General features: G+C 67.2%; 107 protein-coding genes, 4 tRNA genes, 1 other RNA gene and 1 pseudogene (2 of these 113 only partly in view). 74 read left to right on the top strand and 39 right to left on the bottom strand.

Features of this window, described 5'->3' with window-relative positions:
* Positions 1-856, bottom strand: the 5' portion of a protein-coding gene (locus J2S53_RS10465) for a neutral zinc metallopeptidase (protein WP_456240809.1). Its footprint begins 104 nt before the window's first position; the window shows 856 of its 960 coding nt (coding positions 1-856); the start codon lies at positions 854-856; the stop codon falls past the left edge of the window.
* A gap of 514 nt (positions 857-1370) precedes the next feature.
* On the opposite strand from J2S53_RS10465, the gene J2S53_RS10460 reads away from it, so the two are divergent.
* From J2S53_RS10460 to J2S53_RS10440, 5 genes are all read left to right on the top strand, one after another.
* Complete coding sequence (locus J2S53_RS10460; RefSeq protein WP_456240808.1) at positions 1371-1823, top strand: hypothetical protein; 453 nt, start codon at positions 1371-1373, stop codon at positions 1821-1823.
* A 248-nt stretch (positions 1824-2071) separates the two neighbouring features.
* Entirely contained in the window at positions 2072-3394 is a 1323-nt protein-coding gene (locus tag J2S53_RS10455; RefSeq protein ID WP_456240807.1) for a M16 family metallopeptidase, read from the top strand.
* On the top strand, positions 3391-4758 hold the full coding sequence (locus J2S53_RS10450) for a M16 family metallopeptidase (protein ID WP_456240806.1): 1368 nt from the start codon (positions 3391-3393) through the stop codon (positions 4756-4758). The genes J2S53_RS10455 and J2S53_RS10450 overlap by 4 nt, the downstream gene beginning before the upstream one ends.
* Entirely contained in the window at positions 4755-5702 is a 948-nt protein-coding gene (gene nudC, locus J2S53_RS10445; protein WP_456240805.1) for an NAD(+) diphosphatase, read from the top strand. The genes J2S53_RS10450 and nudC overlap by 4 nt, the downstream gene beginning before the upstream one ends.
* 181 nt (positions 5703-5883) lie before the next feature.
* A complete protein-coding gene (locus J2S53_RS10440; RefSeq protein WP_456240804.1) occupies positions 5884-8004 on the top strand; it encodes an ATP-dependent DNA helicase UvrD2 in 2121 nt (706 codons plus the stop codon).
* A gap of 320 nt (positions 8005-8324) precedes the next feature.
* Here J2S53_RS10440 and J2S53_RS10435 read toward each other — a convergent pair whose 3' ends face one another.
* On the bottom strand, positions 8325-8462 hold the full coding sequence (locus J2S53_RS10435; protein WP_175530104.1) for a hypothetical protein: 138 nt from the start codon (positions 8460-8462) through the stop codon (positions 8325-8327).
* A gap of 222 nt (positions 8463-8684) precedes the next feature.
* Here J2S53_RS10435 and J2S53_RS10430 point away from each other — a divergent pair, with 222 nt between their 5' ends.
* Positions 8685-9056, top strand: a complete 372-nt coding sequence (locus tag J2S53_RS10430; protein WP_456240803.1) for a WhiB family transcriptional regulator — start codon at positions 8685-8687, stop codon at positions 9054-9056.
* A 528-nt stretch (positions 9057-9584) separates the two neighbouring features.
* Positions 9585-10451 (top strand): methyltransferase, encoded by an 867-nt coding sequence (locus tag J2S53_RS10425; RefSeq protein WP_456240802.1) that lies wholly within the window; start codon positions 9585-9587, stop codon positions 10449-10451.
* Positions 10452-10673: 222 nt separating this feature from the next.
* On the opposite strand, the gene J2S53_RS10420 is transcribed toward J2S53_RS10425, so the two are convergent.
* Together J2S53_RS10420 and J2S53_RS10415 are read right to left on the bottom strand one after the other, a co-directional pair.
* The gene (locus J2S53_RS10420; RefSeq protein ID WP_456240801.1) at positions 10674-11984 is read right to left on the bottom strand and encodes an ABC1 kinase family protein; all 1311 of its coding nucleotides are present in this window, start codon (positions 11982-11984) and stop codon (positions 10674-10676) included.
* Positions 11985-12258: 274 nt separating this feature from the next.
* Complete coding sequence (locus J2S53_RS10415; protein WP_175496605.1) at positions 12259-12423, bottom strand: DUF5679 domain-containing protein; 165 nt, start codon at positions 12421-12423, stop codon at positions 12259-12261.
* A gap of 295 nt (positions 12424-12718) precedes the next feature.
* Between J2S53_RS10415 and J2S53_RS10410 the strand changes: the two genes are divergently transcribed.
* The gene (locus J2S53_RS10410) at positions 12719-13273 is read left to right on the top strand and encodes a M48 metallopeptidase family protein (RefSeq protein WP_092978570.1); all 555 of its coding nucleotides are present in this window, start codon (positions 12719-12721) and stop codon (positions 13271-13273) included.
* Positions 13274-13565: 292 nt separating this feature from the next.
* Here J2S53_RS10410 and J2S53_RS10405 read toward each other — a convergent pair whose 3' ends face one another.
* Positions 13566-15023, bottom strand: coding sequence for a zinc-dependent metalloprotease (locus tag J2S53_RS10405; protein ID WP_456240800.1), 1458 nt, complete (start codon positions 15021-15023; stop codon positions 13566-13568).
* A 204-nt stretch (positions 15024-15227) separates the two neighbouring features.
* Between J2S53_RS10405 and J2S53_RS10400 the strand changes: the two genes are divergently transcribed.
* Positions 15228-16253 (top strand): YlbL family protein, encoded by a 1026-nt coding sequence (locus J2S53_RS10400; RefSeq protein ID WP_456240799.1) that lies wholly within the window; start codon positions 15228-15230, stop codon positions 16251-16253.
* A 92-nt stretch (positions 16254-16345) separates the two neighbouring features.
* Here J2S53_RS10400 and J2S53_RS10395 read toward each other — a convergent pair whose 3' ends face one another.
* Positions 16346-16909: a PPA1309 family protein gene (locus J2S53_RS10395; RefSeq protein ID WP_092922005.1), complete on the bottom strand. Its 564-nt coding sequence runs from the start codon at positions 16907-16909 to the stop codon at positions 16346-16348.
* 238 nt (positions 16910-17147) lie between these two features.
* On the opposite strand from J2S53_RS10395, the gene J2S53_RS10390 reads away from it, so the two are divergent.
* The 3 genes from J2S53_RS10390 to J2S53_RS10380 all read left to right on the top strand — a co-directional run bounded on the left by J2S53_RS10390 (position 17148) and on the right by J2S53_RS10380 (position 20808).
* The gene (locus J2S53_RS10390; protein WP_456240798.1) at positions 17148-20180 is read left to right on the top strand and encodes a UPF0182 family protein; all 3033 of its coding nucleotides are present in this window, start codon (positions 17148-17150) and stop codon (positions 20178-20180) included.
* 141 nt (positions 20181-20321) lie between these two features.
* Positions 20322-20398, top strand: a tRNA-Met gene (locus J2S53_RS10385).
* Positions 20399-20734: 336 nt separating this feature from the next.
* Positions 20735-20808 (top strand) — tRNA-Met (locus tag J2S53_RS10380).
* A 526-nt stretch (positions 20809-21334) separates the two neighbouring features.
* On the opposite strand, the gene J2S53_RS10375 is transcribed toward J2S53_RS10380, so the two are convergent.
* Positions 21335-21547: a hypothetical protein gene (locus J2S53_RS10375; RefSeq protein ID WP_092978580.1), complete on the bottom strand. Its 213-nt coding sequence runs from the start codon at positions 21545-21547 to the stop codon at positions 21335-21337.
* A 414-nt stretch (positions 21548-21961) separates the two neighbouring features.
* Here J2S53_RS10375 and J2S53_RS10370 point away from each other — a divergent pair, with 414 nt between their 5' ends.
* The 9 genes from J2S53_RS10370 (at position 21962) to nhaA (ending at position 30556) form a co-directional block, all read left to right on the top strand.
* Positions 21962-22402: a PadR family transcriptional regulator gene (locus tag J2S53_RS10370; RefSeq protein ID WP_207227672.1), complete on the top strand. Its 441-nt coding sequence runs from the start codon at positions 21962-21964 to the stop codon at positions 22400-22402.
* Between the two features lie 81 nt (positions 22403-22483).
* Complete coding sequence (gene prfB / locus J2S53_RS10365; protein ID WP_092921996.1) at positions 22484-23602, top strand: peptide chain release factor 2; 1119 nt, start codon at positions 22484-22486, stop codon at positions 23600-23602.
* A gap of 271 nt (positions 23603-23873) precedes the next feature.
* Positions 23874-24563, top strand: coding sequence for a cell division ATP-binding protein FtsE (gene ftsE, locus J2S53_RS10360; RefSeq protein WP_043578170.1), 690 nt, complete (start codon positions 23874-23876; stop codon positions 24561-24563).
* Positions 24564-24627: 64 nt separating this feature from the next.
* Positions 24628-25530: a permease-like cell division protein FtsX gene (ftsX, locus tag J2S53_RS10355; protein WP_456240797.1), complete on the top strand. Its 903-nt coding sequence runs from the start codon at positions 24628-24630 to the stop codon at positions 25528-25530.
* 112 nt (positions 25531-25642) lie between these two features.
* On the top strand, positions 25643-26119 hold the full coding sequence (gene smpB, locus J2S53_RS10350) for an SsrA-binding protein SmpB (protein WP_092626091.1): 477 nt from the start codon (positions 25643-25645) through the stop codon (positions 26117-26119).
* Positions 26120-26188: 69 nt separating this feature from the next.
* The gene (locus J2S53_RS10345) at positions 26189-27106 is read left to right on the top strand and encodes an amidohydrolase family protein (RefSeq protein WP_456242765.1); all 918 of its coding nucleotides are present in this window, start codon (positions 26189-26191) and stop codon (positions 27104-27106) included.
* 181 nt (positions 27107-27287) lie between these two features.
* Positions 27288-27660: a transfer-messenger RNA gene (gene ssrA / locus J2S53_RS10340) on the top strand.
* 240 nt (positions 27661-27900) lie between these two features.
* Entirely contained in the window at positions 27901-28947 is a 1047-nt protein-coding gene (locus J2S53_RS10335; protein ID WP_456240796.1) for a cation diffusion facilitator family transporter, read from the top strand.
* 250 nt (positions 28948-29197) lie between these two features.
* Positions 29198-30556: a Na+/H+ antiporter NhaA gene (gene nhaA / locus J2S53_RS10330; RefSeq protein ID WP_456240795.1), complete on the top strand. Its 1359-nt coding sequence runs from the start codon at positions 29198-29200 to the stop codon at positions 30554-30556.
* 119 nt (positions 30557-30675) lie between these two features.
* Here nhaA and J2S53_RS10325 read toward each other — a convergent pair whose 3' ends face one another.
* From J2S53_RS10325 to J2S53_RS10310, 4 genes are all read right to left on the bottom strand, one after another.
* Positions 30676-31761: an ArsO family NAD(P)H-dependent flavin-containing monooxygenase gene (locus J2S53_RS10325; protein WP_456240794.1), complete on the bottom strand. Its 1086-nt coding sequence runs from the start codon at positions 31759-31761 to the stop codon at positions 30676-30678.
* Positions 31762-32041: 280 nt separating this feature from the next.
* A complete protein-coding gene (locus J2S53_RS10320) occupies positions 32042-32434 on the bottom strand; it encodes a hypothetical protein (protein WP_456240793.1) in 393 nt (130 codons plus the stop codon).
* A complete protein-coding gene (locus J2S53_RS10315) occupies positions 32427-32726 on the bottom strand; it encodes a hypothetical protein (RefSeq protein WP_456240792.1) in 300 nt (99 codons plus the stop codon). Before J2S53_RS10315 ends, J2S53_RS10320 begins: the two co-directional genes overlap by 8 nt.
* Positions 32723-32977: a zinc finger protein gene (locus J2S53_RS10310; RefSeq protein ID WP_130468033.1), complete on the bottom strand. Its 255-nt coding sequence runs from the start codon at positions 32975-32977 to the stop codon at positions 32723-32725. The genes J2S53_RS10315 and J2S53_RS10310 overlap by 4 nt, the downstream gene beginning before the upstream one ends.
* Before the next feature lie 141 nt (positions 32978-33118).
* On the opposite strand from J2S53_RS10310, the gene J2S53_RS10305 reads away from it, so the two are divergent.
* Together J2S53_RS10305 and J2S53_RS10300 are read left to right on the top strand one after the other, a co-directional pair.
* Positions 33119-33973 carry a helix-turn-helix domain-containing protein gene (locus tag J2S53_RS10305; RefSeq protein ID WP_456240791.1) on the top strand — a complete coding sequence of 285 codons (855 nt, stop codon included), beginning with the start codon at positions 33119-33121 and terminating at the stop codon, positions 33971-33973.
* Positions 33970-34164, top strand: a complete 195-nt coding sequence (locus J2S53_RS10300) for a DUF397 domain-containing protein (protein ID WP_092978602.1) — start codon at positions 33970-33972, stop codon at positions 34162-34164. The genes J2S53_RS10305 and J2S53_RS10300 overlap by 4 nt, the downstream gene beginning before the upstream one ends.
* A gap of 74 nt (positions 34165-34238) precedes the next feature.
* On the opposite strand, the gene J2S53_RS10295 is transcribed toward J2S53_RS10300, so the two are convergent.
* On the bottom strand, positions 34239-35138 hold the full coding sequence (locus J2S53_RS10295) for a hypothetical protein (RefSeq protein WP_456240790.1): 900 nt from the start codon (positions 35136-35138) through the stop codon (positions 34239-34241).
* 4 nt (positions 35139-35142) lie between these two features.
* On the bottom strand, positions 35143-35511 hold the full coding sequence (locus J2S53_RS10290) for a peptidase inhibitor family I36 protein (RefSeq protein ID WP_456240789.1): 369 nt from the start codon (positions 35509-35511) through the stop codon (positions 35143-35145).
* Positions 35512-35789: 278 nt separating this feature from the next.
* Between J2S53_RS10290 and J2S53_RS10285 the strand changes: the two genes are divergently transcribed.
* From J2S53_RS10285 to J2S53_RS10245, 9 genes are all read left to right on the top strand, one after another.
* The gene (locus J2S53_RS10285; protein WP_456240788.1) at positions 35790-36635 is read left to right on the top strand and encodes a GNAT family N-acetyltransferase; all 846 of its coding nucleotides are present in this window, start codon (positions 35790-35792) and stop codon (positions 36633-36635) included.
* 228 nt (positions 36636-36863) lie between these two features.
* The gene (locus J2S53_RS10280; protein ID WP_456240787.1) at positions 36864-38156 is read left to right on the top strand and encodes an MFS transporter; all 1293 of its coding nucleotides are present in this window, start codon (positions 36864-36866) and stop codon (positions 38154-38156) included.
* Between the two features lie 125 nt (positions 38157-38281).
* Positions 38282-38509 carry a DUF6158 family protein gene (locus J2S53_RS10275; protein ID WP_092978610.1) on the top strand — a complete coding sequence of 76 codons (228 nt, stop codon included), beginning with the start codon at positions 38282-38284 and terminating at the stop codon, positions 38507-38509.
* Between the two features lie 292 nt (positions 38510-38801).
* Positions 38802-38874, top strand: a tRNA-Ala gene (locus J2S53_RS10270).
* Positions 38875-39252: 378 nt separating this feature from the next.
* Complete coding sequence (gene gdhA, locus J2S53_RS10265) at positions 39253-40599, top strand: NADP-specific glutamate dehydrogenase (RefSeq protein ID WP_456240786.1); 1347 nt, start codon at positions 39253-39255, stop codon at positions 40597-40599.
* Between the two features lie 741 nt (positions 40600-41340).
* The gene (locus tag J2S53_RS10260; RefSeq protein ID WP_456240785.1) at positions 41341-42438 is read left to right on the top strand and encodes a non-reducing end alpha-L-arabinofuranosidase family hydrolase; all 1098 of its coding nucleotides are present in this window, start codon (positions 41341-41343) and stop codon (positions 42436-42438) included.
* A 423-nt stretch (positions 42439-42861) separates the two neighbouring features.
* Positions 42862-44244, top strand: coding sequence for an LVIVD repeat-containing protein (locus J2S53_RS10255; protein WP_456240784.1), 1383 nt, complete (start codon positions 42862-42864; stop codon positions 44242-44244).
* Positions 44245-44309: 65 nt separating this feature from the next.
* Positions 44310-44876 carry a DUF305 domain-containing protein gene (locus J2S53_RS10250; RefSeq protein WP_456240783.1) on the top strand — a complete coding sequence of 189 codons (567 nt, stop codon included), beginning with the start codon at positions 44310-44312 and terminating at the stop codon, positions 44874-44876.
* A gap of 156 nt (positions 44877-45032) precedes the next feature.
* Positions 45033-45105 (top strand) — tRNA-Ala (locus tag J2S53_RS10245).
* 241 nt (positions 45106-45346) lie between these two features.
* Here J2S53_RS10245 and J2S53_RS10240 read toward each other — a convergent pair.
* A complete protein-coding gene (locus J2S53_RS10240; RefSeq protein ID WP_456240782.1) occupies positions 45347-45748 on the bottom strand; it encodes an ArsR/SmtB family transcription factor in 402 nt (133 codons plus the stop codon).
* 96 nt (positions 45749-45844) lie between these two features.
* Here J2S53_RS10240 and J2S53_RS10235 point away from each other — a divergent pair, with 96 nt between their 5' ends.
* Positions 45845-47131 (top strand): MFS transporter, encoded by a 1287-nt coding sequence (locus J2S53_RS10235; protein WP_456240781.1) that lies wholly within the window; start codon positions 45845-45847, stop codon positions 47129-47131.
* A 261-nt stretch (positions 47132-47392) separates the two neighbouring features.
* A complete protein-coding gene (locus J2S53_RS10230) occupies positions 47393-48424 on the top strand; it encodes a LysR family transcriptional regulator (RefSeq protein ID WP_456240780.1) in 1032 nt (343 codons plus the stop codon).
* A gap of 14 nt (positions 48425-48438) precedes the next feature.
* Here J2S53_RS10230 and J2S53_RS10225 read toward each other — a convergent pair whose 3' ends face one another.
* The 4 genes from J2S53_RS10225 to J2S53_RS10210 all read right to left on the bottom strand — a co-directional run bounded on the left by J2S53_RS10225 (position 48439) and on the right by J2S53_RS10210 (position 51672).
* Positions 48439-48861, bottom strand: coding sequence for a hypothetical protein (locus J2S53_RS10225; RefSeq protein WP_456240779.1), 423 nt, complete (start codon positions 48859-48861; stop codon positions 48439-48441).
* Between the two features lie 345 nt (positions 48862-49206).
* Positions 49207-50106 carry a TolB family protein gene (locus J2S53_RS10220; RefSeq protein WP_456240778.1) on the bottom strand — a complete coding sequence of 300 codons (900 nt, stop codon included), beginning with the start codon at positions 50104-50106 and terminating at the stop codon, positions 49207-49209.
* Between the two features lie 112 nt (positions 50107-50218).
* Positions 50219-51463 (bottom strand): glycosyltransferase family 2 protein, encoded by a 1245-nt coding sequence (locus J2S53_RS10215; protein WP_456240777.1) that lies wholly within the window; start codon positions 51461-51463, stop codon positions 50219-50221.
* Positions 51464-51486: 23 nt separating this feature from the next.
* Positions 51487-51672, bottom strand: a complete 186-nt coding sequence (locus tag J2S53_RS10210; protein ID WP_456240776.1) for a hypothetical protein — start codon at positions 51670-51672, stop codon at positions 51487-51489.
* A gap of 154 nt (positions 51673-51826) precedes the next feature.
* On the opposite strand from J2S53_RS10210, the gene wecB reads away from it, so the two are divergent.
* From wecB to J2S53_RS10150, 12 genes and pseudogenes are all read left to right on the top strand, one after another.
* Entirely contained in the window at positions 51827-53089 is a 1263-nt protein-coding gene (wecB, locus tag J2S53_RS10205; protein ID WP_456240775.1) for a non-hydrolyzing UDP-N-acetylglucosamine 2-epimerase, read from the top strand.
* Between the two features lie 578 nt (positions 53090-53667).
* Positions 53668-64425: a LamG-like jellyroll fold domain-containing protein gene (locus J2S53_RS10200; RefSeq protein WP_456240774.1), complete on the top strand. Its 10758-nt coding sequence runs from the start codon at positions 53668-53670 to the stop codon at positions 64423-64425.
* The gene (locus J2S53_RS10195) at positions 64422-64835 is read left to right on the top strand and encodes a hypothetical protein (RefSeq protein WP_456240773.1); all 414 of its coding nucleotides are present in this window, start codon (positions 64422-64424) and stop codon (positions 64833-64835) included. Before J2S53_RS10200 ends, J2S53_RS10195 begins: the two co-directional genes overlap by 4 nt.
* A 45-nt stretch (positions 64836-64880) precedes the next feature.
* Positions 64881-65290 (top strand): annotated as a pseudogene (locus J2S53_RS10190) (transposase); the annotation flags it as partial.
* Between the two features lie 38 nt (positions 65291-65328).
* Entirely contained in the window at positions 65329-65481 is a 153-nt protein-coding gene (locus tag J2S53_RS10185) for a hypothetical protein (protein WP_456240772.1), read from the top strand.
* A 141-nt stretch (positions 65482-65622) separates the two neighbouring features.
* Positions 65623-65997 (top strand): CPCC family cysteine-rich protein, encoded by a 375-nt coding sequence (locus J2S53_RS10180; protein ID WP_456240771.1) that lies wholly within the window; start codon positions 65623-65625, stop codon positions 65995-65997.
* A 366-nt stretch (positions 65998-66363) separates the two neighbouring features.
* A complete protein-coding gene (locus tag J2S53_RS10175; RefSeq protein ID WP_456240770.1) occupies positions 66364-66666 on the top strand; it encodes a hypothetical protein in 303 nt (100 codons plus the stop codon).
* A gap of 172 nt (positions 66667-66838) precedes the next feature.
* Positions 66839-67324 carry a hypothetical protein gene (locus J2S53_RS10170; protein ID WP_456240769.1) on the top strand — a complete coding sequence of 162 codons (486 nt, stop codon included), beginning with the start codon at positions 66839-66841 and terminating at the stop codon, positions 67322-67324.
* A gap of 115 nt (positions 67325-67439) precedes the next feature.
* A complete protein-coding gene (locus J2S53_RS10165) occupies positions 67440-68423 on the top strand; it encodes a polymorphic toxin-type HINT domain-containing protein (protein WP_456240768.1) in 984 nt (327 codons plus the stop codon).
* A complete protein-coding gene (locus tag J2S53_RS10160) occupies positions 68420-68833 on the top strand; it encodes a hypothetical protein (protein WP_456240767.1) in 414 nt (137 codons plus the stop codon). Before J2S53_RS10165 ends, J2S53_RS10160 begins: the two co-directional genes overlap by 4 nt.
* Positions 68834-69208: 375 nt before the next feature.
* On the top strand, positions 69209-69694 hold the full coding sequence (locus J2S53_RS10155) for a hypothetical protein (protein WP_456240766.1): 486 nt from the start codon (positions 69209-69211) through the stop codon (positions 69692-69694).
* A 164-nt stretch (positions 69695-69858) separates the two neighbouring features.
* On the top strand, positions 69859-70146 hold the full coding sequence (locus tag J2S53_RS10150; RefSeq protein ID WP_456240765.1) for a hypothetical protein: 288 nt from the start codon (positions 69859-69861) through the stop codon (positions 70144-70146).
* A 65-nt stretch (positions 70147-70211) separates the two neighbouring features.
* Here J2S53_RS10150 and J2S53_RS10145 read toward each other — a convergent pair whose 3' ends face one another.
* Positions 70212-70490, bottom strand: coding sequence for a MafI family immunity protein (locus tag J2S53_RS10145; protein ID WP_456240764.1), 279 nt, complete (start codon positions 70488-70490; stop codon positions 70212-70214).
* A gap of 138 nt (positions 70491-70628) precedes the next feature.
* On the opposite strand from J2S53_RS10145, the gene J2S53_RS10140 reads away from it, so the two are divergent.
* From J2S53_RS10140 to J2S53_RS10100, 9 genes are all read left to right on the top strand, one after another.
* On the top strand, positions 70629-71126 hold the full coding sequence (locus J2S53_RS10140) for a hypothetical protein (RefSeq protein WP_456240763.1): 498 nt from the start codon (positions 70629-70631) through the stop codon (positions 71124-71126).
* An 82-nt stretch (positions 71127-71208) separates the two neighbouring features.
* Positions 71209-71529 (top strand): hypothetical protein, encoded by a 321-nt coding sequence (locus J2S53_RS10135; RefSeq protein ID WP_139235229.1) that lies wholly within the window; start codon positions 71209-71211, stop codon positions 71527-71529.
* Between the two features lie 8 nt (positions 71530-71537).
* A complete protein-coding gene (locus J2S53_RS10130; protein ID WP_456242764.1) occupies positions 71538-72128 on the top strand; it encodes an SMI1/KNR4 family protein in 591 nt (196 codons plus the stop codon).
* A gap of 308 nt (positions 72129-72436) precedes the next feature.
* On the top strand, positions 72437-72979 hold the full coding sequence (locus tag J2S53_RS10125; RefSeq protein ID WP_456240762.1) for a hypothetical protein: 543 nt from the start codon (positions 72437-72439) through the stop codon (positions 72977-72979).
* On the top strand, positions 72967-73497 hold the full coding sequence (locus tag J2S53_RS10120) for an SMI1/KNR4 family protein (protein WP_456240761.1): 531 nt from the start codon (positions 72967-72969) through the stop codon (positions 73495-73497). Before J2S53_RS10125 ends, J2S53_RS10120 begins: the two co-directional genes overlap by 13 nt.
* 167 nt (positions 73498-73664) lie before the next feature.
* Positions 73665-74240: an SMI1/KNR4 family protein gene (locus tag J2S53_RS10115; RefSeq protein WP_456240760.1), complete on the top strand. Its 576-nt coding sequence runs from the start codon at positions 73665-73667 to the stop codon at positions 74238-74240.
* Positions 74241-74267: 27 nt separating this feature from the next.
* Positions 74268-74681, top strand: a complete 414-nt coding sequence (locus tag J2S53_RS10110) for a hypothetical protein (protein WP_456240759.1) — start codon at positions 74268-74270, stop codon at positions 74679-74681.
* A gap of 154 nt (positions 74682-74835) precedes the next feature.
* Positions 74836-75291, top strand: coding sequence for a hypothetical protein (locus J2S53_RS10105; RefSeq protein WP_456240758.1), 456 nt, complete (start codon positions 74836-74838; stop codon positions 75289-75291).
* Positions 75292-75600: 309 nt separating this feature from the next.
* Entirely contained in the window at positions 75601-76512 is a 912-nt protein-coding gene (locus tag J2S53_RS10100; RefSeq protein ID WP_456240757.1) for a glycoside hydrolase family 16 protein, read from the top strand.
* Between the two features lie 162 nt (positions 76513-76674).
* Here the strand turns inward: J2S53_RS10100 and J2S53_RS10095 are convergent, their stop codons facing one another.
* The 5 genes from J2S53_RS10095 to J2S53_RS10075 form a co-directional block, all read right to left on the bottom strand.
* Positions 76675-77262 (bottom strand): DUF4291 domain-containing protein, encoded by a 588-nt coding sequence (locus J2S53_RS10095; RefSeq protein ID WP_456240756.1) that lies wholly within the window; start codon positions 77260-77262, stop codon positions 76675-76677.
* Positions 77263-77510: 248 nt separating this feature from the next.
* Positions 77511-78875, bottom strand: a complete 1365-nt coding sequence (locus J2S53_RS10090) for a GntP family permease (protein WP_456242763.1) — start codon at positions 78873-78875, stop codon at positions 77511-77513.
* A gap of 178 nt (positions 78876-79053) precedes the next feature.
* On the bottom strand, positions 79054-80775 hold the full coding sequence (locus tag J2S53_RS10085) for an IlvD/Edd family dehydratase (protein WP_456240755.1): 1722 nt from the start codon (positions 80773-80775) through the stop codon (positions 79054-79056).
* Positions 80772-82268, bottom strand: a complete 1497-nt coding sequence (locus J2S53_RS10080) for an aldehyde dehydrogenase (NADP(+)) (protein WP_456240754.1) — start codon at positions 82266-82268, stop codon at positions 80772-80774. The genes J2S53_RS10085 and J2S53_RS10080 overlap by 4 nt, the downstream gene beginning before the upstream one ends.
* Positions 82268-83173, bottom strand: coding sequence for a fumarylacetoacetate hydrolase family protein (locus tag J2S53_RS10075; protein ID WP_456240753.1), 906 nt, complete (start codon positions 83171-83173; stop codon positions 82268-82270). The genes J2S53_RS10080 and J2S53_RS10075 overlap by 1 nt, the downstream gene beginning before the upstream one ends.
* Positions 83174-83333: 160 nt before the next feature.
* Here J2S53_RS10075 and J2S53_RS10070 point away from each other — a divergent pair, with 160 nt between their 5' ends.
* Both J2S53_RS10070 and J2S53_RS10065 read left to right on the top strand, forming a co-directional pair.
* Complete coding sequence (locus J2S53_RS10070) at positions 83334-84131, top strand: IclR family transcriptional regulator (protein WP_130467999.1); 798 nt, start codon at positions 83334-83336, stop codon at positions 84129-84131.
* A gap of 284 nt (positions 84132-84415) precedes the next feature.
* Positions 84416-85468, top strand: a complete 1053-nt coding sequence (locus J2S53_RS10065; RefSeq protein ID WP_456240752.1) for a nitronate monooxygenase — start codon at positions 84416-84418, stop codon at positions 85466-85468.
* Between the two features lie 55 nt (positions 85469-85523).
* Here J2S53_RS10065 and J2S53_RS10060 read toward each other — a convergent pair whose 3' ends face one another.
* The 5 genes from J2S53_RS10060 to J2S53_RS10040 form a co-directional block, all read right to left on the bottom strand.
* Positions 85524-85646, bottom strand: coding sequence for a DUF397 domain-containing protein (locus J2S53_RS10060; protein WP_092625914.1), 123 nt, complete (start codon positions 85644-85646; stop codon positions 85524-85526).
* A 126-nt stretch (positions 85647-85772) separates the two neighbouring features.
* Positions 85773-86243, bottom strand: coding sequence for an Imm1 family immunity protein (locus J2S53_RS10055; protein ID WP_456240751.1), 471 nt, complete (start codon positions 86241-86243; stop codon positions 85773-85775).
* Entirely contained in the window at positions 86240-87052 is an 813-nt protein-coding gene (locus tag J2S53_RS10050; protein ID WP_456240750.1) for a DddA-like double-stranded DNA deaminase toxin, read from the bottom strand. The genes J2S53_RS10055 and J2S53_RS10050 overlap by 4 nt, the downstream gene beginning before the upstream one ends.
* A 546-nt stretch (positions 87053-87598) precedes the next feature.
* Positions 87599-87793: a DUF397 domain-containing protein gene (locus tag J2S53_RS10045; protein ID WP_456240749.1), complete on the bottom strand. Its 195-nt coding sequence runs from the start codon at positions 87791-87793 to the stop codon at positions 87599-87601.
* On the bottom strand, positions 87783-88637 hold the full coding sequence (locus tag J2S53_RS10040; RefSeq protein WP_092625921.1) for a helix-turn-helix domain-containing protein: 855 nt from the start codon (positions 88635-88637) through the stop codon (positions 87783-87785). The genes J2S53_RS10045 and J2S53_RS10040 overlap by 11 nt, the downstream gene beginning before the upstream one ends.
* A 124-nt stretch (positions 88638-88761) precedes the next feature.
* Here J2S53_RS10040 and J2S53_RS10035 point away from each other — a divergent pair, with 124 nt between their 5' ends.
* Genes J2S53_RS10035 through J2S53_RS10025 form a run of 3 tightly spaced genes read left to right on the top strand, consistent with a single transcriptional unit; the run spans position 88762 to position 89704 of the window.
* The gene (locus tag J2S53_RS10035; RefSeq protein WP_456240748.1) at positions 88762-89019 is read left to right on the top strand and encodes a zinc finger protein; all 258 of its coding nucleotides are present in this window, start codon (positions 88762-88764) and stop codon (positions 89017-89019) included.
* Positions 89016-89258, top strand: coding sequence for a hypothetical protein (locus tag J2S53_RS10030; RefSeq protein ID WP_456240747.1), 243 nt, complete (start codon positions 89016-89018; stop codon positions 89256-89258). The genes J2S53_RS10035 and J2S53_RS10030 overlap by 4 nt, the downstream gene beginning before the upstream one ends.
* Positions 89258-89704 (top strand): hypothetical protein, encoded by a 447-nt coding sequence (locus tag J2S53_RS10025; protein WP_456240746.1) that lies wholly within the window; start codon positions 89258-89260, stop codon positions 89702-89704. The genes J2S53_RS10030 and J2S53_RS10025 overlap by 1 nt, the downstream gene beginning before the upstream one ends.
* Positions 89705-89999: 295 nt before the next feature.
* On the opposite strand, the gene J2S53_RS10020 is transcribed toward J2S53_RS10025, so the two are convergent.
* The gene (locus J2S53_RS10020; RefSeq protein WP_456240745.1) at positions 90000-90635 is read right to left on the bottom strand and encodes a class I SAM-dependent DNA methyltransferase; all 636 of its coding nucleotides are present in this window, start codon (positions 90633-90635) and stop codon (positions 90000-90002) included.
* Between the two features lie 208 nt (positions 90636-90843).
* Positions 90844-92139: an MFS transporter gene (locus tag J2S53_RS10015; protein WP_456240744.1), complete on the bottom strand. Its 1296-nt coding sequence runs from the start codon at positions 92137-92139 to the stop codon at positions 90844-90846.
* 215 nt (positions 92140-92354) lie between these two features.
* Here J2S53_RS10015 and J2S53_RS10010 point away from each other — a divergent pair, with 215 nt between their 5' ends.
* From J2S53_RS10010 to J2S53_RS10000, 3 genes are all read left to right on the top strand, one after another.
* Complete coding sequence (locus J2S53_RS10010) at positions 92355-93281, top strand: LysR family transcriptional regulator (protein WP_456240743.1); 927 nt, start codon at positions 92355-92357, stop codon at positions 93279-93281.
* 106 nt (positions 93282-93387) lie between these two features.
* Positions 93388-94863 (top strand): saccharopine dehydrogenase NADP-binding domain-containing protein, encoded by a 1476-nt coding sequence (locus J2S53_RS10005; RefSeq protein ID WP_456240742.1) that lies wholly within the window; start codon positions 93388-93390, stop codon positions 94861-94863.
* Positions 94864-95090: 227 nt separating this feature from the next.
* The gene (locus J2S53_RS10000; protein ID WP_456240741.1) at positions 95091-96236 is read left to right on the top strand and encodes an IS701 family transposase; all 1146 of its coding nucleotides are present in this window, start codon (positions 95091-95093) and stop codon (positions 96234-96236) included.
* On the opposite strand, the gene J2S53_RS09995 is transcribed toward J2S53_RS10000, so the two are convergent.
* Entirely contained in the window at positions 96230-97681 is a 1452-nt protein-coding gene (locus J2S53_RS09995) for an MFS transporter (RefSeq protein WP_456240740.1), read from the bottom strand. The two genes, J2S53_RS10000 and J2S53_RS09995, sit on opposite strands and share 7 nt — an antisense overlap.
* 297 nt (positions 97682-97978) lie before the next feature.
* On the opposite strand from J2S53_RS09995, the gene J2S53_RS09990 reads away from it, so the two are divergent.
* Positions 97979-98740: an SDR family NAD(P)-dependent oxidoreductase gene (locus J2S53_RS09990; RefSeq protein ID WP_456240739.1), complete on the top strand. Its 762-nt coding sequence runs from the start codon at positions 97979-97981 to the stop codon at positions 98738-98740.
* A 7-nt stretch (positions 98741-98747) separates the two neighbouring features.
* On the opposite strand, the gene J2S53_RS09985 is transcribed toward J2S53_RS09990, so the two are convergent.
* Positions 98748-100220, bottom strand: a complete 1473-nt coding sequence (locus tag J2S53_RS09985) for an N-acetyltransferase family protein (protein ID WP_456240738.1) — start codon at positions 100218-100220, stop codon at positions 98748-98750.
* Between the two features lie 182 nt (positions 100221-100402).
* Positions 100403-100777 (bottom strand): VOC family protein, encoded by a 375-nt coding sequence (locus J2S53_RS09980; protein ID WP_092978744.1) that lies wholly within the window; start codon positions 100775-100777, stop codon positions 100403-100405.
* Positions 100778-101040: 263 nt separating this feature from the next.
* On the opposite strand from J2S53_RS09980, the gene J2S53_RS09975 reads away from it, so the two are divergent.
* The 3 genes from J2S53_RS09975 (at position 101041) to J2S53_RS09965 (ending at position 103509) form a co-directional block, all read left to right on the top strand.
* Entirely contained in the window at positions 101041-101814 is a 774-nt protein-coding gene (locus J2S53_RS09975; RefSeq protein ID WP_456240737.1) for a LamB/YcsF family protein, read from the top strand.
* Between the two features lie 115 nt (positions 101815-101929).
* Positions 101930-102586: a 5-oxoprolinase subunit B family protein gene (locus J2S53_RS09970; RefSeq protein WP_456240736.1), complete on the top strand. Its 657-nt coding sequence runs from the start codon at positions 101930-101932 to the stop codon at positions 102584-102586.
* A complete protein-coding gene (locus J2S53_RS09965) occupies positions 102583-103509 on the top strand; it encodes a 5-oxoprolinase subunit C family protein (protein WP_456240735.1) in 927 nt (308 codons plus the stop codon). Before J2S53_RS09970 ends, J2S53_RS09965 begins: the two co-directional genes overlap by 4 nt.
* A 188-nt stretch (positions 103510-103697) precedes the next feature.
* On the opposite strand, the gene J2S53_RS09960 is transcribed toward J2S53_RS09965, so the two are convergent.
* On the bottom strand, positions 103698-103907 hold the full coding sequence (locus J2S53_RS09960; protein ID WP_092978756.1) for a DUF2188 domain-containing protein: 210 nt from the start codon (positions 103905-103907) through the stop codon (positions 103698-103700).
* Positions 103908-104084: 177 nt separating this feature from the next.
* On the bottom strand, positions 104085-105077 hold the full coding sequence (locus J2S53_RS09955) for an aldo/keto reductase (RefSeq protein WP_456240734.1): 993 nt from the start codon (positions 105075-105077) through the stop codon (positions 104085-104087).
* Positions 105078-105351: 274 nt separating this feature from the next.
* Between J2S53_RS09955 and J2S53_RS09950 the strand changes: the two genes are divergently transcribed.
* The 5 genes from J2S53_RS09950 (at position 105352) to J2S53_RS09930 (ending at position 109806) form a co-directional block, all read left to right on the top strand.
* Positions 105352-105534, top strand: a complete 183-nt coding sequence (locus J2S53_RS09950; protein ID WP_456240733.1) for a hypothetical protein — start codon at positions 105352-105354, stop codon at positions 105532-105534.
* Between the two features lie 135 nt (positions 105535-105669).
* Positions 105670-106017 carry a thioesterase gene (locus J2S53_RS09945; protein WP_456240732.1) on the top strand — a complete coding sequence of 116 codons (348 nt, stop codon included), beginning with the start codon at positions 105670-105672 and terminating at the stop codon, positions 106015-106017.
* A gap of 130 nt (positions 106018-106147) precedes the next feature.
* Positions 106148-106942: a hypothetical protein gene (locus J2S53_RS09940; RefSeq protein ID WP_456240731.1), complete on the top strand. Its 795-nt coding sequence runs from the start codon at positions 106148-106150 to the stop codon at positions 106940-106942.
* A gap of 84 nt (positions 106943-107026) precedes the next feature.
* Positions 107027-108928, top strand: a complete 1902-nt coding sequence (locus J2S53_RS09935; RefSeq protein WP_456240730.1) for a fumarate reductase/succinate dehydrogenase flavoprotein subunit — start codon at positions 107027-107029, stop codon at positions 108926-108928.
* A gap of 119 nt (positions 108929-109047) precedes the next feature.
* Positions 109048-109806, top strand: a complete 759-nt coding sequence (locus tag J2S53_RS09930; protein WP_092929459.1) for a succinate dehydrogenase/fumarate reductase iron-sulfur subunit — start codon at positions 109048-109050, stop codon at positions 109804-109806.
* Between the two features lie 380 nt (positions 109807-110186).
* Here J2S53_RS09930 and J2S53_RS09925 read toward each other — a convergent pair whose 3' ends face one another.
* The gene (locus J2S53_RS09925) at positions 110187-111059 is read right to left on the bottom strand and encodes an SDR family oxidoreductase (RefSeq protein WP_207227670.1); all 873 of its coding nucleotides are present in this window, start codon (positions 111057-111059) and stop codon (positions 110187-110189) included.
* Positions 111060-111266: 207 nt separating this feature from the next.
* On the opposite strand from J2S53_RS09925, the gene J2S53_RS09920 reads away from it, so the two are divergent.
* Positions 111267-111473 carry a hypothetical protein gene (locus J2S53_RS09920; protein ID WP_456240729.1) on the top strand — a complete coding sequence of 69 codons (207 nt, stop codon included), beginning with the start codon at positions 111267-111269 and terminating at the stop codon, positions 111471-111473.
* Positions 111474-111492: 19 nt separating this feature from the next.
* On the opposite strand, the gene J2S53_RS09915 is transcribed toward J2S53_RS09920, so the two are convergent.
* Together J2S53_RS09915 and J2S53_RS09910 are read right to left on the bottom strand one after the other, a co-directional pair.
* Positions 111493-112176 (bottom strand): HAD family hydrolase, encoded by a 684-nt coding sequence (locus tag J2S53_RS09915; protein ID WP_456240728.1) that lies wholly within the window; start codon positions 112174-112176, stop codon positions 111493-111495.
* Between the two features lie 312 nt (positions 112177-112488).
* Positions 112489-113187: a DUF305 domain-containing protein gene (locus J2S53_RS09910; protein ID WP_456240727.1), complete on the bottom strand. Its 699-nt coding sequence runs from the start codon at positions 113185-113187 to the stop codon at positions 112489-112491.
* A 417-nt stretch (positions 113188-113604) separates the two neighbouring features.
* Between J2S53_RS09910 and ctaD the strand changes: the two genes are divergently transcribed.
* Positions 113605-115343, top strand: partial view of an aa3-type cytochrome oxidase subunit I gene (gene ctaD / locus J2S53_RS09905; RefSeq protein WP_456240726.1) — the 5' portion only. Its footprint extends 28 nt past the window's final position; only the first 1739 of its 1767 coding nucleotides appear in the window; it begins with the start codon at positions 113605-113607; its stop codon lies off the right edge, out of view.

Here is a 115343-nt window from a genome sequence, read left to right as displayed (position 1 = left end):
GGCTGCGGGCCTCACCTGCCTGGTCGCCCCGGTTGCTCGCGTCACGCAGCGCGGACATGACGTGGTCGTTGTTCACTCCGCCGTGCTGCAACGCGGCCAGTGCCTGCCCGCCGTAGCAGGTTGCCTGCAGCTCGTTCCTGCGCGAGAGTTCGAGTCCTTCGGAGGTTTCGGCGCCGCCCGCCTCGTGCACCGCTCTGCCGTACCCCTCGCTTATCCCGGTCGTTCCCTGGATGGCGTGGCCGAACTCGTGCGCGAACTGCCCCAGGTAAGGGCCGGCGGTTTCACGTCCCTCGATGCGCGAGTAGTGCCTGGCTGTCCAGTAGATCGTGTGGTCGCCGCCGCAGTACATGGCGGTCCGCTCCCAGCCCCGATCGCCGCAGGGGCTGTGCACGTCTCCGTTCGTCACGACCACGTCCGGAGTCTTCACCGGAAGGTTCGCCTCGCGCAGTGCCGGGGTCCACATTTCCATCAGGCACGGTGTCAGCGACCGGAGGAAAGCACGCTGTGCGGCCGTGTCCGTGTCGAAGGCGGGCAGGTCGCACTCGGTGTCGACCGCCCCGTTCCCCGGGATGTTGAACGGGTGCTCACCGAGCGAGGTGACCGGGTGGGGGCGCATCCCGGTGGTAGTGCGTTCGGAGCGTCCGGTCCTCGCCGGACCGCGCTGCCGGCGATCCTCCTCCAACGCGTGTTCGGGTGCCGGATGACTGTCCGTCGTCGGGTCCGTGGTCGGAAGCGGTGAGGGATCGACCGGGGAGATTCCGATCTCGTCGTCGCCGTACTGCTCGTAGCCGCGCTCGCTCGCCTCCGTACCGAAATCCGGAAGCAGCCCCGCCGACGAGAGGAACAGCAGAACCACGCCACTCAGGACAGCCACGACGACGGCTACGGCGCCGACTCCGTCGCTCGTCCGAGGAGTGCGGTACGCCTCCGGGCGATTCGGGTCGGTTCCGGAGCCGTTCACCGGGACATCGGGCTCGTGCGGCGGCTGTGGGCGCTGTGGTGGAGTCATGGAAGCGTGTTGTCGGCCTACTCCGGCACTGTCCGCTGTGGACTGATCTGTGGACTGTTTCGTCGTTCGTGTTCCGGTCCGCTGCTGTGCTTCCGGCGAGCCTAACTCCCGATCGGTGTCGTTCGGTGTCCTGCCGCCGAATCAACAGTGACCGGTCGGCTCGCGGACCGAGCGGTTTTCCGGTAGGTGACGACTGGTGATCCGGCCCGCCGCCCCTTGCCGGGACTGCTGGACTGCCCTGACCGGGATCGTTGGGCCTCCGACATGGCACGGGGCCGTCCCGGGGAACACGTCCCACCCCGCGCGCCGTCGTGACCGAGTTGCGAGTCGGGGAGCGCGGTTCCTCTGCGAGGATCGCGTCGTGGCGCGAGGGCGTGGTTCCGCATCGGTGTTGTTGATCCTGGTGGTGCTGTTATCGGTCGGGATCGGAGCGGTGGTGATCGCTTGGTGGCCGCTGACCGACGCGTTCGGCGATGACACCACGGTGCGGACGCGCCGCACCACCGCGACGGTGGTCCAGTCCGCCTCCTGCGCGGAACGCGGCGCGCACGACCTGGTGGAGCTCACGGCGGACGGAGACGCGACCCGCGTCCCGTTCGACGGCTGCGGTCATTCCGAGGGGACGCGATTACGGGTCCGGGTGCCCGAACCGCTGGGAGACGACGCGCTCGCGCGTCCGGTCGACGCCGAACACGGGACCGGCGGCGCCGGACTGAGCGGGCGGCTCGGTCGGGTGCTGCTGGTGCTCGCGGCCCTCTCCGGCGCCGGGTACGTACTGCTGCTGCGTTCCGCCCGCCCTCGAGAGCCGGGTTAGGCTCACTCGATCCCGTTCTCCGTCTCACCCTCCGTTTTCCGACGTGGCTCACCGTGCTCACGGGGTGCCACTGCCCCGGCGGTGTTGCTCCCGCCGCCGTATCCTGGCGTCCAGCCTTCGGTGGAATCTCCACGGGAATTCCGCCCATCGATCACGCGACCGGGTGGACGATTCGTCCGATCTCGGACACGCCGAGTGTTCAGCAGGGTGCTCACCGCTAGGGCTTCCCGCGCACGTAGGCTGAGGGCATGGTCGAACCGCAACCGCATCGCGTCACCCTGCCCAACGGGCTGCGCGTGGTGCTCGCACCGGATGCCGAACCGGGCTCCACCGCACCCGGTGGGCCTCCGGTGGTCGGAGTCAGCGTGCACTACGACGTGGGCTTCCGTTCCGAGCCGGAAGGCCGAACCGGCTTCGCTCACCTGTTCGAACACCTGATGTTCCAGGGCAGCGAGAGTCTCGAGAAACTCGCGCACTTCCGTCACGTGCAGGGGTCCGGCGGAATCTTCAACGGTTCGACGCATCAGGACTACACGGACTACTTCCAGGTACTGCCCTCCAACGCGCTGGAGCGCGCGCTGTTCCTGGAAGCCGACCGGATGCGTGCTCCCCGGCTCACCGAGGAGAACCTCCGCAACCAGGTGGACGTGGTCAAGGAGGAGATCCGGCTCAACGTCCTCAACCGTCCCTACGGCGGGTTCCCGTGGATTCTGCTGCCGCCCGTGCTCTACTCCACGTTCGCCAACGCCCACAACGGATACGGTGACTTCACCGATCTCGAACGAGCCACCGTCGACGACTGCGCCGCGTTCTTCGACACCTACTACGCCCCCGGGAACGCGGTACTGACCATCACCGGCGACATCGACGTCGACCACGCCACCGACCTGGTTCACAAGCACTTCGGGGACGTGCCCGCCCGTTCGGTGCCGGAACGTCCCTCCTTCGCGGAACCCGCTCCGTCGGGCGAGTCGCGGGATCGGCACCAGGATCCGCACGCCCCGCTGCCCGCGGTGGCGCTGGGGTACCGCCTGCCCGATCCGGTCGGTGAGCTGGACGAGTACCTCGCCAACGTCGTGCTCGCCGCCGTGCTCAGCGACGGTGACGCCTCCCGGCTGCAGCAGCGGCTCGTCTACCGCGACTCGCTGGTGGTGGACGTGCACGCGGGCGCGGGGTTGATGGGAGCTCCCCTCGACGCACGCGATCCGGACACCTTCACCATCACGGCCATCCACAGCCCGGAGGTGGCCACCGACCGCGTCGTCGACGCCGTCGACTCCGAGCTGGAGCGGTTGGCGACCGAAGGTCCCACGGCCGAGGAACTCTCCAGAGTGACCGCGCGGTGGTCCGCCGGACTGCACCGTGATCACGACCGGCTGGTTTCGCGCACCCTGGACCTCGGCAGCACCGAACTGCTGCACGGGCGCGCCGAACTCGTCGGGGAACTTCCCGCCAGGGTCGGCGCGGTCACCGCCGAGGAAGTGGCCTCCGCGGCCAAGGCGCTCCGGCCGGAAGCCCGCGCCGTTCTGGAAATCGAACCCACCGGCGACGCCGACGGAGGTGCCGCATGACCAGCGCGACCCATCGCAGTGCCGAGCGGATCGGACACACCGAGCAGGGACCGCGGCCGCTGCCGCCGCTGGCCGAGCCGCGTGCGGGCAGGCAGCCCGAGACAGTGGACACCGTGCTGGAGAACGGGCTGCGGGTTATCGCGGCGCGCCACGGCGCGGTGCCGATGGTCGAGCTGCGGCTGCGGATTCCCTTCGCCGGTGAGGACGCCGCCCACCCGGCCAGGGCCGAAGTGCTCGCCGAGACCCTGCTCACCGGGACCGAACGTCGGGACCGGGTGCGCATGGACACCGACCTCGCCGCGGTCGGCGGCACGTTGCAGGCCGTGGTCGACCCCGAACGGCTCAGCATCACCGGGGACGCGCTCGCCAGCGGGATGGAAACCCTCCTCGACGTGCTCACCGACGCGCTGACCGAGGCTTCCTACCCGGAACACGAGGTCTCGGGCGAGCGGGACCGGCTGGTCGAGCGGATCACGGTCGCCCGTTCCCAGCCCCGCACCATCGCCCGCGAGGAGTTGCAGTACCACCGCTACGGTGACCACCCGTTCGCCAGGGAGGTGCCGCAGGCCGCCGATGTGGCCGAGGTGACCCCCGAACAGGTGAGGCAGTTGCACCGGGACGCGGTCCTGCCGCGCGGCTCCACGCTGGTGCTGGTCGGCGACATCGACCCCGAGGCGACCGTGGAGACCGTGCGCCGCATGACTTCCGGCTGGCAGGCGGCCGGGGCGGCTCGTGAACTCCCGGCGCTGCCCGAGGTGGTCGGCGGCGACGTCCGCCTGGTGCACCGGGAGGGCGCGGTGCAGTCGCAGCTGCGGTTCTCCGCCCAGGCGGTCCCCCGAACCGACGAACGCTATCCGGCGCTGCAGATCGCCAACCTGGTCTTCGGCGGCTACTTCTCCTCACGTCTGGTGGAGAACATCCGCGAGGACAAGGGCTACACCTACGGCGCGCACTCCACGTTCGAGTTCACTCCGGACAACGGCACGATCCTGGTGGACGCCGACACCGCCAGCGAGGTCACCGCGGCGGCGCTGCTGGAGATCCGTTACGAGCTCGGCAAACTCGCCCTGGTCCGGCCGAGCGAGGCCGAGGTCGAGTCCGCGCGGCAGTACGCCATCGGCGGGTTGCTGACCTCGACCTCCTCGCAGTCCGGCCTCGCCTCGATGCTGATGAACGTCGCGGCTCTCGGACTGGGGCAGGACTGGTTGTCCGAACACCCCGACCGGCTGCGTGCGGTCACTCACCAGCAGGTGGCCGAGGCCGCGCGCTGGTACGTGCCGACCGCGTTCACCGGGGTCGTGGTGGGAGACGCCGAACAACTCGGGGAACAGCTGCGTGGCCTCGGTGGTGTGACGCTGCCGTGACGACCTGCTCGGAGTTCGGTTCGGCATCGGAACGTGCCGCGGCCGAGGCGTTCCAGCTCGACAGCACACCGCTGCTGTCCCGTTCATCCGTGGCGCTGTCCGACCAGCAACGGGACGATCCGGAACACGCGGCGACCCTGTGGTCCGGTGGGCGGGTGCTGCCCGTCGACCAGCGCGGCCGCGCTCCACTGGAGCCGAGCGGACGACTCGCCTGGCACCGGCCGGACGAGTTCTCCGACCACGGTGGCCACGCCGTACTGCTGGGCACGCACGACGGAGTGGCCCACTGGGGTGTCCGGGTACGCCCCCGCGATTCCGGAGCCGACTGGCAGGGGCTGCGCGCGGTGGGCGAGTGGTTGGGCGACGTGGAGGCAGCCCTGCTCACCACCGCGGTGGGGCTGCTCGCCTGGCACGATCGTGCCCGTTACTGCGCGCTGTGCGGTGCCGGAACCGAACGCATCCGCAGCGGTTGGGCCAGACGCTGCACCGGGTGCGGACACGAGGAGTACCCGCGCACCGACCCCTCCATGATCTGTCTGGTGCACGACGGTGCCGATCACGTGCTCCTCGCGCGCCAGGTCGTCTGGCCCGCCGAGCGGTTCTCGGTGCTGGCCGGATTCGTGGAGATGGGCGAGTCCCTGGAAGGGTGCGTGAGCCGCGAGGTCCACGAGGAGGTCGGGGTACCGGTCTCCGACATCAGGTACCTGGGTAGCCAGCCCTGGCCCTTCCCGCGATCGCTGATGATGGGCTTCTCGGCCGTCGCGGACCCACGCGAGCCGTTACGGCCGGCACCCGGCGAGATCGCCGAGGCGCACTGGGTCTCGCGGGAGCACGTACGCGCGGCTCTGGGGCACGAGGAACCGGTCGACGGTCTGTGGCTGCCCCCGGGCATATCGATCGCGCACCGCATGCTGCGCGGCTGGGCCGACGCCGGTCCGGTGTAGTTCCGGCGTGGCGAACGGGCCCGCGAAGAGTCCGCACCCGTGAAGTGGGTTCCGGGACGACTTTCCCGGGGAGCTCGGCGGTGTGCGTCCTCCCGGAGGAGGTGTCGGTGGCGAGGTGCGTGCCGCGTTCGCGGCGGGTGTGTCGGTCGCCACTCGTCGCGTTTCTGCGAGGATTCCCGGCATGACCGATCAACCGGGCCTGCTGGAAGGTCTCGATCCGCAACAGCGTGCCGCGGTGACGGCTCCGCGCGGTCCGGTCTGCGTGCTGGCGGGCGCGGGGACGGGCAAGACCCGTACGATCACCTACCGCATCGCCTGGCTGGTGCGGCGCGGCCTGGTCGTCCCGCAGCAGGTGTTGGCCGTGACCTTCACCGCGCGCGCGGCGGGCGAGATGCGTACCAGGTTGCGCGGTCTCGGTGCCCACGGAGTTCAGGCGCAGACCTTCCACGCGGCCGCTTTCCGACAACTGCGGTACTTCTGGCCGAGGGTGATCGGCGACGAGCTGTGGCCGCTGACCGAGCAGAAGTTCCGGTTGGTCACCCAGGCCGCGGGCAGGCTGCGGCTGGCCACCGACCAGGACTCGGTGCGCGATCTGGCCACCGAGATCGAGTGGGCCAAGGCGACGCTGCTCACCCCCGAGCACTATCCGGCGGCCGCCGCTGAGCGAGGACGCGAGTGCCCGGTTCCGCCGGAACACTTCACGAAGGTCTTCGAGGGCTACGAGAAGCTCAAGAACTCGGCGAAGGTGCTGGACTTCGACGATCTGCTGCTGCACATCGCGGCCATCCTGGAGGAGAACACCGAGGTGGCCGAGCAGTTCCGCGCGCAGTACCGCAGCTTCGTGGTGGACGAGTACCAGGACGTCACCCCGTTGCAGCAGCGAGTGCTCGATGCCTGGCTCGGGCAGCGTGACGACCTCACCGTGGTGGGCGATGCCAATCAGACGATCTATTCGTTCGCCGGTGCTTCGCCCCGTTGGCTGGTCGACTTTCCGCTGCGCTACCCGAACGCCGAGGTGGTCAAGCTGGAACGCGACTACCGTTCCACACCGCAGGTGGTCACCCTGGCCAACCGGGTCATCGGCGCCGCGAGTCCGGATCGGGGAGCGGAGGGGGAGAACACCGGGTCGTCGGGAACCGAACTCACCCTGGTGGGGCAGCTACCCGACGGGCCCGAACCGGAGTTCGCCGCGCACGACGACGAGGCCGAGGAGGCGCGTGCGGTGTCCCGCCGGATCGCCCGGCTGGCGGGCAACGGGGTGCCGTTCTCCGAGATGGTCGTGCTGTACCGCGTGAACGCGCAGTCGGAACTGTACGAGCAGACCCTGTCGGAGGCCGGTATCCCCTACCAGGTTCGCGGCGGCGAGCGGTTCTTCGCGCGCACCGAGGTGCGGCAGGCGATCACCGCGCTGCGCGGCGCGGCGAACCGGGGGAACACCGGGCCCGGTGAGCTTCCCAAGGTGGTGCGTGAGGTCCTTTCCGAGGTCGGCCTGACCGAACGGGCTCCTTCCGGCGGTGCCGCGCTGGAACGGTGGCAGTCGTTGAACGCGCTGGCCGAACTCGCCGACGAGCTGGCGGGACAGGTGGAGCAGGCCGACCTGACGCACTACGTGGCCGAGCTCGACACCCGTGCGTCCGCGCAGCATCCCCCCACGGTCGAAGGGGTCACGCTCGCCTCGCTGCACGCCGCCAAAGGGCTGGAATGGGACACGGTGTTCCTCGTCGGGCTCGTGGAGAAAACGCTGCCGATCCAGTACGCCGACGGGGACGAGGACGCCGTCGAGGAGGAGCGGCGGTTGTTCTACGTGGGAGTGACACGGGCCCGGCAGCGGGTTCGGCTGTCCTGGTCGACCTACCGGGGTCAGGGCGGTGGCCGCAAACGCCGACGCAGTCGGTTCCTGCGTGAGCTCGACCCCGCCGAGAACTCCGCCCCGGCCCCGAAGTCGAAGCGGCGGGAGAAGTCGGCCGGTTCCCGGCGGGTTCGCGAGGTTCACTGCCGGATCTGCTCGACACCGCTGACCGCGACCGCCGATGTGAAGCTGGGGCGCTGCTCCGGTTGTCCCTCGGACGCGGACGAGGAACTGCTCACGAAACTGCGCGGCTGGCGCACCGAGCGGGCACAGCAGCTGCGGGTACCCGCCTACGTGGTGTTCAGCGATGCCACGCTGCTGGCCATAGCGGAACAGCGACCGGACGATTCCGAGGCGCTGAGCAGGATCTCGGGAGTGGGAGCGACCAAACTGGAGCGGTTCGGGTCCGATGTGCTCGGACTCGTCAACGGGAGCGATCACAGCGGCGGTTAGCGGAAGCGGTGGGTAGGACCTGTCACCTCACTTCGCGGGAGGTCCGCCCACGGCCCCGCCGATCCTCCCCACGGTGATTCCGGAACCGGGTGGGTAACTCGTGCCGCATTCGGTCCCGCGTGGGCGGGCTCGGTGCGGTGTGCTCCGCGCCGGTGGTCCCCGGTTGTCCGGTCAGGACGCCGACCGGCCGGTGAAATCCACTCGGCGCGGGGGTTTCCACCGCTGGACACAACGCTGCGAAAAATCACTTGCGCCGTGTGTGGCCCCCCGAATAATCTGCTTGTTGGCAGGCCGGAGAGGACATGCTCGTCCGGCCGGGGTCACGAGAAGGCGGTGTGCGCGATGCGTAGGAACGACTGGTTGTCGGCGGTGGACCAGCACGCGATCGCGTTGATGAGCACCGGTATGTCGACGTTCGCGAAGCGAGCCGCGAATATCGGCCCCGCGCGTCTGTGCACGCATCGTGATGTTGAGCCGAGCGAAACCTACCCGGGTCGGGTCGTGCCGGAGCGAAGTACCTGAGTTACTCAGTCGAGTGACAATCGCTCTTTCGGCCGCGGACCCGGTATCGGGTCCGCGGCTTTTTTAATGTGTCCCCGTTCTCGAATCTTCCGTCCAAATTGGATCAAGTTATAGCGCCGAACAGCGTCGAAGAATTCATCTCATCAGGAGGAGAACGCATGTCGACCGGCAGTGCCCCTGCGGCAACCTGGGGCGAGACCGGCAATCACGGCGGAGCCGTTTCCGCTCTGCTGCACACCGCGCCCGACACGGACGAGCGAGTCCCGTGTCGTCGGGATCCGGACCTGTGGTTCGCCGAGAACCCGTCCGAACTCGAACGCGCCAAGCAGCTGTGCGCCGAGTGCCCGATCAGGTCCGAGTGCCTGGCGGGAGCTCTGGCGCGGGCGGAGCCCTGGGGGGTCTGGGGCGGCGAGATCGTCGAACACGGCTCCGTGATCGCTCGCAAGCGGCCGAGGGGGCGGCCACGCAAGCACCGGTCGGCCGACACGGCCGGTGCGGGTGGTTCGGCGGTCCGCGGACGTGCCGCGTGATCACCGCGAGACCGCTCCGACCAACAACCGAACAGCCATGTTCACGGAAGTGAGACCAGCAGAATGTATCCCGAGGAAACCACGCGATTACGTTGTCGACAGTTCCGCGGTGAGGCCGAGCGCGCCAGACTGCCACATCGGATCGCCGTCGTGCGGTTCTGGCGCCGGGTGGCGTGCTTCGCTTCCCGGCGGGCCGAACGTTACGAGCGGCGCATCTGATCCGAGTTCCGAGCGGGGTGCCCGAGGGGCGCGGTTCGCGACCTCCCCGGCGCACCTCGACCGCGGAACACAACCTCCTCCGGTCGACGACACGACCGGAGAAGTTCCGCCCGACGCGTGAGTTCGGACGAGCTCGATGAGCTGTCGTGGCCCGGCGAGTGCGCGGTGTTCGCGTACGAGCCGGCCACCGGTGTTCGCCCGGTTCGGGCGTGCCGAGGACTCCGCCCGGACGGTCACACAGTCGGAACCGGACCGGGTGCCGTTGTGCGGAGCGGAATTCGGTTGTCCGGCCGGCTAAGCTTGATGATCATGCACCATCATTCGCACGACAACATCGACTGGGACACCCGGCTGCGGCAGCTGCGGGACGAGGACGGCCTCACCGCGACCCAGACACGGCGAATCGCGGAGACACTGGTCGCGGGACAGGACGCCTGCCACTCGGTGATCGACGTCGGATCAGGGGCGGGCGGCGCGGCCGCGGCGTTCGCCGCCACTCTGCCGGGTGGCACGGTTACCCTCGTCGATTCCGCGCCTGAGCTGCTCGCCGAGGCCGAGCGTCACGCCACCGAACACGCCGCCTCGGGGGTCGAGGTTCGCGGTGTGCGGGCCGATGCCGCCGACGAGGAACTCGGTGCCGCGGTGGGCAGTGCCGATCTGGTTTTCTCCTCACTGGTCGTGCACCACCTGCCCGACCAGCTGGCCGGCTTGCGTCGGCTGGCGGAACTGGTACGTCCGGGAGGCAGGCTGGTTATCGTGGAGTCCGGGCTGTGGGCGCACGTGCTGCCCTGGGACGTCGGTGTCGGTGAACCAGGACTGGAGGAGCGCCTGCTGGCGGCGCGGCACTCCTGGTTCCGCCGGATGCGCGCCGAGATGCCGGGTACGGTGCGGCTGCCCGTCGGTTGGTCGACCGCACTGCGGCAGGCAGGGCTGGAAGACGTCGAGTCGTGGAGCTACCTGGTGGACTGGCCCGCTCCGGTAACCGGTTCGGTGCGCGACATCGTGCTGCGCAGGTTGGAGTGGCTGCGCGAGGCTGCCGTGGAGGAGTGCTCCGCCGACGACCTGGCCGCGCTCGACCAGCTGCTCGACGAGCGGGGGCCGCACTACGCCGGGCGGCGGGACGATCTCTACTACCTGGCCGCGCACAGCGTGTTCGTCGGCCGCAAACCCGCGTGACAGGGTTCGTCACCCGGTTTTCGTAGGGGTGCGTGTGGCGGAACCTCTGGCACGGCTCTCGCTGCGGGTGCCCCGACATCGGGTAGTTACTACACCACGTCGGGGCCGTCCTCGCGAGAGCCGCACCGGAGAACCTCCGCGGCGGCGCCGGCTGCGAGGATGGTGGGTGTTCGGTGCCGAGAGCGCCGAGGGTGCGTCGATTTCTCGCGAAATCGCCGCCGCTCAGTCCGCGAACCCGGGCTGCCAGTTCGAGATGATCTCCCTGGCGGCCACTTCCGCGTCCAGCTGGCACAGGATTCCGGTCGCTCCCAGTGTCACCCGGTGTATCAGCAGGTAGTCCGGGGGCAGGTTCAGCGACCGGCCGGTGCGGAACTCGGGACTGCGCAGATCGCCCACCCGGTCGGCCTGCCGCTGTAGCCACGAACGGGTGAAGTGGAAGGTCTCGGTTCGCGCCGGATCCACGAACGGCCCGAGGTACGCCTGCACGTCCTCGGCGCGGAGTTCGGAGTCCGTCTGCACGAACCGGTCGCTGCGCAGCAGTTCCATGAGCTCCTCGGCCCGGTCCTCGAGCGCCAGCCGCAGCATGCGTCCCAGCGTCCTCGGCAGTCCTTCCGGAAGTCTGGCGACCGCGCCGAAGTCGATCACTGTCAGCCTGCCGTCGGGAAGCAGCTGGAAGTTGCCGGGATGGGGGTCGGCGTGCAGCAGGCCGACCCGGGCCGGGGACGAGAAGTGGAACTCGCCGAGCAGTTCGCCCGCCCGGTCGCGCTGTTCCCGGCTCCCGTTGTTGATGATCTCGGCGAAGGGCGTACCCGAGACCCACTCGGTGACCATGACCTTGGGTGAGCTCGCCACCACCCGGGGGACGTGCACCAGCTCGTCACCCTCGAAAGCCGTGGCGAACGAGCGCTGGTTGTCGGCCTCGATGCGGTAGTCCAGCTCCTCGACCATCCTGTCCTGCAGCTCGCGCAGCAGCGGTTTGATCTCCGCGCCGGGCAGCATCGACTGGAAGAGCCGGGAGAAGCGCATCAACTGGCGCAGGTCGGAACGCAGTGCCTCGTCCGCGCCCGGGTACTGGATCTTGACGGCGACCTCCCTGCCGTCGTGCCAGACCGCCCGATGCACCTGGCCGATGCTCGCGGCCGCGGTGGGCGACTCGTCGAACTCGGCGAAGCGTGCGTGCCAGCCGCTTCCCAACTGTTCGTCCAGGGTGCGCCGCACGCTGGACTCCGACATCGGCTGCGAGGTCGTCTGCAGCTTGGAGAGTGCGTCCCGGTAGGGCTCGGCGAGTTCATCGGGTACGGCGGCCTCGAACACGCTCAGCGCCTGCCCGAACTTCATCGCCCCACCCTTGAGCTGCCCGAGCACGGCGAACAGCTGTTCGGCCGTACGCGCGGAGAAATCGGCGCTGACGGTGTCCGCGTCCTGCCCGGTGAGCCGCTTTCCCCATCCCGCGGCCACTCTGCCCGCGGCACCGAGCGGCAGACTGGCGAGTTTGACGGTGCGCTGTGCTGCTCGGCGGGGGACGTCGCTCACGGGAACTCCCTTCCAGTCGGCAGGGCGCCGGGACAACGAGCCGTCCCGGAGCACACGCCTACGGACTCACCGACATGCTAGAGGTTTTCGCGTAGCCGTGTGCAAGATCGTCCTCGACGGATCGTTCCGCCGAACCGTTGAAAGGGGGCCGGAAACGAACGAATCGCCGTTCCAGGAGCCGTCGAAGCGGTTGTGAGCGGCATTGTTCACCGCCGGGGCTCGCTCCTCGGCGGCGATGCGTGCCGGCTCTGGGGCGTGCTGGCCCTGGGGCGCGCTAGCCCTGGGTGTTGTGCGCCTTGCCGAGAATGCGGGTCATCTTGGTGCCGCAAACCGGGCAGGTCCCCTTGGCCATCCGTCTACCGTTCGTCTCCGATATCTCACCGGTGAAGTCCCGCTTCTCCCGGCACTTTACGCAGTAACCGTTGTACGTCTCGGCCACGGCTGCCTCCATTGGGTAACTGTTCTTCCGAAGCGTTCAAGCGCGTCATGGCGAGCCTCGGAACTGTGCTGGGCAAAAGGTACCCGCGCCCGGAGCAGCGCGCAGGAGCTCGGCATATCGCGATTTCGGATGAATGTCTTAACCCGTTCGGGGGTAGCAGCGCGTGTTCGATTCGTGTCGATCAGTCATATCCGCAGCGTTCGCCCGATTCCTCGATGCGGAATGGGCAGTTGATCTGCGGTTCGGATCACAGCGGAACCCGCGAGCACGATCGACCTCGCTAGGCTCTCCGGTCGTGACCGAACCGCAAGTGGAGGTGCGCCGCAGCAAGCGGAGAAAGCAGACGGTCAGTGCCTACCGGGACGGTGGCAGGGTGGTCGTACTGCTACCCGCGCGGATGAGCCGTGCCGAGGAGCGGCGCTGGGTCGACGAGATGCTCAGCAGACTGCGTCGCAGCGAGACTCGCCGCAAGTCGCCGGCCAGGGCTTCCGACGACGCGTTGCTGAACCGGTGTGCCGAACTGTCCCAGCGCTACCTGGACGGGCTCGCCGTGGCGGCCGGAGTCCGGTGGGTCGCCCCGATGCGCACCAGATGGGCTTCCTGCACACCCGCCGAGGGCACCATCCGCGTCAGTCGCAGGCTTCGGGAGGTCCCGAGCTGGGTGCTCGACTACGTGCTGGTGCACGAACTCGCGCACTTGCTGGTTCCGGGCCACGGAGCGGACTTCTGGGAGTGGGTGAACCGCTATCCCAGGACGGAACGGGCCATCGGGTATCTCGAAGGGCTGACCGCGGCCGCCGATCTCGGAACGGGAGTCGGGGAACCGGAATCCGGTGACGAGGTCGACTGACCGGAATCCGACCGTGTCGGCCCCCACAGTGCGGCCGGTGATCGGGCGGCCTCGGTGCGCCCGATGACGAACAGCTACCGGCGACGAACAGTGCCCGGCGACGAACAGTGCCCGGCCTCGCCCCGCCGTGCCGCCTCAGCGGGGCCCTCCTCGCGGAAACGAGGCCCGACGTCGTGCGACCGCTCGATCGAAGTCGGGCCGTTCCGCACACCGGATCGCCCGCGTTCGGTTCCGACGGAGCGAGTACCCGGTCGCGGGGCGGCCGAGCCCGGCAACAGGGCCGGGATGCCGGTCAGCGGTCGTCGTCCTCGCCGCGTTCCTCGCCGGTGGAATCCTCCGAACCGGATTCGCCCGCCTGCTCGGCGGCCTCGGCCCGTCGAATGGCCGCGATCGGATCGTCCAGATCCTCGTTGCTCTGTCCCCAGCGATCGGCGAAGTCCAGCGGCTCGTCCAGATCGGAACCGTCCGGCAACAGATCCGGGTGATCCCAGACCCGGTCACGGCTCGTGACACCGTGCCGTTCCGTGAGCAGCCGCCACAGCGATGCCGCCGCCCGCAGCCGACGCGGACGCAGCTGCAGTCCCACGAGGGTCGCGAAGGTCTGCTCGGCGGGGCCGCCGGTGGCACGCCTGCGCCGCACTGTCTCGCTGAGCGCGTCGGCTCCGGGCAGTCGTTCCCCGACCGCGTCGGCGACCACCACGTCGACCCAGCCCTCGACCAGGGCCAGCAGCGTCTCCAACCGGGTCAGCGCGGCCTGCTGCTCGTCGGTGGTTCGTGGTTCCAGCATGCCGGAGTTCATCAACTCCTGCATCGAGTTCGGGTCGCTCGGATCGACCTTGCTCGCGAGGTCCTCCAGCGAGGAGGTGTCGACGTGGATACCGCGTGCGTACTCCTCGACGGTCGCCAGCAACCGCTGCCGCAGCCAGGGCACGTGACTGAAGAGCCGGTGGTGCGCGGCCTCCCGCGCGGCCAGGAAGACGGTCACCTCACTGGCGGGGCGATCCAGGCCCTTCCCGAAACGCTCGATGTTGGCGGGCAGCAGCGCGGCCGTCCCGTCCGGGCCGAGTGGAAGCCCCACATCGGTGGAGGTGAGCACTTCACCGCCGAGCTGTGCCAGCCCGTTGCCCAGCTGGGAACCGAAGGTCAGCCCGCCCATCTGGCCGAGCATGGACACGATCGGCCCCGCGGCCTGCTTGGCCTCGTCCGGCAGCGCTTCCAGCCACGCCTCGGAGACGCGCTCGGCCACCGGATCGCACAGCCGCTTCCAGGTGGGCAGCGTGTTGTCCACCCAGTCGCCTGCCGACCAGGACCGCACCACGTGCGTACCGGTCGGGAAGGCGGTCGTGGGATCCAGCCAGAGCTCGGCGAGCTGGATGCCGTCCTCGACGGCCTTGGTCTGCTGCTGGGTCGGCCGCTCGGTGTGCTTGTTGCTCTGCAGCTGCTGGTGGGCCAGCTGCTTGGCCAGGTCGTAGTTGACCGGCCCCGAATCGCCACTCGAGGAGTGGCTGAGGGCCTGCCCGAGCTGGGTCAGCATCTGGCCGAGCGCGCTGATGTCGAAATTCGGCGTACCGCCGGAACCGGGCATGCCCCCGGGACCCGGCATCCCGCCGAAACCGGGGAAGGAACCCGCTCCTCCGGAAAAGCCGGCGCCGCCCCCGGAGCCACCGTCCGATGAGTCGCCCCTGTTGCGATCATCGGGTTCCTCGTTGTCGGGATCTTGGGGGCCGAACCCGAAGGGCACATCACTCATGGTTCCACCGTACGCGGAACAGGCGGACGGGCAGTAGGTGAGCGGTCGGCCGCTCGCCGAGGGCGAACGTGGTGTCGAGATCGTCGTCACCCGACTCGAGATCGTCCCCGCCCGACTCGAGATCCTCCCCGCCGAACTCCGCATCTCGGGCGCCACGCAAGTCGCCCGCCGGCCGTCAGTGTGCGGCACGTAGGGTGTCGTGCTGTGAGTCGCCGTACCTGGACCCTGCTTACGAGTGTCGTTCTGGTCGTGGTCTTCGGGCTGCTGGGAGTTTTCGTTCCGGTGCCCTACGTGGCACTGGGACCCGGGCCCACCCATGACACGCTCGGCTCTTCACAGGGCAAGCAGGTAGTCCGGATCGATGGTACGAAGACCTTCCCGACGGATGGCCACCTCAACATGACCACCGTCTCGGTCACCGACGAGCTGTCGATCTTCAGCGCGCTGACCTTCTGGGTGAGCGGTGACTACGCCCTGGCGCCGCGCGAGCTCTACTTCCCGCCGGACAAGACCGAGCAGCAGGTCCAACGGACCAACACGCGTGCTTTCCGCAACTCGCAGAACGCCGCCGAGACCGCGGCGCTGCGTCATCTCGGTTACCCCACCGAGCTCGTCGCCGAGGAGATAGTCGCCGACAGCCCCGCCGAAGGGGTGATCCAGCCGGGGGACGAGCTGATCGCGGCGAACGGCACCGAGCTGAGTGACCCGCGGTCGTTGGTGGACGCCCTGTCGGGCATCGAGCCGGGCCAGCGGGTCACCATCCGGTTCAGGCACGAGCAGCAGCAGCCGCAGCGGACCACCATCCGGCTCGCGCAACCGCCGGACGACCGCTCCCAGGGGTTCCTGGGGGTGCAACCCGGGCTGCGTCCGCGGGTCGATTTCGATGTCGACATCAGGCTGCCCGACATCGGTGGCCCCTCAGCCGGGCTGATGTTCTCGCTGGCCGTGGTGGACAAACTCACTCCGGGCCAACTCACGGACGGCAAGTTCGTCGCGGGCACCGGTGAGATCGACTCGCAGGGCAACGTGGGCCGCATCGGCGGTATCGGTTTCAAGATAACCAAGGCCCACGAAGCGGGCGCCGAGATCTTCCTGGTGCCGGAGGGCAACTGCGCCGAGGCCGAGCCCCAGGCCCCCGAGGACATGCGGCTGATCGAGGTGGGAACCCTCGACGAGGCGGTCGACGCGCTCGAGTCCGTACGGGCGGGGGAGACACCCCCGAGCTGCTGATTCGGCGCGGCACCCGGTGGTATCCGGGTGCCGAGAGCCGTGCGATCAGGATCCGAAGTGGCGTTCACCGGCCTCGGATCCCCGGCGGAACGTCACTCCTCGAAGGTGGCGTGCATCGCGTTGAGCAGGTTCGGTGCCAGAGCGCTGTCCTCGACGAGCTCACCCTCCTCCCGCTCCGGATCACCGTCGAAGCCGTCGTCGACCTCGGGATCCTTGTTGCGCAACCGCAGCAGGCAGGTCTGCGTTCCGCCGCGCAGTACGGCGGCGACCAGCCGTGCTTCCCGGCGTTCCGGGTGTTGCGCGGCGGCGCTCCGCGCGGCGTCGTCCTCGCTCGGAAGCTCCTGCTCTGCCTCCGGGGGCAGCACCACGATCTCCTGGACCAGCGCGCAGCCCAGTACCCGTTCCGGCCAGCCGATACCAGCCAGGGCCTCCCCGATGTCGTTGCCGGGCAGCTCTTCCTGCTCCACCGGCGTCAGTGTCGAACTCGTGTTGAGCTGTTCGGCCAGGCCGGGCTCGGCCTCCAGCAGCTCCGCGGTGTCGACCAGCGCGAACATTCTGGCCGGTCGTTCCCAGCCTTCCGAAGCCACGAACTGCTCGATCTCGCGTGCCACCGCGGGCAACCCCGCGGTCATTTCCTCGGTGATAGCGGACGACATTCGCCCATCGTCGCACCGCCGAGACCTCCCGGTCCGATCCCCGTGGCAGCGCTCGTCGCAGGTGATCGACACACCTTTCCACCTGGTGATCCCATGTTGGGCGGGATGTCCGTTTGATGCGAATTCGCGGGCGCGTCCCACCATCTCGTGACGAGGTCGTAGAGTTGTCCGCACGGGAGCCCGGGTCGCACCGGTGACCCGGCCCCGTTGCCCGCGGATCGTCACCAGGGAGTGCGCTGTGGCCACGAGGCCGGTAGGAGTACCCAATTTGTCCCGGCGAAGCCGGATCCTTCTGATCCTGGGCGCGGTCGTGCTGGTAGGACTGATAGTCGGATCACGCCTGATCGGGACATACGTCAATTGGCTGTGGTTCGGCAGTATCGACTACCGGGGAATCTTCACGACGATCGTGCTCACCCGGATCGTGTTGTTCGTCTGTGCGGCCGTTTTCCTCGCCGGAGTCCTGGCGTTGAACCTCTGGCTGGCCTATCGCACCAGACCCGTGTTCGTGCCGCTCGGAAGTGGGCAGGACGACCCACTGATGCGGTACCGCACCGTCATCACGCAGCGGTCCAAGTGGTTCGGCATCGGAATCCCGGCGATCGTCGGTGCCATCGGTGGTCTGGCCGCCACCGGTGACTGGCGCATGGTGCAGCTGTTCCTGAACCGCACCCCGTTCGGGACCGAGGACCCGGTCTTCGGCCACGACATCAGCCTCTACATCTTCCAGCTGCCGTTCTTCCGCTGGTTGCTGGCATGGGCGTTCATCGCCGTCACACTGTCGTTCTTCGGCGCACTGGCCGTGCACTACATCTTCGGTGGCATCAAGCTCGCGGGCAGGTCCGGCCAGATCTCGCAGTCCGCCCGGATCCAGCTCGCCCTGTTGGCCGGGATCTTCGTGCTGCTCAAGGCCGTCGACTTCTTCTTCGACCGCTGGGATCTGCTGCTTTCGCAGCGCAGTGAGCTGTTCACCGGTGCCAGCTACACCGACCTCAACGCGGTGATGCCCGCGAAGGTGATCCTGCTGTGCATCTCCATCATCTGCGCCCTGGCTTTCTTCGCCGCCGTGTTCCTGCGCAACCTGCAGATTCCGGCGCTGGCGACGGTGTTGCTGGTGCTGTCCAGTCTGGTCATCGGCGCGCTGTGGCCCGCACTGCTGCAGCAGTTCTCGGTCGAACCCAACGCCAACCAGCGCGAGGCGACCTCGATCGAGCGCAACATAGCCGCCACCAGGCAGGCCTTCGGTATCAGCAAGGAGGAGGTGACAGTTCGCGAGAACTACACGCAGGGCGGTGGCTCGGAGTCTGGTGACTCCGGCTCCGGCTCCGACTCCGGTTCGAGCGGCTCCGATGTGACTCCGGAGGACGTCGCCGAGGACACCGGCACCGTCTCCAACGTGCGACTGCTCGACCCGAGCCTGCTCTCCGAGACGTTCACCCAGCTGCAGCAGCAGTTCAACTTCTACGGGTTCCCGGAAGAACTCGACATCGACCGTTACCGGGACGAGAACGGCGACCTGCAGGACTACCTGGTCGCCGTGCGCGGGATCAACACCGATGGCCTGGCCGAGAACCAGCAGTCCTGGATCAACCGGCACATGGTCTACACCCACGGCAACGGTTTCGTGAGCGCACCCGCCGACCGCGTCAGCTCGGTGCCCGGCGAAGGAGGCGACACCGGTGCCTACCCGGTGTTCTCGATGAGCGACGTCGCCAACGACGGCGAGGGTGAGATCCCGGTCGAGCAGCCCCGGGTCTACTACGGTGAGCTGAACCAGGACTACGCCATCGTCGGTGCCGAGCAGGGTGAGGAGCCGCAGGAGTACGACACGCAGAACTCGCGCTACACCTACCAGGGCGAGGGTGGCGTCGGCATCGGGAACTGGTTCAACCGTGCCGTGTTCGCGGCCAACTACGGTGAGCGCAACATCCTGTTCAACCAGGAGATCGGCTCGCAGTCGCAGATCATGTTCAACCGCAATCCGCGGGACCGGGTGCAGAAGGTCGCCCCGTGGCTCAAGTTGGACGGCGATCCCTATCCGACCGTGATCGACGGGAAGATCAAGTGGATCGTCGACGGCTACACCACGCTGAACAACTACCCCTACTCCAAGCTGACCTCGTTCGGGCAGGCGGCCAGCGACTCCACCAGTAACGTCACCCAGCCCGACCAGCAGATCAACTACATCCGCAACTCGGTGAAGGCCACCGTGGACGCCTACACCGGTGAGGTGACGCTCTACGAGTTCGGTGACAAGGATCCGGTGCTGGAGGCATGGAAGGGTGTCTTCCCGGGCGTGGTCAAGCCGAAGAGCGAGATCAGTGACGAGCTGCGGCAGCACTTCCGCTATCCAGCCGACATGTTCAAGGTGCAGCGCGAGCTGCTCGCCCGGTACCACGTGGACAACCCGGGCGACTTCTACGCCACACGCGGTTTCTGGGAGGTTCCCAATGACCCGAACCAGGACCAGCGCAGCGGTTCCGGTGAGAAGCAGCCGCCGTTCTACGTGATCGCCCAGGCACCCACGCAGAGCCGGCCGACCTTCCAGCTGACCAGTGCCATGACCGCGCTGGAACGCCCGAACCTGTCCGCGTGGATCTCGGCCTCCTCGGATCCCGAGACCTACGGCCAGATCACCATGCTGGAGCTGCCCACGGAGAACCAGACGCCGGGACCGGTGCAGGTGCAGCGGCAGATGGAGTCGACGCCGAAGGTCACCGAGGACCGGACGCTGTTCGACAACCCCGGTGTCCGGGCGATGTTCGGTAACCTGCTGACCCTGCCGGTCGAGGGCGGGATGCTCTACGTGGAGCCGATCTACATCCGACCGAACAGCGAGGACTCCTACCCGCAGTTGGCCAGGGTGCTGACCTCTTACGGCGACAGCGTCGGTTATGCCGATACGCTGCAGGGCTCGTTGGAGCAGGTGTTCGGTCCCGGCGCGGGGCAGAACACCGAGACCGCCGAGGACGAGAACCAGCAGCAGGACGGCCAGGGGCAGCAGCAGGGCGACCAGGGGCAGCAGCAGGGCGACCAAGGACAACAGCAGGGCGACCAGGATCAGCAGGGCGACCAGAACCAGCAGCAGGGCAACGGTCAGGGGCAGCAGAACAGCTCCGAGGTGAACCAGGCCGTCCAGGAGGTGCAGGCCGCGATGGAAGAGGTCCGCTCCGCGCAGAACTCCGGTGACCTCGGCCAGCTGGGTCAGGCGTTCCAGCGACTGGAGGAAGCCATGAACCGGTACGAGGAGGTCACCGGAGACGGTGGCTGATCCGTAGCGGGGAATCGGGTGGTCGTTCGACCACCCGATTCCGGTCCAACCGCTCCGTGACAAGCGAAAACGCGATAACACCCACCCCCGCGCAGGGGGTGGGTGACCACGGTGTAGAGTTACAACTACAACGAAACACGGCGCGGGGTGGAGCAGTTCGGTAGCTCGCTGGGCTCATAACCCAGAGGTCACAGGTTCGAATCCTGTCCCCGCTACCAGAAAGCCCCCTTCCGGGAACCCCGGAAGGGGGCGATTTTTCGTCCGGCTGTGGTTCGCCCCGTCAGGGACTTCGGCCGGGGCTCTTTCGGTCCCGGTCCGCGATTCTTTCGGAACCGGGGCGGGAGCGTCACGGGCCGGAGCACGTCCGGGTTACGGCATCCCCCCGGGCGGACGCGAAGCCGTACACGCTTGCCGGTCCGTCATCCGGCACCAGGGGGCTCCCCTGCTTGATGGAGCGAGAAACCGCTGATGAGCGGAGGGGATCATCGGTTGAACACCCCCCTGTGTGGCGGTCGCGGGCGGCGGTGTAGAGTTGCAACTACAACGAAACACGGCGCGGGGTGGAGCAGTTCGGTAGCTCGCTGGGCTCATAACCCAGAGGTCACAGGTTCGAATCCTGTCCCCGCTACTGAGATCGGCCCCCGGAGCACGGCTCCGGGGGCCGAATCGTGTTCGCAGGACCCGGCTGTCGCGAGGCGTTTCGTAGGGCCGCTTCGGGCGCGCTCTCGTAGGGATCCCTCACGCGGGTAGATACCGAGTGCGGTCGGTAGGCCGCTGTCGGAGTCGATGCCGGGCGCCGGTAGGCGACACGTGGGCCGGGCTGTACAGGCCGGGCTTACGCAGGCTGGATGACACCGGACACGAACAAGTGGTTCCCACGGTTTCCGGGCCCGTGCATCGCCGAGCCCGGATCTCGTGCCCGTCGGCCTCATCGAAGGTTTCCGGTCGGGTTGGCGGGTTGCCGCTCGGCGGAACCTCCCGCCGGCTCTCGCTCCGGGTGCCCGACATCGGGTAGCGACCTACACGCCGTCGGGCCGTCCTCGCGAGAGCGCGACGCGGGAAAACCCGCGGATGATCGGCTGACTGGGGCTTTCCGACGTTCCCGGCACCGGCAAGGCCCACGTCGATCAGTCAACACGACAGGAAAACGTCAGTCAGCCGTCGGCCCACTTGCGGGCACAGTTGGGCGAGCAGACCCGCCCCTCGCTGCTCCCGCCTCGGAAGGCACGCATCTTGCGGCCGCACACTATGCAGTTGTGCGGATTCTCCACCTGGATCGGCATCATCGACTTCGCCCGTTCCGAAACCTTGCTCGCCACCTTGGTCCTGCTCTGGGCGAGCTTGGTCCGCAGCAGACTCCGATGCACGGTGTTACCTCCCTAGCTCGGCGGGTCCGTCCCGTACGTCCCCGTCGCGGTATCCGGCCCCGTTACGCTGCCGGCCAGTATGAAGGGTGCCCTTAACAGCGGGCCTTACGCAGCATCTCAACCAGATTTACCCATTTCGAGTTAAAAATTATCCCTGTCCAGCGGACAGTGAGTGTACGAATTGGTTGCTCCCGGGGGATGAAGCCGCGATGGAAGTGAATCCGGGTCGCGACAGTGGTTCCGTTCGCCGAATTGGATGCGTTGCGTGTTCACCGAGCCCCGTGGTTGCGCTGCTGTTTCGGACACGGCATACGGCCATTGTGGACACCCTGTCAGTGCCGTGGCACCGTAGGAGCCGTGACCGACCTGAATGCGACATCCGCAGCCTTGCTGGGACTTCTCCACGAGGGGCCGATGACCGGGGGACAGTTGGTGGCCGCGGCCACCGACCGGTTCAGCGGGTTCTTCAGCGTCACCCGCAGCCAGGTTTACCGGGAACTGCCCGCACTGGCCGAGGACGGCATGTTGCGCCTCGGCAAACAGGGGCCCCGCTCCAGCCAGCAGTACATCATCACCGCGGCGGGCAAGCGTGCCTTCAAGTCGTGGCTGAACACCGAACCGGGACCGGACAACGTGCGCAGCCCGCTGCTGCTGCGGTTGCGCTACGCCGGCATGCTCACCGCGAAACAACGTGACCACCTGGTCACCTCGGCCCGTGAGCAGTACGTCGAGAAGCTCAACGAGGCCAAGAACGCCGCCAAGGTGGCCGAGGACCCCTACGAGAAGGCCGCGGCGGACTTCTCGGTGGCGCACAACCGTGCGGTCATCAAGATGCTCGACGCGATACCCGAATGACCTTCGCGTGAGGTCCGAGCTCGGAAAAGGACCGCCGGTCCACGTCCGTGGCCGTGAAGCTGTGAAGTAGGCTGGGGAACCGTGAACCCCGACGTCGCCGCCGAGCTCAAGGACATGTCCGAAACCCTCGAGGGCATCGAGCGAGTCATGGATCTCGATGCGTTGCGGGCCCGGATCGCGGAGCTGGAGGAGGAAGCGGCTCGCCCGGACCTGTGGGACGACGTCGAATACGCCCAGCGGATCAACAGCCAGCTCGTGTACAAGCAGAGCGATCTGCGCAAGATCACCGGGCTTCGACAGCGTCTCGAAGACCTCGGGGTGCTCTACGAACTCGGTGAGAACGAGGACGACAGCGCCAGCGTCGCCGAGGCCGAGCAGGAGCGTGGCCAGCTCAAGAAGGATCTCGCCGATCTGGAAATCCGCACCCTGCTCTCGGGAGAGTACGACGAGCGTTCCGCCATGGTCACCATCCGGGCGGAGGCGGGTGGCGTGGACGCCGCCGACTTCGCCGAGATGCTGCTGCGGATGTACCTGCGGTGGGCGGAACGCCACGAGTACGGGACCGAGGTCTACGACACCTCCTACGCGGAGGAGGCGGGCGTGAAGTCCGCGACCTTCCGGGTGGACACCCCCTTCGCCTACGGCACCCTCTCGGTGGAACAGGGCACCCACCGCTTGGTGCGTATCTCACCGTTCGACAACCAGGGGCGCAGGCAGACCTCGTTCGCGGGTGTGGAGGTACTGCCGGTGGTCGAGGAGACCGACCACGTGGAGATCCCCGAGAAGGACATCCGGGTGGACGTGTTCCGCTCGTCCGGCCCCGGCGGGCAGAGCGTGAACACCACCGACTCGGCGGTTCGGCTGACCCACCACCCCACGGGGATCGTGGTTTCCTGCCAGAACGAGAAGTCCCAGTTGCAGAACAAGGCAGCGGCCATGCGGGTGTTGCAGTCCAAGCTGCTGGCGCGCAAGCGGGAGGAGGAGCGGGCCCAGCTCGACGCGCTGCGGGACAGCAGCGGTTCCGGCTGGGGCAACCAGATCCGTTCCTACGTGCTGCATCCGTACCAGATGGTCAAGGACCTCCGCAGCGGCTACGAGGTGGGAAACCCGGAGTCGGTGCTCGAGGGGCAGATCGACGGGCTGCTGGAGTCCGGTATCCGGTGGCGCAAGCAGCAGCACGACCAGGAACAGCAGAGCTGATCCGAGCTCGCCGCGCCGCCTCGGCGAGCCGCCGGTCGTAACCTGCCCGCCCAGGCCCCGTGGTCTCCCGGCGACTCGGATGTCGTGGGGTTCCTTCCCATGTGGGCGGTTCCGGTGGTTGTCTCCCGGCGCGCTCCCCGGCGCCTGCGCGGTCCGGACCCGTTCGCGTCCCTCCGCGCGTTCGAAAAGCGCGCATGGTAATTGGCCGAGTGCAACCAATGGTACGGGTGAGTGAAGATCCCCCGGGTGGTCGCAGGTAAGCTCACTGCCCGTGATCCGGCTCGAACACGTGTCAAAGACGTACAAGACGTTGGCGCGCCCCGCACTCGACGACGTCTCGGTGTCCGTGGACAAGGGCGAGTTCGTATTCCTCATCGGCCCCTCCGGGTCGGGCAAGTCCACGTTCCTGCAGCTGCTACTGCGGGAGGAAGTCCCCACCCGAGGCCGGGTGATCGTCGCCGACTGGAACGTCGCCAAGCTGCCGAGACGGCGCGTTCCCAAGCTGCGGCAGCGGGTCGGTTGTGTGTTCCAGGACTTTCGCCTGCTCAACAACAAGACCGTCTTCGGCAACGTCGCCTTCGCCCTCGAAGTGATCGGAAAACCCCGGCACACCATCCGCAAGGTGGTTCCCGAGGTGCTGCAGCTCGTCGGTCTGGACGGCAAGGCGGACCGCATGCCCGTCGAGCTCTCCGGCGGTGAACAGCAGCGAGTCGCCATAGCCAGGGCGTTCGTCAACCGGCCGCTGGTGCTGATGTGCGATGAGCCCACCGGAAACCTCGATCCGGACACCAGCCAGGACATCATGCTGTTGCTGGAGCGCATCAACCGCACCGGAACCACGCTGGTCATGGCCACGCACGACCACTCGATCGTCGACTCCATGCGTAGGAGGGTCGTCGAGCTCAGTCACGGCCAGGTCATCCGTGACGACGCCCGTGGTGTGTACGGCGTGGGCCGCTGAGCCCGCCGCACGCAAGGGCAGCCCCGAACCCCAAGTCGCAGACCGCACCGAAAGCTGACTCAAGATGCGCGCGAGCTTCGTATCCAGCGAGGTCGTCAACGGCCTTCGTCGTAACGTGTCGATGACGATCGCGATGATCCTGACCACGGCGGTTTCCCTCACCCTGCTCGGTGGTGGCCTGATCGTCGTCCGCAAGGTGGATCAGGCCCAGGAATCGCTGCGCGACGCGGCAGACGTCGTCGTCTACATGAGCGAGGACGTCAGTGCCAACGATCCCGAGTGCGCCAGCGAGCCCTGTTCTGGGATCCGTTCCGAGCTGGAGCAGGCCTCCGGCGTGCGGTCGGTGCAGTACCTGAACCGCGAGGCGATCTTCGAGCGGGCGACCGAGGAGTTCTCGAACCAGCCGCAGCTGCAGGAACTGGTTCGCCCCAAGGCGCTGCCCGCGGCCCTGTGGGTCGAGCTGGGCGACAACGTCACGCCGCGGGCCATCAAGGAGCAGTTCGAGGGACGTACCGGCATCGGTTCGATCAACGACCAGTCCCAGTTCGTGCGGAACATGGTCAACAAGCTCAACGACGTGCGTGACGGGACGTTCCTGATCGCGGCGTTGCAGGCGTTCGCCGCGCTGCTGTTGATTTCGAACACCATTCAGCTCTCGGCGTTCAACCGCCGCACCGAGACGGGCATCATGCGGTTGGTGGGCGCTTCCCGCTGGTACACCCAGCTGCCCTTCCTGCTGGAGGCCATGGTCTCCGGCATCATCGGTTCCGTCGCGGCGACCGGGCTGCTCATGGTGCTCAAGGAGGCGTTCCTGGACGGGCTGATGAAGCCGCTGACCAACGCCGACCTGCTGACCCCGGTCAGTTACGCCGACGTGGCCTTCGTGGCACCGATCCTGGTGCTGGTGGCCTCGGCGATCTCCGGCCTGACCGGGTATCTCACCCTGCGGCTGTACGTCCGGATCTGAGGATCGCTCGTTGCGCGGCCCGGCACCTCGGCGTTCGGCACCGGGTGCCGGGCCGCACCGCGTGCGAAAACCACGTGGTCCACTCGTCGGGCGCAGCGCTATGCTCGCCGGTATGGCAAAGGAACGTGGCCACAACCTGATCGCGCGCAATCGCAAGGCGCGGCACGACTGGACGGTGCTGGACACCTACGAGGGCGGCATGGTGCTGACCGGAACCGAGGTGAAGAGTCTCCGCCAGGGCCGAGCCTCGCTGGTCGACTCCTTCGCGACGATCGACCGGGGCGAAGTGTGGCTGCGCAACGTGCATATCCCCGAGTACACCGAGGGAACGTGGACCAACCACGCCCCGCGTCGTTCGCGCAAGCTGCTGCTGCACCGCGACGAGATCGAACGACTGCTTGGCAAGACCAAGGAGAGCGGGCTGAGCCTGGTGCCGCTCTCGTTGTACTTCTCCGACGGAAAGGCCAAGGTCGAGCTGGCACTCGCCCGAGGCAAGCGGATCCACGACAAGCGCAGGGACATGGCCAAGCGCGACGCCGAGCGTGAGATGGCGCGGGCGATCGGCCAGCACCGGAAGGGCATGCGCTGAGATGCCGTTAGGCGGACGACTCCCGTGTGATCGGCCGCGCTCGGATCGGGTGGCGCACGCGGCGTTCGGCTGCCCGCGGTGAGCGGGCTCGAGGGACCGTCGTCCGACGAGGAGGTTCCGGACTGGCTCGCCGGCCTCGGCCTGCCGGGGCTGGTGGATCTGCACACGCACTTCCTGCCCGAGCGCGTGCTGCGCAAGGTCTGGGACTACTTCGACCTGGCCGGTACTCACTACGGGATCGAGTGGCCGATCCGGTACCGCTTCGACGAGCCGATCCGGCTCGACGTGCTGTCCGGGCTCGGGGTGCGTGTGTTCGCGCCGCTGGTGTATCCGCACAAACCGGGTATGGCCGAGTGGCTCAACCGCTGGGCGCTCGAATTCGGCCGCACCACTGCCGGTGCCGTGCCCACCGCCACGATGTATCCGGAACCCGGGGCCGCCGAGTACGTGGCCGCCGCCCTGGAAGGCGGTGCGCGCTGCTTCAAGGTGCACGTCCAGGTGGGCGGGTTCGACCCGCGTGACCCGCTGCTGCGGCGACCGTGGCAGCTGTTGGCCGAGTCCGGGGTGCCGGTGGTGGTGCACTGCGGTCACGGTCCGCTGCGCGGGGAGTTCACCGGGCTGGACGTGTTCGCCGAGGTACTAGAACGCCATCCGGGGCTGGTGGCGGTGCTGGCGCACGCCGGTATGCCCGAGTACGGGCGAGCGCTGGAGCTGGCGCGGGATCATCCCGGGGTTTACCTGGACACCACGATGGTCGGTGTCGCCTTCAGCGAGCGGTTCGCGCCGTTGCCCTCGGACTGGGCCGACCGGCTGGTGCCCGTAGCGGAGCGGGTGGTGCTCGGCTCCGACTTCCCGAACATTCCCTATCCCTACGCCGAGCAGCTGGCAGCCGTGGCCGGCTGGGCCGTCGCCGAGGAGCGGCTGGGAATACCGTTCCTGCGTGCGGTGTTGCACGACACGCCCGCACGGTTGCTCGGATGCGGTTGACCGGAGCGTGGTTGCCGCTCCGTGAACCGTTGGTTCGTCCCGCGGAACTTTTCGCGAACCGATCCGCCGGACCGGGAGTGATCGGGCGGGAGTCGTACGTTATGATGTTGGGTAAGGCTCCGTCCGGGCGAGGCCCGGTGGGGCGGACTGTTGCACAACAGGTTGCTTAGTAACAAAACACGGGGGTGAACGGTTTCGACTCTGGCCGTTGAGCCAAGGGAAGCGTGCCGGTGCAGGCGGAAGACCACCGTAAAGCGTCGCCGTAAATTAACAAGCGCCGACAACAAGAGTCAGCGCGAGTTCGCACTCGCCGCCTGAGCGAGTAGCGACTCTGTCGGACCGGGTAAGTCTCCGACCCGGACCCCGGCATCGGTTAGGGGACTCACCGTTTAGTTCGGTCGCGGGACTGAACGGGACATCGCACAGCGACTGGGCTTGTCACACCGGCTTGTTCGCGTGACCGGTGAAGTCGAGTAGAGACAGAGCGAACTGCGCACGGAGAAGCCTTGGTGAGGCGACAGAGGACCCGGGTTCGAATCCCGGCACCTCCACTGCGGTCCCGGTGACCGCGCGAACCTCGAAGTGATACCCCGCTCGGCGAGTCCCGCCGGGCGGGGTTTTTCGTTATCGGAGCCCCGCTCCGCTTCGGCCCCGGGCGCGGCGATTTCGCGAGAAATTGACGCCGAGCCGCTCCGTTGTTGCCACATTTCCGCTGCTGCGCCGTCGTCGCGTGCGGGGTTGTGCGGCTACGATTCCGCCGTGCTCACCGCGACGGCGAGTATCGGAGGCAGGCGATGAGCGGAAACCATTCCCACGGCCACGACCACGGTCACGGCCACGGCCAGGTCGGGCGGAGCGGTTCCCCGCGCGGACCGCGCGCCACGCGTTCGGCTCTCGCGCGGGGACTGCTCCACCGGCTCGGGCACTTCCTCCTGCCCCACGAGCACGATCCCGCCGAACGGGTGGACACCGAGCTGGAGGGCAGTCGCGCGGGAATGCGCGCCCTGTGGCTCTCGCTGCTGGTGCTCACCGCCACCGCCGCGCTGCAAGCGGGAGTGCTGTGGTTCTCCGGCTCGGTGGCGCTGTTGTCCGACACGCTGCACAACATCGCCGACGCGCTCACCGCCGTCCCGCTCGCGGCGGCGTTCCTGCTGGCGCGCAGACCCGCCAACCGTCGCTTCCCCTACGGTTACGGCCGAGCCGAGGACGTCGCCGGGGTGCTCGTGGTGCTGGTGATCGCGGGTTCGGCGGTGGCCGCGCTGGTCGAGTCCGCACACCGGTTGTTCGACCCCGCCGGCATCGGTGATCCGCTGCTGGTGGCGCTGGCCGGTGGCGTGGGGTTCTGCGGCAACGAGCTCGCCGCTCGGATACGCATCCGCACCGGCCACCGGATCGGCTCGGCCGCGCTCGTGGCGGACGGGCTGCACGCCAGGACGGACTCGTTCACCTCGCTCGGCGTGGTGCTCGCCGCCGGTGGGGCGGCACTGGGGTGGCCGTTGCTGGATCCACTGGTAGGTCTGCTGATCGGTCTGGCCATCGCGATGGTCACCTGGTCGGCGGCCAAGCGGATTCTGGCGCGGTTGATGGACTCGGTGGCGCCGGAGCTGACCGACACCGCCTACCGGGCGCTGGGCACCCATCCGGACGTGCGTGCGGTGGAGGCGGTGCGGCTGCGCTGGATCGGGCACGCCCTGCACGCCGAGGTGCAACTCGGTGTCGCCGCGGAACTCACGCTGTACCGGGCGCACGAGATCGCGCACGAGGCCGAGCGTGACCTGCACCGGGAGCTGCCCCGGCTTTCCGGTGCCACGGTGCACGCTCATCCGGCCGAAATCGGTTGAGTCGCTACCGGGTGACAACGATCACTGTTGACGTGACTTCCCCGCGTTCACGCGAGTGACCCCGCAGCCCCCGTGCGCTTCGTTCCGGTGCTATTCCCTGGTCACGGAGCTGGCCGTGGAGGGCTTCGTCGTCGCTCTCTCGTATCGCTGTCGAGCGTGGACACAGCGTAAGCACGTAAAATCAGGCAAATGGTGTGCCGGGAAGACTGGTCGGCGGGAAGTTGATGGACGACCCGAACAGGACGTGTTGATGGCGACCGATCCCCAGCGTGACGAAGCACGTGCGGACTCCCAGGACGGGACTTCCCAGGACGGGAGTTCCCCGCAGGAGCATTCCCGACCCCAGGACTCGCGGCCCGAGGAGCCGCAGCGCAATCCGGTGCGACGCTTGTTCGCCCCCACCCCCGATGCCGAGAAGCGCACCCTGGCCGACATCCTCCGCACGGAGACCGTGGGCGGTGTGCTGGTGCTCGTGGCCGCGGTGCTCGCGCTGCTCTGGGCCAACTCGCCGTGGGGCGAGACGTACAAGACGGCCGCCGAGTTCGTCCCCTGGCCGGGCGGGGAGTTCCTCGGGCTGGACCTGAACCTCAAGCACTGGGCCTCGGACGGGCTACTGGCGATCTTCTTCTTCGTGGTCGGCCTGGAGCTCAAGCGCGAGTTCGTGGTGGGTGAACTGCGCAACCCCCGAAGAGCCGTGCTGCCCGTGGTGGCGGCCGTGGCGGGAATGATCGTCCCCGCCCTGTTCTTCTTCGTCATCGCCTCCACAGCGGGCGGCGACGCGTTGCGTGGCTGGGCGATCCCCACGGCCACCGACATCGCTTTCGCGCTGGCCGTGCTCGCGATCGTCGGCAAGTACCTGCCCAGCGCGTTGCGTGCCTTCCTGCTGACGCTCGCGGTGGTCGACGACCTGCTGGCGATCACGGTCATCGCCGTGTTCTACACCGACGACTTCCATCCGCTGCCGCTGCTGGGAGCTGTGCTGCCGATAGTGGCTTTCGCGTTGCTGGTGCGGCTGCGCGGTCCGTGGTGGCCGGTGCTGCTGGTGCTCGGTGTGCTGGCTTGGGGACTGGTGCACGAGTCCGGAGTGCACGCCACCATCGCCGGTGTGCTGCTGGGCTTCATGGTTCCGGTGCTGGGCCGGGGTGGCAGCGAACCCGGACCCGCCGAGCACCTGGAACACCGCTGGCGCCCGATCTCGGCAGGGGTGGCGGTACCGCTGTTCGCGCTGTTCGCGGCCGGGGTTTCGCTCGGCGGGGGCGGCATCGCCACCGCCTTCGCGGATCCGGTGGTTCCCGCGGTGATGGCGGGGTTGGTGCTCGGCAAGCTGGTCGGCATCTTCGGTGCGACGTTCCTGATGGCCAAGTTCACCGGGGCCCAGCTCGACGCCAACCTGTCCTGGTGGGACCTGATCGGTCTCTCGCTGCTCGCGGGAATCGGTTTCACCGTCTCGCTGCTGATCGGTGAACTCGCCTTCGGCGCCGGTGAACGTGGTGAGAACGTCAAGGTCGCCGTGCTGCTGGGTTCGGTGCTGGCCGCGCTGCTGGCCTCTGTGGTGCTCGGTATCCGCAACCGTGCCCACCGCGGGGCACAGCCGAACGGCGCCGGGTAGCTCGCGAGCCGGTGACCACCACACCGGGTGAGACCGCCGCTCGGGCGATCCGGTACGTCCCGTCGTCCGCCGGTCGGTGGTGGGCCGGTGTGGCCCCACGGGGGCGGGGAGGCGAGAGGTCAGCCGCTCCGCCCCGTGACGGTGGAGCGCTGTTCCGGTGAGCCGTCGAGTTCGGCGGTCAGTTCCGCGACAGCGGTCCGGGCGGTGCGGCCCACGCCGATCAGGGTGGCCGAGGCGGCACCGGTCCACTCGCCGTAGCCCAGCAGATGCAACCTCGGCTCTTCGACACTGCGGGTTCCCTCGGTGGGAATGCGACCCTGCCGTCCACGCAGTCCCAGTGGACGCAGCTGCCGAAGGGCGGGCCGGAACCCGGTGCACCACACGACGCTGTCGAACTCCCGCTCGGTTCCGTCCGCCCATGCCGCGCCACGTCGGGTGAGCCCGTCGAACATCGGAAGTGCGTGCAGCACGCCGCGTTCGCGGGCTTCCCGCACGCTGTCGACCATCACGATGTCGCCGAGTTCGGAGACACCGTTCGCCGCGCCCGACAGCCTCCGGGTGGCCACGTCGAACAGCACCCGGCCGTCCACCTCGTCGGGCATGAACCGGGGAGTTCGGCGCGTCACCCAGGTGGTGTCGGCGACCGTGGACAGCTCCGCCAGGATCTGGGCCGCCGAGTTGCCACCGCCCACCACCAGCACGCGCTGTCCCCGGAACGGCTCCGGGCCGGGGTAGGAGGAGGTGTGCCACTGCGTGCCGGTGAAACCGGCCATGCCCGGATACGCGGGTACGTAAGGCGCGCGCCAGGTTCCGGTGGCACTCACCAAGCCCTTGGCCGACCACGGGCCCGCGTCCGTGTCCACGAGGAATTCGTCGTTGGTTCGCCGCACCCCGTCGACCCGTACCGGTCGTCGCACGGGCAGTTCGTAGCGGCGTTCGTATTCCCGCAGGTATTCGACCGCGTGGTCCACCGTGGGAAATTCCGCGCCGGGCTGTGGCGGCATCGGCCAGCCGGGCAGTGAGTTGTGCGGCGCGGGGGAGAACAGCCGCAGCGATGGCCACATGTGCTGCCACGCCCCGCCGCCCTGCTGCCGCTCGTCGAGGATCACGAAGTCCGCGCCCGCTCTGCGCAGGAAATATCCCGCCGCGAGCCCAGCCTGGCCACCGCCGATGACGAGCACCTCATGGCGCGGTGTTGCCGACATCCTGCTCTCGCCCTCCTAGGGGACGTGGGGTTGCGCGATTTCCGAAACGCTTTCATGCTCCTGCGCTATTCCGCGATTTCGCGAGAAATCGACGCCTGGGTGTGGCGCAGCGCGGTGTCGATTTCTCGCGAAATCGCCGGGCGTCGGGGTTGTACTGCGGCGGGATAGGGGCGCCCGGCCGGGTCGGGAGCGGGGAGGGAACCCGGCCGGGCGGGACGACCCGGCCGCCCCGGTCGTCGGGGGTTTCGCGGCGGTCGGGCCGTGGTCGGAGCGTGTCGGGCTACAGGGCGCGGAGTCCGTCGAGCACGCGGCGCATGAGCAGCAGCTCCGGGTGCTGGTCCGGTGAGTCGTGGTCCCGATCCGGCACGGTAGATTCGGCAGCCGGGCTCCCCGGTAGGTAACGGCTACCGGGGCGTCCCTTCCCCGGGGGATCGTCGAGGGGCCAAAGCGTGCCCGACCAGCTCATCCGCCGTGTTTCACGGCCCGCGAGTTCGGGTCGGTACCTCGGGAACGCCCCCGTCGTCCGGTGGAGCAGTTTTCCCACGGTCAGTGCGTCCACCCCGGCCAGTGCGTGGCGGGGTCGGTACCGGCTCGGATGCGTGCGGATCGCCAGGGTGATCGCCACGGCGGGCAGCAGGAAAGCCCCGGTCAACGCGAGCAGTGGTTCAGTCATCCTCGTTCCCGTGGTCCCCGTCGTTCCTGTCGTTTCCGCGTTCCCCGTCGTCCCCGCTGTTCGGATCGGGACCGTCCGCTTCGGCGGGGTGCTCGGTTCCGGCGGTGAGCTCGCCGCGCGGCAGGGTCGCGGCGTGCTCGTGAAGCGCCGCGGCCAGTTGCTCCAGCGCGTCGGCGGTGTCGTTGCACTGCGTTGGGCTGTAGCGGTTTCCGCCGATCTCGTAGGCGGCTCGCTCCAGCAGCCAGTGGCCCTGGGTCAACAGTCCGGCCAGGTGGGTGTGGGGGTTGCTCATGAGTTCGCTCCGATCCGTCGCTCGATCTCGGCCAGCGGTTCGAGTCCCACGATCTCGCGGGTTCGCTCGTCGCAGGTGCGGCAGGTCTTCCACAGCCAGGCGAGATCGCCGGTGGCGCTGGTGACCCGCTGCCCGCAAAGCGTCGTCACCGTGATGTCGGGCGGGAACTCGTTGCCCGAAAAGGACGGAACCTGGTCCTGGCTGGCGTGCCTGGCCCGATCTCCGGGCACCCAGGTGAACGGGTGTGACATGATCACTCCTGCTGGAACTCTTCTCACCAGTGGTGTTGGTGGTGCGATCTGGTGTGCACCAGATTGCTAGTTATGCCCCACAGTTCGCAATCCCACGATCGGTTGACTTTGTCCGTTCGCGTGTCCAACTAGGATCGGTGTATGGCTCGCACCAACGGAGGTACGCCAAGAGCGCGTGCTCTCGGCGCTGAACTGCGAAGAGCACGCGAAGAGTGCGGTATAGGTGTTCGCGAACTGGCGCGCCGTCTCGATACCGATCACTCGAAGATTTCGCGTCACGAGAGCGGACATTCGACTCCTCCGGCGCCGGAGTACGTGGCGAGCATCCTCACGGCACTGGGGGTTTCCGAGAACGAGCGCGAAAGACTCGTCGAGATGGCACGTGGCGCGGGTGAACCCAACTGGGTCTCACCTGGTGTGCCTGGTGTGCAACATGAGTTGACCACCCTGATCGAGTTCGAGCGGGATGCCACTCAGGTGACCGAAGTATCGACGATGGTGCTGCCGGGGTTGCTGCAGATCGCCGACTACGCGCGAGCGGTAATGACGGGAGCTTCGAGCAGCGATGTCGAAGCACGTGTCACGCTTCGGCTCGGAAGGCGAGAGATCCTGACGAACAAGCAGGGTCCGCACTTCACCGCTCTCATCATGGAAACCGCGTTGCGCAATCCGATCGGTGGTCGTGCCGTTCTCGCCGAGCAACTTCGGCACATCGTCGACGTGGCGGGTTGGGAAAGAGTGACTGTGCAGGTCATCCCAGCCGGAATCGAGAGGTGGCACCCCGCGCACGCTGGAGCCTTCATCCTGTTCGAATTTCCGAAGTCGAAACCGATCGTCCACATAGAGCAGTACAGCTCCTCCACCTTCCTGCACGAGCCCGAGGATGGTCGGGCATATCAGGAAGCGGCGGGTACGCTCCGGCAGTTGGTGATGAGCCCTGAGGATTCCACGGAGCTCATCGCTCGTATCGCCAACGAAACGGAGAACTCGCAGTGACGGCACACCACCCCGAAGGATGGCGTAAGTCCAGCCGTTCGCAACATCAAACGGCGTGCGTCGAGGTCGGTCGGATCGCCGACGGCGCGGCGGTGCGGGACAGTAAGGACCGTGCGGCCGGGTTCGTCACGGCCAGTGGTTCGCAGTGGCGGGCGTTCGTGACGGCGGTCAAGACGGATCGGTTCGGCTGAGCGGCGGAAACCGGCATCCCGGTGATCAAGCCGGGATGCCGCGCGTCTCATCCCCGCGGCACCGGCCACTTCCCTCAGTCGTCGGCCATGACGGCTCGGGCGTTGTCCAGCGCGGTACTCCGCAGTTTCCGCAGTTCCCGCAGCCGCGCACGATGACCTCGCAGCACCTCCGCCTCCTCGGCACGCTGCACTTCGCGCACCGTTTCCGCCAGCCCGACCCGGCGCTGACAGCGGGCGTCCTGTTCGGCCAGTGAGAGCTCCAACCCGGCGATATTCTTGTTGGGCCCCCGCTCGTCCAGTTTCTCACGTATGGTGCGCAACGGTCCCTGCAGCGTTTCGTACTCGTGTCCCGCGGAACTCATGCACTCGGACCAGTGCCGCTGGGCCTCGGAGAACTCCTTGGCATCGGTGACGCCGCGAATCACCTCGTTCGACAGATCCTGCACAGTGTAGAACGCGCGGTCCCACGATTCCCCGTACACTTCGGTGCGGGCCTCGTGCAGACACCCGTCCGTCGCGAACGTCAATTCGGTTCCGGTGTCGGTGGTTATCGTTTTCCTGTTCTCTTTCTTCCCCTTGAGCGTCCTCTCCCGTTCGGGAGAATCGTTCCGATCTTTCCTGTTTTCGTTCTTCTCGTCGGTGGAGGAGTTCCGGACGGCCCGCATGGTCATGCCATAGCCGTTGTCCGCGGCCCGCTCGGGTGAGAGCAGACCGTACGGATTGTCCGCGCCGGACTCGTTCTCGTTCTGCTCGGAGGGTTCGTAGTCGAATCCGCGCCCGTTCATGCACTCGGCCACGAGCCGTTCCTCCGCGTCGTGCAGCAGCCGCTGCTCCGCCTCGCTGAACCGCGTCACGCCGTCGAACGGATAGCCCACCCGCACGGCGGGCCGATGGCCGGATGCTCCGGAGCATCCGGCCAAGACCAGTGCACACAGCAGCGTCACGGCAACGCCCGCCCTGGTCCGAAAGCGCATCGGATCAGACGCACCAGTTGTTCGAGGCCACGCCGCCCGCGTAGGCCGTGCTGTCCAGGTTCTCCCACTGGTAGTTACGTTTGACCACGGTCTCCGTGCCGGTGTAGTTCAAGCCGGTGTAGATCGCGACGTTGCAGGAGTTCCCGTTGTTGTAGATCGATCCGGCATCGGCGAACTTGGCGTACTGCAGCAGGTTGTAGTTGTCGCCGTAGACCGTACCCGGGTCTCCGACGTTGACGTTGCTGGAGTACCAGGCGCACAACGCCCCGGCGGGGCAGGATTCCGCCGATGCCGGAGCGGCGAATCCGGCCATCCCGAGTCCCGTCATGGCGAGGGCGCCGACCAGCGATGCCGCCTTCTTGCGGAAAGACACCTTTTCTCCGTTCCGTTCTGTTTTTGTTTCTGTCGCCGAGCGCGACCTGTGAACACGTTATTCGAGTTTCGGAAAGCGATGTACCGCCGTCGGGGTGACTTCTTTCGCGGTGCCCTGATTCGAGCTTGTGCAGTAATTCGGATTACGCGATTTCTCGATTTCGTCGCGACTCGCGCGAAAATCCGGGTGGCTCCTCGGTGAATACGTTTCGTCGTGGCGGTGGCATCCGACCCAGGGGAGTCGAAGACGAGTGCGCGGGCCGGGACGACAATGCGGGTGTGGACCCACTACACGATCCGGACGACGAAGAACTGCTCGCACCGGAGCAGGCCCGAGACCTCGCCGCGCTGGTGGAGCGCGCACAGCTGGCCTCCGGGGCGGTGCGCGAGGGACGAGTCGGCAAGGTCGGCGTCGCCGACGTCGTGCTCAACGCGGGCAACCCGCTGGCCCTCGGCAACCGCGCCTGCGGATTGTGGGGCACCTCCGCCGAGGTCGCCACCACGTTGTTCCGGCTGGAGAGCGTGTTCGCCGAGTCGGGCAGGCCCGAGGCCGTGGTGCACGCCTCCCCGACCACGGTGGCCGACATCGAGGGGATCGCCGACGACTCGGGCTGGCACGCGGTCGCCGAGAACGTCGCGCTGCTGTACCGCCCCGACCCGGCCGCACGCGAGACCGAGGCCATCGGCACCCACCCGGTGCGCGAAGCGGTGCAGGACGACCTGCCCTCGGTGGCCGAGCTGCTGGCCGACGAACTGGACCTCTCGTCCGGGGCCGAACGCCGCCTGCCGCGCAACCTCGGCCAGCGGCTGGATGATCCACGGTGCTTCCTGCACGTGCTGGACGACGGCGAGCTCGAACGGGTGGCCGGGTTCGTGCTCGGTTTCGCCGAGAGCGGCATGGGGCTGATCGAGCACATCGCGGTACGCCCCGGCAGGCGCAATCGAGGCAGGGGCGGGGAGCTGCTGCGCGTCGGGGTGGACGCGGCGGCGGAACGAGGGGCGCTGCTGGTGGCCACGCACGCCGAGGACGGTGGATCCGCGCAGCGCTTCGCGGAGTCCTGCGGGTTCGAGACCGCCTACGCCGTCACCGCATACACCCGCCGCGTGGACGAACTCCTCGAATAGCGACGCCACGGTCCGCTGTGCCTGTCGAGTGGCGATCTCTCCCGCCGGCTCGCATCTTCCCTCCGGGAGAAGTGTCGGACAGGGCATCCGGTAGGCGCTGTATCTCCGGTAGTGGTCGCGGCCGGTGAGCACCGCGTCACGTGTGGCGAAATCCCGCCCGACGTGGCGAGATCGGGAATATTTCACGATCGAGTGAACTTGTGCCCTGCTGGACGACAAGGAGGCACAGTGCCGGAGACCTCGCCGACCGCGACCGAGAACCAGCCGAACGAATCGCCACGCAAGTCGAGCACGCTGTCCGAGCTGCCCCGCGAGATATGGGTCCTGATCAGCGGCGGTTTCATCGTCGCCATCGGGATGGGCATCGTCTCGCCCGCGCTGCCCACCTTCGCGACCAGCTTCAACGTCGGCGTGACGGCGGCGGCTTTCATCGTCAGCGCCTTCGCGCTGATGCGGCTGGTCTTCGCCCCCGCCAGCGGACGGCTGGTCTCGGCGTTCGGCGAGCGGCCGAACTACGTGCTCGGCATCGTCATCGTCGGCATCAGCTCCACCGCCTGCGCCTTCGCGCAGTCCTACTGGCAGTTGCTGGTGTTCCGGGGGCTCGGCGGCATCGGCTCCACCATGTTCACCGTCTCGGCGCTGGCTCTGCTGGTGCGGCTCGCCCCGGCGCACCTGCGTGCCAGGGCCTCCGGGTTGTGGGCGACCAGCTTCCTGCTGGGCAGCATCTCGGGTCCGGTGCTCGGCGGGCTGCTGATCGGGTTCTCGCTGCGACTGCCCTTCCTGATCTACGGCATCGCGCTGTACCTGGCCGCCTTCGTCGGCTGGTTCCTGCTGCGCGACTCCACGCTGGCCGATCCGCAGCAGCACGCCGACGCCCCCGATCTCAAGGTCCTCACCGCGCTGCGGGACTCCAGTTACCGCGCCTCGCTGCTGGCGAACTTCAGCAAGGGCTGGACCGCGCAGGGCGTGCGGATCGCGCTGATCCCGCTGTTCATCGTCGAGGCGATGCGGCTGCCCGACGCGATGACCGGCATCGCCCTGTCGGTGTTCGCGGCGGGCAACGCGGCCGTGCTGTTACCGGCGGGCAGGCTGGCCGACTCGCGCGGGCGCAAACCGATGCTGCTGAGCGGGTTGGCCATCGCCGCTGTGGGCAGCGCCGCGATCGGATTCAGCGAGTCGGTGCCCTGGCTGCTGGGGGCCTCGCTGGTGGGCGGAATCGGTATGGGGCTGTGCACCCCGGCGCAGAGCGCGGCCGTGGCCGACATCGTCGGGCCGAAGGCCAAGGGCGGCCCGGTGCTGGCCGCCTTCCAGATGTCGGCCGACGTCGGCACGATCATCGGGCCGCCGCTGGCGGGTGCGCTGGCGGGTGCGTTGTCCTACCGTGCCGCGTTCCTGCTCACCGGTTGTGTGGCGCTGGTCGCGATGGTGACCTGGCTGTTCGCGCCGGAGACGCTCGGCCGCAAATCCCGTTCCGAGCCGACCGATTCCGGTCGGCCCGTCGAGTCGGCCGACCCCGCGTAGTCGGGGACCGGGCACGGCGGAACGGGCGCGGCGGATCGGACACGGCGGAACGAATTCCCGGCGGCGGGTGTCGCACCGCCGCCAACCGGGTACCCCCGCGGAAAACCCGGCGGGGAGGGGAGCGCGTGTCCATGGAAACCGGAGTGGAAGCAACCGAGTTGTCCGAGGTCGACCTGCGGCGGGAGCTGCGCCACCTGCACGAGACGCGGAACGAGACGTTTCTGCACGGTGCCTCGGACGCGCTGGAGGAACACACCCGCAGGACGTTCGAGCTGGAGCAGGAGTACCTCCGCAGGCATCCCGAACGGGAGGTCGATCCGAGGCGTACCCGGGAGGGCGCCCGAGCGGGTTGAACGCCGTGTGGCGGCGGTGCGGGCGGCCGAGCCCTCGAAGAGTGGGTGGTTCGGCTCACTTCGGGCACCTTCGGGGTGCCGACGGGCTCGTTCGCCCCACCGCGCTGCCCGCTGCCGGAGCGGTCCACGTAAGCGGTTACGAAACCGCTGGGCACGGCGCTTATGGTTCTTGTGATCGAAAAAGTGGGACCCCCTGCTCGGAAGGGGGTTCGCCCTGTTGTAAAGTAGCGGCACAACGGAAGGCGAGGCCGGGAACGAAAAACCGAGCCGGCCGACCGGGAGAATCGAACAAGGGGCTGTGGCGCAGTTGGTAGCGCACCTGACTGGCAGTCAGGGGGTCACGGGTTCGAGTCCCGTCAGCTCCACGGTAATACTTCGATGACCCGCACTTCGCGTTTCGCGCGGTGCGGGTTTTTTCGCGTCAGCGGTCTCTTTCTCCCCGATGCGCCCTTGATCCGGTAGCTCCGGGACCGAAGCAGCGGCGGGGTCCGCGTCCGGAGAAGGCGAGAAGATGTCGATACCTCCGGGAACTCGGCTTTCCGCGTCGAGTTCCCGGGTGGCGGCCCGGGGTCGGTCGCGTTTCGGGCAACCGGCCGAGCGCGTTCCACCCGAGGATGCCGTGCGGCCGGATGAGGAAGCTCACCGGCTCTGGACACTCCGCCGCTTTACCTATAGGACCGGTGAGGGGCACGTGCCCGGTGGCCGGCCCCGCGAGTCCGAGCACGGAGGGAAAGGGCGGTGCGATGGACGTCACCGAACACGTCGAAAGCGTCTACGCGGAGCTCCGCCGACGCGATCCCGGGGAGAGCGAGTTCCACCAGGCGGCCGCCGAGGTGCTGCACGACCTCGAACCGGCGCTGCGAAAGCATCCGGAGTACGTGGACGCGCGGATCGTCGAGCGCCTCTGCGAACCGGAGCGGCAGCTCGTCTTCCGGGTCCCGTGGACCGACGACCGTGGCGACGTCCGGGTCAACCGCGGCTTCCGCGTGGAGTTCAGCAGCGCCCTCGGGCCGTACAAGGGCGGGCTGCGGTTCCACCCGACCGTCGACCTCGGCACCGTCAAGTTCCTCGGCTTCGAGCAGATCTTCAAGAACGCGTTGACCGGGATGGCCCTCGGCGGGGGCAAGGGCGGGGCCGACTTCGACCCCAAGGGCAAGTCCGACGGCGAGATCATGCGGTTCTGCCAGTCGTTCATGACCGAGCTCCACCGGAGCCTGGGCGAGCACACCGATGTCCCAGCCGGTGACATCGGTGTGGGGGGCCGCGAGATCGGTTACCTCTTCGGCCAGTACAAGCGGATCACGAACCGCCACGAGGCGGGGGTGCTGACCGGTAAGTCGGTCGCGTGGGGTGGCTCGCACGTTCGCACCGAGGCGACGGGCTACGGGGTCGTGTACTTCCTCCAGGAGATGCTCGCCACCCGAGGGCGTTCCCTTGAGGGCCGGCGCGTGGTGGTCTCCGGCTCGGGCAACGTGGCCGTCTACGCCGTCGAGAAGGCCAGCGCCCTGGGAGCGACGGTGCTGGCCTGCTCCGATTCGGTCGGTTATCTCGTCGACGACGACGGGATAGATCCGGAGCTGCTGAAGGAGATCAGGGAGGTGCGCGGGCAGCGCCTGCCCGCATACGCCGAGGCCAGGCCGAACGCCCGGTTCGTCGAGAGCGGCTCGGTCTTCGACGTGCCGTGCGACGTCGCGCTGCCCTGCGCCACCCAGAACGAGCTGAACCGGGAACACGCCCTGACGCTGGTCAAGAACGAGGTGTTGGCGGTCGCCGAGGGCGCGAACATGCCGTGCACGGCCGAGGCGATCGAGGCGTTCCGGGAGGCGGGTGTGCTCTTCGGCCCCGGCAAGGCCGCCAACGCGGGAGGCGTGGCCACCTCGGCGCTGGAGATGCAGCAGAACGCTTCCCGGGAGACCTGGACCTTCGAGCGGGCCGAGGACAGGCTCGCCACCGTCATGCGCGACGTGCACGAGCGGTGCCGTGCCACCGCGGAGTCCTACGGCGGTGCCTCCCACGACTACGTCTTCGGCGCCAACATCGCGGGCTTCCTCCGCGCGGCGGAGGCCATGATGGCCCAGGGAGTCGTCTGAGCATCCGTCGTTTAACCAGCCGTGTCGAGGGCGGTGCTTCCCGCTGAGGCTCTCGGCTCTCGTGCCCGTGCCGAGCCTGTCGGCTTCGTGACGGAGTCCTCCCGATCGGCTCGGCACGACGGGGGCGCTGAGCGGGCTTCTCGGCGTGAGGACGAGTCCCGGAACGGATTTCGCCCGAGTTCGCCCGTCGGGCGGTTGACCGCTGGTGCTTCCGGGGCGATCCGGGAAGTCGTTTTCGCGGGACTGTTGACAGCGATCGGCACTTCGTGGAACTTGTATCCCCGATGGCTTCGAACTTTGTTCGGTATCGCGAACAAGGACTTCGAGGTTGTCGCGGCGACTCCGTGGGCGAAAGTCACGAGGAGGGTTCCATGTGAGCGGGATTCCGGCTTTCCGGTGACACGTGCTCTCCGGCGTTTCACGACCGGAGGTGTCGGAAGAAGATCTACTTCTCCCGCGGTTCTCCGGTCGATTCCGGGGCCGGTGTCCGCTTTTCTCCGCGGTTCTCCGTTGTGCGCTTCTTCTTGTCGCGTGGCGATTTCTTGGTGCGTGGCAATTATGGGAGCGCTCCCATAAAACGTGACAGCGGGCCGGTATTACCGGACAGGAGTGCCACAGCGGTGTCTTCGATTCGTACGCGTCCACGGAGTTGAACCGGGAGCCGAAGCGCTCCGGTTCGAGTTCTCCCGAGGAACTCGCCCACTCGATTCCGGCAAACGCTTCCGTCAGGAGGAGACCACAGTGCGATGCTCACGCTGGTTCGCGGTGCTTGCCGCCGCGATGCTCGCGGCGGGCGGGATGTCCGCCGGTTACGCGGACACGACCGCGAGCGCGGACACCACCGCGAACACGACCGCGAACACGACCGCGAACACCACGGCTGATCTGCCCTCGAACTTCCAGTGGACCTCGACCGGCCCGTTGATCGGCCCCAAACCCGACGCGAACCACGACGCGGTCTCCTTCAAGGACCCGTCGGTGGTGCGCTACGACGGCGAGTGGTTGGTGTACGGGACGACCGCGAGCGAGTCGGGCGGTTGGAACCTGGTCTACACCCACTTCAGCGACTGGTCGCAGGCATCCTCGGCCCCGCACTACTACCTCGATCAGTCCGACATCGGCTCCGGATACCGTGCCGCACCGCAGGTGTTCTACTTCGAGCCCCAGGACAAGTGGTACCTGGTCTACCAGACCGGTGTGCCTTCCTACTCCACCACGGACGATCCCAGTGATCCGAGTTCCTGGTCCGAGCCGAGGAACCTCATGGACAGCATGCCGGACATCGTTTCCGACAACATCGGTGACGGGCACTGGGTGGACTTCTGGGTCGCCTGCGACTCGGCCATGTGCTACCTGTTCTCCTCCGACGACAACGGTCACCTCTACCGTGCGGAGACCACGATCGGACAGTTCCCCTACGGCTTCGGCGATACCGAGATCGCCGTGTGGGACACCCCCGAGGACCTGTTCGAGGCGAGCAACGTCTACAAGGTGGCGGGAACCGGCAAGTACCTGCTGCTGGTGGAGGCCATCGGCAGCGACGGCCATCGCTGGTTCCGCTCCTGGACCTCCGACAGCATCGACGGCTTCTGGAGCAGGCTGGCCGACACCGAGCAGAACCCGTTCGCCCGATCGAACAACGTCACCTTCCCCGGTGGCGAGTGGACGACCGACATCAGCCACGGTGAGCTGATCCGATCCGGTGTCGACCAGAACATGACGATCGACCCCTGCCGGCTCCAGTTCCTCTACCAGGGCAAGGATCCGGACGCGGGCGGTGAGTACTCCCAGCTCCCGTACGAGCTCGGGCTGCTGACCCAGACCAACTCCTCCTGCTGACAGGAGTTCGTCGGCTCGGTTCTCTCCCGTGCCGCTCGGTGGAACGTTTCGGGGCTCTCGCCCGCGGCGGCCCGGTGTCGAGCAGTGGCCACACCGGGCCGTCCGCGAGAGCCGCGCGAGAGAGCTCACGGGTGGGCGGGCGGCGAACCACCACCCGCTCTCCAGCAAGCGCGGTTCCGCCGGCGCCCGCTCCGCTGGGAAATACGTTGAGGGCTCCGGTAGGTCCTTTTGTCCGATTCGGTACTCCCATCGGCGTAGCGAGCACTACGACATACGGGCATGCTTCCTGCTGTGCGATGCGTAAATACCCGATCGCACCCTGTCCGGAGCCGTTCCGGCGTGTAAGGATCCTCGCCGGAAAACTCAGGATCCTCCGGCTCGCCCGGCGAGTCCTGAGTTGGGGATTTCAGGGAGGTTGACCGAATGCTGGAGTTTCGTGGCCGACGGCGATCCCGAAGGCCGCTCGCGCTCGGCTTGGCCGCTGCCGTCGCCGGGCTGGCACTGATCGTGCCGTCCGTCGCCGCCCAGCCGCCGGATGACGACGTGCGGCACAGCAACAACGTCCACCCGGTGGCCAACGTGCCACGGCAGGGTCCGCTGGAGGAATCGAACCACACCGATCTGGCGTTCTACCAGGACTACGCCTTCCAGGGCAGCTACGACGGTTTCACCGTCTACGACATCTCCAAACCGCACAAACCGAGGACGGTCACCCAGGTGCACTGCCCGGGTGGGCAGGGTGACGTGTCGGTGAGCCCGGACGGCAGCCTGCTGTTCATGTCGGTGGACTACGCGCGCACCGACCCCACCTGCCAGAGCGAGCAGGGTTCCTACGAGGACCCGAGCTCCTGGGAAGGGATGCGGGTCTTCGACATCAGCGACAAGGCGAACCCGCGCTACCTCAAGGGCATCAAGACCAGCTGCGGTTCGCACACCCACACCATGGTCCCGGGCAAGAACACCGACGACCTGTTCCTCTACGTCTCGTCGTACAACCCGGACCCGGCGTTCCCGAACTGCCAGCCGCCGCACGACTCGATCTCGGTCATCAACGTCCCGGCGGGTAGCCCGACCGATGCGAAGGTGGTAGCCGAGCCGGTGCTCTTCCCCGACGGTGGCGCGGCCGGCACCGCGGGCTGCCACGACATCACGGTCTACCCGGAGTACGACCTCGCCGGTGGTGCCTGCATGGGCGATGGCGCGCTGCTGGACATCTCCGACCGCGTCGAGCCACGGGTGATCACCACGGTGGAGGACCCGAACTTCGCCTTCTACCACTCGGCGACGTTCACCAACGACGGCAAGAGCGTCCTGTTCACCGATGAGCTCGGTGGCGGCGGTGCGCCGACGTGCAACGACGAGGTCGGTCCCAAGAAGGGCGCGAACGCGATCTACAACATCACCGGCAGCGGGGACGACCGCGAGCTCGACTTCCAGAGCTACTACAAGATCCCGCGCGACCAGACCGACACCGAGAACTGCGTGGCGCACAACGGGAACCTGATCCCGGTTCCGGGCCGCAACGTCTACGTGCAGTCCTGGTACCAGGGCGGTGTGTCGATCTTCGACTTCACCGACACCACCGCGCCGAAGGAGATCGGCTACTTCGACCGCGGTCCGGTCAACGAGGACTACCTGACCCTCGGCGGTTCCTGGTCGGCGTACTACTACAACGGTTACGTCTACTCCAGCGACATCACGCGCGGCCTGGACGTCATGAAGGTGACCGGTCCCGGTATGGGCCATGCCAAGCAGGTCCACCTGGACGTGCTGAACCCGCAGACGCAGTACTCGTACCCCGAGTGATCCGTCCTGCCGCCGGGCCCGGTCGTCACCGGGCCCGGCGCGGGCCGTTCGGAAGGGAGCAGGCGATGTTCCTGCGGAAACTTTCCCCACTGGTGGTGCTGCTGCTGGCGGGCCTGCTCGGCGCCGGGACCGCGAGTGCGGCCACCAAGGCGTACAACGACGCCGACGCCGATTTCACCCGCATGATGATCCCGCACCACTACCAGGCGATCGTCATGTCCGAACTGGCTCCGGACCGCGCGGCGGATCCCGAGCTGAAGTCGCTGGCCGACCGCATTCGTACCGAGCAGAGTCTGGAAATTCAGATGATGCGGGGCTGGCAGGGCCGCAACGGTCTGCCGGTGACCGATCCGGAGACCGCCTACCAGGACGTGCTGGACAATCCCGAGATGCTCGAGCGGATGGGGATGGCCAGCCGGGAGGAGATGGACCGGCTCGCGACGCTCTCCGGAGCCGAGTTCGACCGGATGTTCTTGGACCTGATGATCCCGCACCACGACGGTGCGGTCGCGATGTTGCGGGACGTGATCCTCAACGGCAGTGATCAGGAGCTGAACCAGATGTCCCAGGACATGATGTCCACTCAGAAGGCTCAGCTCGCGATCATGCACGACATGCGCGAGACAGTGTGAGGTGAGCGCGCCGTGCCCGGGCCGTCATCGGCGGCCCGGGCATCCGCGTGGGCACGGCGTGGGGCGGGCCCCCGAACGGCTCGGGCGCGGGCGGTGTATCGTGTCCCCGCAAGGGATGAGCAGTCACGACGAGCTGAACATCCCGATCGGGAAAACGGGGCTGTGGCGCAGTTGGTAGCGCACCTGACTGGCAGTCAGGGGGTCACGGGTTCGAGTCCCGTCAGCTCCACAGTAGATACTTCGATGATCCCGTACTTCGAGTTGAGCGAGGTGCGGGATTTTTCGCGTGCCGCGAGGCGGTCCGGGTGCCGTGTTCGGCAGCGTTCAGCAACACGGCATTCCGGTGTACGCCCACCATGAGAGCCTCGACAGTTCCCGAGCGGCCCGTCGGTGTGCTCGTCGCGGTACTTCCACGGGGAATACGAGCTATTGATTAGCCGCACGGGTCCGACGTAGCCGCTCGGTTCGAGCTATTGCGTCTGCCTATGGCTTTCGTCGGGGTTGTTCGGCCCGGGTTCCCAGTCCGCGATGAGGTCGATCAGACCGGGAAAACGCCACTCCAGGTCGTCGATGCGGAGTTGGCAGCGGCGTTCCAGCCCGTACTGGCGCTGCCGCAGCACGCCTGCTTCGCGAAGTACGCGGAAGTGGTGGGTCAACGAGGATTTCGGGCGGTCGAGGTCGAACCAACCGCACGAGTACTCGGAGCCATCGGCGTGCAGCAGCAGCTGTCTGACGATGCTCAGCCGCAACGGCACGCTCAATGCCGCCAGTACCTTCTCCAGACGCAGCTGTTCGGCGGAGGGTTCGGGGAGCGGTTCGGGCGAGGATCGCGCTTCCTGATGCTCGGAACGGCGTTCCGTCACTCGGGTCATAGGAAACTCCTAATAGCTGTTTTCCTATGTACGAGTTTTCTCGTACAGGAGTTATGTTTCCGTCGGATACGACCGCCGAGCAAGGAGCTTTCGGCCATGACCGACAACGTGACCACGCGGCAGCGTCAGGAAACCGAACCAGAGCCCGAACAGTCGCGACCACCAACGTCGAGTGTTCGTGACACCCCAGCCGGCGTGGCTCCTCGCTGGTGGGTCTGGCTCACCGCGTTCCCGGTGGCCGCGATCTTCGCACTGTCCAACGCCGCCACCCCGCTGTACGTGCTGTGGCAGCGCGACATCGGTTTCTCGCAGGGCATGCTCACCGTGATCTTCGCGCTCTACATAGTGGGGCTCATCGGGTCCCTGCTGGTGTGCGGGGTGGTCTCCGACCGGCTCGGACGCAAGACCGTGCTCTTTCCCGCTCTGGCGTTGGCACTGATCGCCTGCCTCATGTTCGCCACGGCGGATTCGGTGCTTGTGCTGTGCACCGCCCGGTTGCTCACCGGGATCGCCGTCGGAGCGGCGGTCTCCGCGGGTATGGCCGCGGTCACCGACGTCGGGGGAGCTTCCCGCAAGCGACTGGCGGCTCTGCTGGCCTCGACCGCGATGGTGCTGGGGGCGGGACTCGGGCCGATGTTGGCCGGTGTTCTCTCCGAACTGGCGCCCGGACCCACGGTGACTGTGTTCGCGGTGGAGGCCGGTCTGCTGGTGCTGGCGCTGCTCGTCGTGTGGCGTATGCCGGTGAGCCGCCCCCGTTCCACCGGCAGTGGGGCATGGATCCGTGTGCCCTCGGTGCCGAAGAACGATCGGCTGCGGCTCGTGCTCGGGATCGCGGTCTTCGCCCCCGGGATCACCGCTACCTCGTTCGTGCTCTCACTCGGACCTTCCCTGCTGGCGAGCCTGCTGGGATCGACCAACCGGATGGTCGCGGGCGGGTTGGCCTTCGTGATGTTCCTGATCGCTACCGCTGTCCAGTTCGCGGTGCAGCGGATGCCGGTGCCCCGCATCCTGCAGCTGGGTGCGGTCAGCACGGTGCTGAGCATGGTGGCGATGGCCGTCGCGGTGTTCACCAATTCCGTGCCTCCGTTGGCCCTCGCGGCTCTGCTGGCCGGTTGCGGCCAGGGGATGGGGCAGTTGGGTGGACTCTCGCTGCTCAACGCCTCCGTTCCCGGGCATCGCCTCGCCGAGGCCAATGCGGGTCTCAATGTCGGTGGTTACGCGTTGGCGGGCACGCTTCCGGTGTTGACCGGTTACCTCAGTGACCTCGTCGGACTGGCCGCCGGGACCATGACCTTCGGGATCGTGCTCGTGGTGCTGGCCGGTACGGGAGGAGTGATCGTCACCGCTACTCGCGACAGGGTCGAACCGGCCCCGTCTCGTTAGACGCGGTCCCCGCGGGTGCACGCCCAGCAGCTACGTCGCTTTTCGCTCGGCCGTGGCCGAACGGCTGGCGACGTAGTCGTACCGGTATCCCCGTGGTCCCGAGCACAACCCGGAAAGGCCGCCCCTTCCCCCGTAGGAAGTAACAACCGGTGTTCTCTTGAACACGTTGTCTCCCGTTTCCGTTCTTCTGCCACGATTCCGTGTCATGATCGCGGCGATCGTTGAGCGCATCGACGGGAATGCCGGGACACGGGAGGGGACATGACGGATGCGGGCTACGAGAATTCCGAATCGCGGGTCGGGAGAAATCCGAACTCACACGCGCACGACGAGGCCACGCGTGACGAGTTCCTGAAAGCGGTTTCCGCCGCTGCCGAGATCGACAGCTTCGACCTTCGCCATCTGAGGTACTTTCTGGCGGTGGTGAGCGCCGGTAGCGTTTCCGGGGCCGCTCAGGAAATGCACATCTCGCAGCCCAGCCTGAGCCAGCAGATTCGACGACTGGAGCGCCGACTGGGTACGGCACTTTTCAGGCGCACTGTCCGGGGGGTCGAACTGACCCGGGCGGGTCGGGCGTTCCTCGACGCGGTGCAGGGGATTCCCACTCAGTTGCGTGCCGCGATCTCCGCAGTGGCACCCGCCCTTCCGGACTGGAAGGTAGGCGTGTGCGGCGGGGTGCCGGAACAGGCGTTGTTCGAGGCCCAACGCGGGCTGTCGCGGTGTGTTGAGCACGGTGACCGGACCGAGGAAGGTGAGCAGGCACTGACCATGCGAGCGGTGCCCGCCGCTTCGCAACCCGAACTCATCAGCCGTGGTGAGCTCGCTTTCGGCATAATCCGGTGGCCGCACAGCAGTCCGGGTCTGGTGTGCGGCGTGCTGCTGGACGAGCCGCTCGGAGTCGTGATGCGCAAGGAACACCCCCTGGCAGCACAGGCCGAGCTGACCTGGGACGCTCTCTCCTCGCAACGTCTGGTCTGGTACAACTCGGGCTGCGCGCCGGGATACTCCGAGACGGTCACCTCGCAGCTCGCGGAGCTCGGCTGGCAGCCGACGCTGCACCCGCTGGACCAGGACCAGGACGCGCTGTTCCGGCACGCCCTGTTGTCCGTGCCCGGTCTGGTGGCGCTGCGTCCGGCATCGGTGGTCAACGACGGCCAGTTGGTATGGCGACCGCTGCCCACCAGTGATGCTCCTCGGGAGCGACTCGCGCTGGCCACGCTGGCCGGCAGTCGGTTCGAGAGCACGCTACGGCGGGCAGCACGACAGGAGGGGTGGTCGGTCGCGAACTCCTGACCGACGTTCCGGTTCTACCGGCGGTCGGGCGCCAGGAGTTCGGCCGGATTCCGCCGGGTGATTCGCCGCGCGAGCGCATCGTCCACCCCGGTCTCCCGAAACCATCGGGTGGTGTGTTCGAGCCAGCTCCCGACATCGAGTTGCTCCGGTTGACCGAGATCCGAGCTGTAGACGGTGTTGGGATGTGCCGCGGCGATCGTCGGCAACTCGTCGAACTCCCGTCGTCGCAGCAGATACGTGAGTGCCGTGGTCTCGGGATAGATCCACCACAGTGTCGCCAGCTCGGACAGATCCGCTGCGTTCAGGCCGGACATGGGGTGGGTGGCGTGTGTAAGCAGCAGCCGGGGCGGCGGCCACAACCGGTCGGCAACCTCGTGTCCGGTTACACCTCTCCGGTTGTCATCGGTGCGGTACTGGCGCTGGTGGGGGTTGGGCATCGCGGTGATCGCAGATCGGATCCGATCCCGACCGCGGGAACTCCGAGCCCCCGTTTCGTGGCCAAGTGCGCACGCGAGGAAACTTCGGGGTGAACCTCGCCCCCGAAGGCGTCTGAGGACTTCTTTCGGTTGGGGCCTGGCCGGTATGGTCTCTCTGGCAGGGCCCGGGCGTCGATTTCTCGCGAAATCGTCGGGCCGGTGGTGCGGTGTGGCTCCGACTGCGTAAATTTCTCGCGAAATCGCCGCGCCATCGACGCAGGCCGAACTCCGACCACCCTCGCCCCGGCACCGCCGTGCCGGAGGTTCCGCCGCGAAACCGGCCACGCGGACCGAGCCGCCGAACTCCTACCCGTACGACACGAAGGCGAACCGCCCGCTGTCGGGGGCCCAGTTGCCCACGTTGCTGGTGCCCTGGCCGCCGAACAGCGGGAAGGTGTGGATCGGGGTCTGCCAGTCCGCCGTGGAGACCACGTGGATCGCGACCTCGGTGTCGGGCGGGTGCCCGAGAGTCCCGGCCGGGTAGGACAGGTAGTTCGCGTACCTGCCGTCGGGGGAGACGTGCGGGAACCAGTCCACGGTCGCCGAGCTCACCAGTCGGCGAGGTGTTCCCCCCTCGGCGGGGACGCGTGCCAGCTGCGCGTGCCCGGGCTCCTCGCCGAACGACTCGTCGTTGAACACGATCCACTCACCGTCCGGGGTGTACTCCGGCCCGTCGAGGTGTCCCGGCCCGGTCTCCAGCAGTCGCACGGGGCCGCCCGTGGCGGGCAGTACCGCCAGCTCACCGGCAGTACCGTCCCCACCGCTCGGCAGCAGCACGCACGCCAGACTCCTTCCGTCCGGACTGACGCCGTGCAGGTAGTGCCGCCACCCGTCGTCCTCGGTCAGCCGGGTGGCCGCGCCTCCGGTGATCGGGGCGGCGTAGATGTGCCCGTCCTTGGCCGTGACGTAAACGGTCCGCCCGTCCGGTGCGGGCACGTGATCGTTGTTGATGTCCGGCAGCCCCCCGGTCAGCGGGACGTGTTCGACGTCCTCGGGACGAGCGACGTCGAGCCGCCACAGCGCTCCGTTCCCGTTGAGCAGCAGCGCGTTGCCGTCCGGGGTCCAGTTGGGGGCTTCGAGCAGGATCTCGGTCGTCTCGAACAGCTTCCGGGGCTCCGGGGAGTCCGGGGCGGCGAGCCGGACCACGGTGCGTTGGCCCGGTGCCAGCCGTCGGAAGTTCCCGCCGTCGCGCGCACTGTCGGTCATGCGTCCATCGTCCGTGGCGAGCCGCGGCACTCGGCTTCGGGGCGGTACGGCGGGAGAGCCCACCGCTCGCCTCGAACGGTTCGGGAGTCTCCGGCGCGCCGCCCGGAGAACCTCACTCCGCCACGACGGGCCGGTCGGGTACCCGGTCCGTCTTGGCCCAGGAGTTCCGCCGCGTCACCCTGCGGAACATCGCGCGCCACGTGGCTAACACCCCGCACAGCAGGAAACCCGGATAGCACACTCCGGCCAGCAGGCAACGCCGCAGCGGCTCGTCACCCAGTCGCAGGCGGTGCACCAGGCCCCACACCAGTCCGGGCAGGAACAGCAGGAACAGCCAGGTGGCGGAGGCCAGCGCGATCGCCGGGGCAGCCGTGAGCACGTTTCCGGTGGTCGCCGCGGTGGTGGTGACCACGCTGAGCGCGACCAGACCGCTGAATACCACCGACATCGGGACCGTCGCCCAGGGCATGATCAACGCCAGCAGGAAGTCCAGCAGCGCCGGATTGCTCACCGCACGCGATCTCACCAGGCTCGGAACGTGGTGCGCGCACTGCAGATTGCCCTGTGCCCAGCGGGCTCGTTGCCGCAGCAGCCTCGGTACGTCCGGAAGCCCCTGCTGGCCGACGCGTGCACTGTTGGTGTATCTGACGCGCACACCGTCCAAGTGCAACCGCAGCGCGAATTCGTAGTCCTCCACCAGGCTGTCGGACCAGGAGTACGAGGCGAGCACGGAAAGCCGGATGAACTGGCCGTTGCCACCCAGTCCCACACTGCCGAGCAGATCCCGCAGCAGCTGCACGGAGTCCATCATCACGCCGAACTCCAGGTCCTGCAGCAGTGCCAGCACACTCTCGCGGTTCTGGATGCGTATTCCGCACTGCACCGCACCGATCGTCTCGTCACGCAGCATGTTCGTGACTTCGCCGAGCATGTCGGGGCTGCCCCGGCCGTCACCGTCGAGCACGCCGACCACGGTCCGAGCGGGATCCAGCTCCGTGTGGCTGAGGACGTACCCGCACGCCTGGTTGAGCGAGTCTCCCTTGCCGATGCGTGCCCGGGGTGGTTCGCGGTGGATCACGTGCAGCCGGGGGTCGGTGATGCCCGCCAGTATCGCGCGGGTGTCGTCGTCGGAGTCGTCGTCGATCACCAGCACCCGAACCGGCGTTTCGGGGCTCCCCAGTGCCAGTGCGTGATGGACGGTGCTTGCGATGACGCGTTCCTCGTTCAGCGTCGGGATCACGATGAAGAACGAGAACGGCTCGTTCTCGCCGTGCTCCGTCACGGACGTCGGGATCCGCCACGAGAACGCCGCGAGTAGCAGATTCAGCGTGGGCCACCAGACGAGTAGTACGATCATCAGTACTACCGGGAGCCATCCGGTCATTTCTCGTGCCCGATCAGGAGCGTGGCCTCCGGTCGCCGGTGCAGTCGCACGGATCGCACGGCCAGCAGCAACGCCAGCAGCGAGAAGATCGACAGAATACCGTAGAGAACACCGGGGCTACCGCTGGTGCTCGCGATTCCCATGCTCGACGCGGCAGCGCCGCAGAACCGAAGAGAATACATGTCCACTCCGTTCGAACAAGACCTTTCATCATTCGGACACGTCATCATTCGGACACGAGCGCGGACGTGCATGCGGTACCGCGCTTCTTTCGGTATAGATCTCCTGTGGGTCGAGCGGAGTCGGCCGTTCTCGGCGTGTCGGAGGTCGCGGAATATGTACGGCAGCGAGATTAACAGTTTCGCACCTCACGGGCAGCCAGAAGTTTGGCTCGTCGCGGGAACACGCCCCGAGGCGGTCAAACTCGCCCCGGTTGCCCGCGCGTCGTTCGACAACGGTCGGATACGTCCGGTAATGGTGGCATCCGGACAGCATCCGGAAATGGTTTCGCAGGCGTTGCGCACCTTCGGTCTGAAGTCCGATGTGGACATCACGGTGCGCCGCGGCAGCGGGACGCAGCCGGAACTGCTGAGCGAGCTGATCACGGCTCTGGACGAGTTGGCCGGGAGTCGGCCGCCGGCAGCGGTGCTGGTGCAGGGTGACACCACCACGACGCTGGCGGGCGCGCTCACCGCTTTCTGGCGCCGTGTTCCGGTGGTCCATCTGGAGGCGGGACTGCGCTCGTTCGACCTGCGAGCGCCGTTCCCGGAGGAACTCAACCGAAGAATGGTCACCCAGGTCGGCGATTTTCATCTCGCCCCCACCGAGCTCGCGGCGCGGAATCTGCGCGATTCCGGGATCGCCTCCGAAAGAATCCTGGTGAGTGGCAATACCGTGGTGGACGCGGTGGAATCGGCAACCCGCGGTGAAAGGGTGTTCGAGAACGGGGAGCTGGCCGGGACGGTGGAACGGGCCGCCAACGGTGACGATCGATTGGTATTGGTGACCGTGCACCGCAGGGAATCCTGGGGTGAGCCGATGCGGCGCATTCTCACCGCGGTCCGGGAGCTGACCACGCTGCACCCCGACATCCGGGTGGTGCTGCCCGCTCATCCCAATCCGCGGGTCGGCGGGATGGTCCGGGGCATGTTCGAGGCCGATCCCCGCGTGCTGGTCACCGATCCACTGCCCTACGGCGAGCTGGCGCACGTGCTCGCCGCCAGCACACTGGTGCTCTCCGATTCGGGCGGGATCCAGGAGGAGGCGCCGGCCTTCGGGGTTCCGGTGCTGGTGCTGCGCGACGTCACCGAACGCACCGAAGCCGTCGACGCGGGGTGTGCTCTGCTGGTGGGCTCCGAGCGGGCCCGGATCGTGCACCACGCCTCGCGGTTGCTCGACGACGCCCGTGCCAGGGAGTCGATGCTGGCCGGCGGCAATCCGTTCGGTGACGGTCGCGGCGCCGAGCGGGCCGAGGCCGTACTGGCGTGGCTGCTCGGTGCGGCTCCGGAACTTCCCGAACCGTTCGTGGCCGCTACCTCACCCGCGTCCGGGTCGTGCTCGTCCGCGGACTCGGCGGGGGTGCCCGAGCACTCCGGCTGATCTCCGGGTTCGCGGGCTGATCCCGCTCTCGCGTGGTCGGACGCTCCGCTCGTCGTCCGCCTCCGTCGCCCCGCGACACCGAGATCGGTGCTCACCGCGTCCGCCGGGAATCCGTTTCCCGGCGGATTCTTTTTTCACGCCGGGTGACGCAACCGAAGGCGCGGGAATCACGTCCCCGACACGAAGAGTGTTCTCACGGAGAGTGCTCGGAGGCTTCACGCGCGCGGTTTAATCGTCAAACGATTTTTTGTCCACGCCGAAAATTGTGAAAACGAACACCGCGCGAACCGGTTGATCGGCACAAAAAGATCACAAAGAGATATACCCTCTTCAATTCACGCCAGTTTCACGGCTAAGTTCCGCCGGGCGTTTCGACGGCCGGGCCCGGATTGCCGGGTTCCGCCGCGTGACGCCGGTACGTGCAGTTCGGAACCGAACGGAGACGGGTCCGGTGTGGGCACACCGCGTTCCGTCGCTCCGGCGTGGCCGGTGCTCCGCTCGGTTCCACTCGGGTCGTGGTCGGCTCTCCGCTGTCGCGGTGGGGTGGTCCGCGGCTCACGGCTGGTGAGGAACTTCTGATGAGCTACGACGCGCACCGTGGCAGCACGCCGCGTCCCGCCAGGATCGGGTCGTTACTGCTCGCGTTGGCAGTGGTCGTGGGGCTGATCAACGCCCCGCAGCTGCAGGCGCAGGCCGCCACGCAGGGCGAGATTCCGGAACAGCGACAGGGCAGTGCGGCCGGGCGCTCCCACGACGCCTCCAGCGAGGACACCTCGGCCGAGAACGAATCCGGCGGGAAGTCGCACAACGCGCGGCCCGCCGAGGGGCTGCCCTCGGACGAACGCCCGCCCGCCCCGGAACTGCCGCAGCAGTTGCCGGAGAAGGCGAAGGTCAGCATCGGCTCCGAACCGGACGCCGCCACTCGAGGGTTCGATCCCAACACCAGCCGTGAGCTCAAGAGTGAGCGCTCCAGCCAGAGCCAGACCTTCGCCAACGCCGACGGCACCAGGACGCTGCGCGTCTACCAGAGCCAGAAGTTCGCCGAGACCGCCGACGGCGGCCTCCAACCGGTCGATCTGACCCTGGAACAGGACGGCGGTGTCTGGAAGACCACCACCGACTCGCGGACCAAGAACTTCGCGGGCGCCGCGAACACCTCCGAGATCGCCTCGGTCGAACTCGCCGACGGCAGATCCCTGGGATTCCGGGTGGCCGACGCCGCCGACGTCACCGCGAAGGTCTCCGGCAGCTCGGTCACCTACCCGGGGATCCGGCCGCAGTCCGATCTCAACCTGCAGGCCACCGCGGTCGGCATCAAGGAGACGATCCGGCTGAAGTCGGCCGACGCGCCGACCGTGTGGGACTTCCCGATGAACGTCGGCGATCTCACGCCGGAGCTGCACGAGGGCTCGGTGCTGCTCAAGGACTCCGAGGGCGAGGTCCGCCACGTCATCCCACCGGGCTACATGGTGGACTCCAACGTCCACCCCCGCTCCGGTGAGGGCGTGCGCTCCGACGGCGTGAAGTACGAGATCGTCGGCGACGCCGAGCAGCCCGTGCTGCGGGTCTCGGTGGACGAGGAGTGGCTCGCGGACCCGGAGCGGGTCTTCCCGGTCAAGGTCGACCCGAGCGTGGTCGGCAAGGACACCGACGGCACCACCTACGTGCAGTCGCCCTACGACAGCGATTACTCGGGTGAGCCCAACATGAGCGTGGGCACCTACAACGGCGGTGGCAACAAGGCCGCCGCCTTCCTGAAATTCGACTCGATCAGCTCCGATCTGGCGGGCAACTACATCCTCGGTGCCAGGCTGCGGATGTTCGAGACCTGGTCCTACTCCTGCGAGGCCAGGCCGGTTCGGGTGCACGAGGTCACCCAGCCCTGGTCGGTGCAGGGCAGCAAGAGCTATCCCGGCCCGGCCACCGGCGCGGAGATCGCCCGCAAGAGCTTCGCCCACGGCTACAACGACAGCTGCGGGTCGCAGTGGGTGGACATCCCGCTGGGCAACGCCGGGCGCGATCTCGTGCACGGCTGGACCCACGGCGAACCCAACCACGGCCTGGCGCTGCGTGCCTCGGACACCGACTCCAAGGGTTGGAAGAAGTTCGCCAGCGCGGCCTCGGCCAACCCGCCCTACCTGGAGGTCACCTACACGCCGTACTGGGCCGACTACGAGCTCGGCGGCATGAGCCCGGTCGTCACCAGCAGCGACGACGGTCGGATGAGCGTCACGGTGACCAACCGCGGGCGCGACACCTGGACCCCGGACAACGACTACAAGCTGGGCTACCGGCTCTGGGACGCCGAGGGCAACGAGCTGCCGCGCACCTCCACGGCGTGGACGGACATGCCGCACGACGTCGCTCCCGGACAGACGGTCACCATCGACGCCCGCGTCGAGAAACTGCCGCCGGGCGAGTACTCGCTGCGCTGGGACATGGACCACTACGGCACCACCCGGTTCTCCTCGACCGGTGCGCCGATGTCGGCGTCGGTGGCGTTCACCGTGCCCAACCAGCCGCCCGCCGTGGACTCCATGTCGCCGCCCAGCGACTACAACGCCTCGGTGCTGACCCCCACGCTCGCGCTGACCGGTCACGACCAGGACACCTACCCGGGCGAGGGCATCAACTACCGCTTCAAGGTCTGCTCCGCGTCCGGTGAGGACTGCTTCAACTCCGGCTGGGTGGACTCCCCGGTCTGGTCGGTGCCGGAAGGCGAACTCACCTGGGGCGAGAACTACGTCTGGTACGGCCAGATCGGCGACATGCGGATCGCCAGTCCCTGGACGCAGGGCTCCCACCTGACCACCAAGGTGCCGCAGCCGCCGGTGACCAGCCACCTCTCCTCAGGTGACGAGGTCGGCGGGCGCGTCGACCCCGGTGTGGGCAACTTCGCCGAAGTCGAGACCGACGCCGAGATCGCCGCCGTGGGTCCGGAACTGTCCGTGGCGCGCTCCTACAACAGCCTCGACCCCCGGCAGAACCTGGCCTTCGGCTCCGGCTGGTCGACCAAGTGGGACGCGCGGGTGGTGCCCGACGACGACGGTTCCGGCAACGTCGTGGTCACCTACGCCACCGGGCAGCAGGCCCGCTACGGGCGGAATCCCGACGGCAGCTACGCCACCCCCTCCGGCCGCACCGCCACGCTGGTGCGCACCGAATCGGACGGTTGGACGCTGCGCACCCAGGGCGGCCAACGCTACGAGTTCGACTCGAACGGACGGCTGAGCCGGATCGTCGACGCGCAGGGGCGCGAGCAGCACCTCTCCTACGACGACTCGGGCAACCTCGCCACGGTCACCGACGCCACCTCGGGGCGCTCGCTGAACCTGACCTTCTCCGGCGGGCACGTCACCGAGGTCAGCACCGCGCCGGATCCGGTGTCGACCTGGCACTACCACTACGACGGCGATCGGCTCACCAGGGTCTGCGATCCCACCGGGGCCTGTGACAACTACACCTACACCGACAGCTCGCACTACCGCTCGGTCACGCTCGACGCCAAACCGCACGCCTACTGGCGACTGTCCGAACAGTCCGACACCGCCGTGACCAGCGAGGTGCCCGGCTACTGGGAGTCCAAGGAAGCCACCTCCCACAACCTCACCCACGGCAGGCCCGGCCCGATCGCGGGCGGCTCCACCACCGCGGCCGGTTTCGACGGCTCCTCCAGTTACGTCCAGCTGCCCGACGACATGGTGCGCAACTCGCAGTACCTGGCCGTGGAGATGTGGTTCAAGACCAGCAGTTCCAGCGGTGAGATGCTGTTCTCCACGGGCTACGACCGGCCGGGCACCTCGAACCCGAGCGACGCCGCCATGCCCGCGCTCTACGTCGGCACCGACGGCAAGCTGCACGGCCACTTCTGGAACAACAAGACGGCCGGGATCGCCACCGAATCGACCGTCAACGACGGCGAGTGGCACCACGTGGTGCTCTCCGGCGCCCGCGACACCCAGACGCTGTTCCTCGACGGGCGGACCGTGGGCAGCCAGAGTGGCAAGATCGACAATGTCGACCCGCTCAACCACGTCGGCGCGGGCTGGTTCAACTCCCGCGACTGGCCCGCCGCCCCAAACGCGACGTGGGACTACTTCGACGGCGACATCGCCGAGGTGGCGATGTACCACCAGCCGATGGGCCGAACCGTCGCCGCCGAGCACTACGCGGCCCGCACCGCCACCGAGCAGCTGACCTCCATCAAGCGCGCTGGCGGTGCCTACGCGGCCGAGGTCTCCTACGATTCGTCCACCGCCAGGGTGACCAGCTACACCGACTCGGACGGCGGCACCTGGCAGGTCGGTGAGTCCACCACCGAGGGCGACGGGTTCCGCTACGGCGAAGCGGTGACCGGATCGCGCCCGAACGCCAACTGGCGACTGCGGGAGAACGAGGGAACCACCGCGCGCGGCGATCCCGCGCTGCGGCGCGCCGAGTACCACTCGGTCTCGCGTACCTCCGGCCCGTTCCCGGACACCGCGGCGCGTTCCTTCGACGGGCAGCGCTCCTACGTCCAGCTACCGGACAACACGCTCACCGGCAGGAAACGACTGGCGGTCGAACTGTGGTTCAAGACCTCCAGCACCGACGGCGGCGTGCTGTTCTCCACGGGCAACAACCGCCCGGACGACGAGAACCCCACCGGCGGTGCCATGCCGGTGCTCTACGTGGGCACCGACGGCAAGCTGCACGGCCACTTCTGGAACGCCGAGACCGAGGGCGCCGTCTCGGCGAACAAGGTCAACGACGGCCAGTGGCACCAGGTGATGCTGTCCGGCAAGCCCGAGCAGCAGACGCTGTACCTGGACGGTAACGCCGTCCAGACGCTGCAGGGCGAGCTGCAGAACGTCGACCCCTACGGCTACGTCGGAACCGGGCTGCTCAACGGTCTGAACTGGCCCGCCAAACCCGAGGGCACCTGGGGCCACTTCGAGGGCTCGATCGGCCAGGTAGCGCTGTATCCCTACGGGGTCTCGGCATCCGACGCCCAGGAGCACTACGCCGCGCGCGGTGACGCGGCCGACTACCGGGCGGCCGTGCGCGAGGAGAACGTCCACACCCTGTGGACGCTGGGTGACCCGGCGGGCAGCACGCACGCCGAATCGGTGCACGCGCTGACCGACGCCACCTACCACGGTGTCGACAAGGACGTTTCCCCGCCGATGCGCGGCGCGGGAGCCGTCGGTTTCGACGGGCAGAGCTCTTATGTGCGGCTGCCCAACAGCCAGGCGCGCGGCCGCGGCCGACTGTCCGTGGAGATGTGGTTCAAGACCTCCAGCTCCGAGGGCGGGGTGCTCTACGCCACCGGTAACCAAGCACCGAGTGTCACCGATCCCCCGGGTGGTGCGATGCCGGTGCTCTACGTGGGCACCGACGGCAAACTGCGCGGGCACTTCTGGAACGACAAGGTTTCGGGGATCACCACCGACTCCGCCGTCAACGACGGCGAGTGGCACCACGTGACGCTGTCGGCCGCCGGTGACTCGCAGCGGCTCTATCTGGACGGCAACATGGTGGGATCGCAATCGGGCGAGCTCGACAACCGGGACCGCTACGACTTCCTCGGCGTCGGGCAGCTCGACTCCAACGACTGGCCCGCCCTGCCCGACCAGGTGTGGAACCACTTCGAGGGCTCCATCGGCGAGGTGGCCCTCTACCACCGGCCGCTGGACAGCGCCAGCGTGGCCGACCACTACTCGGCCAGGAACGCGGCCACGGCCGTGGACATCACCGGCCCGGACGGCGGGGTCCGCACCTATACCTACGACCCCAACGCAGGTGGCCGGACCATCTCGGTGACCAACTCGGACGGCGCCACCAAGGTGTACGGCTACGACACCGGCGGGTTCGTCAACCGGATCACCGACGCCAACGGCAACACCACCAGGATCTCCAACGACGAACGCGGCAACCAGCTGTCCCGCACCCGGTGCCGCACCGAGGGCACCGAGAAGTGCTACACCAGCTACCGCTCCTACTACCACAACCCCGACGACCCGCTGGACCCGCGCAACGGCAAGGTCACCGAGTTCCGGGACGCCCGCTCGGACTCCGAAACCGACGACACCTACCTGACCACCTACTCCTACAACGCCGCGGGCAAGCTCACCAGCACCTCGGAGCCGGGTGAGACCGGCGGTGCCCAGCGCACCACCACCAACACCTACACCACCGGCGACGAACCGGCTCCGGACGGCGGAACCCAGCCACCGGGGCTGCTGGCCTCCGAGACCGACCCGGCGGGCAACGAGACCAGCCACACCTACACCAGCGCCGGTGACCTCGCCAGCGTCACCGACCCGGCCGGGCTGGTCACCGAGTACGACTACGACGGGCTCGGGCGCAAGACCAGCGAGACCCAGGTCTCCGACAGCGAGCCGGACGGGCTGACCACCACCTTCGACTACGACCAGGCATCCAGGCTGGTCGAGAAGGTCGGACCCGAGACCGAGAACGCCGTCACCGGCGAGCTCCACCAGCGCCGGGTGCGCAACACCCACAACGGCGACGGCAGCATCGCCGAGACCACGGTGGACGACGCGCTGGGCAACGACCCGGCCCGCACCACCTCCTACACCTACGACAACCGGGGCCGTCGCCTGGAGGTCACCGGCCCGGAGGGCGGGGTCACCCGCACCGAGTACGACGAGTTCGGCGAGGTAGTGCGCCGGGTGACTCCCACCGGGACCGAGTACACCTACACCTACACCGCCGCCCGGCACCAGCTGGCCACCATGACGGTGACCGGGTTCAGCGGTGACGGTTCCGAACCGCACGACGTGGTGCTTGAGTCCCGCGCCTACGACCCGGCGGGCCGGCTGGCCAGCGTCACCGACGCGATGGGCCGCACCACCACCCGCACCTACTACGACGACGGGCAGCTCGCGGCCGAGCGACTGCTGGACTATCAGGACCCGGAAAGCGGCGAGACCCGCGACCTGCTGCTGCGGCGCTACGAGTACCTGGGCAACGGCTCCGAGTCGCTGGTGGTCCGCGGCGACGGGCAGTACAGCACCAGCACCGAGTACGACCCCGCCGGACGCCCGGTGCGCAGCACCGACCGCGAGGGCGAGCGGGTGCTGCGCTCCACCGAGACCAGCTACGACGCGGTCGGCAACCCGGTCGAGGTCATCGACCGGAACCCCCGGGGCGAGACCGTCCGGCACGCCGAGAGCGGCTACGACCCGATGGGGCGGCGCCTCTCGCACACCGTCCACACCGGCGGGGAAACCCTGGTGTCGAAGAGCCACCGCGACCAGCGCGGGCTCGTGACGTCCACCGTGGACCCGCGCGGCACCGCGCAAGGGGCTGATCCGGCCGAGTTCACCACCGAGTACGGCTACGACGAGCTCGGCAGGCGCGTCACCGTGACGCGACCGGAGGTGCGGGCCGAATCCGGCGGCAACCCGGCCGAGCCCGTCTCGCCGGTGGTCACCAACGGCTACAACACCTTCGGCGAAGCGGTGGCGCGGCGCGGTCCGAACGGCAACGTGACCACCAGCGCCTACGACAAGGCCGGGCGGCAGGTGAGCACCACCAGGCCCGACTACACCCCGCCGGGCGCGAGCGAGCCGATCACCGCCACCAGCACCAAGAGCTACGACGCGGCCGGTCGCGTGGTCGAGAGCACCGACGCGCTGGGCGACACCACCACGTTCGGCTACGACGAACTGGGCAACCTGGTGCGGCGCACCAACCCCGCACGCGAGGGTGAGCAGTCCGGCGGCGTGTGGCGCGCCACCTACGACCCGCTGGGCGAGCGGCTCTCGGTCACCGACGTGACCGGCGCCGAGCAGCACTACACCTACGACGAGCTCGGCAGGACGATCACCTCCACCGTGGTGGAGCGCGTGCCGGAACCGACCAGGAACCTGACCACCCGCTACACCTACGACGCGCTGGGCAACCCGGCCTCGGTCAGCACGCCCACCGGCTTGACCACCACCTACGAGCACGACGACCTCGGCAACCCGGTGAGCATGACCGACCCGGCGGGCAACACCACCACGTCGGTCCACAACGCGCAGGGCAAACCGGTCTCGATCACCGAGCCGTCCGGGGTGACCACCAACTACGAGTACGACCTCGCGGGCAGGCTGCTGCGCACGTCCGACCTGGACGCCTCCGGCGAGAAGGTGCGCGACCGCGCCTTCGGCTACGACCGGGCGGGCAACCAGGTCAGCAGCACCGACGCGCACGGGGTGACCACCACCCGCTCGTTCGATCCGCTGAACCGGCTGCGCTCGATCACCCGCCCGGTCGCCGACGGCGAGGAGATCACCACCAGCTACGGCTACGACGCGGCGGGCAACGTCACCAGGGCCACCGACGGCAACGGCAACAACACCGTCTACACCGTCAACTCGTGGAACACGACCGAGTCCACGATCGAGCCCGCCACCGAGCGGCACCCGGACGACGCCGACCGCACCTACACCACCGCCTACGACGCGCTGGGACGGGTGAAGCGGGAGATCCAACCGGGCGGGGTGACCGTCAGCAAGTCCTACGACGCGCTGGGCAACCTCGTCGGCGAGAGCGGCTCCGGCGCGGAGGCGTCCACCCCGGACCGGAGCTTCGGCTACGACAAGGCCGGGCGGATGACCTCGGCCACGGTGTCCGGCAAGACCAACACCTTCGGCTACGACGACCGCGGCAACCTGGTCTCGGCCGCCGGGCCCTCCGGTGACTCCACCTTCGCCTACGACGACGAGGGCAGGATCAGCACCACCACCACGGCTGCGGGCGAGGCGTCGTTCGGCTACGACGCGGCCGGACGACTGGCCACGGCGGTGGACCCGCTCACCGGCATCACCGCCACGTACGGCTACGACGACGCCGGGCGCCGCGCCCAAGTGGAGTACGGCGGTCAGAGGACCTACCGCGAGTACGGCTACGACGAGCTCAGCAGGCTCTCCTCCGACACGGTGCACCGGGCCGACGATTCGGTCAGCACGGAGCTGTCCTACGACTACGACGTCGCCGACCGGCTGATCAGCAAGCAGAACTCGACGGCCTCGGCCACCACGACCTCGGACTACACCTACGACAAGGCGGGCAGACTCACCTCCTGGGACAACGGTGACCAGGTCACCCAGTACTCCTGGGACGCGGCGGGCAACCTCGTCGGCTCCGGCGGTGAGACAGCCACTTACGACGAACGCAACCGGCTGCTCTCGCGGGGCGGCACCGAGTTCGAGTACTCGGCGCGCGGCACCGTGACCGCCCGGAGCGCGGGCGGGACCACCACCGACGTGCGGTTCAACGCCTACGGCGAGATGACCGAGGACGGCGGCAAGTCCTACGGCTACGACGCGCTGAACCGGCTGGTCTCGTCCGGGTCGCGTTCACTGTCCTACGCGGGCGACTCGCTGAAGGTGACCTCGGACGGGCAGAGCGAATACTCCTACACGCCGGAGGGTGGTGCGCTCGGGGTCGGCAACGGCGACTCGGCCGGGATCGCGGTGACCAACCAGCACACCGACCTGGTGGGCACGGTCTCGCCGGGTGACGGTTCGGTGTCGGGGTGGCGCTCGTACTCGCCGTTCGGCCAGGTGAGCGAGCAGGAGGGCTCGCAGCCCTCGCTGGGCTACCAGGGGCAGTTCACCGATTCCGACAGCGGCAAGGTGAACATGGGCTCGCGCTGGTACCGGCCCGGCACGGGCACGTTCACCTCGCGCGACTCGGCGAATTTGGATCCGACCAGCACGACCGATGCCAACCGGTACGCCTATGCGGGTGGTAATCCGCTGACGCGGATCGATCCGCGGGGCTACTTCTGGGGCAAGGCGCTCGACGTCGTCAAGGAGGTGTCGGGCTACAACGACGCCAAGCGGTGTTTCCAGGGCTCCTGGGCGGGGTGTGCCTGGACGGCGGCGAACTTCACGCCGGTCGGCAAGATCGCCAAGGGAGTCAAGACCGCCTACAAGGGCTACAAGACCTGGAGTCGGGGCCGGAAGGCGGGCAAGGCGGCCGACGACGTGCCGTCCAGTGGTAGGAAGTTCAATCGCGGGGGCGGTAGCAAGGCCAAGAGCAAGGGTAAGAGTCGCGGTGGTGGTAAGGCCCGTGGTAGGGCCGGTACTCGGGTCGGTAAGACCGTGGGGCACGTCGGTGGGCGTGTGGCCGTTTCCGCTGGTGGTTCGGCGGCCGGTAGCACCATGTCGCGGGCGGCGATCGCTCAGGCCCGGGCGGCGGCGCGTGAGGCGGCCCGGTTGGCGGCGCGGCGTAAGCGGGTGCGTGACGATGCGATGACGCATCACCCCAAGCCGAAGCCGTCGAACACGGTCTCCAAGCAGGTGCAGAACAGGCTGGATCGGCTGGACAACCAGGAGCCGATCGAGCTGGGTGTACTGGCCGCGGATGCGGCCTCGGCGGGTTCTGGGGAGGATGCCGGTGGGTTCGTGCCGGATGCGTTGGGGGCTGTGGGTGGTCTCCGGCGTGGTGGCGGCATGTCGCGTCCGGGGTCGACGCCGGATCTGCCCGGTGGTGGTTCGGCGCGGTCGTCGGGCTCTGGCGGTTCGTCGGGTGCTGGTGGTGCGTGCACGCCGAACAGTTTCGTGCCGGGTACCGAGGTGGTGTTGGCCGATGGGTCGCGGACCGCGATTGAGGAGGTCGAGCTCGGGGATCGGGTGTTGGCCACCGACCCGGAGACGGGGGAGACCGAGCCGGAGCGGGTGACGGCCACCATCACCGGCCAGGGCCAGAAACACCTGGTAGAGGTCACTGTCGACACCGATGGTGACCGAGGATCCGCGACCGACTCGGTGACGGCGACGGGTGAGCACCCGTTCTGGGTGCCCAACCGGGACGAGTGGGTCGACGCGGCCGATCTCCAGGCCGGTGATCGGGTGCGCACCGCCGAGGGTGAGCAGCGGCTGGTCACCGGCATCCGCACCTGGACCGCGCTGCAGCGCGTCCACAACCTCACCATCAACGACACCCACACCTACTACGTCGACCTCAACGGCCACGACGAAACACTCGTCCACAACAGCGACTGTGACTGGCCGCCGTATGGTCAAAACAGCGCGGACGAGCATTACGACAAACATGTTCTCGGAATGGATGACGACGGGAACTTCACACGTACTCCCGATATGCCCGAGTATGACACCGAGGACGGCTTCGACAGGTACGTAGCGGACTCACAGGCTCTCATGTGTCCCGATGCCTGTCCGTCGGGAGTCCGGGAAGGCAAACGTGATAGGGATAACACGTGGATCCGTTACGAGATGAGCACAGGAAAGATCGGCATGAAACGCGACGGCCAGATTGTTTCCTACTTCAGGCCTGATGCAGAAATGGAATATTTCTCTGAAGAGGTGGACTGGTGACGTGGAGTGCCGATCGTTTTCATGACCTCTTCGTCGAGGTCATCCGAAGCTCGGGGCGCTGGCGAGATTTAGATCCTGAGGCTTTGCTGGGGCGATGGGATCGTTTCGTCGCGGACTGCGAGAAGGGGTATCCCTACGATATGGAAGACTATTCAAATGATAGGACTTCGAGAAGCAGTATCGAGGTGGCCTTGAATACTCCGGAGTTGCAGGGGTATTCAGGGATGGTGGTGTTTCGTACCAGGGTGGAGATCATCGACGCGCGCTTTCGGCCGTTGCTGATTCCGGATGTGTTCACTAATATACCGGAGAAGAAATGGTGGTCACGTGGTTTGGTGCGTTATGCGCGGCGGAAACTGGTTTCCGAGGTATGGGAAAGCTTTGGTATCGAGATCGCTGAGGTCGAGTAAGAGCTCTAACGCATTGGTGATACCGGAGTGAGATGATCTTGTTTGATGGTTGCGCCGTGGGTGGTCTCGGACGGGTTGTGGGAGCGGGTTGAGCCGCTGTTGCCGGTGCGTTCGGTGAGTCGGACGGGTTCGAAGCCGTTGTCGGATCGGCAGGTGTTGCCGGCCGAGCTCAAGCCGTTGGTGAGATCGACCGGTCTTGGGCGTGTGTGGATGCCTCCCACATCCGCGCGAAAGGGGGGGCGGTCACAGGGGCGAGTCCCGTCAACCGGGGCACAACCGGCTCGAAACATCACCTGATCTGTGACGGTGGTGGTGTGCCGCTGGCCATCACGCTTACCGGCGGCAACCGGAACGACATGACCCAACTGCTGCCGGTGGTCGAGGTCGTCGTTGCCGACCGTGACTACGATGACGAGCCCTACCGAGACCAGCTCCGCCAACGCGTAATCACTCCCTGACCAGCCGAAAACGTACCCGTGGCACCAACCAATCCGTGCGCTTGGTTGTCGAACACACCCTCGCACTGCTGCACCGGTTTCGACGCCTGGTCACCCGCTGGGAACGCCGCGCCGATCTCCACCACAGCTTCCTGGACCTGGCCACCATCCTCATCTGCTGGTATCGAGTCCCCAGACGGATACGTTAGGGAGCGCTTATGAAGCAAGATGAGGAGAAAGTGCGGCGTTTTTGATCCAGGCTCATCCGAATTCGGGTGAATTCGGGTCTGCTGGGTATCGAGGTATCATTACTTGCTTGGATCCATGGTGGTGGGATGGAGATTCAATAGATGCCAGGTTATCCGTGTCCGTGCTGTGGTCGTCTTGTGCACGATCAGCCTCCTGGATCGTACTTGATTTGTCCTGTGTGTGGCTGGGAAGATGACTTGATCCAGCTCCGGTGGCCTCAACGTACAAGAGGAGCTAATCGGTCCTCGCTCGTCGAGGCGCAGTGTAGCCAGGAGGTAAAAAGTGCATGCAATTTTTGCCGCGGAGTAGAGGGTTGCGATCCTTATCGCTGTTGGCCGTCTGATCCTAGTTTTCGTTTTATCGACTCGGATGTCGATAATTTCGAATCGCTGGAAACTGTAGAAAACGAATGGCCAAAAGATCGGACACGGCTTTACTGGTGGAGGGGAACTTTCTGGAGAGGTTCTCAACCATAGATCAAATTCCTTTGATTGGTGGATTACCTCAGTGGCGTTGCGGCAACCCTGTAAGGCCGGCAAGGCCGCTGATGTTGTGCCGTCCAGTGGTAGGAAGTTCCACCGTGGCGACGGTCGCGCGGGCCAAGGCGGCGGCTCGTGAGGCCGCGCGGCGCAAGCGGGTACGCTCAGCGCGGGATGTTGGAGTTACTGGGGCATGTGGTGGTGGCGATCGACTCGTGGGTTCGTTGCGGGAGCCGAAGGAATTTCATCTCGTCCCTTTCACAGCAGGAATAATAGGGCTTGTGCAAGGAAGGATTAGGAAGTTTTGATCTTTCGACGTGTGTCGGTCGAGGTCATCGTGAGGCGTTGGTGAGGAGATTGCTGATGGAGAACGATCTGCTGGAGGCGTTGGAATACGCATGGAACGGCGAGTCTGGTTTTTTGAGAAAGCTCCGATCAGGCCTGTTTGATCCCGAAGCGGGGGAAGCCTACGTGGCGCTGTTGTCGAGGATCCCACCGATCGATAATACCGTTGATTCGAGGCTGGTTCAGCTGATCTGGTTTGCCCCTACATTTATGGAGTGGCGGGTCGAGAGGGCCACCAAAAGTCCTGATGAAGCGGACAAGTTGAGGAGGATCGCGAGCCGAGATCACGAAGCATTGGTTGCTATTCTAGGTGTTCCCTAGAGTGGTCGAACACGTAGTCTGCGCTTGGCTGCTTGTCGGTGAAGCTGTGTTAAAGCCGGGGCTTTAGCGGTTGAAGTGGGTAATGCGCGTCACTGCTAGTGTCCAGTTTCTTTCATGGGTGGTTTTCTTCGTTGCTGCGGTCGTAGGGCATGTAGTGAGGGGTTGGTGTCTGGTGTCTGTGGACTGGAAGGTTGAGATCGTCGAGTGCGGTGATATCCCTCAAGTTGAGGATGAGACCGTTCCGCAGGATGAAGCCGAGCGTCGGTGGAACCGTTATGTGGAGCTGGTCGACTCCGTGACCGGTGATGAGGGTCCGGAGGCGGTTGTTGCGATCGTTTCTTCGTTGAAGGTCCAAGATGACTACGACGCTTATGAAGGCGCGTATGCTGCTCTACAGCGTTTTCCTCTCGCGGACTTTGGGAAGGGTGTCGCTTGGGCGGCTGAGGAGCTCACTCGGATCCCGTATGATCGTAGTGGAATTGTGCTTGTGATTGTGGCCAGGTCTTCCGCCGAGGCGGCGGAGGCGTTCAACGAGGCGGTCAAGTCCGTTCCGGGGGAGGTTCGGAGCAGGCTCCGCGATGTTGTCGATTTCCACGAAGCGAACGATTGGCTCGCCGAGGACGGGGACAAAGGCATCATCAAGGTGCCCCGGGAGTAGGGAACGATCGACACCGGCCACCGCAGCCTGCGTGTGACCGCGCAGCTTGCCTGGTAGCTGAGGCCGAACCGTTGAGGGTGAGCGGTCTCGAACAACGGTGTCGTCGCTGAAACCGATGTTGGCGTCGGATGCGGCCTCGGCGGGGTCTGGGGAGGATGCCGGTGGGTTCGTGCCGGATGCGTTGGGGGCTGTGGGTGGTCTCCGGCGTGGTGGCGGCATGTCGCGTCCGGGGTCGACGCCGGATCTGCCCGGTGGTGGTTCGGCGCGGTCGTCGGGCTCTGGCGGTTCGTCGGGTGCTGGTGGGTGTAGCCCGAATAGTTTCGTGCCGGGGACCGAGGTGGTGTTGGCCGATGGGTCGCGGGTCGCGATTGAGGAGGTCGAGCTCGGTGATCGGGTGCTGGCCACCGACCCGCAGACGGGGGAGACCGAGCCGGAGCGGGTGACGGCCACCATCACCGGCCAAGGTGAGAAGCAGCTGGTGGAGGTCACCGTCGATGTCGATGGTGACCGAGGATCCGCGACCGACTCGGTGACGGCCACGGGTGAGCACCCGTTCTGGGTGCCCAACCGGGACGAGTGGGTCGACGCGGCCGATCTCCAGGCTGGGGATCGGGTGCGCACCGCTGAGGGTGAGCAGCGGCTGGTCACCGGCATCCGCACCTGGACCGCGCTGCAGCGGGTCCACAACCTCACCATCAACAACACCCACACCTACTACGTCGACCTCAACGGCCACGACGAAACACTCGTCCACAACAGCGACTGTGACTGGCCGCCGTATGGTCAAAACAGCGCGGACGAGCATTACGACAAACATGTTCTCGGAATGGATGACGACGGGAACTTCACACGTACTCCCGATATGCCCGAGTATGACACCGAGGACGGCTTCGACAGGTACGTAGCGGACTCACAGGCTCTCATGTGTCCCGATGCCTGTCCGTCGGGAGTCCGGGAAGGCAAACGTGATAGGGATAACACGTGGATCCGTTACGAGATGAGCACAGGAAAGATCGGCATGAAACGCGACGGCCAGATTGTTTCCTACTTCAGGCCTGATGCAGAAATGGAATATTTCTCTGAAGAGGTGGACTGGTGACGTGGAGTGCCGATCGTTTTCATGACCTCTTCGTCGAGGTCATCCGAAGCTCGGGGCGCTGGCGAGATTTAGATCCTGAGGCTTTGCTGGGGCGATGGGATCGTTTCGTCGCGGACTGCGAGAAGGGGTATCCCTACGATATGGAAGACTATTCAAATGATAGGACTTCGAGAAGCAGTATCGAGGTGGCCTTGAATACTCCGGAGTTGCAGGGGTATTCAGGGATGGTGGTGTTTCGTACCAGGGTGGAGATCATCGACGCGCGCTTTCGGCCGTTGCTGATTCCGGGCGTTTTTCCCAAGATTGAGGAGAAAGCATGGTGGGCGCGTGGTATGGTGCGTTATGCGCGACGGAAACTGGTTTCCGAGGTGTGGGAAAGCTTTGGTATCGAGATCGCTGAGGTCGAGTAAGGCGCCCGGCCATGGCTGTGTCCGATTGGTGTGGGGTTTTGGTGTATGGTTTTGGGTGATGTTGTCGGGGATGTGAAAATGTCTTGGCTGATGCGGGGGTAGTGCTCGGAACCGAGTACAGTGCTGACGAGACGAGCAAGTTGGAACGCGTCGGGGATCGAGTTCGCGAAGTCTTGATCGTCCTTCTGGGGCTTCCTTGGCACTGTTGAACACGTGGTTCATGCTCGGTTGGTTGAGGGCGAAGTTGTGCTGATGCCAGGGTGCTTTGTCGGTCGTAGTTGGTAAGATATGTTACTGCTATTTTCCAGTTTCTTTCATGGGTGTTTTTCTTCGTTGCCGCGGTCGTAGGAAACACAGTTGAGGGGTTGGTGTCGGGTGTCTATGGACTGGAAGGTTGAGATCGTCGAGTACGGTGAGATCGTCCAGGATGAGGATGAGACCGTTCCGCAGGATGAAGCCGAGCGTCGCTGGAACCGCTATGTGGAGCTGGCTGACTCCGTGACCGGTGATGAAGGTCCGGAGGGGGTTGCTGCGATCGTTTCTTCGTTGAAAGTCCGATACGATTACGGTGCTTATGCATCCGCGCATGGCGCTCTGCAGCGTTTCCCGCTCGCGGATCTCGGGAAGGGTGTCGCCTGGGCGGCTGAGGAGCTCACTCGGATTCCGTATGATCGCAGTGGAATTGTTCTTGTGATTGTGGCCAGATTGCCCGCTGAGGCGGCGGAGGCGTTCAACCAGGAGATAAAGTCCGTTCCGGGGGATGTTCGGAACAGGCTCCGCGATGTTGTCGATTTCCACGAAGCGAACGAGTGGCTCGCCGAGGACGGGGACAAAGGCATCATCAAGGTGCCGCGCGAATGACCGCGTGAGTACAGGGGTGTCATGAATCGAGAACAGTGGGCTTGTGCATCGCGAAGCTTGGCTTTTTGGGAGTCTGTCGCAGGATGGGTGGTAAATCAGTGGCGAACTCGCTGAGGCCTGAATGTCTTCCGGAAGGATTTACCTATCCTCGGGAGTTCGTTCGTGTGGTGGAGCTCGGGCTCACGGACCTGGAACCGTGGCTGGTTCTTGCGGGAGAAGGGCTCGTGGAGCGCTGTGCTGGTCTGCGGGAGCGCTATCCGGACAGGAATGTGATCCCGTTCGCTCGTAGGATCGACAACGATGATGTCGCTTGTTGGGATCTCGATCGCGATGCCCGCGTGGTGATCGTCCACGATTTCGCTTCGCCGGGGTGGGAGCGGCAGGGAGAGTACGAGGGCTTCTACGACTGGCTCCGCCAAGCGGTGGAGGATCTGATCGAGTATGACAACTGACCTGAAGCCGTTCACGCCGGAGTGCTGGGATCTACTGTGCTGATCGGCAGTGGAGTTCGGGTTCGTTAACGTCCTTGTTCCACGTTCTCGTCTAGATTCTTCCAGGTGCGGGGTTCGACTCCGCACATCCGGCCGACACGGACGATTTCTTCATGGAGCTCGCGTGTGAGAACCGCGTCGTACTCGCCGAGCTGAGCGCACATGTTCTCGAAAGCTATCCCCCACTCGGCGTGGACAGCGAGTTCGGTCATGTCTTTTCGGTCCTCGTCGGACAGCGCGGGAACCCTCCTGATCAACGGCATGAGACTGTTCTCGATGCACTCGATCCGTTCGCGGTTGCGCATGTGTTTCCCCCTGAGCTGGTGCGTGAAGCGATCCGAAGAGTAGGAGCTTGGGCTGTGTGTCGGTCGCGGACGAGATTCGGGGGCGGAGTGTATCGTGTCCGGAACGATGGTTGGTGTTGCAGTCATCACGATTTGACCGTGGTTCATTCCGCCCTCGAGGTTTCGATGATATCTTTTGCGTTTTTCCCTCGCGGTGATGATCCGTCATGGAGGGGTGAGTGGGATTCGGAAATCCCTCTTTATGATTTAACAAATAATGATTTTGTTTTTTACTATTTTAACGTAGATGTCGTGATCAGTGATGGCGAGAACGATATTTTGCTGTCGGATCCGGTTGTTTCGGTTGTTGACTTTGTTTTGATGCTTGACCTGTTGAGGCGTGAAGTCGCCAGATTCGGTGCTTCTATTGTGATGACGTCGCGAATCAATAAGTATGTCTTCGCGACGAAGCAAGGTGGTGATGTCGAGTTGTCCTACAGCTTTTCGCCTGTGGTTTCGTGTGTTTCCGCGGACGACATCGAGCGGGCTCCTGTTGTCGCGGCTCGTGCCGCTTTGGACGTGCTGTACGGGGCTCGTGAGGAGTTGAGGTCGAATCCGTTCCTGGCTGGGCTCGTGGATATGGTCCGGGTCGGTTGACCGGTTGAGGAAGGCTACGCTACGGCGGATGTGCGACACGGGAACGAGCGATTCGTTGGTACGGGATTGCGCGGAGTTGGACGTGACTGTGGTCGCGGTGGAGTCGTACGGTGTCAGGGTCGTTACACGGGACGGTGTCGAGGGAATTGTCGACAAGATCAAGATTCCGTCCTGGTTGGCTTCCGAGGAGCTTCCCGGCGTGGGGGAGTCGCTGACTGTGGTGGTGCTCGACGAGCGGCGCGATCGGTTTCGGGCGAGTCTGCTCGACACTGATTTCGAGATCGCGGGAATGGTACGGCGCGGTGAGTTGGACGAAGAGGCATACGTTCATCCTGCGGACCTTGCTCCGGAACAGCTCAAAGGAAGGTTGTCGTTCAACGACCGCGACTCGGGTGAACGGTGAGATGAGTGATGACTCATGTCGCGGGAATGGAGAGCGAGTTGCCGATGGCGTCCTCATTGGATCGGTTGCGAATGTTGTTACTTCCTCCGGAGGTGGCACCCGCACCGCAGCCTTGGGAAGATGTCGAGCGTCGACTCGGCGTGGCGCTGCCGAACGATTACAAGGAGTTCATGGAGACATATGGCGGTGGTACTATTGAGGAGTTTTTGATATTTCTTTCTTACAGCCAATCTTTCGAGGCGGCTATGGGGTGGAAAGGAAGGGATTTGGAAGAGATTCGTATGAGTCCTGAGGACGTATTTCCGGGAGGTGCTGTCGAAGAAGGTAAAGTAAATTTGTTGCCGTGGGCTTATACGATTGACGGTGATGTGTGTTATTGGTTGATGGATCCTAGGGAGGATCCGGATCAGTGGCGTGTGGTGTCACGTGAGCGGGATATGGAGTGGAACTTTTTCGGAGGTGGCATGATGGAGTTTTTGGTGGAAATTACCTCAGGGCGACGTCGAGAGCCTTGGTTCCCGGATGATTTTCTGTGTGGCTCTTCGTGTTTTAAAACTACTGCGCAGTATCTTGCCGACCGGCATGGAGGTTTACATTAGGTCAGTTGTAGGTTAAGAGCGGAAGGCGACACTTTCGTTTTTCTGCGTTGATTTTTAGTTGTGCGGTGGTGAATAATCTGACCAGTTCGTTGTCTTGTGGTGGTGTAGCTGTGATTATTATTTTGAGCGTTTCCTAGAGTCGTCGAACACGTGGTTCATGCTTGGTCGCTTGAGAACGAAGTTGTGCTAGCGTCAGGGCGCTTTGCCGGTCGCAGTGGGTAAGTCACGTTACTGCTAGTGTCCAGTTTTTCATGGGGGTTTTCTTCGTTGCCGCGGTCGTAGGGCATGGAGTGAGGAGTTGGTGTCGGGTGTCTGTGGACTGGAAGGTTGAGATCGTCGAGTGCGGTGATATCATCCAGGATGAGGATGAGACTGTTCCGCAGGATGAAGCCGAGCGTCGCTGGAACCGTTATGTGGAGCTGGCTGACTCCGTGACCGGTGATGAAGGTCCGGAGGCGGTTGTTCCTATCGTTTCTTCGTTGCGAGCCGAAGACGATTACGGTGCTTATCAAGCCGCGTATCGTGCTCTGCAGCGTTTCCCGCTCGGGGATCTCGGGAAGGGTGTCGCCTGGGCGGCCGACGAGCTCACTCGAATCCCGTATGATCAAAGTGGCGATGTACTTCTGATTGTGGCCAGATTGCCCGCCGCTGCGGCGGAGGCGTTCAACCAGGAGATAAAGTCCGTTCCGGGTGATGTTCGGAGCAGGCTTCGCGATGTTGTCGATTTCCACGAAGCGAACGAGTGGCTCGCCGAGGACGAGGACAAAGGTGTCATCAAGGTGCCGCACGAACAGGGAATGGTCCAATCAATTGGGATATTTTTGCTGAAGGGCTTCAATTGGATTACGTAGAGCAGTTGAAGAGGTTCGTTTCTCCATCAAATGTTCATCTTCCTGATGTGGACTGGGTCGGGATCGAGAGCTCCTTGGGATCCTCTCTTCCTGGCGACTACAAAAGGTTTATAGAAGTTTATGGTCCGGGTGATTTCGATAGTTATATCCTTGTGGTGTCTCCTTGTGAAGCGGAATACAGTGACGGGATCAGTGAATTCTGGAAAGAAAAAAGAGAATCCTTCATTGAGCTGAGAGATGTGATTTTGTTGCCGTCGTGGGTTTCTCTGCCGGAGGATACCTTGTTGCCTTGGGCCGGAACTCCTGATGGCGATGCTTACTTCTGGCAGATCGATAGGCAGTTGTCTCCGGATGACTGGGACGTTGTATTGTGCGACGGCGAACTGAATAAATGGTATAAATATAAGGGTGGTATGGTGCGACTGTTGCTGTCTGTTTTTTCTGGTGAATCAGATTTAGACTTCTTCTCGGGATTGCCCCCTGTGGGGCAGTCTTGTTTCACTTCGATATACGGGTAAAGCCACATAGCGTGTTACTGGTGTGTCCCGGCTGCAGGTGTCGGAATCCCTGAACTGTGTAGCGTAGGGTGGGTGTTGCTGACGGCTGGTGGGGACTTCGCTACAAACCAGAATCCTGCCATCGAACATAACCAATATAAAATATATTCGCAGACAAACTTTCTGCTGTGAACAGTACGGAGGATAAGATTTCACCGAGTGTTGATCGTCTCAAACAGCTGCTTCCGCCTCCGGAGGTGGCACCCGCACCGCAGCCTTGGCAAGATGTCGAGCGTCGACTCGGCGTGGCGCTGCCGAACGACTACAAGGAGTTCATGGAGGTTTACGGTGACGGAACACTCGAAGATTACTTGCTGTTGGAGCAGCTGATTACTTCGGAGGAGGAGTTTTCGGAGTGGTGGGAAAAGCAGTTGGACGATTTGCGTTCCGCCGCGGAGAGGGTTCCTGAGCGCTACACACTCGAACCCGGTCGGGTTGATCTGCTGCCTTGGGGTTTTACTATCGACGTTGATGTCTGTTACTGGTGGATGGATCCTCGAGAGGATCCGGATCGCTGGTGGATAGTGTCTCGTGATCGAGATGTGTCGCGATGGAGCGTCTTCGAGGGTTCGATGGTGGAGTTCTTGGTGGAAGTCGTCTCGGGGCGACGGCGGGAGCCGTGGATGCCGCGTAATTTTCCTGGGGATTCGCCGTGGTTCAAGACGACCGCGCGGTATCTCGCGGATATGGATCCGTACAGATGATCTTTCGGAAGGGGCGTTGGTGGTTGGATGACGTGGAGTTCTGGTAGTTTTCGCGATGCCTTCGTCGAGGTTGTTCGAGAGTCGGGACAATGGCGGGATCTGGAGCCGGATGCCTTGCTGGGGCGATGGGACCGTTTCGTTGCGGACTGCGATAAGGGGTATCCCTACGATAGGGAGGACTACTTTAACGATCGAACACTAAGAGATAGTATTGAGGTTGCTTTGAACACCCCTGAGCTGCAGGAGTTCTCGGGAATGGTGGTGTTTCGCACCAGGGTGGAGATCATCGACGCCCGCTTTCGGCCACTGCTGATCCCGGATGTATTTCCCAAGTTCGACGAGGGAAGGTGGTGGGCGCGCGGCTTGGTGCGCTACGCACGACGGAAACTGGTTTCCGAGTTGTGGGAAAGTTTTGGGGTCGAGATTACCGAAGTCGGTTGAACCGGACTCGCTGTCGGGTTCGCCCGGCTTCGTGGGGTGACCCCGGTGGATGTGCGCCTGTCGTGGATCTGCCCGGTAATGTTTTCTTTTCTCGTGTTCGTGATTTTCCGGAGGGGTTTCGATGTATCTGGACAGGCCGCAAATCAAAGAATGGATGCAAGAGCACGACGTGATCGCCCTGGACGAAAGAGTTTCGGGACGCTTCGAGAATTACCTCAACTCCTTCCCGTGGGCCGGAAGTCATGTCGACTGGCGGGTAGTTGAGAACGAAAAGCTGTGTCATCCAGATGACGTGGACGACCATTTCCTGGAAAAATGTCGCGGTACGCCTTGGGGATCTTTCGGGCACGTCTTGGTCGTGTATACCGGCGATGAGCCTTCCCTGCTGTGCGAGCTGGAGGACGTGGCCGAGGACATAGACCTCCTGTACTGCGTTTCCCCGGGTGACAGGTTTTCCTGTGCCGCCTCGCTCGACGGGGATGTAGTGAGGGTGTACTTCTCCCATTTCCTGGAGTACGACGGACACGTCAGAATGCTCGCGGCGAAGAACACCAAGGAGTACTTCGAGGAGTTCGACCTGCGAGAGCACAGGATCGAACTGGACCGTTGATCTTTCTGCCCACGTGCCGGTACTGGACGAACTTCGGTGTGATGAGCCGAACCTGACGCATCTCCACCGTGAGGTACTCCCGGCCCGAACCGACCACCACGTACCGGCACCGCTTCGGGGGAAAGAACGTCAAGTTCTCACACTCGCTCGTTGCTGTCCTTGTGAGCACGCCCGATCGTCGCCGCCCGATCGGCCTTCCGGCGCAACTTCGTGTTACTTGATCGATACCGTCTTTACCGTTCAACATCTCCCCACCAGCATCGTTGTTCGGGTGCACCCGCTCCGTCACCCCCAACGAGGAGAGTTTCGATGCGTGGACGAAGGAAGCAACTGGTCGGTGGCGCCGCCCTGGCGCTGACCGCCCTGTTGTCGGTATCCGCCACCAGCGCCGCCAGCCCGGCCGACTCCGCGGACACGTCCGCGGTGACCTTCTTCGACGACTTCTCGGGCAACAACCTCGACCGCTCCAAGTGGAAGGTTCTCAAAACCGGCGAGAACTTCGGCACGGTCAACAACGAGCAGCAGGCCTACGTCGACTCGCCGGAGACCATCTACATCGACCAGAACGTCGCCGGTGCCAGCGGCGGCGCGCTCGCGCTGCACCCCCGATACCGGCCCGGCCACCAGGCCCCCGACGGCCGCAGCTACGACTTCATCTCCGGCAGGGTGAGCACGCAGGACCGCTTCGAGTTCACCTACGGCAGGTACGAGGCCCGCATCAAACTGCCGGAGAACGCCAACGCGGCCGGACTGTGGCCCGCCTGGTGGTCGTTGGGCGCGAAGATCGACGAGGGCGAGCCCTGGCCCACCAACGGTGAGGTCGACGTGATGGAGAACGTCGGCGAGCCGTGGACCAACGTCTCGTTGCACGGGCCCGAGTACCACGGCGACACCCCGGTCAACGCCAGCCAGTCCTTCCCCAACGGCGATCCGGGTGGCTGGCACACCTACCGCGCCGACTGGTGGAACGGCGGGTTCACCTTCTTCGTCGACGACAGGCAGATCTACCGCATCACCAAGGCCGAGATCGAGCAGAACGGCTGGACCTGGGTCTACGACGACCCGCAGTACATGATCCTCAACTTCGCGCTCGGCGGCACCTACCCGCAGGGCGTCAACGGGGTCACCCAGCCCTACCCGGGTATCCCGCAGTCCACCGTGGACAAGGTCGCCTCGGGCAGCTCCCGCTACCTGATCGACTGGGTGCGGGTCTCCCAGTGAGCCACCCCGCCGCGCGGTCGGGAGCTCCTCTCCCGGCCGCGCGGGCCGCTCTTCGCGGTCGCACGATCGGAACGTCCGAGTGCTCGGCCCGCGGGATCTCCCACCGCGCGAGGTGGCGACCCCGATCGGGTGTCCCCGGTCCCCGAGCGATTCCCCTGGTGTTCAGTCGCCGCCGATGACGGTGCGGATCCGTTCCGGCAGCGGGTACTCCCGCTCCACCGGCAGCAGCCGCCGCATCGCCTCGTGATCGCCGTCCCGGTGGTGCCGGTGAAGCTCGCCCGCCAGCTCGGTGCGGTCGTGCACCGACACGATCCACTCGTCGACGTAGCGCCGCACCGCGTCACCGCCCAGCCCCACCTGGACCGCCCGCCTCTCGGCGGGGCGCATGGCGGTGTCGCGCTCGGGGTCCCACTGCACCCGCACCGGGCTCTCGGCCAGATGGGCGCGCCAGTGCTCGTGGTCGCGGTAGCGCCTCGGGTCGAACGAGCTCGCGCAGGAGTGGGCCAGCGCCCACTCGAAACCCTCCCGCCGCAGCCGCACTGCCAGCACCCGCTCCTGGTCGGGTTTGGTGCCGAAGCCGCAGCGGTACATCATCCAAAGCAGCGAAGGCTTGATCCAGGTCATGCGGTCGTGCTTGAACGGTGCGACGAACGTGCCCGCCCGCAGCGCGGCGTCGGCGATCTCCGGGCGGTACGCCTGGTAGACGGTGACGGTCCGCTCGTCGAACTCGGCTCGCACGGTTCTGGTCAACGGTGAACGTCCTCGTGGCAGTGGTCGGGTCGGCGGAACCTCCCGCGGCCTCTCGCTCCGGCAGGACCGACGTCGAGCAAGTACTACACCACGTCGGTCCTTCCCGGCGAGTCGTTTCTCTCCCACGAGAACCGGGTCCGGCCCTGGTTCGTCCGGCTCGCGCCCAGTGCGTCGTGGTGAACCGAGCCCGGTGCACCACGCCCCCGACGAATCGACCGGCCGCGCCGTCCGGTGAGTCCGGGCCGAGATCAGGCGAACACGCTGATGAGCAGCACCAGCAGGAAACCCGTGCCGCCGACCAGCGTGGCCATCACGGTCCACGTCTTGAGCGTGGTGCTCACATCGAGGCCGAGGAAACGTCCCACCAGCCAGAATCCCGAGTCGTTGACGTGCGACAGCACCATCGATCCGCACGCGATCGCCAGCACGAGCAGCGCCAGGTAGAGCGAGGAGAGCCCGTCGACGGCAGCGACCGTCGGCGCGAGAAGCCCGGCGGTGGTGGTCAGCGCCACCGTGGCCGAACCCTGTGCCACGCGCAACCCGGTCGCGATCACGAACGCGGCCACTATCAGGGGGAATCCGGCCGCGTTGAGCGTTTCCGCGAGAGCGTCGCCGATTCCGCTGGCCTGGAGCACGCTTCCGAACATCCCACCGGCGCCGGTGATGAGGATGATCGCGCACACCGGCCCGAGCGCTCCGTTGACGATCCGCTCCACGTTCGTCCGGGAGCGTCCGCGTCCGAACACGACGATGCTGACGATCGCGGTGGTCAACAGCGCGATCGGTGTCTCCCCGAGCAGCAGCAGCGGACGTACCCACGCCGCCTCCGAGTCGACCGCTCCCACCGTTCGAAGTGTCTCCAACCCGGTGTGCAGGAAGATCATCACCAGCGGCAGCAGCAGTACCGCGAGGACGTTGCCGAACCGGGGGAGCGGAGCGGCCTCCTCCGAGCCCGCCGCGTCCTGGTCCACTTCGGATGAAGCGCCCAGCACCGGCACCGGAACGTCGATACGGGGACCGATGAACTTGGAGAAGACGTACGAACCCACGTACCAGGACGGCACGGCCACGAGCAGACCGAGCAGCAGCACGAGGCCGACATCGGCTCCGAGGAGCTCGGAAGCCGCCACCGGGCCGGGGTGCGGCGGGACCAGGGCGTGCATCGCCAGGAAACCCCCGGCCGTGGGGAGGGCGTACAGCAGCAACGAGCCGCCGAACCGTCGCGCCACGCTGAATACGATCGGGAGGAGCACCACGAAGGCGGCGTCGAAGAAGATGGGGAAACCGAACAGCAGGGAGGCGAGCCCCAGAGCGAGCGGAGCCCGTCGCGGGCCGAACCGGTTGATCAACGTGTCGGCCAGGACCCGTGCACCGCCGCTGATCTCCAGCAGCCGCCCGATCATGGCTCCCAGGCCGACCAGCAGCCCCACGTTCGCCAGCGTGTCGCCGAACCCGGTGAGCAGCGTGTCCACCAGTTCGTCGAAAGGTATCCGTGTCGCCAGTCCTACGAGCAGACTGACCAGCACCAACGAGATGAAGGCGTGCAGTTTGAACCGCACGATCAGTAACAGCAGCAGGGCCACCGCTGCGACCGCTATCGCCAGCAGCGGCATGACTCCGTAGACGGGCTCCGTCGTCGTTTCCACGGGAAGCTCCTCGATGCGGGTTTCCTCGAAACCGGTGGCGGCGCGCATCGCCGGAAGCGGTTTCAAAAGGGGAGGGGGATGCGGCGCGCGAGCCGCCGAGGGGCTCGCGCGCGGTTGAACGCGGGACGGGGGCGTCCCGGGGCCGTCAGTGGGACTGCCGCGCCACCGTCGGGCCGCTGGAGCCGACCAGGAAGTCGAGATCACAGCCTTGGTCGGCCTGCAGGACGTGCTCGGTGTAGAGCTTCACCCAGCCGCGCTCCTCCTGCCGCGGGGTGGGGTGCCGCTCGGAACGCCGACGGGCGATTTCCTCGTCGGGCACGTCGAGGTGCAGCCGCCGGGAGGCCACGTCGAGTTCGATCCGGTCACCGCTCCGCACCAGCGCGAGCGGTCCGCCCACGGCGGACTCGGGGCAGACGTGCAGTATCACGGTTCCGTAGGCGGTTCCGCTCATCCGTGCGTCGGAGATGCGCACCATGTCGTCCACGCCCCGCTCGGCGAGTTTGCGGGGAATGGTGAGGTTGCCGACCTCGGGCATTCCGGGGTAGCCGCGTGGTCCGGAGTTCCGCAGCACGAGCACCGTGTCCGCGTCCACGTCCAGCTCGGGGTCGTCGACGGCGGCGTCGTACTCCTCGATGCTGTCGAACACCAGCGCCCTGCCCCGGTGGTTCGCCAGCTCGGGGGAGACCGCGGACTGCTTGACGACCGCCCCGTTCGGAGCGAGGTTCCCGTGCAGCACCGCGGTCCCCGCGCCGAGGCCGAGCGGCTCCGCACGCGGGTGGATGACTTCGGTGCCGGGCACCCGCTCCCCGCCGGACGCAGCCTCGACGAGCCCGCGCCCGGTGACCGTGATCGCCCGTTCGTCCAGCAGATCGGTCAGCTCGGCCAGGACGGCGGGCAGCCCACCCGCGTAGTAGAAGTCCTCCATCAGGTACTCGCCCGAGGGCTGCAGGTTCGCCAACCACGGCACGTCGCGGCTGATCGCGTCCAGGTCGTCCAGCGTCAGCGGGAGTCCCACCCTGCCCGCGATGGCCAGCAGGTGGACCACGGCGTTGGTGGATCCGCCCAGCGCCGCGTTGGCGACCACCGCGTTGCGCATGGCGGGTTCGGTCACGACTCTGCTGAGTCGCAGGTCCTCGCCGACCATCTCGACGATCCGCTGTCCGGCGCGCTGCGCGGTGGCGTAGCGGCGGGAGTCCACGGCCGGTATCGCGGCGGAACCCGGGAGCGAGAGGCCCATCGCCTCGGTCAGGCAGGCCATGGTGGATGCGGTGCCCATCGTCATGCAGTGCCCGTTGCTCCGGGACATGCCCGACTCGGCGGCCAGGTAGTCCTGTTTGCTCATCCTGCCCGCGTTGACGTCCTGCGTGAACTGCCACACGGCCGTTCCCGAACCGATGTCGCAGCCTCGGAACTTCCCGTTGAGCATGGGGCCGCCCGTGACCACCAGGCTGGGCAGGTCCACGCTGGCCGCTCCCATGATCGACCCGGGGGTCGTCTTGTCGCACCCGGTCAGCAGCACCGTTCCGTCCACGGGGTTGCCGCGCAGCGACTCCTCCACGTCCATCGACAGCAGGTTGCGGAAGAGCATGGCCGTGGGGCGCAGCAGTGTCTCGCCGAGCGACATCGTCGGGAACTCGACGGGAAATCCGCCCGCCTGCCAGACTCCCTGCTTGACGCTCTCGGCCAGCCTTCGCAGGTGCGCGTTGCACGGTGTGAACTCCGAGAAGGTGTTGCAGATCCCGATGACCGGACGTCCGTCGAAGACCTCGTCGGTGAACCCCTGGGCCCGCATCCACGAGCGGTGGAGGAAACCGCCCCTGCCGCTCTCGCCGAACCAGTGCCTGCTGCGGTTGTCCTCGTCGTTCATAACGGCCTCCTGACCGGGGACGTGCTCCGCTCACCGTCGACGAGGCGGGGCAGCCCGAGCGGGTTGTGGTCCGCCAGCTCCTCCGGGAGCAGCGGTTGGGGAGTGGACTGGAAGCACACCGGACGCAGGAACCGCCGCAGCGCCGTGGTGCCGACGGAGGTGTGCACCGACCCGGTGGTGGCGGGGTGGGGGCCGCCGTGGTGCATGGCCGCCGTGACCGCGACCCCGGTCGGCCAGCCGTTGAACACCACCCGGCCGACCCGCTCGCGCAGCACTTCCAGCAGCGGAGGAACCACCTCGTTGTCCGGATCGGACGGTCGTTCGGCCTCGCAGTGGAGGGTGGCGGTGAGGTTTCCCGTGAACGCCTCGGCGGCCTCCCGCAGCTCCGCGAGGTTCTCGTAGGTCACCACGATCGAGGTGGGGCCGAAGCACTCGGTGAGCGCGGAGTCGGAACCGGCCAGCAGTTCCGGCACGGTGGTTTCGAGCAGCGTCGCGGGTACCCGCTCGTCCGCCGGGGTGCCGGTGGCCAGCACCCGCATTCCGGGGACGGTGGTCAACCGGTCGCGTTCGGCGGCGTGCGCGTCCCTGATCCGCTCGTTGAGCATCGCGGCGGGAGCCGACCGCTGCACCGCGTCGACGATGCGCTGCCGTTCGCCGTGCCTCGAGGGCAGGAACAGCAGACCGGGTTTGGTGCAGAACTGTCCCGCGCCGAGGGTGAAGGACGCCACGTACCCCTCGACGATCTCGGGGCCGCGTGCGCGCAGCGCGGCGGGGGTGACGAACACGGGGTTGAGACTGCCCAGCTCGCCGTAGAAGGGGATCGGGTCGGGCCTGGAGTTCGCCGCGTCCAGCAGTGCTTTTCCGCCCGCCTCCGAGCCGGTGAACGTGGCCGCCTTGACCCGCGGATCGGTCAACGCGCGCAGGCCGGCGTCTTGCCCGTGCACCACCGCGAGAGTGCCTTCGGGGGCGCCGGAGGCGCGGAGCGCTCCGGCGAGGAGCTCGCCGACGCGTTCGGACAGCCGTGGGTGTCCGGGGTGCGCCTTGACCACCACCGGACATCCCGCCGCCAGCGCCGAGGCGGTGTCACCGCCCGGGACGCTGAAGGCGAACGGGAAGTTGCTCGCGCCGAACACCACGACCGGTCCGAGCGGCACGAGCATCCGCCGCAGGTCGGGCCTGCCGTCCTCATTCGCCGTGTCGATGACGGGTTCCAGGTACCCGCCGTCCTCGAGTGCCGCGGCGAACATCCTGAGCTGTCCGCTGGACCTGCCCACCTCGCCGGTGAGGCGGGGGCGTGGGAGAGCCGTCTCGCTCTCGGCCAGCGAGACGAGCTCCTCGGTCGCGGCGTCCAGCGCGTCCGCCGCCGCCCGGAGCAGCAGGGCCCTTTCGGAGGGACGCAGCGCGGCGAGCGGTCCGGCCGCCTCGCGCGCGGCGCCGAGCGTTCGTTCGAGTTCGGGGAGGTCGGTTTCCTCCGGGGTGGTGGCCGTGGTCATCACGCCCTCGCTTTCGATTCGGTGGGGGGTTCGGTGAACCAGGAGGTGGTTTCCCGTCCCCGAACGACGTGGTTCGACAGCCTCGCCACCTCGTCGATCTCGATCTCGATCAGGTCGTCCGGGGCCAGGGTGAAGTCGAGTTCCGGGATGATCCCGGTGCCGGTGGCAAGCACGGCACCGTCCGGGAAGTCGGTCTCGGCGAACAGCGCGTCCACCAGTTCCCGCGGGGTTCGGTGCAGCTTCGCGGTGGAGGTCTCCCCGCGCCACACCTCGTTCCCGTCCCGTCGCACGGTCATGCTGATGCGCAGGTCGGTGGGGTCCTCCACCTGCCATATCGGCCTGATGCCCGCGCTGAGTCCGCAGCTGCCGTTGTAGACCTTGGCCTGCGGCAGGTAGAGCGGGTTCTCCCCTTCCAGGGAGCGTGAGCTCATGTCGTTGCACGCGGTCAGGCCGACGATCTCGCCGTGGCTGTTGACGACCAGCGCCAGTTCCGGCTCGGGGACGTTGAGCGGCGAGTCCGCGCGGATGGCGACGGGGTCGCCGTCCGTGACCACGCGCCACGCCGGTGCCTTGAAGAACAGCTCGGGTCGCGGCGCGTCGTAGACGTGCAGGTAGACGGTGCCCGCGTCGCTCTCCTCGACGCGGGCACCCCGGGACCGTTCGTAGGTCACGCCGCTCGCCCAGACCTCGGTGCGGCCGTCGACGGGAGGAAGCAGCCGAGCGCCCGATTCGGGCGTGGACTCGGCGGAGGTGTCGCGCTCCAGGAGTTCACGGAGCTCGGTCGCGGACAGGCGTAACAGCTCCGCGATGCTTTCCACCGAGGGCAGGGGGGTGACGCGGTCTCCTTCGTGGCGGCCGACACGGGCCGTGCCCGTCCCGGGATCCACGTAACGAACCAGGTGCACTGCGCCTCTCCTTGAGTCGTTCCGGGCGACCATCACTCGTAATGGTCAGTATGCTGAACGGTAGACAGCATGCTGAACGATATGGGCCGCTGTGATCTGTGTCAATCCAAGGTGGGAAATAGGATGCGGCGCAGGGACCGGCTGAGGAGGAGCACGGATCGTGGAGAACGAATCGGGTCAGGGGGACGGAGACCGCTCTCTCGCGCCCGCGGTTACGCGTGCGGTGGCGGTTCTGGACATGCTCGCCGCGAACCGGGAGGAGTCGTTCGGGCCGAGCGAGCTCGGCCGCAGGCTTGGGATCGCGAAGTCCTCCGTGTCCAACGTGTGCCACGCCCTCGCGCAGGGAGGGCTGCTGCGGCAGGTGGACGGGGAGTACTGCCTCGGCCAGCGGCTGGTGGAGTACGGCGAGGCGTATCTCGCGGGTGTCGACCTCGTCCAGCAGTTCCACGCCGCCTGCCTCGAGCTGGCCGAGGACGAGGAGGAGACCCTCCAGCTGGCCGTACTCGACGGTTCCGACGTGGTCTACCTGGCACGCAGGGGTGGAGGCCACCCGATCAGGCTGGTCTCCGAAGTCGGTCGTCACCTGCCCGCGACGTGTACCGCGGTGGGCAAGGCGATGCTCGCCACGCTGAGCGAGCGCGAGCTGGCGGAACGGCTCGGTACGGACCAGGAGCTGCCCCGGCTGACCGCCAACAGCGTGCGCACCCGCGCCGAACTGGATCGGCAGCTTTCCGAGATCCGCGCCAGGGGCTACGCCGTCGACGACGAGGAGGCGGGCGAGGGCATATTCTGCCTGGCCGGCACGGTCTCGACCCGCAGCGGCACGACCGCCGCGGTCAGCGTCACCCTCCTCAAGGCCCGACACAGCCGGGAACGTGAGCAGCGACTCGTCGCACTGCTGCGAACGCTTGTGCGGGACCTGGCGGGGCGGCTCGGTTCGACCGGGGTGCGGGGGTAACGGGATTCGGCGTCCCCACCGGTCGCCGCTCGGGAAGCGACGTCGAGCTCTCGCACTCGTTGGCTACCTGGATTTCACCCCTGGTGTGTTGACGGCCGACAAGCCCGGCACGCTGTGCCGGATTTCATCCGCGCCGCTGTTGCGCGGCGGTTCCGGCTTTGTGACCGTGGATCTCGCCGGGCCGCACGGTTGTCGCCTCGCCTCAGCGGGTAGCCCCGTCGTCCGGCACGGCTCGCCGCTGGTGGGCCGGAACACGACTTCCTCGAGAACCAGGAGCGCACGCGGTGTTCGATTTCTCCGAGCTGCGGCTCCCCGTGATCGCCGCGCCGATGGCGGGCGGACCGTCCACACCGGAACTGGTCGCCGCCGTGGCAGCGGCGGGCGGTACCGGTTTCCTGGCGGCGGGCTACAAGACCCCGGAAACCCTGCGGGAGCAGATCGAGCGGGTGCGCGGCGAGGTCCCGGTCTTCGGCGTCAACCTGTTCGTGCCGGGACCGCCTTCCGACCGCGCCGAGGAAGTGGCCGCCTACCTGGCGGAACTGCGCGGCGAGGCCGAGCGCTACGCCGCGAAACTGCCGCAGCCCGACCCGGCCGACCGCGACCGCTTCGAGGAGAAGCTCGACCTGCTGGAACGCGAACCGGTCCCGATCGTCTCCTTCACGTTCGGCCCGCCGCCCGCGGAAGTGGTGCAACGGCTGCACCGGGTGGGCACGCACGTGGTGGCCGGCGTCACCACGGTCGACGAGGCGCTGCACGCCGAACGCAACGGTGCCGACACCCTCACGGTGCAGGGCACCGAAGCGGGCGGCCACCGCGCGACGTTCCACCCGGACACCCCGGACGACGAGGTGAGCACCCTCGAACTGCTCGTGCGGGTGCGGGCGGCCACCGAGCTGCCGCTGCTCGCGGCCGGTGGGATCTCCGACGGCATCGACATCGCCAACGCGCTGCGGGCGGGGGCCACGGCGGTGCAGCTGGGCACCGCCTTCCTGCGCTGCCCCGAGGCCGGGACGAACGGGCCGCACAAGGACGCGCTGATCGACCCGCGCTTCGCCGAGACCACCGTGACCAGGGCGTTCTCGGGCAGGAACGCGCGCGGGCTGCGCAACCGGTTCATCGCCGAGCACGACGCCACAGCCCCGGCCGCGTACCCGGAGGTCAACCAGCTCACCAAACCACTGCGCGCCGCCGCGGCAGCGCAGGCCGACCAGGACGGGTTGGCGCTGTGGGCGGGGACCGGCTACCGCGAAGTCTCCGACGACTCCGCCGGGCGAATCGCCACTCGGCTGTGGGAGGAGGCCGGGAGCCCGGTTCCCGGCGATTTCGCGAGAGATTGACGGTTCCCTCCGGGGCCTGGTGGCTACCGGGGACGCCGTCGTGGGCTTCGCGTGGTCAGTGGAAGCGGTCGGTTTTGACGGCCGCGATGAAGTCCGTCCACTGTGCTCGGGTGGTGGTGAGGTGTCCGGCCGTGCGGTTCTTGGTGTCGCGGATGGCCGCGCCGTGGAATCGGCGCATCCGCCGGTCCCGGCGGGGAGCGATCGAGGGCTTCGTCGATCACACGGTCAGCATCGTCCTATCGCTCCACGTGGTGGAACTGGTCATGCATGAGTGCGCTGATACTCACTCGGTAGGTTCCGGCTGCTACGCGGCGACGGTCATGCGCTCGGTGATACGCCCGTAGTAGTCCGCTGCTACCCAGGTTACCGGGGCTGGACGTCGGCCTCCGGTGCTCCAGAACTCCCGGAGCGCTGTGCGGGCCTGCTCGATGGGGATGGCTGTGAACCGATCGTGGTAACGTCCGGTGTCGATGTCGCTGGCCAGGTGGGGGTCCTCCAGCGGCGGTTTCGAGTTGAAGGATACCCAGATCCGGTCCGGGTCAAGATCGGATGCGGTGAACAGCAGCGCCGCGTATCCGGCGGTCGGGTTGACGCAGACCCGTACGTGGTACTCGGGAAGGTCCATTGTTTCGAGCGTCACCGTCCGCTCACCAACGAAGACCTCGCTCGGCTGGAGCGGACTACCCTGTGTGAGAACAGTGTTGATGACCTGGTCGACCTGGTCCGCGTCGTAACCGTGCAGCCAGTCGTGTTGGTGACTCGCGCTGATGATCATGCTTTCTTGGCTCCCTTCAGTTCGTACGGTACCCCACTGCCCCAGGGCCAGACACTGACTGATTTGCCCGCCGAGAGCAGGGCACGGACTGCTGCTTCGCAACCGAAACGACCCTGACAGATCACGGGCTTGTTGATCACGATGCTGACGTGGTTCAGGTTCGGCTGGCTGTCCAGCCACCGGGCTACCTTGGTTTCCACGTGGCTGGCTGAGGGCACAGCCTTGGCCCGAGGCGATATGGCCGGGAACGCTGGGCTCGCCCGAAGTTCCTGGTCGTTCTGCTCGAACCAGACGTCGTGTTCCCCGCTTCGCCACGGTTCGGTGTTGATCTGGTTACCCTCGTCGTCGAACACGTTCCCGGCGGTTTCCGACAGGTCGGTCAAGCTTGTGACCTCGTGTTCAGCCCATTCCGGGGTGCTGAACTCGGGTTCGTCGTCGCGGTGGGCCGTAGCATCCGGCTGGTGTGGTTCGAGGCCCGTAGGCATGGCGGCTGATGGCGAGTTCGCCTCGTCATCGCTGGGGACTCCGGCGGTCTCGGCTCCGGGGGCGCCGATGCTGGTCATGTAGGTGCGGATGGCCTTGTCGACCGAAACGAGTGTTTTGCCGACCTCGGTCGTGGTGGACCAGGCTTCGCGGTAGGCCGGGATGCCGGCCGACAGGTCGTGGTGGGTGTGCTCGTCGACGACGGTGGCCAGGGTCTGGCCGCTTTCGCCGATCCGGTGGCGGGCTTGGACGAGAGCGGTCTGGCTTTCGGCGAGTTTGGTCAGCACCAGGGCCAGTTGCTCGCCGAGCTTTTCGAGACTGCTCACGGTGCCTGCCTGTGTTTCCGTCTCGGCGCGAGTGAAGGGTGTGGCTTGCCTGCCGGTGGCACGCTCGTCCGCGACGCTCGCGGTAGTGATCGCGGGCAGAGGCAGCCCGGCGACCAGCGGTTGTGCGGCACGTCCGGCGCCGAACTAGCTGCGGGCCTCGATCTCCATTCCCCACGCGTCTCCGGTAACACGCCGCCGGGAAGGACTGTCACCGCGCGGCCTCCTGCGGCGTGGCTGGTCGCTTCGGTAAGGACGCGCTGTGCGCGGTGGAGTGCCTCATCCTGCTCCGGGGTGGACCCGGGATCCTCGTCCCCGTGGCTGCGGGCCACGTCCTGGATGCGACTGACGGTTTGTTCGGCCTGCGCGCGGATCGTGGGGAGAGTGAGGAGCTGTTGCATGGCGCGACGGTAGCGTCGCCGACCGACAGCGAGTGCTCTTCAGCGGACGAACCCGTCGCGGAAGGCCTTCTTCCCGGTCAAAACGCGGCCGATCGAAAAGACCGTCCCGGTGCACGCGCACTCACCGGGACGGTCCGAACGGCTGAACTCAGTCGAAGCGGTTGGTTTTGACGGCGGCGATGAAATCCGTCCACTGTGCTCGGCTGGTGGTGAGGTGTCCGGCGTCGCGGTTCTTGGTGTCGCGGACGGCCGCGCCGTCGGCTAACCGGCCGACCTCGACGCAGGCGTTGCCGGTGGAGCTGCGGGTGGGTTTGCGCCAGTTGGTGGGATGTTCAGCTGTCACTGGGTGCTCCTTGAGTGTTGGCGAGTGTGGCGATGAGGTCGGTTGATTGTTCGGGGTTCATCGCCGTGTTCCGCAGGGTGGTGAGCGCGTTTTCGAACGCGTGTATTTCTTTCGGGGTGTGTAGCAGTGTCAGTGAGCTGAAGTGTTCGATGTAGACGATTGGTGCTGCTTTGTCGAAGTCGAAGTAGATGAAGCTTCCGGCGTGGGTGGGGTTCCATTGGCCGGTGCGGCTGGCGACGATCCTGATCTCGACGTTGGGCAGCTCGCTCATCTTCAGCAGGTGGCGTAGTTGCTCGGTGTGCACCTCGGTTCCGCCGATGGGGTCGCGGAGTGCGTTCTCGGTGATGATCGCGGTGAAGTTCGGCGCGTCCCGTTTGGTGAGCATGTCGCGGCGGCCGAGCCGGATGGCGGTGCGTGTGTCGGCGTCGCCGGGTGACCAGGTGGCGATGATCGCCCGCGCGTAGTCGTGGGTCTGCAACACGCCGGGGATCACGGTGGTGGCGACCTCGGCGATAGTGCTCGCGGTGCGTTCGTACTCGATGAGTGTGGTCATGTCGCGGTGGGAGGAGTCGCCGACGGCCACCCAGTTGGCGTCCTCGGCGGCTCGGGCGAGTTCGACCACTCTGCTGCGCTCGGTGTCGGTGGCGTCGAGCGCGGTCAGGATCGCCGCGACCGTTTCCGGCTCCGGTCGTTTGGCGCCGCTTTCGTAGCGGGCGAGCACGCTGTGGTGTTTGTGGACTTTTTCCGCCAGTTTTCGTGTGGACAGTCCTGCTTTCTCGCGTGCTTCTCGCAGTTCAGCGCCCAGCGTTCGTGTCTTGGGCAATCCTCGGCTGTTGCCGCCCATGCGCCAACGATAACCCGCGTCTCGTGGCGCTTACGTCATTCGATCAGGCGATTGCACATGGTGTTGCTAGCAACGCATATTGGTGTTGGCAACGAAAGATGTTGTTGGCATAGAGGAGGTCATCGTGTCGCATCCGTTTGTGTGGGTGTCGGGTGGTGGTGCTCGGCATGCGAGTGGGGATGTGGTGCCGCTGCCGGGGGTGGAGTTTCCGGAGGGTGTGGTGGTGTCGACGTTGTGCGGCGTGGAGGTGTCGGCGGGGACGGGTGAGGTGGCGTGGTTGTGGGGCACGTGTCGCGACTGCGATGAGCGGACTCGGGAGCTGGTGGGGTTGGAGTCGTTGGCCGAGGTCGAGCGGCGTGCCGGGGCGGTGGTGCGGTCGTGAGCGGTGAGCGGGCGAGGTTGGTGATCGCGCTCAAGCATGAGCGGTGGGTGCTGGATCGGGTGGCCTGTGACCTGGCGGGTGGTCGGGCTACGGCGCGGCAGTGTGCGGAGACGGCGGTGGTGCTGGAGCGGGTGGCGCGGCGGCTGCGGGAGCACGCGGCGGCGGTGTCGTTCGGTGGTGGGGCCGTGGATGGTGTGGTCGATGCGGGTGTGCTGGGTGATGAGGGTGGTGCCCGGTGATGGTGGGTTCGGTGTGGCCGGTGGGGACGGCGGTGGTGCTGGCCGGGGTGGCGGTGGTGTTGCGGTGCTGGTCGCGGCGGGGCGCCTGGCGTCCGCGTCACGCCGGGGGCAGTGGTCCGGCGGCACGCGGGGTGGCGGCGTTGCGATTGCGGCCGTATTTCCGGGAGGAGCGGCCCACGGTGGAGTTGATCGGGTGGCCGCTGGTTGATCCGGATGAGCAGCCGCACCTGTTCGCCCCGGCGGTGCCGGGGCCGGTGGCGTCGTCGGTGGTGCCCGCTGCCGCCGAGGCTGGTGCGGCGGCTGGTACCGCGACCGGTCCCGGGGTTGCTGCCGGGGCCGGGGAGCCCGGGAATGTCGAGCCGGGGCCCGGGAGCGTGGCCGAGCATCCGGACCTGGTCGTCATGGGCCGGGTGCTGGCCGGGTTGCGGCGGCTCCAGAGGCCCTGAACCCTTCCGAGCTCCGGCGTCGTCGTCTGGGCGCGGCCCGCGGTCATGGTCCGGGTGTCCCGACCAGCCCCCGACACAGCGGCGAGACACCCGGACCACCCCGACCTGGACCTCGTCAATTTCTCGAGAAATCGACGCGAGGGATGCCGGGGCGCCTGGCCTCGGCGGGCGTCAATTTCTCGAGAAATCGCCTGGAGGGTGGTGGGGAGAGCGCGGCGCTGGAAGAGGGCTGGGCGCTCGGAAGAGGGCCGGGCGCTCGGAAGAGGGCTGGGGGATCCTGGAAGACGGCGAGATTCTAGGGTTTGCGGGCGAGCAGCAGCTGGTGCTGCTCGGTCTCGGTACTGCTCCGTCCGGTGGGGACGAACGGTTCCGAGCTGTCCCGCAGCACCTCCAGGCCCGCCCGCTCCAGCAGCCGCGGCCACTCCTCGGCGGCGAAGCTGGTGGCGTGGATCGGGTATCCCAGAAAGCGCACCACCCGCTGCTCGATGTCGCCGGGCACCGTCAGCAGCGCGAACACGCCACCCGGCGTGAGCCAGTCCCGCACCCGCTCCAGCATGGTGCGGATCTCCGCGCGCGAGAGCGTCAGGAACGAGAAGAACGCCACCACCGCGTGCAGCGACCCCGGCGGAAAGTCCCGGTCGCGGATGTCGGTGAGTTCGAACCGCGCCCCCGGGACCCGCTGCCGGGCCAGCTCGATCATGGTGGCCGAGACGTCCAGGCCGGTCACCTCGAACCCGGCGCCGGACAGTCGCTCCGAGACGGGGCGGCCGGTGCCGCTGCCCAGGTCCAGCACCTCGTCACCGGGCCGCAGCCGCGCCAGCAGCTCGTGCAGTCCCTGCCACACCAGCGGTGCCTCGTGGAACGCCGCCTCGTAGTCGGCCCCGAGCTCGTCGAACACCTCTGCCGGGTCCAGCACACCGTCCGAATCCACGTCGACTCCAAGGAGTAGGCGCCGGTTACCGCCTTCGATGCTGCGGCGAAACCGACGCCGCGTCCCGCAGAAACGCCGGAACCGACGGAGAACGTGTCGGTAACTCGCTGCTCCGAGAGTTCGCGGGGAGCCCCGGTGAACACCGGCGACTCCCCGCGTCCGAATCAGCTCCGCGGGTCGTACCCGCTCCGCGACGATGCCGCGCTCGTCAACTCCTGGCCCCGGCCACGGACTCGTTCGAGCCCGCCCGTTCCGAGACCGTGACCTCGGCCGACTCCTCGGCGTGCGAGGCGGGCCGCGCCGCGATCGCCACCGCCAGCGCACCCAGCGCGCCGATGGCCGCGAAGGCGTAGAAGCCCCACGGGTAGGCGATACCGGCCGTGAGCAGCGCACCACCGATCAGCGGGCCGCTGATCGCGCCGATGCGCCCCACACCGGTGGTCCAGCCCAGTCCGGTGGCCCTGCTGTCCACCGGGTAGCTGCGCCCCACGAACGCGTAGACCAGCACCTGGGCGCTGAACACGAAGAACCCGGCGAAGAACACCGCCGCGTAGAGCCCGAAAGCGGGCAGCCGGACGCTGAGCAGCGCCAGCATCACGGCGGCCGCGCCGAACCAGGCGACCGTGGAGCCCTTCACGCCCGCCTTGTCGGCCACGCGGCCTGCCACGACCAGGCCGATCACGGCGCCGGCGTTGAGCGTCAGCAGCAGCCCCAGCGAGGTCCCCAGCGGATACCCGGCGCTGCGCATGATCTCCGGCAGCCAGGTGTTGAGTCCGTACACCAGGATCAGCCCCAGGAACGAGGTGATCCAGAAGGCCAGCGTGGAGCGGGCCATGCCGTCGCGGAACAGCAGCGTGATGCTCTGCCGCGCCGAGGCGCCGTGCGACTCGGTGGACCTCTCGGCCTTGGCCCGGAAGACCTCGGACTCGGGCAGGTAGCGCCACATCAGCGGCACCAGCACCACGGCGGGCAGCGCCCCCGCCACGAACATGGCGTGCCACCCGAAGTTCGGGATCAGCGCGATCCCCAGCAGCGCGGTCAGCACCGCGCCCACGTGGTAGCCCGTCATGATCGTGGTGGTGGCGCTGCTGCGCCACGAGCCCCGCGCGTACTCGGTGGTCAGCGTGATCGCGGTCGGCAGGCAGCCACCCAGGCCCAGCCCCGCCAGGAACCGCAGCAGCCCGAACACGAACACCGAGGGCGCCACCGCGCACAGCAGTGTGAACAGCGAGAAGGTGGTCACCGCCACCAGCAGCACCTTGCGGCGCCCGATCAGGTCCGTGACCGTTCCGATCGTCAGCGCGCCGACCATCATGCCGATCAGCCCGACCGTGGAGACCACCGACGCGCTCGCGGGCGTCAGCCCCCACACGTCGTTCTCGAGCATCACGGGCAGCACCGATCCGAGCACCACCAGATCGAAGCCGTCCAGCAGCACCGCCGCCCAACACAGCGGCAGCACCCAAGCGGCGCCCGCGCGACTAGTCGTCTCAACACCCGACACAGCACTCTCCTAGCTGGGTTGGACGTGGTTGGAAGTTCCGGCCGGTCACACCGTCTCCCCGCCCGGTCGGCGTCGCGTGGTCGCGGCGTCGCGCGGCGTGTCATGGGGTCCGGGCGGGATGGTGACCGTCGGGTAGCAGCCTGACTTTGACGTAAGTCATATGTCCAATACCATCTCGTGACGGTAGTCATACGATCAAAATATGCGGCACGGCTGTGCTGCGACGGATGGCGGAAGTGGAACTACGACACCTGCGGTATTTCGTGACCATCGCGGAGGAGCAGAGCCTCACCCGCGCGGCAGCGCGATTGCACATCGCGCAACCTCCGTTGAGCGCGCAGCTGCGCAAGCTCGAAACGGAGCTGGGAACCAACCTCGTGCACCGCACCGCGCGCGGCGCGCAGCTCACCGAGGCGGGCAAGGTGCTGCTGGAGGAGGCGCGGCGCATCCTGCACGAGGTGGAACAGGCGGGCCGGATGACCCGGGAGGTGGGCAGCGGGCTGGTGGGCAGGCTGGCGCTCGGGTTCATCCCCTCCGCGTCGAACGCGGTGCTGCCGCCCATGCTGCGCCGGTTCAAGGCCGAGTACCCCGACGTGACGCTGCACCTGCAGGAGATGCGCCCCGACGAGATCGTGGACCGGCTGCACGACCGGCGGATCGATGCCGGGCTGTTCTACCTCCCGTTCGAGGACCCCGCGCTGCACGTCCGGCCGGTGGCCGAGGAGTCGCTGCTGCTCGCGTTGCCGGCCACGCACCGGCTGGCCGACCGGGAGCGGGTGCGGCTCGACGAGGTCTCCGACGAACCGTTCATCCTGCCCGCCCGCCACGGCAGCATGCCGGGGCTTTACGCGATCGTGGTCGAGGCCTGCGAACGCGCGGGTTTCACCCCTCGGGTGGTGCAGCGCGACGTCTGGCTGATGCAGACCATCGTCGGGCTCGTGGCCGGTGGCATGGGGGTGGCGGTGGTGCCCGCCTCGATGCGCAGCCTGCAGCGCGCCGGTGCCGTATTCCTGGCGCTGAGCGACGTCGGGGAGCGGGCACAGACCGCGATCTCGTGGCGTCGCGGCAGCACACCGCCGGTGCTGCGGTCCTTCCTGGACATCGCGACTGCGGGGCCACGTCCGACCACCACCGCGGAGTGATCCCCGCGGCTGGTGCTCCCGGGGAGTGAGCGGCGCGCTGCTCCGATCGGCTTGTCCTGACCGATCACCGTGGACCTGGACCGGCCACCGGAGTACGGGTTGTGCCATGCGTGCCGACTGGCGGGTGGAGTTCACCGGGCGAATCCTGCTGCTCGGCTGCGGCGCGGTTTCACGGTGCCTGCAACCGCTGCTGCTGCGTCATGTCGCCATGAACTTCGGCGAACTGACCATCATGGACCGGGTCGATTCACGCACCGGGGCCGAACCGGCCCTGGCACGTGGAGCGCGCTTCGTCAGGCACCGGCTCACCAGGCAGAACTACCCGCACACCCTGGCCCGTGAGCTTGGGCCCGGTGACGTGCTGATCAATCTGACCTGGGACGTCGACTCCCGCGACCTGCTGTGGTGGTGCCACCGCAACGGGGTGCGCTATCTCGACACCTCGCTGGAGACCTGGGCGTCCGACGGCGACTCCACCACGACCGCGGCAGACCGAACCACCTACCGCAGACACGGCAAGCTGTACGAGCTGGCGGCTCGGCTCGACCCGGCCGGCCCGACGGCGGTGGTCGAACACGGCGCCAACCCGGGCCTGGTCAGCCACCTGACCAAACGCGCACTGCACGACGTCGCCACCGCCGTGCTCGCCGATCGGGACGCGGGATCCGGCCCGGCGGTCGATGACGACGGTGCGCTGGAGTCGGCGCTGGCGGACGGCGATCACGCCCGCATCGCCATGACGACCGGCACGCGGGCCATCCACATCTCCGAACGGGACACCCAGCGCGGCGAGGTCCCGAAGGACGTGGACGAGTTCGTGAACACCTGGTCGGTCAAGGGCTTCTACGAGGAGGCGACCGCGCCTGCCGAACTCGGGTGGGGCACCCACGAGCGCGAGCTGCCGCCGCTGGCCGTCACCCACGAGACCGGCCCCCGCAACCAGATCTACCTCGCCCGCACCGGGATGAGCACCTGGGTCCGCTCCTGGGCGCCCTCCACCGGGCCGATGCTGGGAATGATGATCAGCCACGGGGAGACCTTCACCATCAGCGACGGTCTCACCGTCCGCGATCCGAGCGGGCTGCCGATCTACCGCCCGACAGTGCATTTCGCCTACCTGCCCAGCGACGCGGCCCTGGCCTCGCTGCACGAGTTCCGGATGCGGGGCTACCGGACGCAGTCGCGGCAGCGGATCGTCGACGACGAGATCGTGGCGGGTTCCGACGAGCTCGGCGTGCTGCTGCTCGGCCACGGCCGCAACGGGTGGTGGACCGGTACGAGTCTGGACATCCACGAGGCGCGTTCCCTGGTGCCGGGGCAGAACGCCACCACGCTGCAGGTCGCGGCTTCGGCGCTCGGTGCGCTGCGCTGGATGCTGCTGCACCCGAACCGGGGGCTGTGCGTACCCGACGATCTCGATCACGAGGAGGTGCTGGCCGCGGCGGAGCCCTACCTCGGCGAGTGCCCCTCCGTGCCGACGGACTGGACACCGTTCGACGGGGCCGACGATCGACTCGACGTGCCGGTGCGGAGCTCGGACGAGGACGATCCCTGGCAGTTCGGCAACGTCCTGGTGCGTTGAGACGTCCTGGTGTGTTCAAACGCCCTTCCGGTTCGGAGAACCTCCCGCCCGCGGTACCCCGATTCCGGATCGGACACTCCCGCACGGCACGGGTTCCGGTGCCGCGCTTCGGTGTCCCAACCACCGGACGCGCGGCGAATCGTGTCCACCGACACGTGGTCGATCTCCGCTGCACCCGGCATGGTGGCGGAAGTCGTACGCGGTGTATCGAGAAGGTGTGAACGAGTATGACCGTTCCGACCAGCCCCACCTCCGTCGAGGACGAGGTCGTCGAGGAGCTCTGCTCGGCCGCTTTCGCGGCGTTGCGCAGGAGGGACCAGCGGCGTCGCGGTGAGCAGTACGTCCGCGGCCTGCTGTCCAGCACCGGTCGTCGCTCCATCCGCAACATCGCGACGAGCGTCGGTGGCGCGGCCGCGGCGCAGAACCTGCACCACTTCGTGCACAGCTCCACCTGGGACTGGAACGCGGTGCGCGAACTGCTGCTGACCCACCTGCGGGAGCGGATCACCCCGGCCGCCTGGGTGGTGAGTCCACTGTCCATACCGAAGAACGGGGACCACTCGGTCGGCGTGCTCTCGTGTGCCAACAAACAGCAGGCGTTCGGGCTGTGGTTGACCGACGAGAGTTCCGCCTTCCCGGTCGATTGGCGGCTCTACCTGACCACGGAGTGGCTGGCGGACCGGAACCGCCGCAGCAGGGCGGCGATCCCCAGCGGGGCGGGCGCGGAGACACTGGGGCAGTCCGTGGCCAACGTGGCTTTCGAGGCCGTCCGACGTTGGGGACCGCTGGAAGCCCCGGTGGTGTTCGACAACGACTCCGTCGACCTCGACCTGTTCGGCACCGGGCTCGCCGCCGCTCCGTTCCCCTTCCTGATGCGGGTGCGTGCGGACAACCGTTTCGTGGTCACCGACCCGACACTGCCCGGCTACGGTTCCGTTCCCACGACTGCGCGGCGACTGCTCGAAGCCGTGCGGGGGCTGCGCGGCGACGTGGAGTGGACCGATCCCGTGACCCGCCGTCGACGCACCAGCGCGGCGGTGACCGTTCCGGTGGAGCCGATCCCACGACGACCGGACAACGGCCCCGACAGCGGCAAGCGGCGGATGCTGCGTCTGGTCGGGGAGTGGTCGGATCCGCGGAACCCACCGGAGCGGATGTGGCTGACGAACGCACGCACCCCGTCGGTCGATGCTCTGCTGCGGAGCGGCAAGCTTCCCGGGCGGGTCGCCCGCGACAGCGAGGAGATCGGCGGGACCGTCGGCATTCGCGACTTCGAGGGGCGTACCTACCCCGGTTGGCACCGCCACATCACGCTGGCCTCGCTGGCCCACACGGCTCGTGTGCTGTCACGGGACAGGACGGCGGACTACTGATCCCGACCTCCGGTCCCGCGGAGTGTCCACAGTGCCACCGCCGCCGTGCCGAGCAGGACCAGCGCGGCCGTGTCGAACGCGAAGGAGTACCCGGACGTCTCGGCGACACGCGGCGCTGCCCCCTCGGCGAGCAGCGAGTCGGTGCGGGTGGTGGCCAGCGAGACCAACAGCGCCAACCCGGCGGTCGGACCGGTCTCCATGGCGGTGTTGACCAGACTGCCCGCGAGGCCGGCCCGCTCCTCGCTCCCCGCTGAGAGGACCCGGACCGTCGCACCGGAGAACATCATGCTGATCCCGACCGGCAGGACCAGCAGCCCGGCCAGCAAAGCACCCGCGTACGGTCCGCCCGCCGTCGTGCCGCCGAGCAGTGCCGCCCCTCCGGCGGCGAGCAGCGAACCGACGACCGCGACGACGCGCGGCCCGAACCGGTTGACCAACCGCGTCACGATGAGCCCGGTGAGCAACAACAGCAGGCTGAACGGCAGGAACGCGGCAGCCGTGCCGAGCGGAGACATCCCCTTCACCTGTTGGAAGTACAACGACAGCAGCATGAGAACGGTCGAGATCGCGGTGGCACCGACCAGGATCACCCACAGGGCGCCCACTCGGCGCCCCGAGCCCAGAAACGCCGGCGGCAGCAACGGGTCGGCCGCTTTCCGCTCCGCGAGGACGAAGGACGTCACCAACACCACACCCGCCGTGAGCGGGCCGAGCACCGGCAGCGAGAACCAGGATCGCTCCGCCGCGTGGACCAGGCCGTAGCTGAGCGCGGTCAGCCCCGCGGTCGCCAGAACCGCGCCCCCGACGTCGAGACCGCCCCGCACGGTCCGCCCGTCGGCGGGTAGTAACGAGCTGGTCAGCGCCAACACCAGTACGGCGGCGAGCACCGGCACCGCGAACACCCAACGCCACGACACCCAGCCGGCGATCACGCCGGAGGACAGCACGCCCGCCGCCGCTCCGAGCGGGGAAAGCCCACCCCACGCCGCCAAGGCCCGGGCACGGCGACGCGGTTCGGGGAACACGACCCCGACCAGCGCCACCGCTGCCGGTGCCGCCAGTGCCGCGCCCGCTCCCTGCAGGAATCTGCTGATCGTCAGTGTCCAGAACCCGGGCGCCACACCAGCCGTGATGGAGGCGGCACCGAACAGCACGAGCCCCGTGGTGAACAGTCGCCGAGGGCCGTAGAGATCCGCGGCCCGGCCTCCCAGCAGCAACAGCCCGCTGAAGGACAGGCCGTAGGCGGCGTTGACCAGGGTCAGGCGGCCCGCCGAGAGCCCCAGTTCCGCCTCGACGCGCGGCAGGACCACCGCGAGCATGGTGATCGCCATGATGAGCACGAGCTGCGTCGCGGCCAGCAGCGAAAAGGCCGCTCTCGTACGTGGCGTACGGCATTCCGCTCGGCCCGCCGTGGGCGCGTCCTCGTGCCCGGATCCGGTGGTCATCAAAAACTCCGAAGAATCGGAAAGTCGTTTCCGTCCGGAGTTTGCGCGTCTTTTCGGGGAGGAACAACCGAGATTTCGTACTTTGTCATGTTCCGGGGGCGGCGCTCGACATGACGAAGTATGTGGTGCTGGTTGCCCTGGTGTCCGTTGCTTCGGAGGATGTGCGGCGTCCCCTCGGTAGATGTGTTCACCCGGATTTCCGGGGATCCGGGGATTAGCTCGTCCCTTTCGGGGAGCGAGTGTTTCGGTTTTCACGGGCAGGCGGAGAACGGTAAGTCGGAATCAGGAGAACGAATCATGAATTCGCGTTTCGAGGGAAAAGTGGTTTTCATTACCGGAGCCGGATCCGGTCTCGGCCGGAGGAGCGCTCTTTCCTTCGCGGCGGAGGGGGCCACAGTGGTCGCCGCGGGTCGTGACGACGAGAAGACCGCGCGGACCGTCGAGATGATCGAGGAAAACGGGGGCGAGGCCAGTGCGGTCAACGTCGACGTCACCGATTCCGCCTCGGTGAGCGACGGGCTGGAAACCGTTGTGCGGCGGTACGGATCCCTGGACATCGCGCACAACAACGCGGGGGTCTTCCCGGAACCGGGAGCGTTCGCCGACACGGCGGAAAGCACCTGGCACTCCGCGATCGCCGTCAACCTCACCGGTGTGGCGCTGTGCATGAAGCACGAGATCAACCACATGCGGGAGCACGGTGGCGGCGCCATCGTCAACGTCGGATCGAACATCGGTGACCACGCCAGGTTCGGTGGTGTCGGTCCCTACGTGGCCTCCAAGGCCGGAGTCAGCAACATGAGCCGCTCCGCCGCGCGGGACCACATCCGGGACGGCATCCGGATCAACGTCGTCAGCCCCGGTGCCTCCGACACCGACATGACGTTCCTACCGGGAGAGACGGCGGAGCAGCGTTCGGTCAGGCTCACCGGTGGTATCCCGGCGGGAAGGTTGGCCGATCCCGACGAGATCGTCGCGGCCGTACTGTGGCTGGCCTCGGATGAGGCGAGTTTCGTGGTCGGTCACGACCTGGTCGTCGACGGTGGGGCGAGCGCCTGACCGCGAATCAGTGCGGGCTGGTCTCGGCCAGGGTGCGCCCGGCCGGGACCGTCGCGCTCGCTTCCCGGGCAGTGGGGCGTGCCCGCTCCGCGCCGTCCCGCAGCTCCAGCGTCCAGGACCACTCGCCCGGCTCGTCCGCGCCGACGTGCTTGAACCCGGCCGAACGCAACGTGCGCGCCATCGCGGTGTTGTCCAGCTGGGTCAACGCGCTCACCCGGGCGAGCCCGAACTCGCGGGCACGCGTCAGCAGTGCGTCCCGCAGCGCCGACCCCACGCCCAGCCCCTGCCAGTCGTCGCGCACCAGCAGTGCCAACTCACCGGCGGTGCCGTCGTGGTCGAGGTCGCCCATCGCCACCACCTCGCCCTCGGGCGAAGTCGCCAGCAGCGAGCTACTCAACCGTGAATCCCCCGGCCGTGAATCCCCCGGCCGTGAATCCCCCGGCCGCGAATCCACTCGTGCCGGAGTCGGCGACAGCTCCGGCCGTCGGTCAGCGGGGATTCCCGCCACGAAGTAGCGCCGGTGCCTGCTGGCGTTCGAGCACCGCTCGTGCAGCTCGCGCACCAGCGGCAGGTCCGCGTCCTCGGCGCCGCGCACCGCGAACTCGGAGCCGTCGCGTGCCGTATGGCCCTCGGAGGGACGTCCCGCGTGCGCCTTCCGACTGGCCGCCAGCCCCGTCATCGCGCGTGCCCTGGCGAACTCGGCCGGTGTGAACTCACCCGCCCTCCGGCGCAGCAGCAGCACACCACCGCCGGGGTGGTCCAGGCAGATCGACTGCCCGAGCAGTTCATCGGTGCCCATGCCCAGCCCCTCGGTCGAGGCCAACCAGCTCACCTCGACGTCACCCAGCAGCGCCCGCAGCGCGCCACGCGGTTCGTCGGTGCCCTCCACCAGTTCGGTCGCCAGCCGCAGTGCCCTGGTGGGGACGTCGTCCAGCTCGCGCGGACCGGTGCGTTCGGCGGTCACGTCACGGCCACCGGCGCTGGTCACCGCCTCGACCAGTTCGGCGTGGCCGACCTCGCCGGGCAGGTGCAGCAGGAACTCGTCCACCGCCGCGTCGGCGACCGGGTGCACCTGCATGGTCCGGATGTCACCGTCCAACAGGGCCAGTTGACCGGCCAGTGCGGCCAGGCCGCCCGGTTCGTCGCTGACCGAGGCACGCACCCGCCACAGCTCCCGATCCGCCCGCTCGCCGAGCTCCACCGTGGTGGGTTCGCCCGCGAACCGTCGCTGCTCGGTTCTCCGACCGCCGAGCCGGGCGAGCGCGGGCAGCATCCGACCGATCGCGGTCGCGCACAGCCACGCCACACCCGCGGCGGTCAGGATCCACGCGGCGAGCCGTCCGGTCCCCAGTTGGAACAGCACGAGCTGCGTCGTGCCGACAGCCACCGCGGCAGGGGCGAACCACGCCGAGGGACGCGCGGCGTTCGGACGCCGGGTCACGGTGCCGCGGTCGGTTGCCGCGAAGTCTCGCTCGGTCATGTCCGCCATACTGGTTCCCGGTTGTTACCTCGGAGCCCGTCAGCGATGACGTGCGAGTTAAATCCGCCGCTCCCGCCCGTCGCGCGGTGGAGTGGCACCGGGGCTCCGGTTCTGGAAGGCATCGGAGCCTTCCCGGGGCAATCGGATCGCGCCGTGGCGCCGGTGCGCGGGTTTCGGCGTCCTCAGGAGCCGGGGTTGACCACGCCGATCACGTGCCCCTCCGGATCGGCGAACAGCCCGATCTCCAGCTGCTCCATCACCTTCTCCGGGCCCATCACCCGGCTGCCGCCGAGGGTCTCGGCCTGGGACAGCGCCTGTTCCACGTCGTCGACGCCCACGTAGAACGTCACCATTCCCTCGTAGCCCTCCGGAACGGCGGCGATGCCGCCGCCGATGCCCACGGTCTCACCGTCGTCCTCGACCGTCTCGCGCTCGACCATGCCGTAGTCCAACTGGTTGTCCGTGTCGATCTTCCAGCCGAACAGCCGTGAGTAGTAGTCGCGGAGCTTCGCCGCGTCCTTGCCCAGAATCTCGAAGTGCACCACCGGGTTGCCCATGATTCGCTCCCTTCCCCGCGCATCGCCGGAATCCGTTCGCGCGATGCTTGTCGAAAGCACTCCCACCACGAGTAAAGAACCGTCCGAGACCGGGTCGCAAGCTCTCGGCGACATCGGTGACTTCGGTCCTTCGCCCCTGGGCAGGAGGTCCATGCGGGTTGGCTCCCACCCGCGGAGCCGCTTACGTGGTCCCGTGGTGAGCTGGCGACGGCGTGATCGGACCCCCGTGATCACGCGCGCGGTCTCGTGAGAGGTTGCCCGATATGGACGTCAACGCTGACCTGGCCGAGGGGTTCGGGCGCTGGGAACTGGGCGACGACACCGCGCTGCTGGACATCGTCAGCAGCGCCAACGTCGCCTGCGGGTTCCACGCGGGTGATCCGAGGACGCTGCGCGCGGCCTGCTCCGGAGCGGCGATGCGCGGGGTCGCCGTGGGGGCCCAGGTCGGTTACCGGGATCTGGCCGGATTCGGCCGCCGGTTCATCGACATGGACCCGGCCGAACTCGTGGACGAGGTGATCTACCAGATCGGCGCGCTCGACGCGCTGGCCAGGGTGGCGGGCACCGCGGTCACCTACGTCAAGCCGCACGGCGCGCTGTACAACACCATCGTCTCGCACACCGAGCAGGCCGAGGCCGTGGTGGAAGCGGTGCGCCGGTTCCGTCCCGGCATGGCCGTGCTGGGCCTGGCCGGTTCGGAGTGGTTGCGGCTGGCGGGGGAGTCGGGGCTGAATCCCCATCGGGAGGCGTTCGCCGATCGCGCCTACACCCCGGAAGGAACCCTCGTGCCGCGTGGTCGTCCCGGCGCGGTGCTGCACGACCCCGAGGCGATAGCCGACCGCTGCCTGCGGATCGTCCGAGGGCAACCGATCGAGGCGGCGGACGGGACTCCGCTGTCGCTGTCGCCGGACTCGATCTGCGTGCACGGCGACACCCCCGACGCGGTGAGGATCGCCCGCACCGTGCGGCGGAAACTGACCGAGCAGGGGACGCCGATCGAGCCGTTCGCCCCGCCGCCCGCACTCGTGGCGGACTGAGAGCTGTTTTCCGGTGTTCCTCCTCGATGTCGGTCCTCCCGGAGCGAGAGCCAGCGGGAGGTTCCGCCAAGCGAGCACCCCGGCAAGTTCGAACGGAAAACTCCAAGGAGGTGCGGTGCGGATCCTGCCCTGCGCGGACGCGGGTTTGCTCGTGGAACTGGACGAGCTGGAACAGGTGCTGGCGCTGCACGCCGCGCTGTCCGAACGGAGTCTGCCCGGCGTCCTCGACCTGATCCCCGCGGCACGGACACTGCTCGTCTCGCTGGATCCCGAGCGCGCCGACCGGCGCGCGCTCGCCGATGAGATCCGCCGAGTGCCGTTGACCGGAGCCCTGCCCGCCGGAGCCCTGCCCGCCGGAACCGGGGCGGCCGGGGGAGAACGCGCCGACCGGGGGTCGCTCACGGTGCCGGTGATCTACGACGGCGCGGATCTCGACGCGGTGGCCGAGCTGACCGGGCTCACACCCCGCGAGGTGGTGCTCGCCCACACCGGAACCGAGTGGCGGGTGGCCTTCGGCGGATTCGCACCGGGATTCGGTTACCTGGTGGGAGGTGACCCCCGACTGGAGGTCCCACGCCGCGCGGAGTCCCGAACCGGCGTGCCCGCCGGTTCGGTCGGGCTGGCGGGCAGGTTCAGCGGTGTCTACCCGCGAACCTCGCCGGGCGGTTGGCAGCTGATCGGCCGCACCGAGCTGGAGATGTGGCGCACCGATCGTGATCCGCCCGCACTGCTGCGTCCCGGGTTGCGGGTGCGGTTCGAGGAGGTGTCATGAGCGAGCCGGACACCGGTACCGCCGGGCTCGCCAAGGGGTCGCCGGCCAACCGACGGCTGGAGGTGCTGCGCCCCGGTCCGCTGTCGACCGTGCAGGATCTGGGCCGGACCGGACTGGCCGGGATGGGGGTGGGAATCTCCGGGGCCGCCGATCGGAGCTCGCTGCGGCTGGCCAACCGCCTCGTCGGCAACGCGGAGTCGGAAGCCGCCGTGGAGATCACGCTGGGTGGGCTGTGGTTGCGCGCCCGCGGTGTGCTCACCGTCGCGCTGACCGGCGCCTCGTTTCCGGTCACGGTGGACGGGCGTGCGGCGGCGAGCCACACCGTGCTCACGCTGCCCACCGGTTCGGTACTGCGCGTCGGGCAGTGCCGCACGGGGATGCGGGGGTACCTGGCGGTGCGCGGCGGTATCGACGTCCCGGCCGTGCTGGGATCACGCGCCACCGACACGCTCTCGGGGCTGGGGCCGGAGCCGCTCGCGGGGGGCACCGTGCTCCCCGTCGGGCGAGCTCACGGCGAGTTCCCGCGCGTGGACGCCGCGCCGATCACCCCGCCGTCCGGCGGGGAACTGACGCTACCCGTGCTGCCCGGGCCGAGACAGGACTGGTTCAGCGCCGAAGCGCTGCGTCACCTGCTGCACGAGCCGTTCGAGGTCACCCGGGACAGCGACCGGGTCGGCATGCGCCTGTCCGGACCGCCGCTGCCACGGAACGAGACCGGTGAACTTCCCAGCGAGGGGATGGTCAGCGGGGCGCTGCAGGTACCGCCCGCTGGGCAGCCCACCCTGTTCCTGGCGGACCATCCGGTGACCGGGGGATACCCCGTGATCGCGGTCGTGCTGTCGGCCCACGTGGCCGTGGCCGCGCAGGCACGACCCGGCCAGCGGTTGCGCTTCCGCGCCGTGCGGGAGCCATCGGAGTACTGATCGCGCGGCGGCACGATCGACCGGAACCAGGGCCGACGGGTACCGGCCCGACGGGTGTTGCCGCGTCGCGCCCGGGCGATCTCGCCGCGCCGGAAGGGCTGCGGCAGCTGGAGCCCTCGGGACGGCACGACGACGCGGGCGGCCCGGAAGTTCCCACCGGCCCGCCCGCGGGAGTCGTCGGGTTCGGGTCAGCTCGACTGCACGGTTCGCCGGTCGCGGACCGAGCCGTCGATGCCGTGGATGAGGATCTCTCCTCCGTCGGAGTTCTCCAGCTGCCTGCGTGCCTCGTCGATGGCGTCCGCCTGGGTGTTGGTGCTCGACTCGGTGGATCCGGTGGCCGCGCCGACCACCTTCCAGCCGCCGCCACCGCCTCCGGGAACGACGTGTCGCTGGCCCATGGTTACCTTTCCGGAAGGGGAAACGTCCTGCTCCGGCGTACCCGTGTCGGAACGCGCTCACACCACTCGGGTGATCCCTCCGAGCCGATCAACTCCCCACCCCGCTCGTCAATGCCGCAACGCCCGTGGCCCGCTCCGGAAACCGGGGTGAGGCCCCGGTCGGTGGGAGAGTCCTCGTCAGAGGTGCACCTTGTCCATCGCTCCCTCGCCGTAGCGTTCGCCCGCCGCCACGCCGCGCGGCGCCACCCGTTCGAGGGCGGCCAGGTCCTCGGCGGTGAGGGGGACGTCCACGGCGCCCACGTTCTCCTCCAGGTACTTGCGCTTCTTGGTGCCGGGAATGGCCACGATGTCCTCGCCCTGCGCCGTCACCCACGCCAGGGCCAGCTGGGAGGCCGATACGCCCTTCTGCCGCGCCAGTTCGTGCACCTGGTCGACCACATCCAGATTGCGCTGGAAGTTCTCCCCCTGGAACCGCGGTGCGGTCCGCCGGTAGTCGTCGGCGGGAAGGTCCTCGAACGAGCGGATCGCGCCGGAGAGGAACCCGCGTCCGAGCGGTGAGTAGGCCACGAAACCGATGCCCAGCTCGCGGCAGGTCGCCAGTACCCCGTTGTCCTCCGGATCACGGCTGAACAGCGAGTACTCGGTCTGCACCGCGCTGACCGGGTGGGTGGCGTGGGCTTTCCGGATCGTTTCCGGAGCGGCCTCCGAGATCCCCAGGTGGCGCACCTTGCCCTGCTGCACCAGCTCGGACAGCGCTCCCCAGGTCTCGGCGATCGGCACGTCCGGGTCCACGCGGTGCTGGTAGTACAGGTCGACGTGGTCGATTCCCAGCCGCCGCAACGAGCCGTCGATGGCGGCACGCAGGTACTCCGGCCTGCCGTTGACCTCGCCCGTGAGTTCGCCGTTCTCGTCCACCTCGTTGCCGAACTTGGTGGCGAGCACCACCTCGTCCCGGCGGCCCGCCAGGGTTCGCCCCAGTAGCCGCTCGTTACTCCACGGCCCGTACATGTCGGCCGTGTCCAGGAAGTCCACCCCGAGCTCCAGGGCTCGCCGGATCGTGGCGGCCGACTCCTCGTCGTCCCGCCCCGAGTACCCGAAGGTCATTCCCATGCAGCCCAGGCCCTGTTCACTGACCCGCAGACCCTGACTGCCGAGAGCGCGTTGCCGCATTCGCCTACTCCGTGTCGGTGAGTTCGATCGATTCCGTAGTCGAGTATGCCCGCGTGATCAGCGACCGGCAGTCCCACGACGGATATTCCCGCGTTCGCGCGGCGAGGAAGCGGGCGCGGGAACGGGCACGGTGGGTAGTCCCCGGTTCCCGGCAAGGGGAGTCGTCGGGAGCGTTACACGAATCGGTGGTGTCCCCGCGTTGCGGCCTCCGTTGGCGGGCACCGCGTGCGAGGGTGGTCGCGATTCGCGGTCGTTCGAGACACGGAGGTCGGGAGTGGACCGCAGGAGTGTGCTCGTTCTGGTGGCGTTCGCGGCGATCGCGGTCGGCTATCTGGTGGTGCGCGACCCGGTCGCCGCCGCCGGAGCCGTACGGCAGGGATCGCTGGTGCTCTTCGACAGCGTCGCTTTCGTGTTCCAGTCGCTGGTCACCTTCGTGCGACACCTCTTCGAGGGGTAGCCAATGGGGAGTGGCTCCGGATCGGGTCTCCTCACGTCCATTGGATGCGTTTCGAATCACATGTGTCTCTTGTCACGTAGGCTTGGGTCGTGCAGAGTCTTCCGGTGACCGGATCGGGAACGCGAGGTGGTGCGAATGTCCTCGACAGCTGAACTGGGTGACGTGCTTCGTGCGCTGTCCCAGCTGCGTACCGGTGTCGACGAGCTCTACACCAGATACGGCGACGTCGCCGTTGTGCGGCGTATCGAGAACGACCTCCAGCGACTGGAGATCGACGTCTCCGAGCTGTCGACCGCCGCCCCGGGGCCACCGCGCCAGCGTGCCGGTGGTGCCGCCGCGACGGCTCGCGGCGGTGGCGCGACCGCGCACCGCGAGGTAGGGGAGAGCGACATCATCGAGGTTCCCGACACACCCTACGACCCCTCCTGGTGGCAGGGCGTGGACGACGAGGGAGTGGGAGGCCAGTCATCACGCGAGGACTGATTCCGCCCGCTCCCGATCGGCACCGACCCCTTCTCGATCGCCCTCGTCCCCACGGGGGCCGGACGGGATCCCGTGACGACCGGGCGACCACCGCGACAACCGTCATTCTCGCTACCACCAGGGGTCGAGCATGTCAGCTCCCACAACTTCATCGTCCCTCCGGCGCGGGCGCACGCTGCGAACAGATCGATGGTGGTTGCCGCCACTGGGTACCGCGCTGGGACTCGGTGCCTTCGTCGTCTACGGCCTGATACGGACCTTCATGAACCAGTGGTACTGGGTGCCCGAGTACCACTACCTCGCCCCGTTCTTCTCGCCCTGCCTCAGCGACGCCTGCGTGCCGGGGGCGAGCCACTTCGGGTCGCCGTTCCCGGACCTGGCGCCGTGGATTCCCCCACCGGTGTTCGTGCTGCCGTTCGTGCTCGGCTTCCGACTGACCTGCTACTACTACCGAAAGGCCTACTACCGGTCCTTCTGGGCCGCGCCGCCCGCCTGCGCGGTGACCGAACCCCACCGTCGCTACACCGGTGAGACGCGGTTCCCGCTGATCATGCAGAACGTGCACCGTTACTTCTTCTACGCCGCGCTGTTGGTGGCCGCGGTGCTGACCTACGACACCGTGATCGCCTTCCGCGGTGCGGACGGCGGCTTCGGCATCGGAATCGGGACGTTGCTCATGGTGGTCAACGTCGTGCTGCTGTGGGCCTACACGCTGTCCTGCCACTCCTGCAGGCACCTGATAGGCGGACGCATCAACCACTTCTCCCGCCACCCGGTGCGCTATCGAATGTGGACGCTGGTGAGCAGGATGAACGGTCACCACATGGGGCTCGCCTGGGCATCGCTGGTGTCGGTGGCGCTGGTGGACCTCTACGTGATGCTCGTGGCCGCGGGCGCCTTCCCGGATCCGCGGCTGTTCAACTGACCCCCGGCGCGCCGCGGCCGTGCGCGCACGCGGCCGTGCGGCAGCGCCGCGAAACCATTTCGGACGAGAAATCGGAAACGTCACATGGCCGAGATCGAGAGTCACGACTACGACGTGATCGTCATCGGGGCGGGCGGTGCCGGCCTGCGTGCCGCCATCGAGGCCCGCTCGCGCGGACTGCGCACGGCGGTGCTGTGCAAGTCGCTGTTCGGCAAGGCGCACACCGTCATGGCCGAGGGCGGTATCGCCGCGGCGATGGGCAACGTCAACTCGGGGGACAACTGGCAGGTGCACTTCCGCGACACCATGCGCGGCGGCAAGTTCCTGAACAACTGGCGCATGGCCGAGCTGCACGCCACCGAGGCCCCGCAGCGCGTCTGGGAGCTGGAGACCTACGGAGCACTGTTCGACCGCACCGCCGACGGTCGGATCAGCCAGCGCAACTTCGGCGGGCACGAGTACCCCAGGCTCGCGCACGTGGGTGACCGCACCGGACTGGAACTGATCCGCACGCTGCAGCAGCAGGTGGTCTCGCTCCAGCAGTCCGACCACGCCGAGCACGGCGACTACGAGGCCGGGCTGCGGGTCTTCGCCGAGTTCACGGTGACCGACCTGCTGCTGGACGGCGACCGCATCGCCGGGACGCTCGGGTACTGGCGGGAGAACGGTCGGTTCGTGCGGCTGCGGGCACCAGCGGTGGTGCTGGCGACCGGGGGGATCGGCAAGTCCTTCAAAGTGACCTCCAACTCCTGGGAGTACACCGGTGACGGGCACGCCCTCGCGCTGCGGGCGGGTGCCCGGCTGATCAACATGGAGTTCGTGCAGTTCCACCCCACCGGCATGGTCTGGCCGCCCAGCGTGAAGGGGATCCTGGTCACCGAATCCGTGCGTGGTGACGGCGGTGTGCTGCGCGACGCCTCGGGAAGACGCTTCATGTTCGACTACATTCCCGAGGTCTTCAAGGAGTCCTACGCGGACAGCCCGGAGGAGGCCGACCGGTGGTACTCCGATCCGGACAACAACCGCAGGCCACCGGAACTGCTGCCACGCGACGAAGTGGCACGCGCGATCAACAACGAGGTCAAGGAGGGCAGGGGAACCCCGCACGGTGGGGTCTACCTCGACGTGGCCAGCAGGCTCTCCGCCGAGGAGATCATGCGCAGGCTGCCCTCGATGCACCACCAGTTCAAGGAACTGGCCGATGTGGACATCACCAGTGAGCGCATGGAGGTCGGGCCGACCTGTCACTACGTGATGGGTGGTGTGGAGGTCGATCCCGACACCGCGGCCTCCTCGGTGCCCGGGCTGTTCGCCGCGGGGGAGGTGGCTGGCGGTATGCACGGTTCCAACCGGCTCGGGGGCAACTCGCTCTCCGACCTGCTGGTTTTCGGCAGGCGGGCCGGAGCGGGCGCCGCCGAGCACGTCGCCGCCGCGCGGCACGCCCGACCCGACGTCTCGGAGGAGGTGGTGACCGAGGCGGTGAACTCCGCACTCGCCCCGTTCGAGGTCACCGACGTGCGGGGCCAGGAGAACCCCTACTCGCTGCAGGCGGAGCTGCAGCAGGTGATGAACCGGCTGGTCGGCATCATCCGGGACGGGGCCGAGATGTGCGCCGCGCTGGAACAGCTCGCCGAGATCAAACAGCGTGCCGCCCGGCTGGCCGTTCCGGAGGGCAACCGCCACTTCAACCCCGGCTGGCACCTGGCGCTGGACCTGCGCAACATGCTGGTCGTCAGCGAGTGCGTGGCAGCGGCGGCGCTGCGCCGCACCGAGAGCAGGGGCGGGCACACCCGCGACGACCACCCGGGCATGAACCCGAAGTGGCGCGGCACGCTGCTCGGCTGCGAGCTGCGGGACGGTTCGATCGAGATCACCGAGCACGAGCAGCCGCCGATGCGGGAGGACCTGTTGCGGCTGTTCTCCGTGGCGGAGCTGGGCAAGTACTTCACCGAGGAGGAGCTGGCCATCGTAAGAACGCCTTCTTAGCGGGACCGTCGGCTCGGTTTTCGTGGGGACGTGGCGGAACCTCTCGCACGGTTCTCGTCCCGGTCCGGGCGTGCTGCGAGTGCGGGCTTTCGGTGAGTGTCGTGGAAGGGACTGTGGAAATGGGATACCGGGCGCGACTGCGCGTGTGGCGCGGTGACGCCGATTCCGGCGAGCTGCGGGACTACGAGGTCGACGCGGAGGAAGGCGAGGTGGTGCTCGACCTGCTGCACCGACTACAGGCCACCCAGTGTCCGGACCTGGCGGTGCGCTGGAACTGCAAGGCGGGCAAGTGCGGTTCCTGCTCGGCCGAGGTCAACGGCAGGCCGCGGCTGACCTGCATGACCAGGCTGTCGCTGTTCGACACCGACGAGACCATAACGGTCACCCCGATGCGGGCCTTTCCGGTGATCAAGGATCTCGTCTGTGACGTCTCGTACAACTACGTCAAGGCCCGTGAGGTGCCCGCCTTCAGCCCACCCGAGGGGTTGGAGCCGGGGGAGTACCGGATGCAACAGCGGGACGTGGAGCGTTCCCAGGAGTTCCGCAAGTGCATCGAGTGCTTCCTGTGCCAGGACACCTGCCACGTGATCCGCGATCACTCGGAGAACAAGGAGGCGTTCTCGGGACCGAGGTTCCTGATGCGGGTCGCCGAGCTGGAGATGCACCCGCTGGACTCGCATCAGGAGAAGGGCGGCGACCGCCCGGAGGAGGCGAGGGGTGACCACGGGCTCGGGCTCTGCAACATCACCAAGTGCTGCACCGAAGTGTGCCCGGAGCACATCGGGATCACCGACAACGCGCTCATCCCGCTCAAGGAACGCCTGGCCGACCGGAGGTACGACCCGCTGACCATGCTGTTCCGGCGTAAGCGTTCGTAGCACGCTTCGCGCCGCACGGTATCGGCTCGGTCGCCGTAACTGGTCGCTTGGTGGAACCGCCGCCGTGCGCTGCTCGGCGATTTCGCGAGAAATTGACGCGCCTTCGGCGCTATCGGTGCCAATTTCTCGCGAAATCGCCGAGCCGCTTCGGTGCAGGGCGAACCTCACCACCCCAGCAGGGCGAACCCCAACCACCCTCGCGGGCCGAGCTCCGACCGCTCTCGCCGTCGGCACCGCCGCGGGTTCTCCCGTGCGGCTCTCGCGAGGACACCGGAGACGTTGTGTAGTACCTACCCGATGTCTCCGGACCCGCAGCGAGAGCCGCGCGAGAGGTTCCGCCACCCGACCCCTACGACGAGTGGACACGTCCTGTCGGTTCATCACTTCCGCTGGAGTTTGTCGTTGCGGGAGCTGAAACCCCGCCCCAGCTCGGCGACCTCCGCCTCCATCTGCGGCAGCAGCTTCCGCACCATCGGCAACATCAGCCGTTCCACCAGCCGCGAGGAGGGCAGGTTCCGCAACCAGTGCATCAGCATGACCGACCTGGGAACGTAGACGCGCCTGGCGCGGCGTTCCATGCCCGCCACGAGCGCCCGGGAGCAGTCGGCGACGTTGGTGGTCGAATGCATCGGCCAGGGCAGTTTCGCCCGCATGGCGCGGAAACTCGGCAGATCCGTCGAGGCATCGCGAACCAGGTCCGTGTCGATCCAGGAGGGATGCGCGCTTCCCACGGCGACTCCCAGATGGCCGACTTCGGAGCTCAGGGCGCTGGCCAGTGCCTCGGAACCGGCCTTGCTCGCGGTGTAGGCGGCCATGCCGCCGATCGGGGCGAACGCCGACAGCGAGGAGACCACCAGCAGGTACCCCCGCCGTTCCACCAGGTGAGGCAAGGCCGCACGAGCGGTGTGGAACACCCCGTTGAGGTTCACATCCACCGTCTTGGTGAACGCCCGTGGGTCGTGGTCGCGCACGGTCCCGAATGGAGCCACACCCGCGTTGGCCATGACCACGTCGATGCCGCCCAGCTGTCGTGCGCTCTCGTCGATGGCCGTCTTGATCGACTCGGGGTCGGTGACGTCGGCCTCGAACCACGGGTGGCCGGTGCCGAGCTCGTCGGCCACCGAAGCCAGCTCGTCGGGTTCCAGTCCGATCAGGGCCACTCGCGCCCCCTTGCGGACCAGATCCCGTGCGGTCTGAGCACCGATGCCACGTGCGGCACCAGTGATGGCGACTGCTTTGCCCGACATCGACATGGGCATGGGGCCTCCCTGCTCTCGAACCGGCCTGCCGGCGGTGGGACGACAAGCCCACGGCCGGGTTACCCATAGTAGGTTACTCGTTCGTAAAGTAAAGGGGAACGAGTTCGCGAGATCGCATTGATCGCGACCGATCGCGGACTCGTCCGGCCCCGAATCACCCGAGACACCAACCGTCGATCCATCGGATTCCGGAGGTACTCGTTGCGCGCTTCACTCTCGTCGCTCGTGGGAGCACTGCTGCTCGTGCTCGGTGTGATCTGGACGCTGCAGGGCGTGGGAGTGCTCGGTGGAAGTCCGATGACCGGGGTGACCCGTTGGGCCGTGCTCGGCCCGATAACCGCGCTCATCGGGCTGGCCTCGATCGTGCTCGGTGGCATCCGGATGCGGCGAGGACGGCGAAACGGATGAGCGCGGGTGGCCGGCTCCGCTAGAAGTGCTCGTTGAGGCGGGAGAACGGATCCACCGTGTGGAAGCCGGGGCGCCGCTCCGGCAGCTCACGCATTTCCAGTCCCCAGGTCATGGGGTGCGGCACCAGCACCGCGTTCAACCCCGCGTGCAGTGCGGGCCAGATGTCCGAACGTGGTGAGTTGCCGATCATCCAGGTCCGCGAGACGTCCAGTCCGCGCTCGGTGACGAACCGTTCGTAGGCGGCGGTGTCCTTCTCCGGCACCACCGTGGTGTCGGAGAACAGCTCGCCCAGTCCGGACATCTTGATCTTGCCGGTCTGCTCGTCGGCCTCGCCCTTGGTGAGCAGGTAGAGGTCGTGCCGCAGTGACAGTTCCCGCAGCGTTTCCTCGACACCGTCGATCAGCTCGACCCGTTGTTCCCGGATCGGCGCGCAGGCCCTGCGCAGTTCGGCGTGATCCGCCTCGGAAGTCTCTTCTCCACGCAGGTGCCGCAGGCAGTCCAGCAGGCTGCGCTCGAAGCTGTCCACCCCGTAGCCGTGAATCCGGCAGTTGATCCGCTCGATCTCGTCCAGCTGTTCCCGCACCTGTCGCCGGGACAGCTCGGGATGCGCCAAGTGGTCGATGAACACTTCCACCGCGCGTTCGAACAGCACGTTGTTCTCCCACAACGTGTCGTCAGCGTCGAAGATCAGGTTCTCGGCCAACGTTTCCCTCCGTGTGACGAGGGCGAACCGGCTCGTACTCATCGGGCCGGTTTCGGGTCGTACCGAAGGCTAACGTCTGGTACGGCCGTACCAGTACCGCCACGTGCAGCAGCGCGAGCGGTGGCAGATCGGCGACATTCCCCCGAGGGCACCGTCGCACCCAGTGGCAGCCAGCCCCGTGGCAGCCAGCCCCGTGGCAGGCAACCCCGTGACGGGCAACCCGGTGATCGGGAGGATCGGTGACCGGCAAGGCCTCCGGGGTGGAGCTGCCCGGTCACCGGACCTCGGTCGGGTGGGCGAGTCGGGTAGGAATCAGAGGTTCTCCCGCAGCTGCCGCAGCTCGTCGAGCTCGGTGGTGCGGGAGTCCAGGATCGCCGTGGCGATCGACTTCATCTCCTCGTTCGAGCCCTTGTCGATCTCGGTGCGGGCCATCTCGACCACGGCCTCGTGGTGGTCGATCATCGACTTGAGCCACAGCGAGTCGAAACTGCCCTGCTGGACCTCCTCGAGCTCGGTGAGCTCGCTGGAGACGTCGGTTCCAGGCATCTGCGAGTCCTCGCCCGTGCCGACCTCCCCGGGCGTGACCTCGCCCTCGCCGCGTTCCCGCAACCAGCTCCTGATCTCCTCGAGCCGCGGGCCGTGCTGCTGTTCGAGCTGTTCGGCGAACTCCACGACCTGGTCGTCCGGCGAGTTCTTGATCGCCACTTCCAGTAGCTGCGTCTCCGACTCGTGATGGGCGACCATCTGCTCGGCGAACTCCAGGTCGGTGTTGACCTGCGTCGTCTCGTCGCCGCTGCCGGAGTCCTCGGCGGGCATGATCGCGCTCGGTGGTGGCGGAGTGCCCGCGCCCGGCTGCATGTCGCTCGGTTCCTCGTAGTTCGGCGAGCAGCCGGTCAGTGCCAGGACCGCGGCCCCAAGGACGCCGATGATCGTGCTCTTGCGCACCGTTTCCTCGCCTCCGGAAATACCGATCCTTCCCCGGGCGGGTCGGGTGCTGCGTACAACCGACACGCCTGCGGAGCCTTCAACCCGCTGGGTCCAGCGGCCCGCCTGACCGAACAGGCGACCACGTGCCAGCTTAAGGGGTGCCTTCAGGGTGATCCGTACAGGTGGTCCCCGAGGGGTGCTGCGCTCCGCCACGGGCTTCCCGCGGGCGCGTTCGCCGTTGCTGCGGCCACTCGTCACTGTCGCGTGGATCTCACCGTCGGTGTCCTCGGCGAGGGTGATGAATAGAGTGACTACAGCCCGGACGTAGCGGAGCTGAGCGCCGGGACTAATATCCGCAGATGGCAGTCATCGAATCGATCATCGGGGAGCGAGTCGAACCGATATCGGTTGCGACGCTGCCATCAGGGTTAACCGGCCCGAACGGGCCGGCGGTCCCGTGGTCGGGGCCGACAACGTCTTCGAGGCAGTGCAGGAGGCACCGTGACGGCCGTCGCGCCAGAGCCGATCACTTCGCGCCCCTATCCGGTGCGCAACACGTCCAAGGGATCCACACTGCTGGGACTGCTGCGTACCACCGATCCCAAGCAGATCGGCATCCTCTATCTGGTCACCTCGATGGGATTCTTCCTGGTCGGTGGCCTGATGGCCATGCTGATCCGTGGTGAGCTCGCGGTCCCGGGGATGCAGTTCCTGTCGCAGGAGCAGTACAACCAGCTGTTCACCATGCACGGCACGATCATGCTGCTGTTGTACGCCACGCCGATCCTGTTCGGGTTCGCCAACTACATCCTGCCGCTGCAGATCGGCGCGCCGGATGTGGCCTTTCCCAGGCTGAACTCGTTCTCCTACTGGCTCTACCTGTTCGGCGGGCTGACCGTGATCAGCGGTTTCCTCGCGCCGGGCGGTGCCGCCGACTTCGGCTGGTTCGCCTACACCCCGCTGTCCGACCCCGTGCACTCCCCCGGTATCGGTGCCGACCTGTGGATCACCGGTCTGCTCGTCTCCGGCCTGGGCACGATCCTCGGCGGCGTCAACATGGTCACCTCGGTGGTCTGCATGCGCGCGCCCGGCATGACGATGTGGCGGATGCCGATCTTCACGTGGAACATCCTGGTCACCAGCGTGCTGATCCTGATGGCGTTCCCGATCCTGACCGCCGCGCTGTTCGGGCTGCTGGCCGACCGGCACCTCGGTGCCCACGTGTTCGACCCGGCCAACGGCGGGGTGATCCTCTGGCAGCACCTGTTCTGGTTCTTCGGCCACCCCGAGGTCTACATCGTCGCGCTGCCGTTCTTCGGGATCGTCACCGAGATCTTCCCGGTGTTCTCCCGCAAGCCGCTGTTCGGCTACACCGGCCTGATCTACGCGACGCTGGGTATCGCCGCGCTGTCGGTGGTCGTCTGGGCCCACCACATGTACGCGACCGGCGCGGTGCTGCTGCCGTTCTTCGCCTTCACCACGTTCCTGATCGCGGTGCCCACCGGTATGAAGTTCTTCAACTGGATCGGCACCATGTGGCGCGGGCAGATCACCTTCGAGACACCGATGATCTTCTCGATCGGCTTCCTGGTGACCTTCCTGTTCGGCGGGCTGACCGGTGTGCTGCTGGCCGCGCCGCCTATCGACTTCCACGTCTCGGACACCTACTTCGTGGTGGCGCACTTCCACTACGTGCTCTACGGCACGATCGTGTTCGCCACCTTCGCGGGCATCTACTTCTGGTTCCCCAAGATGACCGGCCGGATGATGGACGAGCGGCTGGGCAAGGTGCACTTCTGGTTGACCTTCGTCGGCTTCCACGCCACGTTCCTGGTGCAGCACTGGCTGGGCAACGAGGGGATGCCCCGGCGCTATGCCGACTATCTGCCCAGCGACGGGTTCACCACGCTCAACACCATCTCGACGGCGGGCGCGTTCCTGCTGGGAGCCTCGATGCTGCCGTTCCTGTGGAACGTGTTCAAGAGCTACCGGTACGGCGAACTCGCCAACGTCGACGACCCGTGGGGCTACGGGAACTCGCTGGAGTGGGCGACCTCCTGCCCGCCGCCGCGGCACAACTTCACCGAGCTGCCCCGGATCCGTTCCGAGCGCCCCGCCTTCGAGCTGCACTACCCGCACATGACCGATCGGATGCGGGTGGAGAGCCACGTCGGTCTCTCCGGCAAGCCGCTGGCCCACGCGGGTGCCTCCGGTGAGTCGGGCCACGGCGGCGACTCGGA

It is taken from the genome of Actinopolyspora lacussalsi, from assembly GCA_030803735.1.
Classification (GTDB): Bacteria; Actinomycetota; Actinomycetes; order Mycobacteriales; family Pseudonocardiaceae; genus Actinopolyspora; species Actinopolyspora lacussalsi.
Note: the sequence above shows the minus strand (reverse complement) of the source record. Positions and strands in the feature narration are given on the sequence as shown.

Bases quoted from the DNA above. Each gene is read 5' to 3' on its own strand.
- J2S53_RS10455 (WP_456240807.1), top strand. From the start codon at position 2,072: ATGGTCGAACCGCAACCGCATCGCGTCACCCTGCCCAACGGGCTGCGC.
- J2S53_RS10450 (WP_456240806.1), top strand. From the start codon at position 3,391: ATGACCAGCGCGACCCATCGCAGTGCCGAGCGGATCGGACACACCGAG.
- J2S53_RS10440 (WP_456240804.1), top strand. From the start codon at position 5,884: ATGACCGATCAACCGGGCCTGCTGGAAGGTCTCGATCCGCAACAGCGT.
- J2S53_RS10430 (WP_456240803.1), top strand. From the start codon at position 8,685: ATGTCGACCGGCAGTGCCCCTGCGGCAACCTGGGGCGAGACCGGCAAT.
- J2S53_RS10425 (WP_456240802.1), top strand. From the start codon at position 9,585: ATGCACCATCATTCGCACGACAACATCGACTGGGACACCCGGCTGCGG.
- J2S53_RS10405 (WP_456240800.1), bottom strand. From the start codon at position 15,023: ATGAGTGATGTGCCCTTCGGGTTCGGCCCCCAAGATCCCGACAACGAG.
- J2S53_RS10395 (WP_092922005.1), bottom strand. From the start codon at position 16,909: ATGTCGTCCGCTATCACCGAGGAAATGACCGCGGGGTTGCCCGCGGTG.
- J2S53_RS10370 (WP_207227672.1), top strand. From the start codon at position 21,962: ATGACCGGGGGACAGTTGGTGGCCGCGGCCACCGACCGGTTCAGCGGG.
- ftsX (WP_456240797.1), top strand. From the start codon at position 24,628: ATGCGCGCGAGCTTCGTATCCAGCGAGGTCGTCAACGGCCTTCGTCGT.
- smpB (WP_092626091.1), top strand. From the start codon at position 25,643: ATGGCAAAGGAACGTGGCCACAACCTGATCGCGCGCAATCGCAAGGCG.
- J2S53_RS10335 (WP_456240796.1), top strand. From the start codon at position 27,901: ATGAGCGGAAACCATTCCCACGGCCACGACCACGGTCACGGCCACGGC.
- nhaA (WP_456240795.1), top strand. From the start codon at position 29,198: ATGGCGACCGATCCCCAGCGTGACGAAGCACGTGCGGACTCCCAGGAC.
- J2S53_RS10325 (WP_456240794.1), bottom strand. From the start codon at position 31,761: ATGTCGGCAACACCGCGCCATGAGGTGCTCGTCATCGGCGGTGGCCAG.
- J2S53_RS10320 (WP_456240793.1), bottom strand. From the start codon at position 32,434: ATGACTGAACCACTGCTCGCGTTGACCGGGGCTTTCCTGCTGCCCGCC.
- J2S53_RS10315 (WP_456240792.1), bottom strand. From the start codon at position 32,726: ATGAGCAACCCCCACACCCACCTGGCCGGACTGTTGACCCAGGGCCAC.
- J2S53_RS10310 (WP_130468033.1), bottom strand. From the start codon at position 32,977: ATGTCACACCCGTTCACCTGGGTGCCCGGAGATCGGGCCAGGCACGCC.
- J2S53_RS10305 (WP_456240791.1), top strand. From the start codon at position 33,119: ATGGCTCGCACCAACGGAGGTACGCCAAGAGCGCGTGCTCTCGGCGCT.
- J2S53_RS10295 (WP_456240790.1), bottom strand. From the start codon at position 35,138: ATGCGCTTTCGGACCAGGGCGGGCGTTGCCGTGACGCTGCTGTGTGCA.
- gdhA (WP_456240786.1), top strand. From the start codon at position 39,253: ATGGACGTCACCGAACACGTCGAAAGCGTCTACGCGGAGCTCCGCCGA.
- J2S53_RS10255 (WP_456240784.1), top strand. From the start codon at position 42,862: ATGCTGGAGTTTCGTGGCCGACGGCGATCCCGAAGGCCGCTCGCGCTC.
- J2S53_RS10250 (WP_456240783.1), top strand. From the start codon at position 44,310: ATGTTCCTGCGGAAACTTTCCCCACTGGTGGTGCTGCTGCTGGCGGGC.
- J2S53_RS10240 (WP_456240782.1), bottom strand. From the start codon at position 45,748: ATGACCCGAGTGACGGAACGCCGTTCCGAGCATCAGGAAGCGCGATCC.
- J2S53_RS10235 (WP_456240781.1), top strand. From the start codon at position 45,845: ATGACCGACAACGTGACCACGCGGCAGCGTCAGGAAACCGAACCAGAG.
- J2S53_RS10230 (WP_456240780.1), top strand. From the start codon at position 47,393: ATGACGGATGCGGGCTACGAGAATTCCGAATCGCGGGTCGGGAGAAAT.
- J2S53_RS10225 (WP_456240779.1), bottom strand. From the start codon at position 48,861: ATGCCCAACCCCCACCAGCGCCAGTACCGCACCGATGACAACCGGAGA.
- J2S53_RS10220 (WP_456240778.1), bottom strand. From the start codon at position 50,106: ATGACCGACAGTGCGCGCGACGGCGGGAACTTCCGACGGCTGGCACCG.
- J2S53_RS10215 (WP_456240777.1), bottom strand. From the start codon at position 51,463: ATGATCGTACTACTCGTCTGGTGGCCCACGCTGAATCTGCTACTCGCG.
- J2S53_RS10210 (WP_456240776.1), bottom strand. From the start codon at position 51,672: ATGTATTCTCTTCGGTTCTGCGGCGCTGCCGCGTCGAGCATGGGAATC.
- wecB (WP_456240775.1), top strand. From the start codon at position 51,827: ATGTACGGCAGCGAGATTAACAGTTTCGCACCTCACGGGCAGCCAGAA.
- J2S53_RS10200 (WP_456240774.1), top strand. From the start codon at position 53,668: ATGAGCTACGACGCGCACCGTGGCAGCACGCCGCGTCCCGCCAGGATC.
- J2S53_RS10180 (WP_456240771.1), top strand. From the start codon at position 65,623: ATGCCAGGTTATCCGTGTCCGTGCTGTGGTCGTCTTGTGCACGATCAG.
- J2S53_RS10175 (WP_456240770.1), top strand. From the start codon at position 66,364: ATGGAGAACGATCTGCTGGAGGCGTTGGAATACGCATGGAACGGCGAG.
- J2S53_RS10165 (WP_456240768.1), top strand. From the start codon at position 67,440: ATGTTGGCGTCGGATGCGGCCTCGGCGGGGTCTGGGGAGGATGCCGGT.
- J2S53_RS10145 (WP_456240764.1), bottom strand. From the start codon at position 70,490: ATGCGCAACCGCGAACGGATCGAGTGCATCGAGAACAGTCTCATGCCG.
- J2S53_RS10130 (WP_456242764.1), top strand. From the start codon at position 71,538: ATGACTCATGTCGCGGGAATGGAGAGCGAGTTGCCGATGGCGTCCTCA.
- J2S53_RS10110 (WP_456240759.1), top strand. From the start codon at position 74,268: ATGACGTGGAGTTCTGGTAGTTTTCGCGATGCCTTCGTCGAGGTTGTT.
- J2S53_RS10105 (WP_456240758.1), top strand. From the start codon at position 74,836: ATGCAAGAGCACGACGTGATCGCCCTGGACGAAAGAGTTTCGGGACGC.
- J2S53_RS10100 (WP_456240757.1), top strand. From the start codon at position 75,601: ATGCGTGGACGAAGGAAGCAACTGGTCGGTGGCGCCGCCCTGGCGCTG.
- J2S53_RS10090 (WP_456242763.1), bottom strand. From the start codon at position 78,875: ATGCCGCTGCTGGCGATAGCGGTCGCAGCGGTGGCCCTGCTGCTGTTA.
- J2S53_RS10085 (WP_456240755.1), bottom strand. From the start codon at position 80,775: ATGAACGACGAGGACAACCGCAGCAGGCACTGGTTCGGCGAGAGCGGC.
- J2S53_RS10080 (WP_456240754.1), bottom strand. From the start codon at position 82,268: ATGACCACGGCCACCACCCCGGAGGAAACCGACCTCCCCGAACTCGAA.
- J2S53_RS10060 (WP_092625914.1), bottom strand. From the start codon at position 85,646: ATGCGCCGATTCCACGGCGCGGCCATCCGCGACACCAAGAACCGCACG.
- J2S53_RS10055 (WP_456240751.1), bottom strand. From the start codon at position 86,243: ATGATCATCAGCGCGAGTCACCAACACGACTGGCTGCACGGTTACGAC.
- J2S53_RS10040 (WP_092625921.1), bottom strand. From the start codon at position 88,637: ATGGGCGGCAACAGCCGAGGATTGCCCAAGACACGAACGCTGGGCGCT.
- J2S53_RS10025 (WP_456240746.1), top strand. From the start codon at position 89,258: ATGGTGGGTTCGGTGTGGCCGGTGGGGACGGCGGTGGTGCTGGCCGGG.
- J2S53_RS10005 (WP_456240742.1), top strand. From the start codon at position 93,388: ATGCGTGCCGACTGGCGGGTGGAGTTCACCGGGCGAATCCTGCTGCTC.
- J2S53_RS10000 (WP_456240741.1), top strand. From the start codon at position 95,091: ATGACCGTTCCGACCAGCCCCACCTCCGTCGAGGACGAGGTCGTCGAG.
- J2S53_RS09995 (WP_456240740.1), bottom strand. From the start codon at position 97,681: ATGACCACCGGATCCGGGCACGAGGACGCGCCCACGGCGGGCCGAGCG.
- J2S53_RS09990 (WP_456240739.1), top strand. From the start codon at position 97,979: ATGAATTCGCGTTTCGAGGGAAAAGTGGTTTTCATTACCGGAGCCGGA.
- J2S53_RS09985 (WP_456240738.1), bottom strand. From the start codon at position 100,220: ATGACCGAGCGAGACTTCGCGGCAACCGACCGCGGCACCGTGACCCGG.
- J2S53_RS09980 (WP_092978744.1), bottom strand. From the start codon at position 100,777: ATGGGCAACCCGGTGGTGCACTTCGAGATTCTGGGCAAGGACGCGGCG.
- J2S53_RS09975 (WP_456240737.1), top strand. From the start codon at position 101,041: ATGGACGTCAACGCTGACCTGGCCGAGGGGTTCGGGCGCTGGGAACTG.
- J2S53_RS09965 (WP_456240735.1), top strand. From the start codon at position 102,583: ATGAGCGAGCCGGACACCGGTACCGCCGGGCTCGCCAAGGGGTCGCCG.
- J2S53_RS09960 (WP_092978756.1), bottom strand. From the start codon at position 103,907: ATGGGCCAGCGACACGTCGTTCCCGGAGGCGGTGGCGGCGGCTGGAAG.
- J2S53_RS09955 (WP_456240734.1), bottom strand. From the start codon at position 105,077: ATGCGGCAACGCGCTCTCGGCAGTCAGGGTCTGCGGGTCAGTGAACAG.
- J2S53_RS09945 (WP_456240732.1), top strand. From the start codon at position 105,670: ATGTCCTCGACAGCTGAACTGGGTGACGTGCTTCGTGCGCTGTCCCAG.
- J2S53_RS09940 (WP_456240731.1), top strand. From the start codon at position 106,148: ATGTCAGCTCCCACAACTTCATCGTCCCTCCGGCGCGGGCGCACGCTG.
- J2S53_RS09935 (WP_456240730.1), top strand. From the start codon at position 107,027: ATGGCCGAGATCGAGAGTCACGACTACGACGTGATCGTCATCGGGGCG.
- J2S53_RS09930 (WP_092929459.1), top strand. From the start codon at position 109,048: ATGGGATACCGGGCGCGACTGCGCGTGTGGCGCGGTGACGCCGATTCC.
- J2S53_RS09925 (WP_207227670.1), bottom strand. From the start codon at position 111,059: ATGTCGATGTCGGGCAAAGCAGTCGCCATCACTGGTGCCGCACGTGGC.